This is a genomic window from Candidatus Pantoea deserta (genome assembly GCF_003813865.1).
Lineage (GTDB): Bacteria > Pseudomonadota > Gammaproteobacteria > Enterobacterales > Enterobacteriaceae > Pantoea > Pantoea deserta.
In genome coordinates this window covers 1-105662 of record NZ_RMVG01000018.1, presented here as the reverse complement: position 1 = coordinate 105662, position 105662 = coordinate 1, and the positions used below count along the sequence as shown (strand labels likewise).

At 58.0% G+C, this 105662-nt stretch carries 97 protein-coding genes, 4 tRNA genes, 1 rRNA gene, 1 other RNA gene and 1 pseudogene; 63 read left to right on the top strand and 41 right to left on the bottom strand.

Features of this window, described 5'->3' with window-relative positions; translation table 11 throughout:
• The first annotated feature begins 8 nt into the window (after positions 1-8).
• Both BBB56_RS19225 and rrf read left to right on the top strand, forming a co-directional pair.
• A tRNA-Thr gene (locus tag BBB56_RS19225) sits at positions 9-84 on the top strand.
• Positions 85-115: 31 nt separating this feature from the next.
• Positions 116-231 (top strand): 5S ribosomal RNA (rrf, locus tag BBB56_RS19220).
• A gap of 117 nt (positions 232-348) precedes the next feature.
• Here rrf and BBB56_RS19215 read toward each other — a convergent pair.
• The 15 genes from BBB56_RS19215 to msrP form a co-directional block, all read right to left on the bottom strand.
• Positions 349-1107: an amino acid ABC transporter ATP-binding protein gene (locus BBB56_RS19215; protein ID WP_123802535.1), complete on the bottom strand. Its 759-nt coding sequence runs from the start codon at positions 1105-1107 to the stop codon at positions 349-351.
• Between the two features lie 8 nt (positions 1108-1115).
• On the bottom strand, positions 1116-2216 hold the full coding sequence (locus BBB56_RS19210; protein ID WP_123802534.1) for an amino acid ABC transporter permease: 1101 nt from the start codon (positions 2214-2216) through the stop codon (positions 1116-1118).
• A gap of 15 nt (positions 2217-2231) precedes the next feature.
• Complete coding sequence (locus BBB56_RS19205; protein WP_123802533.1) at positions 2232-3410, bottom strand: amino acid ABC transporter permease; 1179 nt, start codon at positions 3408-3410, stop codon at positions 2232-2234.
• A gap of 66 nt (positions 3411-3476) precedes the next feature.
• Positions 3477-4502: an amino acid ABC transporter substrate-binding protein gene (locus BBB56_RS19200; RefSeq protein ID WP_123802532.1), complete on the bottom strand. Its 1026-nt coding sequence runs from the start codon at positions 4500-4502 to the stop codon at positions 3477-3479.
• Positions 4503-5046: 544 nt separating this feature from the next.
• Complete coding sequence (gene fis, locus BBB56_RS19195; protein WP_000462905.1) at positions 5047-5343, bottom strand: DNA-binding transcriptional regulator Fis; 297 nt, start codon at positions 5341-5343, stop codon at positions 5047-5049.
• A 24-nt stretch (positions 5344-5367) separates the two neighbouring features.
• A complete protein-coding gene (dusB, locus tag BBB56_RS19190; protein WP_123802531.1) occupies positions 5368-6333 on the bottom strand; it encodes a tRNA dihydrouridine synthase DusB in 966 nt (321 codons plus the stop codon).
• 309 nt (positions 6334-6642) lie between these two features.
• Positions 6643-7380 carry a carbonic anhydrase gene (locus BBB56_RS19185; RefSeq protein WP_123802530.1) on the bottom strand — a complete coding sequence of 246 codons (738 nt, stop codon included), beginning with the start codon at positions 7378-7380 and terminating at the stop codon, positions 6643-6645.
• Between the two features lie 166 nt (positions 7381-7546).
• Positions 7547-8428, bottom strand: coding sequence for a 50S ribosomal protein L11 methyltransferase (gene prmA / locus BBB56_RS19180; protein WP_123802529.1), 882 nt, complete (start codon positions 8426-8428; stop codon positions 7547-7549).
• Between the two features lie 11 nt (positions 8429-8439).
• Positions 8440-9876, bottom strand: a complete 1437-nt coding sequence (panF, locus tag BBB56_RS19175) for a sodium/pantothenate symporter (RefSeq protein ID WP_123802528.1) — start codon at positions 9874-9876, stop codon at positions 8440-8442.
• A complete protein-coding gene (locus BBB56_RS19170; protein ID WP_123802538.1) occupies positions 9866-10108 on the bottom strand; it encodes a YhdT family protein in 243 nt (80 codons plus the stop codon). Before BBB56_RS19170 ends, panF begins: the two co-directional genes overlap by 11 nt.
• 71 nt (positions 10109-10179) lie before the next feature.
• Positions 10180-11529: an acetyl-CoA carboxylase biotin carboxylase subunit gene (gene accC, locus BBB56_RS19165; RefSeq protein WP_123802527.1), complete on the bottom strand. Its 1350-nt coding sequence runs from the start codon at positions 11527-11529 to the stop codon at positions 10180-10182.
• A gap of 11 nt (positions 11530-11540) precedes the next feature.
• Positions 11541-12008 carry an acetyl-CoA carboxylase biotin carboxyl carrier protein gene (accB, locus tag BBB56_RS19160; protein ID WP_123802526.1) on the bottom strand — a complete coding sequence of 156 codons (468 nt, stop codon included), beginning with the start codon at positions 12006-12008 and terminating at the stop codon, positions 11541-11543.
• A 21-nt stretch (positions 12009-12029) separates the two neighbouring features.
• Entirely contained in the window at positions 12030-12482 is a 453-nt protein-coding gene (gene aroQ / locus BBB56_RS19155) for a type II 3-dehydroquinate dehydratase (protein WP_123802525.1), read from the bottom strand.
• Between the two features lie 222 nt (positions 12483-12704).
• On the bottom strand, positions 12705-13307 hold the full coding sequence (gene msrQ, locus BBB56_RS19150) for a protein-methionine-sulfoxide reductase heme-binding subunit MsrQ (RefSeq protein WP_123802524.1): 603 nt from the start codon (positions 13305-13307) through the stop codon (positions 12705-12707).
• Positions 13308-14312, bottom strand: a complete 1005-nt coding sequence (gene msrP, locus BBB56_RS19145; RefSeq protein ID WP_123802523.1) for a protein-methionine-sulfoxide reductase catalytic subunit MsrP — start codon at positions 14310-14312, stop codon at positions 13308-13310. It abuts the gene before it with no gap.
• 281 nt (positions 14313-14593) lie between these two features.
• Here msrP and csrD point away from each other — a divergent pair, with 281 nt between their 5' ends.
• The 8 genes from csrD to tldD all read left to right on the top strand — a co-directional run bounded on the left by csrD (position 14594) and on the right by tldD (position 27116).
• Positions 14594-16543 (top strand): RNase E specificity factor CsrD, encoded by a 1950-nt coding sequence (gene csrD, locus BBB56_RS19140; RefSeq protein ID WP_123802522.1) that lies wholly within the window; start codon positions 14594-14596, stop codon positions 16541-16543.
• Positions 16544-16852: 309 nt separating this feature from the next.
• On the top strand, positions 16853-17896 hold the full coding sequence (mreB, locus tag BBB56_RS19135; RefSeq protein WP_003855260.1) for a rod shape-determining protein MreB: 1044 nt from the start codon (positions 16853-16855) through the stop codon (positions 17894-17896).
• Positions 17897-18043: 147 nt separating this feature from the next.
• Positions 18044-19063, top strand: coding sequence for a rod shape-determining protein MreC (gene mreC / locus BBB56_RS19130; protein ID WP_123802521.1), 1020 nt, complete (start codon positions 18044-18046; stop codon positions 19061-19063).
• Entirely contained in the window at positions 19060-19548 is a 489-nt protein-coding gene (gene mreD, locus BBB56_RS19125; protein ID WP_123802520.1) for a rod shape-determining protein MreD, read from the top strand. Before mreC ends, mreD begins: the two co-directional genes overlap by 4 nt.
• 8 nt (positions 19549-19556) lie before the next feature.
• Positions 19557-20138: a Maf family protein gene (locus BBB56_RS19120; RefSeq protein WP_123802519.1), complete on the top strand. Its 582-nt coding sequence runs from the start codon at positions 19557-19559 to the stop codon at positions 20136-20138.
• Between the two features lies 1 nt (position 20139).
• Positions 20140-21609: a ribonuclease G gene (gene rng / locus BBB56_RS19115; protein WP_123802518.1), complete on the top strand. Its 1470-nt coding sequence runs from the start codon at positions 20140-20142 to the stop codon at positions 21607-21609.
• Positions 21610-21737: 128 nt separating this feature from the next.
• Positions 21738-25544 (top strand): AsmA2 domain-containing protein YhdP, encoded by a 3807-nt coding sequence (yhdP, locus tag BBB56_RS19110; RefSeq protein ID WP_123802517.1) that lies wholly within the window; start codon positions 21738-21740, stop codon positions 25542-25544.
• Between the two features lie 126 nt (positions 25545-25670).
• The gene (gene tldD, locus BBB56_RS19105; RefSeq protein ID WP_123802516.1) at positions 25671-27116 is read left to right on the top strand and encodes a metalloprotease TldD; all 1446 of its coding nucleotides are present in this window, start codon (positions 25671-25673) and stop codon (positions 27114-27116) included.
• Between the two features lie 31 nt (positions 27117-27147).
• Here tldD and aaeR read toward each other — a convergent pair whose 3' ends face one another.
• Positions 27148-28065 (bottom strand): HTH-type transcriptional activator AaeR, encoded by a 918-nt coding sequence (aaeR, locus tag BBB56_RS19100; protein WP_123802515.1) that lies wholly within the window; start codon positions 28063-28065, stop codon positions 27148-27150.
• A gap of 275 nt (positions 28066-28340) precedes the next feature.
• Between aaeR and aaeX the strand changes: the two genes are divergently transcribed.
• The 5 genes from aaeX to BBB56_RS19075 all read left to right on the top strand — a co-directional run bounded on the left by aaeX (position 28341) and on the right by BBB56_RS19075 (position 33340).
• A complete protein-coding gene (aaeX, locus tag BBB56_RS19095; protein ID WP_123802514.1) occupies positions 28341-28544 on the top strand; it encodes a p-hydroxybenzoic acid efflux pump operon protein AaeX in 204 nt (67 codons plus the stop codon).
• A gap of 7 nt (positions 28545-28551) precedes the next feature.
• The gene (aaeA, locus tag BBB56_RS19090; RefSeq protein WP_123802513.1) at positions 28552-29484 is read left to right on the top strand and encodes a p-hydroxybenzoic acid efflux pump subunit AaeA; all 933 of its coding nucleotides are present in this window, start codon (positions 28552-28554) and stop codon (positions 29482-29484) included.
• 11 nt (positions 29485-29495) lie between these two features.
• Complete coding sequence (gene aaeB, locus BBB56_RS19085) at positions 29496-31451, top strand: p-hydroxybenzoic acid efflux pump subunit AaeB (protein WP_123802512.1); 1956 nt, start codon at positions 29496-29498, stop codon at positions 31449-31451.
• A gap of 109 nt (positions 31452-31560) precedes the next feature.
• Positions 31561-33021 carry an NAD-dependent succinate-semialdehyde dehydrogenase gene (locus tag BBB56_RS19080; RefSeq protein ID WP_123802511.1) on the top strand — a complete coding sequence of 487 codons (1461 nt, stop codon included), beginning with the start codon at positions 31561-31563 and terminating at the stop codon, positions 33019-33021.
• A 49-nt stretch (positions 33022-33070) separates the two neighbouring features.
• Positions 33071-33340 carry a barstar family protein gene (locus BBB56_RS19075; protein ID WP_123802510.1) on the top strand — a complete coding sequence of 90 codons (270 nt, stop codon included), beginning with the start codon at positions 33071-33073 and terminating at the stop codon, positions 33338-33340.
• A gap of 59 nt (positions 33341-33399) precedes the next feature.
• Here BBB56_RS19075 and yhcN (BBB56_RS19070) read toward each other — a convergent pair whose 3' ends face one another.
• The 4 genes from yhcN (BBB56_RS19070) to argR form a co-directional block, all read right to left on the bottom strand.
• On the bottom strand, positions 33400-33663 hold the full coding sequence (gene yhcN, locus BBB56_RS19070) for a peroxide/acid stress response protein YhcN (protein WP_123802509.1): 264 nt from the start codon (positions 33661-33663) through the stop codon (positions 33400-33402).
• Positions 33664-33760: 97 nt separating this feature from the next.
• Entirely contained in the window at positions 33761-34027 is a 267-nt protein-coding gene (locus BBB56_RS19065) for a YdgH/BhsA/McbA-like domain containing protein (RefSeq protein WP_123802508.1), read from the bottom strand.
• 91 nt (positions 34028-34118) lie between these two features.
• A complete protein-coding gene (gene yhcN, locus BBB56_RS19060) occupies positions 34119-34382 on the bottom strand; it encodes a peroxide/acid stress response protein YhcN (protein WP_123802507.1) in 264 nt (87 codons plus the stop codon).
• A 462-nt stretch (positions 34383-34844) separates the two neighbouring features.
• Complete coding sequence (gene argR, locus BBB56_RS19055; RefSeq protein WP_123802506.1) at positions 34845-35315, bottom strand: transcriptional regulator ArgR; 471 nt, start codon at positions 35313-35315, stop codon at positions 34845-34847.
• 427 nt (positions 35316-35742) lie between these two features.
• Here argR and mdh point away from each other — a divergent pair, with 427 nt between their 5' ends.
• A complete protein-coding gene (gene mdh, locus BBB56_RS19050) occupies positions 35743-36681 on the top strand; it encodes a malate dehydrogenase (protein ID WP_123802505.1) in 939 nt (312 codons plus the stop codon).
• A gap of 117 nt (positions 36682-36798) precedes the next feature.
• Here the strand turns inward: mdh and mscM are convergent, their stop codons facing one another.
• From mscM to rsgA, 3 genes are all read right to left on the bottom strand, one after another.
• Positions 36799-40128, bottom strand: a complete 3330-nt coding sequence (gene mscM, locus BBB56_RS19045; RefSeq protein ID WP_123802504.1) for a miniconductance mechanosensitive channel MscM — start codon at positions 40126-40128, stop codon at positions 36799-36801.
• Between the two features lie 20 nt (positions 40129-40148).
• The gene (gene asd, locus BBB56_RS19040) at positions 40149-41045 is read right to left on the bottom strand and encodes an archaetidylserine decarboxylase (RefSeq protein ID WP_123802503.1); all 897 of its coding nucleotides are present in this window, start codon (positions 41043-41045) and stop codon (positions 40149-40151) included.
• Between the two features lie 136 nt (positions 41046-41181).
• On the bottom strand, positions 41182-42225 hold the full coding sequence (gene rsgA / locus BBB56_RS19035) for a small ribosomal subunit biogenesis GTPase RsgA (RefSeq protein WP_123802502.1): 1044 nt from the start codon (positions 42223-42225) through the stop codon (positions 41182-41184).
• A gap of 102 nt (positions 42226-42327) precedes the next feature.
• Here rsgA and orn point away from each other — a divergent pair, with 102 nt between their 5' ends.
• From orn to BBB56_RS19015, 4 genes are all read left to right on the top strand, one after another.
• Positions 42328-42876 carry an oligoribonuclease gene (gene orn / locus BBB56_RS19030; protein WP_123802501.1) on the top strand — a complete coding sequence of 183 codons (549 nt, stop codon included), beginning with the start codon at positions 42328-42330 and terminating at the stop codon, positions 42874-42876.
• A gap of 154 nt (positions 42877-43030) precedes the next feature.
• A tRNA-Gly gene (locus BBB56_RS19025) sits at positions 43031-43106 on the top strand.
• 26 nt (positions 43107-43132) lie between these two features.
• Positions 43133-43208: transfer RNA gene (locus tag BBB56_RS19020), tRNA-Gly, on the top strand.
• A 27-nt stretch (positions 43209-43235) separates the two neighbouring features.
• Positions 43236-43311: transfer RNA gene (locus BBB56_RS19015), tRNA-Gly, on the top strand.
• Between the two features lie 348 nt (positions 43312-43659).
• On the opposite strand, the gene queG is transcribed toward BBB56_RS19015, so the two are convergent.
• Positions 43660-44799 carry a tRNA epoxyqueuosine(34) reductase QueG gene (gene queG / locus BBB56_RS19010; RefSeq protein WP_123802500.1) on the bottom strand — a complete coding sequence of 380 codons (1140 nt, stop codon included), beginning with the start codon at positions 44797-44799 and terminating at the stop codon, positions 43660-43662.
• Between queG and nnr the strand changes: the two genes are divergently transcribed.
• The 15 genes from nnr to BBB56_RS18935 all read left to right on the top strand — a co-directional run bounded on the left by nnr (position 44798) and on the right by BBB56_RS18935 (position 63035).
• Complete coding sequence (gene nnr, locus BBB56_RS19005) at positions 44798-46312, top strand: bifunctional ADP-dependent NAD(P)H-hydrate dehydratase/NAD(P)H-hydrate epimerase (protein WP_123802499.1); 1515 nt, start codon at positions 44798-44800, stop codon at positions 46310-46312. The genes queG and nnr overlap by 2 nt on opposite strands.
• A gap of 6 nt (positions 46313-46318) precedes the next feature.
• Positions 46319-46783: a tRNA (adenosine(37)-N6)-threonylcarbamoyltransferase complex ATPase subunit type 1 TsaE gene (gene tsaE / locus BBB56_RS19000; protein WP_123802498.1), complete on the top strand. Its 465-nt coding sequence runs from the start codon at positions 46319-46321 to the stop codon at positions 46781-46783.
• On the top strand, positions 46780-48423 hold the full coding sequence (gene amiB, locus BBB56_RS18995) for an N-acetylmuramoyl-L-alanine amidase AmiB (RefSeq protein WP_123802497.1): 1644 nt from the start codon (positions 46780-46782) through the stop codon (positions 48421-48423). The genes tsaE and amiB overlap by 4 nt, the downstream gene beginning before the upstream one ends.
• Before the next feature lie 48 nt (positions 48424-48471).
• Positions 48472-50340 (top strand): DNA mismatch repair endonuclease MutL, encoded by a 1869-nt coding sequence (gene mutL / locus BBB56_RS18990; protein ID WP_123802496.1) that lies wholly within the window; start codon positions 48472-48474, stop codon positions 50338-50340.
• A complete protein-coding gene (gene miaA / locus BBB56_RS18985; RefSeq protein WP_123802495.1) occupies positions 50333-51283 on the top strand; it encodes a tRNA (adenosine(37)-N6)-dimethylallyltransferase MiaA in 951 nt (316 codons plus the stop codon). Before mutL ends, miaA begins: the two co-directional genes overlap by 8 nt.
• 102 nt (positions 51284-51385) lie before the next feature.
• Positions 51386-51697 (top strand): RNA chaperone Hfq, encoded by a 312-nt coding sequence (hfq, locus tag BBB56_RS18980; RefSeq protein ID WP_081140747.1) that lies wholly within the window; start codon positions 51386-51388, stop codon positions 51695-51697.
• A gap of 81 nt (positions 51698-51778) precedes the next feature.
• The gene (gene hflX, locus BBB56_RS18975; RefSeq protein ID WP_123802494.1) at positions 51779-53059 is read left to right on the top strand and encodes a ribosome rescue GTPase HflX; all 1281 of its coding nucleotides are present in this window, start codon (positions 51779-51781) and stop codon (positions 53057-53059) included.
• A 407-nt stretch (positions 53060-53466) separates the two neighbouring features.
• The gene (hflK, locus tag BBB56_RS18970; RefSeq protein ID WP_123802493.1) at positions 53467-54702 is read left to right on the top strand and encodes an FtsH protease activity modulator HflK; all 1236 of its coding nucleotides are present in this window, start codon (positions 53467-53469) and stop codon (positions 54700-54702) included.
• Between the two features lie 3 nt (positions 54703-54705).
• The gene (hflC, locus tag BBB56_RS18965; RefSeq protein ID WP_123802492.1) at positions 54706-55710 is read left to right on the top strand and encodes a protease modulator HflC; all 1005 of its coding nucleotides are present in this window, start codon (positions 54706-54708) and stop codon (positions 55708-55710) included.
• Between the two features lie 55 nt (positions 55711-55765).
• Positions 55766-55966 carry a DUF2065 domain-containing protein gene (locus BBB56_RS18960; protein WP_123802491.1) on the top strand — a complete coding sequence of 67 codons (201 nt, stop codon included), beginning with the start codon at positions 55766-55768 and terminating at the stop codon, positions 55964-55966.
• A 144-nt stretch (positions 55967-56110) separates the two neighbouring features.
• Positions 56111-57409: an adenylosuccinate synthase gene (locus tag BBB56_RS18955; RefSeq protein WP_123802537.1), complete on the top strand. Its 1299-nt coding sequence runs from the start codon at positions 56111-56113 to the stop codon at positions 57407-57409.
• A 204-nt stretch (positions 57410-57613) separates the two neighbouring features.
• Positions 57614-58057 (top strand): nitric oxide-sensing transcriptional repressor NsrR, encoded by a 444-nt coding sequence (gene nsrR, locus BBB56_RS18950; protein WP_123802490.1) that lies wholly within the window; start codon positions 57614-57616, stop codon positions 58055-58057.
• Between the two features lie 16 nt (positions 58058-58073).
• Positions 58074-60512 (top strand): ribonuclease R, encoded by a 2439-nt coding sequence (gene rnr / locus BBB56_RS18945; protein ID WP_123802489.1) that lies wholly within the window; start codon positions 58074-58076, stop codon positions 60510-60512.
• A gap of 73 nt (positions 60513-60585) precedes the next feature.
• Complete coding sequence (gene rlmB / locus BBB56_RS18940; protein ID WP_033754857.1) at positions 60586-61320, top strand: 23S rRNA (guanosine(2251)-2'-O)-methyltransferase RlmB; 735 nt, start codon at positions 60586-60588, stop codon at positions 61318-61320.
• An 86-nt stretch (positions 61321-61406) separates the two neighbouring features.
• Complete coding sequence (locus BBB56_RS18935; RefSeq protein WP_123802488.1) at positions 61407-63035, top strand: isovaleryl-CoA dehydrogenase; 1629 nt, start codon at positions 61407-61409, stop codon at positions 63033-63035.
• Here the strand turns inward: BBB56_RS18935 and bsmA are convergent.
• Positions 63009-63335 (bottom strand): biofilm peroxide resistance protein BsmA, encoded by a 327-nt coding sequence (gene bsmA, locus BBB56_RS18930; RefSeq protein ID WP_123802487.1) that lies wholly within the window; start codon positions 63333-63335, stop codon positions 63009-63011. The two genes, BBB56_RS18935 and bsmA, sit on opposite strands and share 27 nt — an antisense overlap.
• Before the next feature lie 56 nt (positions 63336-63391).
• Positions 63392-65322 (bottom strand): annotated as a pseudogene (locus BBB56_RS18925) (methyl-accepting chemotaxis protein).
• 157 nt (positions 65323-65479) lie between these two features.
• On the opposite strand from BBB56_RS18925, the gene yjfP reads away from it, so the two are divergent.
• Complete coding sequence (yjfP, locus tag BBB56_RS18920; RefSeq protein WP_123802486.1) at positions 65480-66229, top strand: esterase; 750 nt, start codon at positions 65480-65482, stop codon at positions 66227-66229.
• Positions 66230-66283: 54 nt separating this feature from the next.
• On the opposite strand, the gene BBB56_RS18915 is transcribed toward yjfP, so the two are convergent.
• Positions 66284-66484 carry a hypothetical protein gene (locus BBB56_RS18915; RefSeq protein ID WP_123802485.1) on the bottom strand — a complete coding sequence of 67 codons (201 nt, stop codon included), beginning with the start codon at positions 66482-66484 and terminating at the stop codon, positions 66284-66286.
• Between the two features lie 372 nt (positions 66485-66856).
• On the opposite strand from BBB56_RS18915, the gene rpsF reads away from it, so the two are divergent.
• Genes rpsF through rplI form a run of 4 tightly spaced genes read left to right on the top strand, consistent with a single transcriptional unit; the run spans position 66857 to position 68297 of the window.
• Positions 66857-67252: a 30S ribosomal protein S6 gene (gene rpsF / locus BBB56_RS18910; protein ID WP_120455011.1), complete on the top strand. Its 396-nt coding sequence runs from the start codon at positions 66857-66859 to the stop codon at positions 67250-67252.
• 6 nt (positions 67253-67258) lie between these two features.
• Positions 67259-67576: a primosomal replication protein N gene (priB, locus tag BBB56_RS18905; protein ID WP_123802484.1), complete on the top strand. Its 318-nt coding sequence runs from the start codon at positions 67259-67261 to the stop codon at positions 67574-67576.
• A 4-nt stretch (positions 67577-67580) separates the two neighbouring features.
• Positions 67581-67808, top strand: a complete 228-nt coding sequence (rpsR, locus tag BBB56_RS18900; protein ID WP_000135199.1) for a 30S ribosomal protein S18 — start codon at positions 67581-67583, stop codon at positions 67806-67808.
• Positions 67809-67847: 39 nt separating this feature from the next.
• Positions 67848-68297, top strand: coding sequence for a 50S ribosomal protein L9 (gene rplI, locus BBB56_RS18895; protein ID WP_123802483.1), 450 nt, complete (start codon positions 67848-67850; stop codon positions 68295-68297).
• A 70-nt stretch (positions 68298-68367) separates the two neighbouring features.
• Here the strand turns inward: rplI and BBB56_RS18890 are convergent, their stop codons facing one another.
• Complete coding sequence (locus BBB56_RS18890) at positions 68368-69042, bottom strand: OapA family protein (RefSeq protein WP_158673948.1); 675 nt, start codon at positions 69040-69042, stop codon at positions 68368-68370.
• Positions 69043-69260: 218 nt separating this feature from the next.
• Here BBB56_RS18890 and bamJ point away from each other — a divergent pair, with 218 nt between their 5' ends.
• On the top strand, positions 69261-69881 hold the full coding sequence (gene bamJ / locus BBB56_RS18885) for a BamJ family beta-barrel-assembly machinery protein (RefSeq protein WP_123802481.1): 621 nt from the start codon (positions 69261-69263) through the stop codon (positions 69879-69881).
• Positions 69882-69938: 57 nt separating this feature from the next.
• Here bamJ and BBB56_RS18880 read toward each other — a convergent pair whose 3' ends face one another.
• Positions 69939-71879: a bifunctional 2',3'-cyclic-nucleotide 2'-phosphodiesterase/3'-nucleotidase gene (locus BBB56_RS18880; protein ID WP_123802480.1), complete on the bottom strand. Its 1941-nt coding sequence runs from the start codon at positions 71877-71879 to the stop codon at positions 69939-69941.
• Positions 71880-72150: 271 nt separating this feature from the next.
• Between BBB56_RS18880 and cysQ the strand changes: the two genes are divergently transcribed.
• Positions 72151-72897, top strand: coding sequence for a 3'(2'),5'-bisphosphate nucleotidase CysQ (cysQ, locus tag BBB56_RS18875; protein ID WP_123802479.1), 747 nt, complete (start codon positions 72151-72153; stop codon positions 72895-72897).
• A gap of 33 nt (positions 72898-72930) precedes the next feature.
• On the opposite strand, the gene BBB56_RS18870 is transcribed toward cysQ, so the two are convergent.
• Entirely contained in the window at positions 72931-73485 is a 555-nt protein-coding gene (locus tag BBB56_RS18870; protein WP_123802478.1) for a YtfJ family protein, read from the bottom strand.
• 313 nt (positions 73486-73798) lie between these two features.
• Here BBB56_RS18870 and BBB56_RS18865 point away from each other — a divergent pair, with 313 nt between their 5' ends.
• The gene (locus BBB56_RS18865; RefSeq protein ID WP_123802477.1) at positions 73799-74005 is read left to right on the top strand and encodes a DUF1107 domain-containing protein; all 207 of its coding nucleotides are present in this window, start codon (positions 73799-73801) and stop codon (positions 74003-74005) included.
• Between the two features lie 32 nt (positions 74006-74037).
• Here the strand turns inward: BBB56_RS18865 and paeA are convergent, their stop codons facing one another.
• Positions 74038-75366: a polyamine export protein PaeA gene (paeA, locus tag BBB56_RS18860; RefSeq protein WP_123802476.1), complete on the bottom strand. Its 1329-nt coding sequence runs from the start codon at positions 75364-75366 to the stop codon at positions 74038-74040.
• Between the two features lie 463 nt (positions 75367-75829).
• Between paeA and tamA the strand changes: the two genes are divergently transcribed.
• From tamA to BBB56_RS18845, 3 genes are read left to right on the top strand one after another with little or no spacing between them, the layout of a single operon-like run.
• Positions 75830-77545: an autotransporter assembly complex protein TamA gene (gene tamA, locus BBB56_RS18855; RefSeq protein WP_199756267.1), complete on the top strand. Its 1716-nt coding sequence runs from the start codon at positions 75830-75832 to the stop codon at positions 77543-77545.
• Entirely contained in the window at positions 77542-81312 is a 3771-nt protein-coding gene (tamB, locus tag BBB56_RS18850) for an autotransporter assembly complex protein TamB (RefSeq protein WP_123802474.1), read from the top strand. The genes tamA and tamB overlap by 4 nt, the downstream gene beginning before the upstream one ends.
• Positions 81313-81314: 2 nt before the next feature.
• A complete protein-coding gene (locus BBB56_RS18845) occupies positions 81315-81671 on the top strand; it encodes a gamma-glutamylcyclotransferase family protein (RefSeq protein WP_123802473.1) in 357 nt (118 codons plus the stop codon).
• A 48-nt stretch (positions 81672-81719) separates the two neighbouring features.
• Here BBB56_RS18845 and ppa read toward each other — a convergent pair whose 3' ends face one another.
• The 3 genes from ppa to BBB56_RS18830 form a co-directional block, all read right to left on the bottom strand.
• Positions 81720-82250 (bottom strand): inorganic diphosphatase, encoded by a 531-nt coding sequence (gene ppa / locus BBB56_RS18840; protein WP_123802472.1) that lies wholly within the window; start codon positions 82248-82250, stop codon positions 81720-81722.
• 99 nt (positions 82251-82349) lie between these two features.
• Positions 82350-82799: a DUF441 domain-containing protein gene (locus tag BBB56_RS18835; protein ID WP_123802471.1), complete on the bottom strand. Its 450-nt coding sequence runs from the start codon at positions 82797-82799 to the stop codon at positions 82350-82352.
• A 60-nt stretch (positions 82800-82859) separates the two neighbouring features.
• On the bottom strand, positions 82860-83273 hold the full coding sequence (locus BBB56_RS18830) for a lysozyme inhibitor LprI family protein (protein WP_123802470.1): 414 nt from the start codon (positions 83271-83273) through the stop codon (positions 82860-82862).
• 156 nt (positions 83274-83429) lie between these two features.
• Between BBB56_RS18830 and BBB56_RS18825 the strand changes: the two genes are divergently transcribed.
• Positions 83430-84989, top strand: a complete 1560-nt coding sequence (locus tag BBB56_RS18825) for a methyl-accepting chemotaxis protein (protein ID WP_123802469.1) — start codon at positions 83430-83432, stop codon at positions 84987-84989.
• 37 nt (positions 84990-85026) lie between these two features.
• Here the strand turns inward: BBB56_RS18825 and fbp are convergent, their stop codons facing one another.
• The gene (gene fbp, locus BBB56_RS18820; RefSeq protein WP_123802468.1) at positions 85027-86031 is read right to left on the bottom strand and encodes a class 1 fructose-bisphosphatase; all 1005 of its coding nucleotides are present in this window, start codon (positions 86029-86031) and stop codon (positions 85027-85029) included.
• Positions 86032-86199: 168 nt separating this feature from the next.
• Between fbp and mpl the strand changes: the two genes are divergently transcribed.
• A complete protein-coding gene (mpl, locus tag BBB56_RS18815; RefSeq protein ID WP_123802467.1) occupies positions 86200-87552 on the top strand; it encodes a UDP-N-acetylmuramate:L-alanyl-gamma-D-glutamyl-meso-diaminopimelate ligase in 1353 nt (450 codons plus the stop codon).
• Positions 87553-87918: 366 nt separating this feature from the next.
• A complete protein-coding gene (locus tag BBB56_RS18810; RefSeq protein ID WP_123802466.1) occupies positions 87919-88659 on the top strand; it encodes an oligogalacturonate-specific porin KdgM family protein in 741 nt (246 codons plus the stop codon).
• Between the two features lie 39 nt (positions 88660-88698).
• On the opposite strand, the gene yjgA is transcribed toward BBB56_RS18810, so the two are convergent.
• Positions 88699-89241, bottom strand: coding sequence for a ribosome biogenesis factor YjgA (yjgA, locus tag BBB56_RS18805; protein ID WP_123802465.1), 543 nt, complete (start codon positions 89239-89241; stop codon positions 88699-88701).
• Positions 89242-89359: 118 nt separating this feature from the next.
• On the opposite strand from yjgA, the gene pmbA reads away from it, so the two are divergent.
• The 11 genes from pmbA to BBB56_RS18750 all read left to right on the top strand — a co-directional run bounded on the left by pmbA (position 89360) and on the right by BBB56_RS18750 (position 98972).
• Positions 89360-90700 carry a metalloprotease PmbA gene (pmbA, locus tag BBB56_RS18800; protein ID WP_123802464.1) on the top strand — a complete coding sequence of 447 codons (1341 nt, stop codon included), beginning with the start codon at positions 89360-89362 and terminating at the stop codon, positions 90698-90700.
• Between the two features lie 69 nt (positions 90701-90769).
• A complete protein-coding gene (cybC, locus tag BBB56_RS18795) occupies positions 90770-91156 on the top strand; it encodes a cytochrome b562 (RefSeq protein WP_123802463.1) in 387 nt (128 codons plus the stop codon).
• Positions 91157-91449: 293 nt separating this feature from the next.
• Positions 91450-91782 (top strand): glycine dehydrogenase, encoded by a 333-nt coding sequence (locus BBB56_RS18790; RefSeq protein WP_233593067.1) that lies wholly within the window; start codon positions 91450-91452, stop codon positions 91780-91782.
• A 21-nt stretch (positions 91783-91803) separates the two neighbouring features.
• Complete coding sequence (locus tag BBB56_RS18785) at positions 91804-92160, top strand: SFCGS family glycine-rich protein (protein WP_081140782.1); 357 nt, start codon at positions 91804-91806, stop codon at positions 92158-92160.
• A 2-nt stretch (positions 92161-92162) separates the two neighbouring features.
• A complete protein-coding gene (locus tag BBB56_RS18780; RefSeq protein WP_123802462.1) occupies positions 92163-92462 on the top strand; it encodes a DUF4312 family protein in 300 nt (99 codons plus the stop codon).
• A 28-nt stretch (positions 92463-92490) separates the two neighbouring features.
• Complete coding sequence (locus tag BBB56_RS18775; RefSeq protein WP_123802461.1) at positions 92491-93267, top strand: DUF4311 domain-containing protein; 777 nt, start codon at positions 92491-92493, stop codon at positions 93265-93267.
• A gap of 10 nt (positions 93268-93277) precedes the next feature.
• On the top strand, positions 93278-93919 hold the full coding sequence (locus BBB56_RS18770; RefSeq protein ID WP_123802460.1) for a DUF4310 family protein: 642 nt from the start codon (positions 93278-93280) through the stop codon (positions 93917-93919).
• Between the two features lie 45 nt (positions 93920-93964).
• A complete protein-coding gene (locus BBB56_RS18765) occupies positions 93965-95098 on the top strand; it encodes an amidohydrolase/deacetylase family metallohydrolase (protein WP_123802459.1) in 1134 nt (377 codons plus the stop codon).
• A complete protein-coding gene (locus BBB56_RS18760; protein WP_123802458.1) occupies positions 95082-96203 on the top strand; it encodes a DgaE family pyridoxal phosphate-dependent ammonia lyase in 1122 nt (373 codons plus the stop codon). The genes BBB56_RS18765 and BBB56_RS18760 overlap by 17 nt, the downstream gene beginning before the upstream one ends.
• Positions 96200-96940 (top strand): 2-dehydro-3-deoxy-phosphogluconate aldolase, encoded by a 741-nt coding sequence (dagF, locus tag BBB56_RS18755; RefSeq protein ID WP_123802457.1) that lies wholly within the window; start codon positions 96200-96202, stop codon positions 96938-96940. The genes BBB56_RS18760 and dagF overlap by 4 nt, the downstream gene beginning before the upstream one ends.
• A 121-nt stretch (positions 96941-97061) precedes the next feature.
• Positions 97062-98972, top strand: coding sequence for a BglG family transcription antiterminator (locus tag BBB56_RS18750; protein WP_123802456.1), 1911 nt, complete (start codon positions 97062-97064; stop codon positions 98970-98972).
• 45 nt (positions 98973-99017) lie between these two features.
• Here the strand turns inward: BBB56_RS18750 and BBB56_RS18745 are convergent, their stop codons facing one another.
• Positions 99018-99917 (bottom strand): LysR family transcriptional regulator, encoded by a 900-nt coding sequence (locus tag BBB56_RS18745; protein ID WP_123802455.1) that lies wholly within the window; start codon positions 99915-99917, stop codon positions 99018-99020.
• A gap of 130 nt (positions 99918-100047) precedes the next feature.
• Between BBB56_RS18745 and BBB56_RS18740 the strand changes: the two genes are divergently transcribed.
• The gene (locus tag BBB56_RS18740) at positions 100048-100752 is read left to right on the top strand and encodes a pirin family protein (protein ID WP_123802454.1); all 705 of its coding nucleotides are present in this window, start codon (positions 100048-100050) and stop codon (positions 100750-100752) included.
• Between the two features lie 38 nt (positions 100753-100790).
• On the opposite strand, the gene dolP is transcribed toward BBB56_RS18740, so the two are convergent.
• Genes dolP through BBB56_RS18720 form a run of 4 tightly spaced genes read right to left on the bottom strand, consistent with a single transcriptional unit; the run spans position 100791 to position 104348 of the window.
• On the bottom strand, positions 100791-101363 hold the full coding sequence (dolP, locus tag BBB56_RS18735) for a division/outer membrane stress-associated lipid-binding lipoprotein (protein WP_123802453.1): 573 nt from the start codon (positions 101361-101363) through the stop codon (positions 100791-100793).
• A 14-nt stretch (positions 101364-101377) separates the two neighbouring features.
• On the bottom strand, positions 101378-101965 hold the full coding sequence (gene diaA, locus BBB56_RS18730) for a DnaA initiator-associating protein DiaA (protein WP_123802452.1): 588 nt from the start codon (positions 101963-101965) through the stop codon (positions 101378-101380).
• A gap of 14 nt (positions 101966-101979) precedes the next feature.
• Positions 101980-102375 carry a YraN family protein gene (locus BBB56_RS18725; protein WP_123802451.1) on the bottom strand — a complete coding sequence of 132 codons (396 nt, stop codon included), beginning with the start codon at positions 102373-102375 and terminating at the stop codon, positions 101980-101982.
• On the bottom strand, positions 102333-104348 hold the full coding sequence (locus tag BBB56_RS18720) for a penicillin-binding protein activator (RefSeq protein WP_123802450.1): 2016 nt from the start codon (positions 104346-104348) through the stop codon (positions 102333-102335). The genes BBB56_RS18725 and BBB56_RS18720 overlap by 43 nt, the downstream gene beginning before the upstream one ends.
• A gap of 62 nt (positions 104349-104410) precedes the next feature.
• Here BBB56_RS18720 and rsmI point away from each other — a divergent pair, with 62 nt between their 5' ends.
• Positions 104411-105274, top strand: coding sequence for a 16S rRNA (cytidine(1402)-2'-O)-methyltransferase (gene rsmI / locus BBB56_RS18715; protein ID WP_123802449.1), 864 nt, complete (start codon positions 104411-104413; stop codon positions 105272-105274).
• 33 nt (positions 105275-105307) lie between these two features.
• An RNA gene (gene rnpB, locus BBB56_RS18710) (RNase P RNA component class A) lies at positions 105308-105662 on the top strand; the annotation flags it as partial.

Genomic DNA, 105662 nt, shown 5'->3' with positions numbered 1-105662 from the left:
TATAGTGTGCTGATATGGCTCAGTTGGTAGAGCGCACCCTTGGTAAGGGTGAGGTCCCCAGTTCGACTCTGGGTATCAGCACCAGTTACGTAAGAGTTCGGCGAAAAAGAATTTGCCTGGCGGCTTTAGCGCGGCGGTCCCACCTGACCCCATGCCGAACTCAGAAGTGAAACGCCGTAGCGCCGATGGTAGTGTGGGGTCTCCCCATGCGAGAGTAGGGAACTGCCAGGCATCAAACAAGAAGAAGCCCTTTGCATATGCAAAGGGCTTTTTTCTTTTCTGCGATGCCAAATCTCTGCGCATAAAAAACCCCGGAACCTGTCCGGGGTGGTAATCAGCGCATCAGCATTAATGAATAACCTGCGAAAGAAAGGCGCGCGTACGCTCAGACGTCGGATTCGAGAAAAAGGTCTGCGGCGGCGCCATCTCTACGATTTCGCCGCGATCCATAAAGATCACCCGGTCCGCGACGGTCCGCGCAAAGCCCATCTCGTGGGTTACGCACAGCATCGTCATGCCATCCTCTGCCAGCCCAATCATGGTATCCAGCACCTCTTTAACCATTTCCGGATCCAGCGCAGAGGTTGGCTCATCAAACAGCATGATTTTGGGTTTCATACACAGCGAGCGTGCAATGGCCACGCGCTGTTGCTGCCCGCCAGAAAGCTGGCCGGGAAACTTATGCGCATGTTCCGCAATGCGCACGCGCTCCAGATAGTGCATCGCCAGCTCTTCCGCTTCCTTCTTCGATGACTTGCGAACCCAGATGGGGGCAAGCGTACAGTTTTGCAAAACTGTCAGATGAGGAAAAAGGTTAAAGTGCTGAAACACCATCCCGACCTCAGTACGTACGCGCTCAATATTACGCACATCGTCGTTAAGATGGATGCCGTCGACCACGATACGCCCTTGCTGATGTTCTTCCAGATGATTGATACAGCGAATCGTCGTGGATTTACCGGAGCCGGAAGGCCCGCAAAGCACGATGCGTTCGCGCGGTTTGACCTGTAGGTTGATGTTCTTCAACACGTGGAACTGGCCGTACCATTTATTCACGTTTTCGAGCGAAATCATTAAATCTGAATCCTGATGCAAATGTTGTGTCATGGAAAACCTCAGTGCGACTTACGCCCGGTGTGAAAGCGCTTTTCCAGATGCTGGCTGTAGCGCGACATGCTAAAACAGAAAATCCAGTAGACCAGCGCGGCAAAAACGTAGCCTTCCGTCGACATCCCCAGCCATGCGGGATCGACCGTTGCCTGCTGCACGCTGCTGAAAAGGTCGAAAAGACCGATGATGATTACCAGGCTGGTATCTTTGAACAGCGCAATAATAGTGTTCACCAGACCGGGGATCGTCAGCTTCAGCGCCTGCGGCAAAATGACCAGCAGCTGGGTTTTCCAGTAGCCGAGCGCCAGCGACTCTGCGGCCTCATACTGACCTTTCGGCAACGCCTGCAACCCGCCGCGAACCACCTCGGCCACATAGGCGGATTGAAACAGGATTACCCCGACCAGGGCGCGCACCAGCTTATCGATAGTGGTGCCTTCCGACATAAACAGCGGCAGCATAACTGACGACATAAACAGCACGGTAATCAGCGGCACGCCGCGCCAGAACTCGATAAAGATAATCGACAGCGTACGCACCACGGGCATACGCGAACGTCGTCCCAGCGCCAGCAAGATGCCCAGCGGCAACGCGCCGGCGATGCCGACAGCGGCGATGATCAGGGTTAATGTTAGTCCTCCCCATTGACGCGTCTCGACGCGCTCCAGGCCAAAAAGGCCGCCATACATCAGCAGCCAGACGGTCAGGGGATAGATAACGGCCCAGCAGGCGATGTAGCGGCCACGATGCGGCACTGACTTAATAAACATCGGAATAAGAGAGAGCACGCCCAGTACCAGCGCCAGATTAATACGCCAGCGCAGTTCATGCGGGTAAAGCCCATACATAAACTGACCGAAACGCGCGTGAATAAATACCCAGCATGCGCCCTCCTTAGTGCAGTCCGCGCGCGTCTCGCCGATCCAGTTCGCCTGAAATATCAGCCATTCCAGAGCGGGCGGGATTACCTCCCACATCATCCAGAGGCAGAACAGCGTCAGCAGCGTATTAAACCAGCTGGAGAAGAGATTCTTACGCGCCCAGACCCAGGCGCGGCTCAGCGGCGTGGTGGCGACTGGCGGGGTTTCATGTGTAGTCACAGACATCGTCATCCCGTCCTCTTAGCGCTCAACCAGCGCGATTTTGCGGTTATAGATATTCATCAACAGAGAAATCACCAGGCTAATCACCAGATAAACCCCCATGGTGATGGCGATGGTTTCAATCGCCTGCCCGGTCTGGTTCAGTACCGTACCGGCAAACAGCGACACCATATCGGGATAGCCGATGGCGGCGGCCAGCGAGGAGTTTTTCACGATGTTGAGATACTGACTGGTCAGCGGCGGAATAATGACGCGCATCGCCTGCGGGATAATGACCTGGCGCAGCGTGACCGGATTAGGCAATCCAAGCGAGCGTGCGGCTTCATGCTGACCGTGGGGCACCGACTGAATACCGGCGCGGATCACCTCAGCGATAAACGAAGAGGTATACACCGAAAGCGCGACGGTAAGCGCGGCCAGTTCCGGGATCATGACGAACCCGCCACGGAAATTAAAGCCGCGCAGCGTCGGCACCTCCCAGTGCGTTGCCGCGCCAAAGCCCAGATGAGCCAGAACGGGAAACAGTATCAGCATCGCCAGAGCGGCCGGCCAAGTGCGACGTAGCTGCCCGGTTTTAAGCTGGTGCTTACGGTTAAAGCGGAACAGGGCATAGCTGCCCGCGACGGCCAGCGCGAGCGCAATAATGAATGGCCAGGTACCGGGGGCGTGCTGCGGCCAGGGCACATACAGGCCACGGTTGCTGACAAAGGCGACATCGAATGCGCTTAACGCCTGACGCGGTCCAGGCAGATTGCGCAACACGGCGAAATACCAGAAAAAGATCTGCAACAGCGGCGGAATATTGCGGAAAGTTTCTATATAAAAAGTTGAGAGCTTACGCAGCAGCCAGTTATCCGACAGCCGCGCGAGGCCGACAAAAAAGCCCAGCAGCGAAGCGAAAACGATACAGAGCGCAGAGACCAGCAGGGTATTCGTCAGGCCCACCATAAATACGCGGGCATAGGTGTCGCCTTCGGTATAGTCGATAAGATGCTGAACGATACCGAAACCGGCGCTGCGCTCAAGAAAGCCGAATCCAGAAGTAATGCCACGACTGGCAAGATTGATTACCGTGTTGTGGATCAGATAACCCACCACGATAAACACCGCGACGATGGCGATAATCTGGTAAAGCCAGGCGCGAACCCTGGGATTACCGAAGGACATATCCCTTTTCACGGTTGGGCGTTGCGACATGTTGAACCTCAGAGATAAAACGCGGGCAAGACGCCGCGGAGCGCGGCGTCCCGTTAACAGCGGTGATTAGCGGACCGGCGGAGCATACTGAATGCCGCCCTGGTTCCAGAGCGCGTTCTGACCGCGAGCGATTTTCAGCGCGCTGTCTTTACCCACGTTGCGGTCGAACACTTCCTGATAGTTGCCCACCTGTTTGATGATGTTATACGCCCACTTGTTATCGAGCTTCAGGTCCTTACCAAAGTCGCCTTCTGCACCTAACAGGTGCGCCATATCCGGCGTGGTAGGCTTGGCCGTCATCTGATCGACATTCTTCGAGTTAATGCCCATCTCTTCCGCATTCAGCATCGCATAGAGCGACCATTTAACGATGGTGAACCAGTCATCGTCGCCGCGACGCACCACCGGACCCAGCGGCTCTTTGGAGATGACTTCCGGCAGCACGATAAATTCATCTGGCTTGCCAAGTTTAATGCGCAGCGCATAGAGCTGTGACTGATCGGAGGCCAGGGTATCGCAGCGTCCGCTGTCGAGCGCTTTCGCCGACTCATCAGAGCGGTCGAAAGTTACCGGGGTGTACTGCATTTTGTTCGCTTTGAAAAAGTCCGCCACGTTCAGTTCGGTGTCGGTGCCCGCCTGAATACAGACGGTTGCGCCGTCCAGCTCTTTGGCGCTTTTCAGGCCCGCTTTCTGATGGGTCAAAAAGCCAATGCCGTCATAGTAGTTCACGCCAGCGAACAGGAAGCCCATGCCGCCATCGCGCGAAGAGGTCCAGGTGGTGTTGCGTGACAGAATATCCACTTCCCCGGATTGCAGCGCGGTGAAACGCTCTTTCGCCGTCAGGGGCGTGTATTTCACTTTGCTGGCGTCGCCGAACACGGCGGTCGCGGCGGCACGGCAGACATCCACATCAATACCCGAAAACTTGCCGCTGGCGTCGGCATAAGAGAAGCCTGGTAACCCATCGCTGATACCGCACTGCACAAAACCCTTCTTCTTAATGGCATCCAGCGTCGTGCCGGCGTGCGCCTGCTGAGCCACCGCAAACAGCGAAGCAGCGGCGACCAGGGTAGAAAGCATCATCTTTTTCATAAAGCATCCTGTGTGGCGTAGTTATTTTGTTATGTTTGATGCGCACCGTGCCGTGCGCTATTTCTGTCTGTGGCGGTCAGCCACGCATAGCACTGCAAAGCCGGTGCCAGGTTTGCGTAAGCATGGGTGGACTGGGATGATCTCTTAATAATCGGAAGTTTTAGAAAAGCAGAGCTAATATCGCGCACCAAAAGGAAGCAAAGCGAGTCGCCTCGATCACAATTAGTGCAAATAGTTTCACTATATGGAAGCAATGTGAGCCAAAGCTCAGAGAGAGATGTATGCAGCGGGAGAGTTGCCTGATTTACCGCTCAGGATCACTGAGAGCGCGGCGGAACGGGCATGGCGGGTCAGGCGTGGATAATCAGACAGGCTCTGTCAGGAGTAAAGTAATTAACAACGGCGGTCATTTTCACTGGCGCGACTGCAACTCAGGTGACCATTTTCAGGCGAATTGTTTCACCGGCTGGTACGCGCCGTTAAAAACGACACAAATAAAAACGCCAGCACTCAGGCTGGCGTCATTTACGTCATCAACAAAAAATCAGTTCATGCCGTATTTTTTCAGTTTCTTACGCAGAGTACCACGGTTGATACCCATCATCAGCGCAGCACGGGTCTGGTTGCCACGGGTATACTGCATCACCATGTCCAACAGTGGCTGCTCGACTTCAGCCAGTACCAGCTCATACAGGTCATTCACATCCTGACCGTTCAGTTGAGCAAAATAGTTCTTCAGTGCCTGTTTAACCGAATCACGCAGAGGCTTTTGCGTCACCTGATCCTGTGAGTTAACGGTAGAAACGGTCAGTACGTCAGAATTTACGCGTTGTTCGAACATAGTTCTTTCAGCTCTTTATTTCGTTTACGCAAGATTTTCGAAGTATGCCTCCAACGCCTCCAGCTGTTCGCTGGCATCCTCTATGGCGTTGAATGTGCGCCGAAACTGGTCATTAGGGGCATGTTCCTGCAAATACCAGGAGACGTGCTTACGCGCTATACGGTATCCCTTGCCTGGACCATAAAAGTCGTGCAGCTCACGTATATGCGCAACGAGCATACGCTTCACCTCTGCCAGCGGCAGCGGAGCAAGCAGCTCCCCAGTGTCCAGATAATGCTGGATTTCCCGGAAGATCCACGGTCTTCCCTGAGCCGCGCGGCCTATCATCAGGGCATCAGCCCCCGTATAGTCAAGCACGGCTCTGGCTTTATGCGGGTCAGTTATGTCGCCATTCGCGATAACGGGAATGGTGACACTCTGCTTAACTGTCCGAATGCTGTCGTATTCAGCTTCCCCGTTGAACAGGCAGGCACGAGTGCGTCCATGTATCGTCAGGGCCTGAATGCCACAGCCTTCAGCCAATTGGGCAATCTCTACACAGTTACGGTTTTCTGGATCCCAGCCGGTACGAATCTTCAGCGTAACAGGCACATCCACTGCATTAACCACGGCGGTGAGGATCGACTTCACCAGCTCTGGATGTTGCAGCAGCGCCGAACCCGCCATCTTACGATTCACTTTTTTCGCCGGGCAGCCCATATTGATGTCGATGATTTGCGCGCCAGACGCCACATTAATCCGTGCGGCGGCGGCCATATCATCGGGATCGCAACCGGCAATCTGCACGGCGCGAACGCCCGGCTCATCACTGTGCACCATACGCAAACGGGATTTGTCACTGGCCCAGACTTCCGGGTTAGATGACAGCATCTCGGAGACCGCCATACCGGCCCCGTTTTCATAACACAAAGTGCGAAATGGCTTATCGGTGATGCCGGCCATCGGTGCAGCAATGAGTCGATTACGAAGCTGGTGGTGTCCAATGCGCATGAAGAAGAAGTGACCGTAACTGTTCGCAAGGCGGCGTATATTACGCATTTTTTATCGAAGATGAAAGGCCAAACTTTGAACAATCCACCCACATAATCAGGATAAAGCGGGCAAAGTGGCGGTCTCTTTATTAAAAGCATTTATAATTCAGCAGCTTAAAAAGATATGCTGAAATTGTGAACAAAAATTTTTCTCAAAACATGCCGCAAGTCACAATATAAAAAGCGCCACATCCAGAGATTAGCCAAAGATATGGCGGCGATACGGTGATTTATTGCTCAACCTGATTACGTCCAGGCAGTAATGATCTTACTCGACAATCATCCTGCCGTTTAGCGGCTGTAGAGGACGATTATTGCTGGACTTCAAGGCTTTCTGAAACTGCGCCAGCTGCGACTGTGACAGCTGAACCGGCTGCTTCATCACCAGCCAGCGGAGACCTTCCGTACAAGGCGGCGTGGTCAGGGATCCGCTGAAGCGATAATAGTGAAAATCCGCCGGGAACAGCGCACGAAAATCCATGGTTTTGTTCAACGTGACGCTCTGGTTTTCCTGCTGAGGAAGGGCGGTCAGAATGGCATTTAACGCCGGATTTTCCGCGCCCGGTTCAAACATCACGGCCACCACCGCCAGGTCGCCCTTGTCGCTCTGATGGACGAAGTGGGCTTCCAGAGGATAGGACTTGCCCGCTATCTGGTTTTCGCTGGGCGTATGAAAGTGATACTGCATCAGATGGAAGTCTTCGCCGTCCAGCCTGAAATCATCCTCGTCGTCTACATTGACCTGAATGGTGTGGCCGTTGTTAACCAGCGTCTTTGCGGCAGTATGAAATTCAAGATTCAGCGGCGGCAGATGACCATCAATGGTATGGCGAATGTCTACTGGCGACTGAAATTTACCGGTATGGCAGGTATGAAAATCAGTCGACAGTTCGCCCCAGTGTTCCGGACCAGCTTTACCTTCATAGGTCCAGTGAGCGGAGGGCGTGGCTGCGTGCGCGAAGGCGTTAGCAGCAAATAACAGGCTAATCACTAAAGCTATTTTCATTGTCTGTCCCGAAAAATATTATAAAAAGTTAAAGGGGTCAGATAATAAATGGTCTTAACAGCGTGGAATTTTGCGGCAGGACAAATCAGAGGTAAAAGGAGAGGGTACAGGCATTAAAAGTCAAAGCAGCAGGCCAGCGCTGGCTGGCCTGCGCAGGTCAGACAGATTAGCGGCGCACGCCGGTAATCCGGCACCACTCCTCTTTTTCCGCAACGGGATCGAGCGCGAAGCTGCCGGCATAGGCTTCGCAAACGCCTTCGGCCTGGCTGGCCAGTACGCCAGATAATCCCAGATGGCCGCCCGCTTTCGGCAGAACGCTAATCAACGGCGCCAGCTCGCGCAGCGGACCGGCGAGGATATTGGCGACCACGACGTCAGCCTGAAGATTTTCCGGCTGCTGATGCGGCAGATAGAGCGACAGGCGATCGGCAACGCCGTTGCGCTCCGCGTTGTCCCGGCTGGCCTGAATCGCCTGCGGATCGATATCGATGCCGATCGCCTGCGCCGCGCCGAGCTTCAGCGCGGCGATCGCCAGAATGCCGGATCCACAGCCGAAATCGATCACCGTCTTGCCCGCAAGATCCAGCCCATCCAGCCAGGTCAGACAGAGCGAGGTTGTCGGATGCGTGCCGGTGCCGAACGCCAGACCGGGATCCAGCATCACGTTGACGGCGTCGGGATCCGGCACGTCGCGCCAGCTTGGGCAGATCCACAGCCGCTGGCCGAAGCGCATCGGGTGGAAGTTGTCCATCCACTCGCGCTCCCAGTCTTTATCTTCGATCTGTTCGATCTTGTGGCGAAAACCGGCGCCCAGCAGCGGGTGCTGGCTCAGTTCCGCCACCACATCCTCCATCTCGGTTTCCGCGTCAAACAGGCCGATAACATCGGTATCGCCCCACAGGCGCGTTTCGCCCGGCAGCGGCTCATAAACCGGATTATCGTGCGTATCCTGAAACGTCACCGAGACCGCGCCGACATCCATCAGCGCATCGCTGAGGGTTTCGGCATGCTCGCCGGTGCTGTTAATTTTGATTTGAATCCATGGCATAGCGTTTCTCTTTATTCCTGCGCCGCATCCGGCGCGCGGCCAAACAGATTACCGACCAGAAAAGCCAGAAGGCTTAAGGTCAATGAGGGAACGATAGGGTGGAAGCCACCCCATTCAATATTCAGGCTGGCAAGCAGCGTGTAACTTCCGGCTCCCGCCAGCATACCGCTGATCGCGCCAGCGGCGTTGGCGCGCGACCAGTAGAGTCCCAGCACCAGCGGCCAGAGAAAAACGGCTTCCAGGCCGCCGAACGCCAGCAGGTTAAGCCAGATAATCATATCGGGCGGATTCCAGGCCGCCAGCAGCAGCAGCAGCCCCAGCACAAAGGTAATGGTGCCGGAGAGCATACGCAGACGCGCTTCGTTTTCGCTCTGCTGCGGCGCGATACGCAGATAGAGATCTTTGATCAGCGTAGCGGAGGATTGCAGCAGCTGCGCGTTAATGGTGGACATGATCGCCGCCATTGGCGCGGCGAGAAAGACGCCCGCGGCCATCGGCGGCAGCACGGTGATCATCAGCGTCGGGATCACCCGATCGGGGATGGTCAGATCCGGCAGGATCGCACGGCCCAGCGCGCCGGCCAGATGCATACCGAGCATCAGCACCACTACCACGATGGTGCCGAGAATAATCCCGCGGTGCATCGCCTTACTGTCTTTATAAGAGATGCAGCGCACGGCGGTATGCGGCAGGCCAATGACGCCGAAACAGACCAGCACCGCGAACGAGCTGAGAAAGGTCGGATTGATGACATTGCCCACGCCTTCCGGCGACACCAGCTGCGGATCAATAGTACGCAGTCTGGCGACCGCGGTACTCAGTCCGCCTGCATGGTGGATCACGGCAAACAGCAGCAAAAAGGTGCCGATCAGCATCACCAGGCCCTGCATGGCATCGTTGAGCACGCTGGCGCGAAAGCCGCCAAAAGCGGTGTAGAGCGCGATAGTGCCGCCAAAAATCAGCAGCCCGGTATCGTAGGGAATACCGGCGGCGGTTTCCAGCAGGCGCGCGCCGCCGATAAACTGCACCGTCATGGCGCCGATAAAGGCTACCAGCAGGCTAATGCTCGCCAGCCAGATAAGCAGCGTGCTGCGATAGCGCGCATAGAGCATGTCATTCAGCGTCACCGCGTTATAGCGGCGCGCCAGTATGGCGAACTTCTTTCCCAGCACGCCGAGCGACAGCCAGACCGCCGGCACCTGAATCATCGCCAGCAGCACCCAGCCGAGACCGTACTTATAGGCTGCGCCTGGACCGCCGATAAACGAGCTGGCGCTGATATAGGTGGTGGTGATGGTCATCGCCAGCACAAAGCCGCCCATAGAGCGGCTGCCAAGAAAGTATTCGCTGAGAAAGTTACCCTGACGCTGCTTGCGCATCGCGAACACGGACAGCCCGGCGATCAGCACCAGATAAGCCAGCAGCGGCAGAATGATTTCAGTTTCCATCGTGATCCTCCAGCGGCATCTCGCGGAACACCAGCCGCACCATCAACCAGCACAGGACGATAAACAGCAGCGGGGCGAAAATGCAGGAGAGTTCAAACCAGCGCGGCAGGCCGGTCACGCCGGTTTCATTACCGCCCAGCCAGGCAGAGCCTCCCCAGACGGCCAGGTACGCCAGCGTGAGCCAGAGCGCCCAGCGCGCCTCTTTATTTGCTTGCAGAAAACGCCAGTCCATCATGCAACCTCTACGGCGACAAAAATGAAAAAGGCCGGTATGACCGGCCTTACTCTTATTCAGCGCTGTGCTTACTTATCGTACAGGCCGAGTTTTTTCTCCAGATAGTGGATGTTGGTGCCACCCTGCTGGAAGTATTCGTCGGACATGATCTTCATCTGAAGCTCAATATTGGTCTTGATGCCGTCGATGATCAGTTCCGCCAGCGCGTTCTTCATGCGCGCAATCGCCACGTCGCGGGTTTCGCCGTAGCAGATCAGCTTGCCGATCATGGAATCGTAATACGGCGGCACGCTGTAGCCGGCGTAAATGTGCGATTCCCAGCGCACGCCAAAGCCGCCCGGCGCGTGGAAGCGGGTGATCTTGCCCGGACTCGGCAGGAAGGTGTTCGGGTCTTCGGCGTTGATACGGCACTCGACCGCATGGCCGCGGATCACCACGTCGTCCTGTTTGATAGAGAGCGGCTGACCGGCAGCGATGCGCAGCTGCTCTTTGATCAGATCCACGCCGGTGATCATCTCGGTGACCGGATGCTCAACCTGAATACGGGTGTTCATCTCGATAAAGTAGAACTCGCCGTTTTCATACAGGAACTCGAAGGTGCCTGCGCCGCGGTAACCGATTTCGATACAGGCGTTAGAGCAGCGCTCGCCGATGTAGCGGCGCAGTTCCGGGGTGATGCCCGGCGCCGGCGCTTCCTCGACCACTTTCTGGTGGCGGCGCTGCATAGAGCAGTCGCGCTCGGCCAGATAGATGGCGTTGCCCTGGCCGTCGGCCAGCACCTGAATCTCGATATGACGCGGGTTTTCGAGGTACTTCTCCATATAAACCATGTCGTTGTTGAAAGCCGCTTTGGCCTCCGCCTTCGTCATGTTAATGGACTGCTCAAGCTCTTTATCGCTGCGCACCACGCGCATGCCGCGACCGCCGCCGCCGCCGGACGCCTTGATGATGACCGGATAGCCGATGCGCTTAGCGATGGCCCGGTTTTTCTCCATGTCGTCGCCCAGCGAGCCGTCAGAGCCTGGCACGGTGGGCACGCCCGCTTTCTTCATCGCGGTGATGGCGGAAACCTTGTCGCCCATCAGGCGAATGGTGTCGGCTTTCGGGCCGATAAAGATAAAGCCGGACCGCTCAACCTGCTCGGCAAAGTCGGCGTTCTCAGAGAGGAAGCCGTAGCCGGGGTGAATGGCGACCGCGCCGGTGATCTCCGCAGCGGAGATCAGCGCCGGAATGTTCAGGTAGCTTTTAACGGACTGGGCCGGTCCGATGCAGACGGTTTCGTCCGCCAGCAGCACGTGTTTCAGATCGCGGTCAGCGGTGGAGTGCACCGCCACGGTCTTGATGCCCAGCTCTTTACAGGCGCGGAGAATGCGCAGCGCGATCTCTCCGCGGTTGGCAATGACAATTTTATCCAGCATGGTTCGCCTCGTTATTCGATGACGACCAGCGGCTCGTCAAATTCAACCGGCTGGCCGCTTTCGACCAGAATGGCTTTCACGACGCCAGACTTATCGGCTTCGATCTGGTTCATCATCTTCATCGCTTCAACGATGCAGAGGGTGTCGCCGGCGTTAACTTTCTGACCGATTTCAACAAAGGCTTTCGCATCCGGGCTTGGGGTGCGGTAGAAGGTGCCGACCATCGGCGAACGCACGATATGGCCGCTGATTTCAGCAGGCTTAGCCGCTTCCAGAACGGGCGCGGCGGCAGGCGCGACGGCAGCGGCCAGCGCGGGCTGCGGAGCCGGAGCGGCGAAAGCCTGCTGCATAACCGGATAACCGACATTGGCAGGTGCACGGCTGATACGAACGGACTCTTCGCCCTCGGAGATTTCCAGCTCAGCGATGCCGGATTCTTCAACCAGTTCGATCAGTTTTTTAATTTTACGAATATCCATGAGTGTGGTTCCGTACTCTGTTTAATTGGAATGAGACAGGCGTTTTACTGCCGTTTGTAAAGCCCATGAGTAGCCGTCGGCGCCTAAACCGCAAATTACGCCGGCGGATACGTCAGAAAGATAGGAGTGATGGCGGAAAGGTTCGCGGGCATGCACATTGGAGAGGTGCACCTCAATAAAGGGAATGCTTACCGCCAAAAGGGCATCGCGCAATGCTACGCTGGTGTGCGTAAACGCAGCGGGATTGATAATGATATAATCCACATTGCCTCTGGCCTCATGAATGCGATCGATGAGCTGAAATTCCGCATTAGACTGCAAATGACTCAGTTTCACATCCAGCCTGTTCGCCTGGTCGGTCAGATCGCTGACGATTTGTTGCAGCGTGGTGTGACCGTATTTCTCCGGCTCGCGGGTTCCCAGCAAATTCAGGTTGGGACCGTTTAAAAGCAGAATGTGAAATTTATGCGCCATCGTGCTGCCATCTCCCGCAATCATTGAGGCATCGCGTAAAATACCTTGCTATCTTCCGTTTGTCACCCGCAGCGCGCCAAAAGGCGACACTGCGCGCAACAAAGCCGGGCATTATATCCGTTTCGGGACAATTCGCAGCAAAATACTGGTCTTATCTGCGAAGTTGATCGGGCGTGCCCCGAAGGCCACACCTTTTATCAGAAATGATGCCAGGAAGACAACTTAGCGTGATAACGCGCTGCGGAACTTTTTGTAACGTAACGCTAACAACACCAGCGCGGCCAGGGCGTAAAGGACCGGCTGCGGCGAGAGAACTTTTACCGACCACAGATAGTGAATGGGAGCCAGGATCGCCGCCAGATAGATAAAGTTATGCAGGGTTTGCCAGCGCCGCCCCAGCTTGCGCTGAGCGCGTTGAAAAGAGGTCGCGGTCAGCGCCAGCAGAATCAGCCAGGTCACAATGCCCAGCGTCAGGTAGGGACGCGAAACCAGCTCGCTGCCCAGCAGACGCAGGTTGCCAACGCCCAGCTCCAGCAGGTAGTAACTCAGCAGGTGCAGACAGGCCCAGACAAAGGTCCAGACGCCAAGCAGGCGGCGGGTGCGGATCAGCAGCGGCTGTCTGGCATAGCGCGTCAGCGGCGACACCAGCAGCGTCGCCAGCAGCAGCTTCAGCGCCATCCTGCCGGTAAAGTGCTGAATATCTTTCGCCGGATCGGCGCTCAGCCAGCCCTGATTTGCCGCCATAAAAAGATAAACCAGCGGTAAAAAGGCGGCGAGATGCAGCACGACTTTTAATCCGACGATCTGCTTAAGCGTCAGTCTCACTTAGTAATTCTCCCGTAAATCCAGCCCGCGATAGAGCGACGCCACCTCATCGGCATAGCCATTGAACAGCAGCGTAGGCTGACGCTTCACGCTGAGCGTGCCGCCTGGGCCGATAAAGCGTTCGGTCGCCTGCGACCAGCGCGGATGATCGACATGCGGATTAACATTGGCGTAGAAACCATATTCGTTTGCCGCGATCTGATTCCAGGTCGTCGGTGGCTGATCGCGCGTCAGGGTGATTTTGACGATCGATTTAATTCCCTTAAATCCATATTTCCACGGCACGGTCAGGCGAATCGGCGCGCCGTTTTGCGGCGGCAGCGCTTTGCCATAGACGCCCGTCGAGAGCAGCGTCAGGGGATGCATCGCCTCGTCCAGCCGCAGACCTTCCACATAGGGATAGTCCAGACCACCGCCAATAAAGCGATCTTTCTGGCCAGGCATCTGGTCTGGGGCGTAGAGCGTCTGGAACGCGACAAAGCGCGCGTTGCTGGTCGGCTCGGCCAGTTTAAGCAGCTTATTCAGCTCGAAGCCGACCCAGGGCACCACCATCGACCAGGCCTCGACGCAGCGCATACGGTAGATACGCTGTTCCATCGCGAACTTTTTAAAAATATCGTCCATATTCAGGGTAAGCGGCTTCGCCACTTCACCGTCAATGGTCAGCTGCCAGGGATCGGTTTTCAGCGTGCCGGCGTTGGCGGCCGGATCGGCTTTATCCAGGCCAAATTCGTAGAAATTATTGTAGCCCGACACCTTATCCTCTGGCGTCAGCGTCAGGTTTGCCTGATATTTCTCCGGCTTACTAAAGTCCAGCGCGCGGCCAGCGGGCGCGGCAGGGCGGTCGTTGCCCTTAAACCAGCTCAGCACGTCGGCCTGCGCCGCGCCAGGCAGGCCCAGCGCCGCCGCGCCCAGACCGAGCGTTTTCAACACCTGCCGACGCTGCATATTAAAGATGCTTTCCGGCGTCACGTCGGCTTCAGTCAGATATTTTGTGGGTTTCATCGCTTACCTCCCGGCTCGAACAGGTATCCCAGCATGATGACTATTGCCGATCGCCGCCACTTTCGCTGCCAAAATATGAAATTTCCTGGCATGGTCCGCTGATGAGAATGCGCTGAAAAATGCCTGATGGTCATAACGCGGCATCTGGTACGCATATACTTGCTCATCTCGTGCAGCAGCGCTGCTGCAAGACGAAATTTATGCTATTTTGCTCGCGCTTGCGTCAGGCAGGGCACAGGGCGGGTATAAATGGGTCATCACCGCAGCGAACAGGCACAGGGATGCGATTAACCACGAAACTTTCTGCGTTTATTACATTTTTAAGCTTGCTGGCGATGCTGTTGATGCTGGTAGGCTGCGCTTTTAGCGTTTACTGGCTGACGCACCAGCGCGTTGAGGGACGAGTGCACACGCTGGCGACCGAGGTTGATCAGGCTCTGCTCACGCAGACGCCTGACGAGATGCGGAAATGGATGAAGCATACCATGACCGTGATTAACGCTGAGCGCGTCGAGCTGCGGAGCGCTGACCACTCCTTCTTCAGGCTCAGCCGGCATGAAAACCCCATGCTGGAGGATGAGACCAACCGCTTTATTCAGTATGACGTGCCGCTGATGCACCAGCCGGGCGTGGTTTTGCGCATCGTCGTGCTCGATCCCGCCAGAACCTGGTTCCAGTCTTTTACCGGCGTCTATACGCTGCTTGCGCTGTTGCTGGTAGTCGTGGTGATGAGCCTGCTGCTGTTTATGATGCACTGCTGGCTTAGCCGCCAGTGGCGCGGCATGGAGCGGCTGGAAAAGCGCGCCGAGGCCATCCTGTCCGGCGAACGTACGCTGCTGCCCAGGGGCAGCGCTGACGAGTGGCCGCCGCGCGCCAGTTGCGCTATCGACGTGTTGCTGAACGATTTGCAGGAGGCTGGCGAACAGCGCTTGCGCATCGACACCCTTATCCGCGCCTTCGCCGCGCAGGACAGCCGCACCGGCCTTAATAACCGACTCTTCTTCGATAACCAGCTGGCGACGCTGCTGGAGGATCAGGAGGATGTCGGCACGCACGGCGTGGTGATGATGGTACGTCTGCCCGACCTCGATACGCTCAATGAAACCCTGGGGCCAGCGCTGGTGGACGAGTATCTCTACGATCTGGTCAATATGCTCTCTACTTTTGTGCTGCGCTATCCCGGCGCGCTGCTGGCGCGCTATTTTCGCAGCGATTTTGCGGTCCTGCTGCCGCATCGCAGCCTGAAAGAGGCCAACAGCATTGCCGATCAGCTGATCAACGCGGTGGATTCGCTGCCGCCTATGCACATGGTGAATCGCGACGATCTGATCCACATCGGCATCAGCGCATGGCACAGCGGCCAGACCGTGCCGCAGGTAATGGACAACGTCGAGATGGCGACGCGACGGGCGACGCTGCTGGGGGGCAATAACTGGTCCAACGGCGAGGGAAATCCGCTCGACGCCGGCCGCGGCAGCGTGCGCTGGCGAACGCTGCTGGAAAACACCCTGAGCCGTGGCGGCCCGCGTCTGTATCAGAAACCCGCCGTGTTGCTGGATGGCAAAGTGCATCATCGCGAACTGTTGATGCGGATTTTCGACGGCGATAAAGAGCTGCTGGCCGCAGAATTTATGCCGCTGGTGCTTCAGTTCGGCATGGCGGACAGTTGGGATCGGCAGCTGGTGGCCCGCATTGCCGCCCTGTCCGAAGTCTGGCCGGATGAGACCCTGGCGCTCCCTATCAGCATCGACTCGCTTCTCCAGCGCTCTTTTGTCAACTGGCTGCAAAACATACTGTTGCAGTGCACCAAAGCGCAAAGAAAGCGATTTTTATTTGAACTTGCTGAGGCAGATGTCTGTCAACACATCAATCGACTGGCGCCGGTGTTCCGTGCGCTGCAAGCCTTTGGCTGTCGCATTGCCGTTAATCAGGCTGGCTTAACCGTGGTGAGTAGCGCCTATATCCGGCAATTTCCCATTGATTTAATCAAGCTGGATCCCGGTCTGGTACGCAATATCGACCGACGCACGGAAAACCAGCTGTTTGTGCAAAGTCTGCTGGAAGTATGCAAATCGGCCCAGACGCAGGTTTTTGCCACGGCGGTGCGAACGCATGCGGAATGGCAGACGCTTATTGGATTAGGCGTATCCGGCGGACAGGGCGATCTTTTCGCTCCTTCGCAGCCTGTAAACAGTAATGTGAAAAAATATTCACAACGCTATCATATTTAACCAGTTAAGGGATTGTCTGGACGTTGTGGATTTTTTAGTCGGGCGACGTAACAATATCGCCAGTGCGGCCCGGCGGAAATGTTAGATTTTATGTCGAACAACAACGAAAACAGCTGTTCGTGTCGCAGGTAAAATGGGGTAATTCCGCCGTTTTACACCGGTCAGTTCTCGTTGACAATCGCACAAAGCTAAATTGGTCTATTTTTTCACCGAAGCAGAACGTTTTTGCGCCTTGTGGCGGCTTCGCGTGGTTGGTAAAGTAAGCGGATTTTATTTTCCGCCCCCAGCTTGCAGGATTATCCTTTAGATATGTTTAAAAAATTTCGTGGCATGTTTTCCAATGACTTGTCCATTGACCTGGGTACCGCGAATACCCTGATTTATGTAAAAGGACAAGGCATCGTGCTGAACGAGCCTTCCGTGGTAGCTATCCGTCAGGACCGCGCCGGTTCCCCAAAGAGCGTAGCGGCCGTTGGCCATGATGCAAAGCAGATGCTCGGCCGTACGCCAGGTAATATCGCTGCGATTCGCCCGATGAAAGACGGTGTGATTGCGGACTTTTTCGTGACCGAAAAGATGCTACAGCACTTTATTAAGCAGGTGCACAGCAACAGCTTCATGCGTCCAAGCCCGCGCGTGCTGGTGTGCGTGCCGGTTGGCGCGACTCAGGTGGAACGCCGCGCGATTCGCGAATCTGCGCAGGGCGCAGGCGCGCGCGAAGTCTTTCTGATCGAAGAGCCAATGGCGGCCGCCATCGGCGCTGGTCTGCCAGTGTCGGAAGCGACCGGCTCCATGGTTGTCGATATCGGCGGCGGCACCACAGAAGTGGCGGTGATCTCGCTAAATGGCGTGGTCTATTCCTCTTCAGTGCGCATCGGCGGCGACCGCTTCGATGAAGCGATTATCAATTACGTGCGTCGTAACTACGGCTCGCTGATCGGTGAAGCCACCGCAGAGCGTATCAAACATGAAATCGGTTCCGCCTACCCTGGCGATGAAGTCCGCGAAATCGAAGTACGCGGTCGTAACCTGGCGGAAGGCGTACCGCGCGGGTTCACGCTGAACTCGAATGAAATTCTTGAAGCGCTTCAGGAGCCGCTGACCGGCATCGTGAGCGCGGTAATGGTCGCGCTGGAGCAGTGCCCGCCGGAACTGGCCTCGGACATCTCTGAACGCGGCATGGTACTTACCGGCGGCGGCGCGCTGCTGCGCAACCTGGATCGTCTGCTGATGGAAGAGACCGGCATTCCGGTCGTGGTGGCGGAAGATCCCCTGACCTGCGTGGCGCGCGGTGGCGGTAAAGCGCTGGAAATGATCGACATGCATGGCGGCGATTTGTTCAGCGAAGAATAATCGCCTCAATCGGCTGGAACCTGAGTCGAAATACGCAGGGAGTTGCGTGGAAGCTGACGCACTGCGCGTTGGCGCCAGACGTCCAGCCCGGGGAAATGCGGCGGTGGTCGCATTTCCTTACCTGTTGTCGAGGAACACGCAGAATATATGAAGCCGATTTTTAGCAGGGGACCTTCCCTGCAGTTGCGCCTGTTTTTGGCGGTGATCGTTGCCATTGCGATAATCGTCGCCGATAGCCGCCTGGGTTCGTTTACCCAGATCCGCAACTATCTGGACACATCGGTCAGTCCGTTTTATTTCCTGGCCAACGGCCCGCGACAGATTCTTGATGGTATTTCCGGTTCGCTGGCGTCACGTCAGCAGCTTGAGCTGGAAAATAAAGCCCTGCGCCGCGAGCTTTTCCTGAAAAACAGTAACCTGCTAATGCTGGGGCAGTACAAGCAGGAAAACGCACGCCTGCGTGAACTGCTCGGCTCGCCGCTGCGTCAGGATGAACACAAGATGGTGACGCAGGTTATCTCAACCGGCACCGACCCCTACACCGATCAAGTGGTCATCGATAAAGGCAGCGTCAATGGCGTCTATGAAGGCCAGCCGGTCATCAGCGACAAAGGCGTCGTCGGCCAGGTTATCGCCGTCGGTCAGGTGACCAGCCGCGTGCTGCTGATTTGCGACGCGTCGCATGCGCTGCCGATTCAGGTGCTGCGCAACGATATTCGCGTCATTGCGGCGGGCAACGGCTGTACTGAAGATTTGCAGCTGGAGCATCTGCCAGGCAATACCGACATTCGCGTCGGCGATATGCTGGTGACCTCCGGTCTGGGCGGACGCTTCCCGGAAGGCTATCCGGTTGCCGTCGTCTCCTCCGTGAAGGTGGATACGCAGCGTGCCTATACCGTGATTCAGGCGCGTCCAACGGCCGGTCTGCAACGCCTGCGCTATCTGCTGCTGCTGTGGGGAGCGGATAAAAACGGCGATATGCCGATGGCGCCAGACGAGGTACATCGGGTCGCTAATGAGCGTCTGATGCAGATGATGCCGCAGGTGCTGCCGCCAGCCGGCGAGATGGGACCGCCAGCGCCGTCCGCGCAAATGGGTCCTCCTGCGCCGTCCAGCGTAAACGGCGCGCAAAGCGCGCCGACAAACGCGCGCGGAGGCCAGCCTTGAGTCGATATCGCAGCCAGGGTCGTTGGGTTATCTGGCTGTCCTTTCTTGTCGCCCTTGTATTGCAGATCATGCCGTGGCCGGAACAGTTCTATATGTTCCGGCCTTCATGGATCCTGCTTATCCTGATTTACTGGGTGCTGGCGCTGCCGCATCGCGTTAATGTCGGCACCGGCTTTGTGCTGGGCGGGATCATGGATCTCATTGCGGGATCGACCCTGGGCGTACGCGCGCTGGCGCTCAGCATCATCGCCTATCTGGTCGCCTTTAAATTCCAGCTCTTTCGCAATCTGGCGTTGTGGCAGCAGGCATTAATGGTTATGGTGCTGTCGCTGGCGATGGATGTCATTGTGTTCTGGGCAGAATTTTTAGTGATCAACGTCTCATTCCGGCCTGAAATTTTCTGGAGTAGCGTTATCGACGGTATTCTCTGGCCCTGGCTATTCTTATTGATGAGAAAGATCCGCCGTCAGTTTGCCGTTCAGTAAGGAATATTATGCTATCCCTCTACCTGGCTTCCGGCTCACCGCGTCGACGTGAGCTGCTGACGCAGCTTGGCCTGCGTTTTGAGCGCCTGCATACCGATGTTGAAGAAGTTCGCCGCCCTGATGAAGCGGCGGAATATTACGTGCGTCGCCTCGCGAACGAGAAAGCGCAAGCGGGCGTCGCCGTCGCGGAACGCGATTTGCCGGTGCTGGGCGCCGATACCATTGTGGTGCTGAACGGCGACGTGCTGGAAAAGCCGCGCGACGCCGCCCATGCCGCTGAGATGCTGAGCCGTCTCTCCGGACAGACGCATCAGGTGATGACCGCCGTTGCGCTTGCCGATCGCCGGCACAGGCTCGATTGTTTAGTGATTACCGATGTGACGTTTCGCCTGTTAAGCGCGTCCGACATCGCGGATTATATTGCTACCGGCGAACCCATGGATAAAGCCGGGGCATATGGAATTCAGGGCACAGGTGGAAACTTTGTCCGCAAAATTAATGGAAGCTATCACGCGGTTGTCGGATTGCCGTTGGTTGAGACAGGGGAGTTATTCAGCCATTTTCAGTCACTGCGTGCCGTAAGGGGATAACATGACGGCTGAACTGTTGGTCAACGTCACGCCTTCCGAGACGCGCGTTGCCTATATCGACGGCGGCATATTGCAGGAAATTCATATCGAGCGCGAGGCGCGGCGCGGTATCGTCGGCAATATTTATAAAGGTCGCGTCAGTCGCGTGCTGCCAGGGATGCAGGCCGCGTTTGTCGACATTGGACTGGAAAAGGCCGCGTTTTTGCACGCCTCCGACATTATGCCGCACACGGAGTGCGTCGCAGGCGACGAAAAGAAAAACTTTATCGTGCGCGACATCGCCGAGCTGGTGCGGCAGGGTCAGGATCTGATGGTGCAGGTGGTAAAAGATCCGCTCGGCACCAAAGGGGCGCGCCTGACCACGGATATTACGCTGCCGTCGCGCTATCTGGTATTTATGCCGGGCGCGTCTCACGTCGGCGTCTCTCAGCGTATTGAAAGCGAGCGCGAGCGCGAACGCCTGAAGGCGGTGGTGGCGGACTACTGCGACGATCTCGGCGGCTTTATTATCCGCACCGCCGCGGAAGGCATCGGAGAAGAGGAGCTGGCGCAGGACGCCGCCTTTCTGAAACGACTCTGGACCAAAGTCACCGAACGTAAAAAACGCAATCAGACGCGCTGCCTGCTGTACGGCGAGCTGGCGCTGGCGCAGCGTATCCTGCGCGATTTCGCCGGCGCGGCGCTGGATCGGATTCGCGTCGATTCACGGCTCACCTGCGAGCTGCTGGTGGAGTTCACGCGCGAATACATTCCGGAAATGGCCGACAAGCTGGAACTCTACTCCGGTAAGCAGCCCATTTTCGATCTCTTCGATGTGGAGAATGAGATTCAGCGCTCGCTGGATCGAAAGGTGGAACTCAAGTCAGGCGGCTATCTGATCATCGATCAGACCGAGGCGATGACCACCATCGACATCAATACCGGCGCTTTTGTGGGTCACCGCAACCTGGATGAAACCATCTTCAATACCAATGTTGAGGCGACCCAGGCGATCGCGCGTCAGCTGCGGCTGCGTAATCTCGGCGGCATTATTATCATCGACTTTATCGATATGAGTAATGACGACCACCGGCGTCGCGTGCTGCACTCGCTGGAGTCGGCGCTAAGCAAAGATCGGGTCAAGACCGGTATCAACGGCTTTTCGGCGCTGGGGCTGGTGGAGATGACCCGTAAGCGCACGCGTGAAAGCATCGAACATGTTCTGTGTGAAGACTGTCCGGTCTGTAAAGGCCGCGGCACGCTGAAAACGGTGGAAACGGTGTGCTACGAAATCATGCGGGAAATCGTGCGCGTCCATCACGCCTATGACGCCGACCGTTTTCTGGTGTATGTCTCTCCGGCCGTGGGCGAAGCGCTGAAAAGCGATGAGTCGCATGCGCTGGCAGAGGTGGAGATTTTTGTTGGCAAACAGGTGAAAGTCCATGTCGAACCGCTCTATACGCAGGAGCAGTTCGACGTTGTCATGATGTAATCTCCGTCCGGCGGGGTAAAAAAGCGGCCTTGTTTAGGTTAACATGCGCATTCATACCGATAATTGTCTGACGACGGTTAAGTATGAGAGATAACCATCCGTCAAATGCGGAAGACAAGGAGAGGTGTGTGAGGCAGCTGCCGAGGATTTTGTTACTGCTGGTTGCGACCGTGATTGTGATTGTGGCGCTGCTGGTCAGCGGGCTGCGTCTGGTCATGCCGCACCTCGACAGCTATCGTAGCCAGCTTCTGACGGCGGTTTCGCGCGCCAGCGGCGTCGGCGTTAGCGCCAGCGAGCTGCGCGGCCGCTGGGAAAACTTCGGCCCCACGCTGGAAATCCGCGACCTGGGCGTGGATATGCAAAAAAACGGCAAGCTCGACATCTCGCGCGTCACGCTGGCGCTGGATGTCTGGCAGTCGCTGCTGCACTGGCGCTGGCAGTTTCGCGATCTCACCTTCTGGCAGCTGCGCCTCGACAGTAATCGCCCGCTTTTCTCCAGCGATGAAGAGAAAAACAGCTTCAAGCCCGGCCGCATCAACGAACTCTTTCTGCGTCAGTTTGACCACTTCGATCTGCGCGACAGCTCCATCTTCTTTCGCACGCCTTCCGGCCAGCGCGCTGAACTGGCGATCCCGAAACTCACCTGGCTGAACGAAAGCAATCGCCATCGTGCGGAAGGGGAAGTGAGTCTTTCCAGCTTTACGGGGCAGCACGGCGTAGTGCAGGTGCGACTCGATCTTAACGACAGCGAAGGGCTGCTTAATGATGGACGTATCTGGATGCAGGCGGACGACGTAGACGTGCGGCCGTGGCTGGGACGCTGGATGCGTGACAACACCCGCCTCGACAGCGCGCGCTTCAGCCTGGCCGCCTGGATCAATCTGCGCGACGGCGAACTCTACGCAGGCGATCTGCTGCTGCGCCAGGGGGGCGCGAACTGGCAGGGCGAAGACGGGCAACATCATTTGCAGGTAGACGGCCTGACCGCGCATCTGTCGCGCTTTCAAAACGGCTGGATGGTTAACGTGCCGCAGACGCGTCTGACCACCGACGGCGAAGCCTGGCCAGCGGGCCACTTCGCGCTGCTGTGGCGTCCGCAGGATAAACAGCTGCTCGGTCCTGAGCACCAGGGCGAGGTGCGGGTCAGGGCGACGCAGCTGGTGTTAAAGCATATCGCGCCGCTGGTGCCGCTGTTTGCGCCGCTGTCGCCGTCGCTGTTTGAAAACTGGCGCGCGCTGCAACCGCAGGGCACAGTAGAGGGGCTGGCGCTGGATATTCCCCTTCAGCAGCCGGACCAGACGCGTATTCAGGTAAAATGGCATGATTTTCGCTGGCAGCCGTGGCAGCTGCTGCCGGGCGTCAGCAACCTCGACGGCGAGGTGCGCGGCAGCCTCGCCAACGGCCAGATCAGCGTTGAGATGGGGCGCACCGACGTGCCTTACAGCGCGATGTTTAACGCGCCGCTGGAAATTCACCAGCTGCGCGGTTCGCTGAGCTGGCTGCGCGATCGGCAGGGTCTGACGCTGGACGGGCGCGATCTTGACGTGCAGGCGCGTTCGCTCTGGGCGCACGGCGATTTCCGCTATCAGCAGAATGTCGGCAGCGAGCCGCGTCTCGATATTCTTGCCGGTATCCGCGTCACCAATGCAGGCGACGCCTGGCGCTACTTCCCGCAGCCGCTGATGGGCAAGGCGCTGACCCACTATCTGAGCGGGGCGATCAAAGGCGGCCAGGTCGATAACGCGACGCTGCTGTTTGCGGGTAATCCCAAACTCTTCCCGTTCCGTCACAACGATGGCATGTTCCAGGTCTGGGTGCCCCTGCGTCAGGCGGCCTATGCGTTCCAGCCCAACTGGCCTGACGTCAATCCGGTAGACATCGATCTCAACTTTATCAATGACGGGCTGTGGATGACGTCATCGCACTTCAGGCTGGGCGACGTTGACGTCAGTAATTTCAGCGGAGCCATCCCGGACTATCTCAAAGAGAAGCTGTTGATTGATGGCGACATCAGCGGCAACGGCGATCAGATTGCACGCTATTTTCAGGACACCCCGCTGAAAACGTCTCTGGGAGCGGCGCTGGAGCAGCTGGAGATTAAGGGGCGGACCCAGGGGCATCTGAAGCTGGATATTCCGCTCGACGGCAGGCAGGTGCTCGCCAGCGGCAACGTCGATCTCAATAATAATGCGCTCCACATCAGGCCGCTCGACACCACACTGACCAACCTGACCGGGCGCTTCCGCTTCAGCAATGGCAATCTGGACAGCGACAGGCTGCGGGCCACCTGGTTCGGCCAGCCGGTTAACGTCAGCTTTACCACCAAAGAGAACCCGCAGGACTTTGGCGTTAACGTCAAACTCGACGGCGACTGGCAACCGGCGAAGCTGACGAAAATACCTGCCCAGATCGCCAGCCAGACTGGCGGCCATCTGCCGTGGCAGGGCGACGTCAGCATCACGCTGCCGCATCAGGGCGGGGCGCGTTACGAGGTGGAGCTAAAAGGGGATGCGAAAGAAGTAAGCAGTCGCTTACCTGCGCCGCTGGATAAGGCAAGCGGCACCGCGATGCCTGTCACCGTTAGCGCCAGCGGTGATTTAAAGCAGTTTGAGCTGAGCGGAAGCGTAGCGACCCATCATCGTTTCAATAGCCGCTGGATACTTGAGCCGCAGCTGCGCATTGAACGCGGCATCTGGCTTAACGACGCCCACAGCAAGCCGGCCCTGCCTGACAGCGAAGGCATGGTTCTCAAGCTGCCTGCGCTGGACGGCGAGGCCTGGGCTGGACTCATGATGGCGGGCGGCGCGTCAGGCGCGCGTAACGCCGGCGAAATGGGTGGCGTGCGCTTACCAGGCAATTTCACGCTGCGCAGTCCGGCGGTTACGCTGGCAGGTCAGCAGTGGCACGACGTTGACGCTACGCTCAGCCAGGGCAAGGACGGCGGCGGCAGCGTCAGCATTAAGGGACGCGAAATCCGCGGCGCGCTGGAGATGGCGCAAAACGCGGCATGGCGGGTGGCGCTCGACTACCTCTACTACAATCCTGAATGGCAGGGCGGCGGCAGCCAGCAGCAGCAAAAAGCGAGCCAAATCGATTTTAGCCGCTGGCCTGCGCTCCAGCTGAGCTGCGCCGAATGCTGGCTGCGTGGACAGAAGTTCGGCCGCATGCAGGCGGAGGTGACGCCGAAAGGTGATACGTTAGCGCTTACTAACGGTCTGGTGGATACCGGCAGCTCGCGACTTAACGTTTCAGGCGAATGGGTCAATCGCCCTGACGCGCCGCGCACATCGCTGAAAGGCACGCTAAGCGGCAGCAACATTAACAATGCGACCAACTGGTTTGGCGTTAACACCCCGCTGCGCGATGCGTCATTCAAGGTCGATTACGATCTACACTGGCGTTCAGCGCCGTGGCAGCCGTCGGAAGAGACCCTGAGCGGCACGCTAAAAACCCACTTTGGCAAAGGGCAGATCGCCGATGTGAATACCGGCACGGCAGGACAACTGCTGCGTCTGATGAGCTTTGATGCGCTGCTGCGCAAGCTGCGCTTTGATTTCAGCGACACCTTCAATGATGAGGGCTTCTATTTTGACTCTATCAACGGCACCGCATGGATTGAAAACGGCGTAATGCGCACCGATAACCTGCTGGTGGATGGGCTGGAAGCGGACATCGCTATGCAAGGCAAGGTGGATTTAGTCCGGCGTACTATCGACATGGAAGCGGTCGTCGCGCCGGAAATCTCGGCGTCGGTGGGCGTGGCGACAGCCTTCGTCATCAACCCGGTCGTCGGCGCGGCGGTGTTTGCCGCGAGCAAAGTGCTGGCGCCGCTGTGGAATAAAATCTCCCTGTTGCGCTACCACATCAACGGCCCGCTGGATAAGCCGCAAATCAACGAAGTGCTGCGCAAACCGCGCGAAGAAGAGAAGAAGTGAATTTGACGCCGTCGGGGAATTGCCGCAGGCTAGTAAAATCTGACTTTGTCCACCCAGGGCCAACCGGCGCTGGCGCAGAATGCGTGTGACATTCTCATTATCCGAGCATAAAACGAGCGAGATACGATGACTCTGAACCTGGTAAGTGAGCAGTTGCTAACTGCTAACAATATTAATCAGCAGGACCTGTTTTCCCTGTTAGGGCAGCTTTCAGAACGTCGTCTGGATTATGCCGATCTCTATTTTCAATCCAGCTTCCATGAATCCTGGGTGCTGGAAGACAAAATTATTAAAGATGGCTCCTGGCATATCGACCAGGGCGTAGGCGTGCGCGCGGTCAGCGGCGAAAAAACCGGGTTTGCCTATGCCGACCAGATTACGCTGAACGCGCTGCGTCAGTCTGCGGAAGCAGCACGCAGCATCGTGCGCGAACAGGGCGACGGCAAAGCGCACACGCTCTCCAGCGTAATGCATCGCGCGCTTTATCAGCCGATTAACCCGCTCGACAGCCTGACGCGTGAAGATAAAATTGCGCTGTTGCAGCGCGTGGACAAGGTGGCGCGCGCCGCTGACGCGCGCGTTCAGGAAGTGAACGCCAGCCTGACCGGCGTCTACGAGCAGGTACTGGTGGCCGCTACCGACGGTACGCTGGCAGCAGACGTGCGTCCGCTGGTGCGTCTCTCCGTCAGCGTGCTGGTTGAGGATCAGGGCAAGCGCGAACGCGGTTCCAGCGGCGGCGGCGCGCGTGTCGGCTACGAATTTTTCCTCGCCGACGAAAACGGCGATGTGCGCGCCGACGCCTGGGCGAAAGAGGCGGTGCGCATGGCGCTGGTTAATCTCTCCGCCGTGGCCGCGCCTGCGGGCACCTTGCCGGTGGTGCTGGGCGCAGGCTGGCCGGGCGTGCTGCTGCACGAAGCGGTCGGCCATGGACTCGAAGGCGACTTTAACCGTCGTGAAACCTCCGTATTCAGCGGCAAAATGGGTCAGCTGGTGGCGTCCGAGTTGTGTACCGTGGTGGATGACGGCACCATCGAGGGTCTGCGCGGTTCGCTGGCGGTGGACGATGAAGGCGTGCCGGGCCAGTACAACGTGCTGATCGAAAACGGCGTGCTGAAAGGCTATATGCAGGACAAGCTGAATGCGCGTCTGATGGGCGTCGCGCCGACCGGCAACGGTCGCCGCGAGTCCTATGCGCATCTGCCGATGCCGCGCATGACCAACACCTATATGCTGGCGGGCAAATCCACGCCGCAGGAGATTATCAGCAGCGTCGAGTACGGTCTCTACGCGCCGAACTTCGGCGGCGGTCAGGTTGACATTACCTCCGGCAAATTTGTCTTCTCTACCTCAGAAGCCTATCTGATTGAGAAGGGCAAAGTTACCCGGCCGGTGAAAGGCGCCACGCTTATCGGCTCCGGCATTGAGGCGATGCAGCAAATCTCAATGGTCGGCAACGATCTGGCGCTGGATAAAGGCGTGGGCGTCTGCGGCAAAGAGGGCCAGAGCGTGCCGGTCGGCGTCGGCCAGCCAACGCTGAAGCTGGATAAACTGACCGTCGGCGGCACCGCCTGATACCGATGACGGCCTGCCTTCGGGCGGGCCGTCAGCTTGCGCGGTGCTGTTGATACTGCTCTGCCACCTGCTGAAAATACTCGGTCAGATAGTCGATGCAAACCTGCACCTTTAGCGGCAGCTTATCTTTTTCGGTATAGAGCGCGTAAACCGGACGCGGATCGGACTGATACTGCGGAAAAAGAATATCGATCTCGCCTGCGTTAATTTCCTCAATCACCCACATCATCGGCACATAGGCGATGCCGTTTCCGGCTTTCAGCCAGCGAATCAGCGTCAGCGAGTCGTTGGTGACAAAACGCCCCTGCGGCGACAGCCGCGTCACCAGCCCCTCAGGCGCAATCAGCTCAAAGTTGTTATCAGGCCGCACGCTGTATTCCAGCCAGGCGAAGTTATCGACGTCTGCCGGTTTCTCCGGCGCGCCATGCTGTTGCAGATAGCTTTTCGCTGCGCACACCACCATAGGCATCGCGCCAAGACGGCGCGAAAAAAGGCTGGAGTCCTTTAGCGCGCCGACGCGGATCACCAGATCCAGACCATCAGCAATTAAGTCCGGCGCCGGGATGCCCGCCACCAGATTGACGCTAAGGCCCGGATATTCGCGCAGCATGTTGGTGGTCATCTCCGCCAGCACGTTCTGCGCCATCGTGGATGAGCTACCGATGCGCAGCGTGCCAATCGGGGTATTATTAAAGGCATAGAGCTGCTCATGCACCTGAGACGCTTCCGCCAGCATGCGGCGACAGCCCTGATAATAGATTTTACCGGCCTCGGTCAGGCCGATGCTGCGCGTGCTGCGATTAAGCAGCTTTACCTGAAGCTCATCTTCCAGTCTGGCTACAATCTGGCTGATAGACGAGACGCTAAGGTGAAGCTGGCGTGCCGCGGCGGTAAAAGAGCCTAATTCAACCACTTTGGCGAAAATGGACATGCCTTTCAGTCGTTCCATTGTTTACTCTGGCTAAAAAGTGATTTAGGTCACATTCTGTAGAAAACGTATAGTCAGGCGCGTTACTATATGCGCGCCGGGGTATTTCCCGATGATTCTCTTTTGCCCGGGACAGGTTAAGCTAACCCCCGGCAAAACGCCTGTTACCGCCCGATGATACGCTATTATTTACTTTGCGGTGGTTCGGATGTTGCCATCCGCCGTCATCGATCCGTCACGGCTGGTGGTCAGACAGGCTCAGGATCACCCCGGCAAGGTCGAACTAAGGATCCCTGATGAGTGTGCTTCCGGTTTTTGTCGTATTTGGGCTTTCATTCCCGCCCATTTTCATTGAATTAATAGTCTCGCTGATGCTGTTCTGGTTAGTGAAACGCCTGCTGACGCCAAGCGGGATCTACGATCTTGTCTGGCATCCGGCCCTTTTTAACACGGCGCTTTACTGCTGTGTGTTTTACCTGGTATCCCGTCTTTTCATCTGAGGTTTAAGTGAAATCGCTAATAAGAAAAATCGCGCGCTACGCGATTACTATCCTGCTGGTCATCATCGCTGTGATTATCATCTTCCGCGCCTGGGTGTTCTACACCGAGTCGCCGTGGACGCGCGACGCTAAATTCGCCGCTGACGTGGTCGCTATCTCGCCGGATGTGACGGGGCTGATTACTGAGGTGCCCGTCCACGATAACCAGCTGGTAAAAAAAGGCGACACGCTGTTTGTCGTGGATCGTCCGCGTTACCAGAAAGCGCTGGAGCAGGCGCAGGCTGACGTTGAATACTATCAGGCGCTGGTCAGCGAAAAGCGCCGTGAAGCGGCGCGCCGCAATCAGCTCGGCACGACGGCGATGTCGCGCGAGGCCATTGAGCAGGCGAATAACGATCTGCAAACCAGCGAACATCAGCTGGCGAAATCGATCGCGACGCGCGATCTGGCGAAGATCGATCTGGATCGCACCGCCATCGTTGCGCCGTCTGATGGCTGGGTAACTAACCTTAACGTCTACCAGGGCGAGTTTATCACGCGCGGATCGGTCGCCGTCGCGCTGGTACAGCAGCGCTCTTTCTATGTGCTTGCCTACCTTGAAGAGACCAAACTGCACGGCGTACAGCCCGGCTATCGCGCGGAAGTCACCCCGCTCGGCAGCAATGTCGTGCTGCGCGGCACCGTCGATAGCGTCGCGGCTGGCGTCACCAACAGCAGTAGTTCGGTCGACAGCAAAGGCATGGCGACCGTGGACTCTAACCTGGAGTGGGTGCGTCTGGCGCAGCGCGTGCCGGTGCGTATTCGCCTCGATCAGCAGCCGGGCAACCGCTTCCCGGCGGGTACGACCGCCACCGTGGTGATTACCGGTCAGAGTGACCGCGCCGATACGCAGGTTTCCCCCGTAGCGCGTCTGTTTAACCGCCTGCGTGAGTTTGGTTAAGCGGGGCCGATATGATCGAGTTCCTGCGCTTTCCGATCAAGCTGACCTTCGCGCTGGTCGCAGCGCTGATGATTGGCTTTCACCTCAACCTTGAAACGCCCCGCTGGGCGGTGATGACCGCCGGCATCGTTGCCGGCGGCACCGCTTTCGTTGCGGGCGGCGATCCTTACTCCGGCGCACTGCGCTATCGCGGCGTTCTGCGTATTATCGGCACCTTTATCGGCTGTATCGCTGCGCTAACAATTATGATTGCCACGGTTCGCGCGCCGGTAGTGATGCTGCTGCTGTGCTGCGCCTGGGCGGGTATCTGCGTCTGGCTCTCCTCGCTGATCAAGGTTGAAAACTCCTACGCGCTGGGACTGGCTGGCTATACCGCGCTGATCATCGTGGTCACGGCCGACGCCAACAACGGTCTGACGCTGGTTCCGCAGTTTGCCGTGGAGCGCTGTAGCGAGATTGTATTAGGGATTCTCTGCGCCATTCTGGCCGATATGATCTTCTCGCCGCGCTCCATCAAAAAAGTCATTGATAGCGAAGTGGACAACCTGCTGGTGGCGCACTATCGGCTGTTGCAGCTGTGCGTGGCGCACGAGGATAAAGAGGAAGTGGATAAGGCGTGGAGCGCGCTGGTGCGCCGCACCACGGCGCTCGGCACCATGCGCGGCCAGCTAATGATGGAGTCGTCGCGCTGGCAGAACGCCAACCGCCGTCTGCAAATGCTTAATACGCTGTCGCTGACCATGATCACCCAGGCAGCGGAAACCTTTCTGATTCAAAACTCCCGTCCGGAATATATTCCGTCGCAGTATCGTCTGCTGATAGAGAAGAGTGTGGACAATGCTGCGGACGTACACCGCCGCATGAAGGTCATGCGGCGGGTTATTGGGGCGAGCAAAGAGGGCAAAGCGCCGGTTACGCTTGTCAGCTGGGTCGGCGCGGCCACCGAATATCTGCTGTTGCTGAAGGGCATCAAAAGCAACAGCCGCATTACCACGCTGGAAGAGAACATTCTTCAGCGCGAAGTGGTGATCCAGGCGCGCTCCGCCGAAACCCACCACGCGATGATCAACGGCATCCGGACCTTTGTCGCGACCGCGCTTGGCTCGCTGTTCTGGCTTTATACCGGCTGGACATCGGGCAGCGGCTGTATGGTGATGCTGGCGGTAATCACGGCGCTGGCGATGCGCGTGCCGAATCCGCTGATGATGGCGAAAGACTTTTTCTACGGCATGATATTCGCGGTGCCGCTTAGCTCGTTCTACTTTATGTACCTGCTGCCCAGCACTCAGCAGAGCGCGCTACTGCTCTGCATCGCCATCGGTCTGCTTGGCTTCTTTAGCGGTATCCTGATACAGCGTCGTCAGCTAGGCACGCTGGGCGCGTTAGCCGGTACGATCAACGTTCTGGTGCTGGATAACCCCATGACATTCCACTTCAACGTTTTTCTCGACAATGTGCTGGGGCAGATGATCGGCGCTTTTCTGGCGCTGATGGTCATTCTGTTGATTCGCGATAAGTCGAAAGCGCGCACCGGGCGCAAGTTGTTGAACCGCTTTATGTACGCCGCCGTCTCGGCGATGACCACCAATCAGGCGCGTCGGCGCGAAAACCATTTGCCGGCGCTCTACCAGCAGCTGTTTATGCTGCTGAACCTGTTTCCCGGCGACATCGATAAGTACCGCATCGCCCTGACGCTAATCATTGGCCATCAGCGGCTGCGCAATGCGGACGTGCCGGTCAACGCCGATCTCTCTGCTTTCCATCGCCAGCTGCGTTCCACGGCGGACCAGGTGATTTCGGCGCGCAGCGATGAGAAGCGACGTCACTATTTTGAAAAGCTGCTGGCGGAGTTCGAGGTTTATCAGCAGAAGCTGGTGCAGTACGACGCGCCGCTTAGCGTTACCGAGCCGGTAAAACGGCTGGCCGATATGCTCAGCAAATACCAGAACACCCTTATTCAGATCTAAAGCTGACCGCTGCCGTGCGCAGCGGTCTCCTCAATCCCGCCCCTCTCTGAGACGCCTGCTTTTGCCATCTATACTTTTCTGACAGGAAAAAACTGACAGGAGCGATCTTATGACTACCCCCCTACACAGCAGCGAACTGTTTCAGACCGGCTATCTGGTCGATGGCGAGTGGCGACGCGCCGCGACAACCTTTGACGTCGTCAATCCGGCAACCGGCGAGGTGCTGGCGAGCGTCGCGAAAGCCGGTAAAGCTGAAACCGAACAGGCGATTGCGGCGGCGGCGCGTGCGTTCCCCGGCTGGCGTGCACAGACTGCTAAAGCGCGATCTGAAATTCTTTATCGCTGGTATCAGCTGATGATCGACAACAAAGCCTGGCTGGCGCAGCTGATGACGGCCGAACAGGGTAAGCCGCTAAAAGAGGCAGAGGGCGAAGTGGAATACGCTGCGAGTTTTATTCAGTGGTTTGCTGAACAGGCGAAGCGCGCAAACGGCGAAATTATTCCACCCGCTAAACCAGGGTCGCGCATTCTGGCGACGCGTGAACCGATTGGCGTTGTCGCGGCCATTACCCCCTGGAATTTCCCCATGGCGATGCTGACGCGCAAGCTTGGTCCCGCGCTGGCGGCGGGCTGTACCGGCATTATTAAACCCGCCAATAATACGCCGCTGAGCGCGTTTGCGCTGCTGGCGCTGGCGAAAAAAGCGGGCGTGCCGGACGGGGTGCTTAATGCGGTGGCGGGTGATACCCACGCTATCAGCGACGCGATTATGGCGAGCAGCGTGGTGCGTAAAATCTCCTTTACCGGCTCGACTCAGGTGGGCAAAACGCTGGTGCGCAACGCCGCCGAGACCATGAAAAAAGTGTCGATGGAGCTGGGAGGCAATGCGCCCTATATCGTGTTTGAGGATGCGGACATCGACGCGGCGGTGAAAGGCGCGATTGCCAATAAATTCCGCAATGCCGGCCAGGTGTGCGTCAGCGTAAACCGTTTTTATATTCATGAGGACGTCTACGATCGTTTCGTCAATCAGTTGGCTGACGAGGTGAAAAAGCTCAAGGTAGGTAATGGCGTCGAGGAAGGCGTCGTCGTCGGGCCGCTGATCGAGGCTTCCGCCGTGGATAAAGTAGAAGAGCACGTGAAAGATGCCAGAGCCAAAGGCGGACGCATCGTTACCGGCGGCGAACGCCACGCGCTGGGCGGCAACTTCTGGCAGCCGACGGTCATCGCCGATGCGCACGAAGAGATGAAGCTGGCGCAGGAAGAGACATTTGGTCCGGTCGCGGCCTGTTTCCGCTTTAGCGATGAAGCCGAGGTGATCCGCCGCGCTAATGAGACTGAGTTTGGTCTGGCGGCCTATTTCTATACGCAGAATTTGCAGCGTGTCTTCCGCGTTTCGGCCGCGCTGGAAAGCGGCATGATCGGTATAAACGAGTGCGCGGTCTCTACCGAGCTGGCGCCTTTCGGCGGCGTAAAAGAGTCAGGTCTGGGCCGCGAAGGGTCGGTGCTGGGCCTGGAAGAGTATCTCGAAGTTAAAGCGCTGCATATTGGCGGCTTAAGCGAGAGTTAACGCGCGGGCGGCTTAAAGCCGTTCTCTGGGAAGGACAGGAGCCTTCACGATGAAAACTGAGCGTTTCGACTTCAATGAGATTGTTGACCAGTCCCATTTTTTCCGTCAGTTCAGTGAGCGCTTTGAGCTGGATACGCGGCAGATACAGGATCTGGATGCGTTATGGGACGTAATGACCGGCGACGCGCTGCCGATGCCGCTGGAAATCGAATTTATCAACCTGGGAAAAGGGCAGAGGCGGCGCTATGGGGCGCTGATCCTGCTGTTTGAAGAGGCGGAAGAGGAACGGGAGGGTCAGCTCCGCTTTACTGTCCGGTAACGCAATAAAAAAGGCCCCGACAGGCGGGGCCAAAGGGTTCGTCAGCAGTTGACGAGGAATTATTTATAAAGTTCAGCAGTGATGTGGTAGTTGTCGCCCGTGCGCGCTTCGATCACTTTATACGCGCTGGCACCTTGCTCATCAGCTTTCTGAGAAAGCTGCGCGCGGTAGTCCATCGGCGCGCCCGCTGTACCACTAATTGTCACTGTCCCCGCAGGCTGCATGTTCTGTGCCTGTTCTCCGGTAATCAGCTGCGCTGCCTGAGCGCCAAATGCCATTACAGAAAGCAGGCTAACGGTTGCGATGGTTGCTTTGATTTTCATTGTTCGTCTCCTTAGTACAATCAACAACCTGCGGTAAAGAGAAAGGGATGCCGGTCGTCGATTTCTCCAGGCGTCGCACAGACGCCCGGTCGGTTAATTATTTATACAGCTCAGCTGTAACGTGATATGAGTCGTCCAGGTGGTTCTCAATGATGCGATAGTGGCCTGCGCCCTGTGCATCGGCTTTCTGAGAAAGCGCCTGACGCATATTGGTCTGATCGCCGTCATGGCCGCTGATGCTGATGGTCTGATTCAACGGCTGCAAGGTTTCTGCCTGCTGGTCGGATACCAGACTGGCTGCGCTGGCGCCAAAGGACAAAATGGAAGCCAGACCTGCGATAGCAATAAGAGATTGAGTTTTCATTTCTACTCTCCTGAATTTATCGACCAGACAATCCGATGCGCAACGCGCGCTTCAAAGGGATCGCCTGAGCAATGTCTCTGGTTAAGCGACCTTATTTGTACAGCTCGGCAGTGGCATGGTAGTTGCCGTTGTTATACGCCTCGATAACACGATAGGCGCTGGCACCTTGCTGTTCTGCTTTGGCGTTCAGTTCTTCATTAATTTGCGCAGGGGAACCCGCCACGCCGCTGACGCTCACTGAGCCGATAGACTGCAGGTTTTGCGCCTGTTCAGCGTTAACGGATTCTGCTGCAAAAGCACCGAATGACAGGGCAGACAGAATGCTTAGCGTAGCGATGGTAGTTTTAACTTTCATGTTTATTTCCTCGTCGTCTGTTTTTCTCTTTTTGTTTGGTGTGATTTGCATCACGAAAAGAAGTATAGAACTAATAACGCATGAAATTAATACCTGCCTAATAATGATTTGTTGTTATTCTTTATCCTTATGGTTCATTTTTATGCTTTATCGTTATAAAAAACGCCTGGAAATTAGCCATATCAGGTTAAATTGACGTAAAAACAATCGGATAGAGCACTTTATCTTTTTGTGCGAAAGAAGGGGGTCAATCTGGCTGGTTATTGATTTAGATCTGGGTAATGCCGCCATGTGCGTAGTGTAAAGCAGCGTAAAATAGCGCAAAAGGTTAAGCAGGCCAAAAGGTATGACCAAAGCGCGCGCGTGGAGCAGCAGCAGCAGGAATAAGTCAGCGGGGCTGCCGTACGGAGAAAAAGAGAAGGGCGGAGGTGACCAGCAGGGGCTGCCGGTCACGGCTGTGCTTTACAGCTCCTGCTCAAACAGCCTGAGAATGGCGTCGTGAAGTTTCCTGACGGTAAAGGCGCGGGCCGGAGTAATAAAAATGGTATCGTCGCCGGCAATGGTGCCGAGAATCCCTTCCGCTTTGCCCAGCGAGTCAAGCAGGCGTGCAATGAGCTGCGCTGCGCCGGGGCTGGTATGAATCACCACCAGCGCGTCGTTATAATCGACATCCAGCACCAGGTTTTTCAGCGGGCTGGTGGTGGTAGGCACGCCAAGTTCCGCTGGCAGGCAGTAGACCATCTCCATTTTGGCGTTGCGCGTGCGTACCGCGCCAAATTTAGTCAGCATACGAGAAACCTTCGACTGGTTGATATTCTCGAAGCCTTCATCCTGTAACGCCTGAACAATCTCACCCTGAGAGCTGAATTTCTCTTGTTTTAATAAGGCTTTAAACGCTTTTATCAATTCGTCTTGTTTTGATGGGTTTCGCATAAGCTACCACTAAAGAAAAATAAATGCCGGACGCCTGCCGTCAGCAGATACATTATTATGCATATGAATGAATTTTTATGCAATTGGTCGATAAGGCAGGCGGGCGCCGCAGTGTGCGGGCGGCAATCATAGCAAAGTTTTTTGTACAGACCAAAAAAACGGCCTGATGGCGGCTAAGCGAAGGTTGCAGAATTGTTATACAATTGGGAAGTAATAACTGATAACCATCATGGCCGTGCTCTATCTGCTATCGGCATCGTTGTCGGTCATTCAGGCGCGTTGTGCTGACAAAGTCTTAACCCGGAAGATTAAGTGCTGCTGCACGCATAATGAACAGTGGATTTGTCATCGTCTGAGAAGTTGATTCAGGTCTGGACACAGATGGAAATTCGGCTCTACTCTGCCCCACCTTAATAAGGAGTACAGAATGAAAGTTGCCGTTCTTGGCGCTGCTGGCGGAATTGGTCAGGCGCTTGCCCTTCTGTTAAAAACTCAGCTTCCTGCGGGGTCTGAATTATCACTTTATGATATCGCGCCGGTAACGCCCGGCGTGGCGGTAGATCTGAGTCATATCCCGACCGCGGTAAAAATTCAGGGATTCAGCGGCGAAGATGCCACGCCTGCGCTACAGGGCGCAGACCTGATTTTGATTTCGGCAGGTGTGGCGCGTAAGCCTGGCATGGATCGCGCCGATCTGTTTAACGTTAACGCCGGCATCGTGCGTAACCTGATGGATCAGGTAGCGCAAACGGCGCCCAAAGCGCTGATCGGCATCATCACCAATCCGGTCAATACCACCGTGGCGATTGCCGCCGACGTTCTGAAAAAACATGGCGTCTATGACAAAGACCGTTTATTCGGCGTTACCACGCTGGATGTCATTCGCGCCAATACCTTTGTGGCGGAGCTAAAAGGCAAACAGCCGAATGAGATTGAGGTGCCGGTCATTGGCGGTCACTCCGGCGTAACTATTCTGCCTCTGCTGTCGCAGGTTAAGGGCGTCAGCTTTAGCGATGAAGAGATCGCCAGCCTGACGAAACGCATCCAGAATGCAGGGACCGAAGTGGTTGAAGCCAAAGCCGGCGGCGGTTCGGCGACGCTGTCAATGGGCCAGGCCGCCGCGCGATTTGGGCTATCGCTGGTTCGCGCCTTGCAGGGCGAAGCGAACGTGGTGGAGTGCGCCTATGTTGAAGGCGACGGCGAATACGCTCGCTTCTTCTCGCAGCCGCTGCTGCTGGGTAAGAACGGCATAGCGGAGCGCCGTTCGATCGGCACGCTCAGCGCCTCTGAGCAGCAGGCGCTGGAAGGGATGCTGGAGACGCTGAGAAAAGATATTGAGCAGGGCGAAAATTTTGTGAAGCAGTAGAGGACGCCTTCAGGCGAAAAAGCTGACTCTGCATGAGGCCCGCTTCGGCGGGCCTTGTTTTTGCCAGCGGCACCGGCTGTGCCGGTTTACAGGCCCGGACTGGCCGGGCCGGGTAATTTAAAGTCCGCCGGACTTAAAGGTACGCGCGGCGGGCGCGCCATTGCTGGCTGGCGTTTTCTTGCCCAGCGTCTCCATGCGAACCTGGAAGGGCGGGAAGGGCATCTCAATACCGTGTTCAGCAAAGCCTTTCAGAATCAGCTGATGCAGCTCATGGCGCAGCGGCATGCGATGGCCCATCTCTGCGGCATGAATACGCAGCTCAAACAGCTGAATGCCCTGCTGCAGGTCCACCAGGAAAACGTCCGGCGCAGGCACATCCAGCACATAGCTACAGCGTTCGCATGCCTGTCTGAGCAATGTCGTCACCTCTTCGCTGTTCACATGCGCAGGGGCCGGGATGGTCAACACGACGCGCGTTACCGAGTCAGAGAGCGACCAGTTAACGAACTGTTCGGTGATAAAGGCCTTATTCGGCACGATAATCTCTTTGCGGTCCCAGTCGATAATGGTGGTGGCTCGCGTATTGATGCGCGTGATACTGCCGGTAAGATCGCGGATGGTCACGGTGTCGCCGATACGGATCGGCTTTTCAAACAGGATGATCAGGCCGGAAATAAAGTTGGCGAAAATCTCCTGTAAGCCAAAACCCAGTCCCACACCCAGGGCGGCGACCAGCCATTGCAGCTTCGACCATTCGATGCCGATCATAGAGAAGCCGATCAGGCCGCCAATCAGCATCAGCACGTATTTCGTCAGGGTGGTAATGGCGTAACCGGTGCCGGGCGTCAGATTAAGGTGTTGCAGCAGCGCCAGCTCCAGCAGCGCAGGCATATTACGCACCAGCTGCGTCGTGATGATTAACACCAGAATGGCAATAAACACTGACCCCAGGGTAATCGGCTGAATGCTCTCTACCCCCTGCACCGTGGTGCTGACGTCCCACAGGCGGATATTCTCCATAAAGCCGAACGCGGAGTGGATTTCGGACCAGAGCACAATCACCGATACCAGCGCGATCAGCGTCAGAATAGAGCGCACCAGCCGCAGCGACTGGGCGCTGATGGCGTCGAGATCGATAATAGGTTCATCAACCTCCACTTCGCCATTCTGCGCCGCTGAGTCTTTCTCTTCTTCATGACGCGCGCGATTGGCCAGCATATCGGCGCGGCGCTGACGGGCGCGATCGAAGGCGATGCGGCGTCGCTGGATCAGCATCCAGCGGCGAATAATGTGATAAATCACCAGCAGCAGGAACCAGATGGCGACCGAGGTTTCCAGACGGGCCAGCAGCGCCTGCGCCGTCGCCAGATAGCCAATCATGGCGGCGAGGGCGGCCACCAGCGGAATGGCGATCATCAGGTTCCACAGCACCCGATTCACCAGATTGTCGCCGTTGCCTTCTTTATCCAGGTAGAGCGGAATACCCGCGCGTTTCAGGCTCACGGTAACGATAGAGAGCGCGCCGCAAATCAGAATAAAGCAGAGCCTGCCGAGCGTGGCTGAAAACTGCCTGTCGTCCATATTGGCAAAGGCAATCAGCAGCATAATCAGCGGCACAATCAGGCCGATGGTCAGCGAATAATAGCGGGTCGCGCGCGCCACGCGGGTCTGCGGCCAGCGGAAATGCACCACAAACAGGCCATTGGGACGGGCGAACGCGGCGCTGATCATAAAGGCCCACAGCAGCGGCAGCGTTGCGGTAATGCCATCGCCGAACGCCACCGCGATGGGATAGGGCCAGGCGTGCTGTAGACCATAGCCGAGCGCGGCCCACAGCACCGGCAGCGGCAGCGCGACCAGAATCGACCAGAAAACGGTGCGCACCGTCAGGCGGAAGCGATCCTGGGTAACTTTGCCGACTTTACTTGCCGAACGCGCCAGAAAATCATTGAAATGGCGACGCGTCCTGATGCTGAAGCCGACCAGCAACACCGCGCCAAGCAGCGGCAGCACGGTCTCGCGGCTGGTCACCATCATCGCCAGCGCTTTGCCCAACTGGCCCAGCGTATCCAGCGACAGCAGGCGCGACAGATCGCGAGCGACCTCCACCGGATAGTTGAGTCCAATGGGGCTAATATCCGCCGTCCAGAAAAGATAGCGGTGAGCCGCCTCTTTAACGTCAATCAGGGCATCCTGGAGCTGAGTATTGGCCACCTTGAGCTTGGTGATCTCCAGAATCAGCGTGTCGCAGCCGGAAATCAGCGAATTAAGCAGCTCGCGCTGAGTCTTTAGCTGCGCATCGAGAATCCGGCGCTGCTCGGCGGTAAAGGGCTGACCGTCGGCCTGATGCGCGTTGCGCAGCCCTTCCTGCTGTTGTAGCAAGTCTTCGTAGCGCAGGCGCTGCACGCGCAGCTGCGCCATTTCGTTATCAATCTGCTGCGACTTAGGCATTTCTGGCAGTCGCGCCACCTGCGCGCGCAGCGCTTCGCCCAGCACATTTGACGCGCCCAGCCACTGGGACTGCTCGCGCAGCGTGCTCAGCGCCTGACGGACCTGAATAATCTGATTGGTCGCCAGTCGCTGCTGCGAGGCGACCAGATCCATGCGCTGCGCCTGCTGGTTTAGCGCGCCGGAGAGGTCGCGGTTAACGCGAAACTGATCGCTGATGGCAGGCGGCAGATTGCCGCTGTTTTCCGCCAGCTGCTCCGTGCGCGCCAGCGCCAGCTCCGCCTCGCGCTGACGCTGCTCATTGAGCTGGTTGCGCAGCGACTGAAGATAGTTGTCCAGCTGCGCCGCTTTACGCTGGTGGAGGTCGGCGCGCATACGCGCCAGTTCCTGACGGTTATTGGCGGAGAGCTGCGCCAGCTCCAGCTCGTCGACGCGGGCTTTATTCAGCGCGTTCTCCGCCTGGCGCGCCCACAGCTGCGCCTGAGCCTGCGGCGACGTCATGCCGGCGCCGCTTTGCAGACTGCGATCGCTCTCAGTCATGGCGCGGCGCGCATCGGTTTGCTGCTGGGGAAGCTGCGACAGCGAATCGCTGATTTCGCGCGCGCGGTCCTGCTCCTGCTGCGCCTGGCGACCCTCTTCCAGCAGCTGACTGCTGACCTGCAAAATTTCCTGATCCAGCTGGGCGCTGCTCATCGAGGCGCGCACGCTTTTAGTGCTGTCGTCCAGGGCGGAGATTTGCTGGCGCAGCTCGCGCGCCAGCCGAGGAAAGTCGTCAATGACCTGTTGATATTGCTTTGCGCGGTCCAGCGAGGCATCGCGCTCGGCAAGATAATTGATGGCGGCTTCAAGTGACTGAACCTGATCCGCCTGGGCAGCAGAGCTTTTTGCTGCTTTTGCTTCGTCCAGCGCCTGTTTAAGTTGGCTGGCTTCCGGCACGGCGGCCGCCAGCGTGGCGGTGCTGAGACACAGGCTCAGCACCAGGATGAGAAACGATCGCACAGCAAAAATACTCTCAGCGGTTAGTCGGCAATCATGTCGACGGGGTCGGTCTGCGGCAGCGCCATTGCCAGCGGCTGGCCAAGGCGGGTTTTGCTTTCGGCTTCCAGACTCTCTGCCAGCTTCACGCGTCCCGGCGCGAACAGGTTAATCACGGTAGAGCCGAGCTTAAAGCGTCCCATCTCCTGACCTTTCAGCAGCACCACCGCGCCTTCGTCGTCGGCAGCCGGATAGTGCCAGCGTTTAATGACGCCTTCACGCGGCGGCGTGACGGTGCCAGCCCAGCTGGTTTCAATGCTGCCGACAATGGTGGCGCCCACCAGAATCTGCGCCATCGGGCCAAAATCGGTATCGAAATAGCAGATAACGCGCTCGTTGCGGGCAAACAGGTTAGGGATATTGCGTGCCGTCAGCGGATTAACGGAGTAGAGATCGCCCGGTACGTAGATCATCTCGCGCAGAATACCGTTGCACGGCATATGCACGCGGTGGTAATCGCGCGGCGCAAGGTAAGTCGTCACGAAATGACCGTCGCGGAACTGCGCCGCCATCTCTTCCTGACCGGCCAGCAGCGCATCCAGCGTATAGTAGTGACCCTTGGCCTGGAAAATCTGGTCGCCTTCGACAGGTCCAAGCTGACTAATGGCGCCATCGGCTGGCAGCACCAGCAGGTTCGCATCGGGATCGACAGGGCGCGCGTCATCTTTCAGCGGACGCACAAAGAAGTCATTGAAGGTGCGATAGCTGGCCGTATCAGGCTTGCGCGCTTCCGACATGTCCACCTTGTAGAACCAGACAAAAAGATCGATGACCAGTTTGGTCAACCACCCGCCCCGGCGGCTGGCGCCCCAACCTGCAAGTTCAGTTAACCATTTTTTCGGCAGTACATGATTCAGGCCGAGTTTTATACGATCAAACACCTTAGCCTCCTGGCTTAATTTCGCGTCAATCAAAAGGGGGCGAATCATATCAGCGCCCCGGTCAGATGGCGAATTTCCCCCATCTCCTTTTATGACAAAGGCGATACAGGGAGAATGCCGCGATAAGAATCGATCCTCACTCGCTGGAAGAGAAGTTTTTGCGCGTTTTCACCTGCGCCATGCTCTCCAGGATACGGTGATAATTGTCGAAGCGCGAAGCGTCGATCTGACCTGCTTCGACAGCGGCGCGAATCGCGCAGCCGGGATCGTTGCCGTGTTTGCAGTCGCGGAACTTGCAACTGCCAATAAATTCACGAAATTCGACAAATCCGCGCGTAATTTGTTCCGGCTCAAGATGCCATAAACCAAATTCGCGCACCCCTGGCGAATCGATTACATCACCGCCGTGAGGGAAGTGATACAGGCGCGACGCGGTCGTGGTGTGCTGGCCCAGACCCGACACATCCGAAACATCGTTGGTGAGAATGGCGGTTTCTGCCGCCGCGTCCAGGCCGAGCAGGGCATTCAGCAGGCTCGATTTACCTACGCCGGACTGACCAGCAAAGATGCTAATGCGATCGGTCAGCGCGGCTTCCAGCTCCGCCAGCCCCTGTTTCGCATGGCTCGACACCATCAGCACGCGATAGCCGATATGGCGGTAGATATCCATCTGCTGGTCGACAAAGGCGCGCGCCTCTTCATCCAGCAGATCGGTCTTGTTTAACACCAGCAGCGGCTCGATGCCAAGGGTTTCGCTCGCCACCAGATAGCGGTCGATAATATTCAACGACAGCTCTGGCAGGATCGCCGAGACGATAATGATTTGATCAATATTCGCGGCGATAGGCTTCAGCCCGTCGTAGTAGTCGGGACGCGTCAGCACGCTGCTGCGCTCATGGACCGCTTCGACGATGCCCTTACCGCCGCCAAGCGCCGGACGCCAGACCACGCGATCGCCGGTAACCAGCGAACGGATAGTGCGGCGAAGATTGCAGCGATGCACTTCGCCCGCGTGGTCTTCAACGTCTGCGTGCATGCCGAAGCGGCTGATCACCACGCCTTCCGCCGCTTCACCAAACAGGTTGTCGTCAGCTTCCGGCACTTCCCGCTGATTCAGACGACGCTGATGGTTGGCGCTGACGCGACGTTGTTGACCTTTCGACAGTTTATTTTTGCTCACGCATCCTCTCAGGCTTTTGCCAGACTTCGCCCGGCTGGGCAAAACGTCTATGATACACCTTATTCAGTCTTGATGACGACTACGGCTACGGCGGGAAACAGCATGGCAACAGGAAATGAAAATAATCTGATTTGGATCGATCTGGAAATGACCGGGCTGGACCCGGAGCGCGATCGTATTATTGAGATCGCCACGCTGGTGACCGACGCGAATCTCAACATTCTGGCGGAAGGGCCGGTGATGGCCGTCCATCAGTCTGATGCGCAGCTGGCGCTGATGGATGAGTGGAACGTTCGTACCCATACCGCAAGCGGGCTGGTCGAACGGGTGAAAGCCAGCGAGTTTGACGATCGCCGCGCTGAACTGGCGACAATCGATTTCCTCAAACAGTGGGTGCCGGCTAACAGCTCGCCCATTTGCGGCAACAGTATTGGTCAGGATCGCCGCTTTCTTTTCAAATATATGCCAGAGCTTGAAGCCTATTTTCACTATCGCTATCTGGACGTCAGCACCTTAAAGGAGCTGGCGCGTCGCTGGAAACCGGAGATTCTGCCAGGCTTTAAGAAAGCGGGCAGCCATCAGGCGCTGGATGATATTCGCGAATCCGTCGCCGAGCTGGCATACTATCGCGAGCACTTTTTACAGCTCTAGTGCGTTAAGGTGCGCAGGAAAACAGCAGGTTGCTGCTTTATTCGGCAAACGAAACGAAAGCGCAAAATTTTGCTTTCAGACGCTTGCAGCAGCAGTAATTTCTCGTATAATGCGCACCCCGTACCGGTGAAGAATTTATGAAGCGGTACAAGGCGCGGGAATAGCTCAGTTGGTAGAGCACGACCTTGCCAAGGTCGGGGTCGCGAGTTCGAGTCTCGTTTCCCGCTCCAAATTTGATTAGCAGTACCTTTCCTGTGCGGGAATAGCTCAGTTGGTAGAGCACGACCTTGCCAAGGTCGGGGTCGCGAGTTCGAGTCTCGTTTCCCGCTCCAAAATTTGTTTAGCAGTACCTTTCCTGTGCGGGAATAGCTCAGTTGGTAGAGCACGACCTTGCCAAGGTCGGGGTCGCGAGTTCGAGTCTCGTTTCCCGCTCCAGTTTTAAATCAATAAAATCATAAGATTACGTCGATAAGGCCATTGTGCGCTTTATGCCGCTGCGCTAATTGGGTTATCCACAGCGCGCAAACTCTGTTTCCCTCTGACTTACGGCATTCTGTAAAACGATTTTGAACAGAGTTATCCACAACTTTCCCTGCCGCCGCTGACGCTGTCCACATTCACATTCGTACACATTGAGCGTTTAATTCATTGAATTATTTCGTAATGAGCATATTTCATTTTATTAAACGGAGAGCAGTTACGCTCTGTGGCAGTTGAATGACAACGGCTTTTTATTTTTATGCACAGCCTGTGGAAAAGTTGCGGGCAAAGCAGATTGTTTAATCATGCATCACGCGGCAATCCTTTCTCGATAGCGCGCACCAGCCGCTTTTGCTGCGCGGGCTGCACATCGATCGCCAGCGCCTGTCGTTTTTCCTGCTGCTGACGCAGCGCCCACGTAATATGTTCATCCAGCAGCGGGTGTTCGCCCAGCCGCTGTTCCAGCGCCGCAGAAATATCGGCGCGCCAGGGGGCATTGCCCAGCGCTACGGCGATGTTGCGCAGCCAGCGCAGATGGCCGATACGGCGTATCGGCGAGCCTTCCGTCACGCGTAAAAAGGTTTTTTCGTCCCATTGAAACAGCGTGATGAGTTCCGGCGCATGCAGCGCGGCGCGCGGCGAAAAGTCAGGCTCATCGCTGAGTTGCCCATAGCGATTCCACGGACAGATCAGCTGGCAGTCGTCGCAGCCGTATATGCGGTTACCTATCAGTGGACGCAGCGCTTCTGGAATGGCGCCCTCAAGCTCAATAGTGAGATAGGAGATGCAGCGGCGCGCATCCACGACGTAAGGCTCGACGATAGCGTTGGTCGGACAGATTGTCATACAGGCGACGCAGCGCCCGCACTGTTCCTCCTGCGGCGCGTCAATCGGCAGCGGCACATCGATCAGCAGCTCGCCGAGGAAAAACCAGGAGCCTGCCTCACGATTAAGGATCAGCGAATGTTTCCCCGTCCAGCCTAGCCCCGCTTTGGCCGCCAGCGGGCGCTCCAGCAGCGGCGCAGAGTCGACGAAAGGACGAAAATTGAGTTCGCCGCAGGCTTCCTGAATTTTATCTCCAAGCTTTTTCAGGCGATTGCGCAATACTTTGTGGTAATCACGCCCCAGAGCGTAGCGGCTGACGTAGCCGAGTTGCGGATTTTTTAGCGTGCTGGCAAAGGCGGCCTTCGCCGGAAGGTAATTCATGCGGACGCTGATAACGCGCAGCGTGCCGGGCAGCAGTTCATGGGGACGCGCGCGCATCATGCCGTGACGCGCCATCCACTCCATTTCACCGTGATACTGCTTATCCAGCCACGCCTGTAAGCGCGGCTCTTCCGCGCTGAGGTCGGTGTCGGTAATGCCGACCTGTTGAAAGCCGAGATCTTTGCCCCACTGTTTAATCTGTTGAGCAAGCTGATGAAGATCGAGAGGGTATGACATGAGTGACCAGGAATCGAAAGCAAACAGCCGCAGTTTACCATATTCCGTCTGGCCTGCGCAGGCCCTGCGCCAGTTAGAAGGCGAGGGCGCCGATGTGCTGGGCGTAACGCTCTACGAACTGATGCAGCGCGCAGGACAGGCGGCATTTGAGCTGGCGCGCTCGCAGTGGCCGGAAGCGCGCAGCTGGCTGATTCTCTGTGGTCACGGCAATAACGGCGGCGACGGCTACGTTACGGCGCGGCTGGCGCAGGCGGCGGGCCTGACGGTGACGCTGCTGGCGTGTGAAGGCGAGAACCCCCTGCCTGAAGAGGCGCAGCGCGCGCGCGAAGCCTGGCTGGAAGCGGGCGGTGAAATTCATGCCGCCGACGCCGCCTGGCCGGAACAGGTCGATCTTATCGTTGATGCGCTGCTCGGCACCGGCATTAATCGCGCGCCCGCTGCAAACTATGCCGCGCTAATCAAGCAGGCGAACGCGCACGCCGCCCCGGTGCTGGCGCTGGATATGCCGTCAGGCCTGTCGGCGGCAACCGGTACCGCGCCGGGCGAGGTTATCAACGCCGAGCAGACGCTGAGCTTTATCGCGCTTAAACCCGGCCAGATTACCGGTAAAGCGCGCGATGTCATCGGCGAACTGCGCTACGCCGACCTGGGGTTAGCGTCGTTTCTTGCCGGCGAGAATGCGCCGATGGCGCGCTTTGACGCGACTTTTCTTTCGCACTGGCTGAAGCCGCGAAAACCCACCTCGCATAAGGGCAACCACGGACGTCTGCTGGTGGTCGGCGGCGATACCGGAACCGCAGGCGCTATTCGCATGACGGCAGAGGCGGCGCTGCGCAGCGGATCGGGACTGGTGCGCGTGCTGACGCATCGCGATAATATTGCGCCGGTGCTGACGGCGCGCCCTGAGATTATGGTGGATGAGCTGACCGACAGCAGCCTGCAAAGCGGGCTGGCGTGGGCGGACGTGATCGCCATTGGTCCGGGACTCGGTCAGCGCGAATGGGGCCAGAATGCGCTGAAAGCGGTTGCGGCCAGCGAAAAGCCGATGCTTTGGGACGCGGATGCGCTTAACCTGCTGGCAAATAATGCGCAGAAACGTCAGAATCGCATCATTACGCCGCACCCCGGCGAAGCGGCGCGACTGCTGGGCATCAAGACCGCCGAGGTCGAGAGCGATCGTCTGCAAGCCGCGCAGGCGCTGGCGAGCCGCTATGGCGGCGTGGTGGTGCTAAAGGGGGCCGGAACGATTATTGCCAGCGAGCAGGGCGAAATGGCCTTTGCCGACGTCGGCAATGCGGGTATGGCATCCGGCGGCATGGGTGATGTGTTAAGTGGTATTATTGCCTCGATGATGGGGCAGCAGCTGGCGCTATTCGACGCGGCCTGCGCAGGCTGCGTGGCGCACGGCGCAGCGGCAGACGCAGTGGCGGCGCAGCGCGGTACGCGCGGCATGTTGGCAACAGATTTATTCGAGCTGCTTTGGCAGTTTGTTAATCCAGAGATGACCCAATAATAAAGCATGAAGACCTGTGTTATTTCCTTGCCCGATGAGGCAGCAACTCTCGATCTGGGCGCTCAGCTGGCCCGCGCCTGTACTGGCGCGGCGGTGATCTATCTTTATGGCGATCTGGGCGCGGGTAAAACCACTTTCAGCCGTGGATTTCTTCAGGCGCTCGGCCATCAGGGCAACGTTAAAAGCCCCACCTATACGCTGGTCGAGCCTTATCAGCTCAATACGCGCGCCCTTTATCACTTCGATCTCTATCGCCTGGCCGATCCGGAAGAGCTGGAGTTTATGGGCATCCGCGATTACTTCACGGGCGATGCGATTTGCCTGGTTGAGTGGCCGCAGCAGGGTGAAGGCGTATTGCCGCCGCCGGACCTGGCGATTACGCTGAGCTATGTCGGCGCTGCGCGCGAGGCGCGCCTGGAGGCGCACTCTGCCCTGGGCGAAACCCTGACAGAGCAGGTGGCGCAGGGATGATCGCACGGATGAAAAGCGCGCTGCTGCTGGCGCTGTGTCTGGTTGCTGCCCCGTCGCTGGCGGCCAGCCTTTCCGACATCAAAGTAGAGAACGGCGACAGTCAGGCCACGGTCACGCTGAGCTTTGCCGGACAGCCGGTGTATGGCTATTTTCCGCTGCGCAATCCGGATCGCGTGGTGCTGGATATTCGCCAGAGCGGCGTGATTCAGGGATTGCCGCTCAACTTCAGCGGCGAGAATATCGTTAAGCGCATTCGAACCAGTACGCCAAAAGACAAAGAGAGCATTCGGCTGGTGTTTGAGCTGACGCAGCCGGGCAAAACGCGCGCGGTGACCCAGCGGAACGGCAGCAGCTATAACGTCGTGTTCACTATTCAGGGATCGCGTCGCGTGACGCAAGCCGCACCGACGATCTCAACCGCCGCCGCGACGCCCAGAACCTCCGCAGCCAACCCGTTCAACCCCAGCCAGACGACGTCGGTCAGCAATACCAATACCACCACGCGTCCGGGCAATGCGGTGCCCACCAGCAACGACACGGTGATTGTGGCGATTGACGCCGGCCACGGCGGTCAGGACCCCGGCGCGACGGGGCAGCGCGGCCTGCACGAGAAGAACGTGACCATTGCTATCGCGCGCAAACTCAAGGTGCTGCTGAATAACGATCCGATGTTTAAAGGCGTGCTCACCCGCGACGGCGACTACTTTATTTCGGTCATGGGCCGCTCTGAGGTGGCGCGTAAAGAGAATGCCAACCTGCTGGTGTCTATCCACGCCGACTCGGCGCCGAGCCACAGCGCCAGCGGCGCCTCGGTATGGGTACTGTCGAACCGTCGAGCCAACAGCGAAATGGCGAACTGGCTGGAGCAGCGCGAGAAGCAGTCTGAACTGCTGGGCGGAGCAGGGGATCTGCTGGCGAACAGCCAGGCCGATCCCTATCTGAGCCAGGCGGTGCTGGATCTGCAATTCGGTCATTCGCAGCGCGTCGGCTATGACGTGGCGATAAAGGTATTGCAGCAGCTGCGCGGCGTTTCGCCACTGCATAAGCGGTTGCCCGAACACGCCAGCCTCGGCGTGCTGCGCTCGCCGGACATCCCGTCGCTGCTTGTAGAGACCGGCTTTATCAGTAATACCTCGGAGGAGCGACTGCTCGGCAGTAGCGCATATCAGGATAAGATTGCCATGGCTATCTACAAAGGCCTGCGCAATTATTTCCTGGCGCACCCGCTACAGTCGCTCCCAAAGGAGGAAAATCGACCGCTCGGCTCATCGCCGACGGTGAGCGTCGCCAGTAATCCGGCAACCGGCACCACGCAGTACACGGGCGCCGTTCAGCGCCACACGGTGACGCGCGGTGAAACGCTCTCCGGCATCGCCGCGAAATATGGCGTCAGCATGGCGACGCTGCGCGAGATGAACAGGCTTAAGCGCGATGTGGTCTGGGTCGGGCAACGCCTGAAAGTGCCTGCCAGCAATACGGTTGCCGCGCGGAGTCCGACGCGTCATAAAGTGGTTCGCGGCGACTCGCTGACGGCGATCGCCGCCCATTACGGCGTCAGCCCGCAGGCGATTATGCAGGCCAATAACATGAAGTCCTCAAACGTCATGTTGGGGCAAACCCTGAAAATCCCCGCCTCCTGACGGTCAGCCCGGCCAGGTGCCGGGCCAGGCTCTATAAGGATAAACACCATGCCCATTCAAATTTTACCGCCGCAGCTGGCCAATCAGATTGCGGCGGGCGAAGTCGTCGAGCGTCCCGCATCGGTGGTAAAAGAGCTGGTGGAAAACAGCCTGGATGCGGGCGCGACGCGTATCGATATTGATATTGAAAAAGGCGGCGCGAAGCTGATCCGCATCCGTGATAACGGCTGCGGCATCAACAAAGAGGAGCTGGCCATGGCGCTGGCGCGTCACGCCACCAGCAAGATCGCGTCGCTCGACGATCTTGAATCCATTATGAGTCTGGGCTTTCGCGGCGAAGCGCTGGCCAGTATCAGCTCCGTGTCGCGCCTGACCTTAACGTCGCGCACCCAGGCGCAGAGCGAAGCCTGGCAGGCGTATGCCGAAGGCCGCGATATGGACGTCACGGTAAAGCCGGCCGCCCACCCGTGCGGCACGACGCTGGAAGTGCTCGACCTCTTCTATAACACCCCCGCGCGCCGCAAATTCATGCGCACCGAGAAGACCGAATTTGGCCATATTGACGAGGTGATCCGCCGTATCGCGCTGGCGCGTTTCGACGTGGCGATTTCCCTGAGCCACAACGGCAAGCTGATGCGGCAGTATCGCGCGGTAAATGATGAGGCACAGCGCGAACGGCGGCTGGGCGCTATCTGCGGCGCGACTTTTATGCAGCATGCGCTGCGTATTGACTGGCAGCATGACGATCTGCTGCTGCGCGGCTGGGTTGCCGATCCGGCCGGTTCACGCCAGCTGACCGATATTCAGTACTGCTACGTCAATGGCCGCATGATGCGTGACAAGCTGATCAACCACGCCATACGCCAGGCGTTTCAGACCCAGCTACAGGCCGATCAGCAACCGGCCTATGTGCTCTACCTTGAAATCGATCCGCATCAGGTGGACGTTAACGTTCATCCCGCTAAGCATGAGGTACGGTTTCATCAGTCGCGGCTGGTGCACGATTTTATTTTCCAGGGCGTGATGAGCGTGTTGCAGGAGAGCCGCGCGCCAGCGCTGCCCGATCTTCAGGCGGAAGAACCCGCGCCGCGCTGGCAGCCGGAAAACCGTCCGGCGGCAGGCGGCAACCACTTTTCCCAGCCTGCCGCACCGCGCCGCAGCGAAAATGGAAGCGGGGGCGGAAGCGGAAGCGCGCCGCCCGCCTGGCAAAACAAAGAGAACAGCTACAGCAAGCGTGAGGGCAAGGTTTATCAGCAGCTGCTGAACACGCCGGAGGCAGGGCAGACCGCGCCGTCCAGGCCGGTTGCCGCGCCCGTTATCGCGCCGCGCGCGCAGCCGGTAGAGACGCCATTAGCCTCCCACGCGCAAAGCTTTGGCCGCGTGCTGACGGTGGTGCAGGATCGCTACGCCCTGCTGGAGCAGCCGCAAAAATTGCTGCTGCTTTCGCTGCCGGTCGCGGCGCGCTGGGTGCGGCATGCCCAGCTACAGCCGGGCGAAACCGGGCTGAAACCGCAGCCGCTGCTGATTCCGGTGCGCATGAAGATTGCCCGAGCGGAGCGCCAGATTGCCGGACAAAAGCAGAGCCTGCTAAACGAAATGGGCATCGATCTGCAACCCGAAGGCGATCACGTCACGCTGCGCGCGGTGCCTTTACCCTTGCGCACGCAAAATTTACAAATCTTGATTCCAGAGCTGTTAGGCTATCTCGCCCAGCAGCCAGAGAGCACCGCAGCCCAGCTGGCTCAGTGGCTGGCCAGACGTTGTGACACTGACGCGCCCCACTGGAACGCCACTCAGGCGATTGCGCTGCTGGCAGATCTTGAACGTCTCTGCCCGCAGCTTTTGAAGTCGCCGCCTTCGGGCCTGATTCAGACTATTGATATTGAGAGCGCGCTTGCCGCATTAAAGCATGAGTGAACAAAACCAGGCTGGCCGACCAAAGGCTATTTTTCTAATGGGTCCTACCGCCTCTGGCAAGACTGCGCTGGCAATCGCGTTACGCAAGCAGCTGCCGGTGGAACTTATCAGCGTCGACTCTGCCTTAATTTATCGCGGGATGGATATTGGCACCGCGAAGCCGTCAGCCGAGGAGCTAGCCCAGGCGCCTCATCGCCTGCTGGATATTCGCGATCCGTCAGAGTCCTACTCGGCGGCCGACTTTCGCCGCGATGCGCTGGCAGAGATGGACGAGATCGTGCGGAGCGGGCGTATTCCGCTGCTTGTCGGCGGAACCATGCTCTATTTCAAGGCATTACTGGAAGGCTTGTCGCCTCTGCCCGCAGCCGATCCAGAGGTGCGTCAGCGGATAGAGCAAATGGCGCGCGAAAAGGGATGGGATGCCCTGCACCGCCAGCTGTGCGACATCGATCCGGTTGCCGGGGGGCGTATTCATCCGAATGATCCTCAGAGACTTTCGCGAGCACTGGAAGTTTTTTTTATTTCGGGTAAAACTTTAACGGAACTGACAAAAACATCCGGCGAAGCGTTACCCTACGATGTGTATCAGTTCGCAATCGCCCCCGCGAACCGTGAATTGCTGCATCAGCGCATTGCATTACGTTTTGAACAGATGCTGGCGTCAGGATTTGAAGCAGAAGCTCGGGCTTTGTTTGCACGAGGTGATTTGCATACGGATATGCCTTCCATCCGCTGTGTCGGCTATCGTCAGATGTGGTCATATCTGGCGGGCGAAATCGATTACGACGAGATGGTTTATCGAGGAATTTGCGCAACCCGGCAGCTTGCTAAACGCCAGATAACCTGGTTACGCGGCTGGGAAAATGTTCGCTGGCTTGACAGCGACAACCCAGAATCCGCGCGTAATGAGGTGCTTCAGGTTGTTAGTGCGAAGCATGGGTGATTGTGTACAATTGGCTGGTTATCGTGCGCAAATTTTTACGCAGTTTTTTCAGGACTTCGGTTCTACAAGTAATAAACAACAAGCATATAAGGAAAAGATAGAATGGCTAAGGGGCAATCATTACAAGACCCGTTTTTGAACGCACTGCGTCGTGAACGTGTTCCGGTTTCGATTTATTTGGTCAATGGTATCAAGCTGCAGGGACAAATTGAGTCTTTCGATCAGTTCGTGATTTTGTTGAAGAACACGGTAAGCCAGATGGTTTATAAACACGCCATTTCTACCGTGGTCCCGTCGCGCCCGGTTTCACACCACAGCAACAATGCAGGTGGCGGCAGCAATAACTACCATCACGGCGGTAGCAACGCGTCAGCGCAATCGCAGCCACAACAAGACGGCGATAACGCGGAATAACGCGCTACCCGTACAAACCAGGGCAGGAGAATGCAGGCCATTTTCCGTCCTGGTCTTCTATTTTATAAGTGAGGTTAAAGCTTGTTTGACCGTTATGATGCCGGTGAGCAGGCCGTACTGGTACACATCTGGTTCTCCCAAGACAAAGAGATGGAAGATCTCCAGGAGTTTGAAACCCTGGTTTCATCTGCGGGCGTCGATGCGCTGCAAGTCATTACCGGCAGCCGTAAAGCGCCACATCCCAAATATTTTGTCGGTGAAGGAAAGGCAGCTGAAATTGCCGATGCGGTAAAATCGAGTGGAGCATCGGTCGTGTTATTCGATCATGCTTTAAGCCCTGCGCAGGAGCGCAATCTGGAGCGCCTGTGTGAGTGCCGGGTTATTGACCGTACCGGTCTGATCCTGGACATTTTTGCCCAACGCGCCCGTACGCACGAAGGTAAGCTACAGGTAGAGCTGGCGCAGCTACGCCATCTTGCCACGCGCCTTGTGCGCGGCTGGACGCACCTTGAACGCCAGAAAGGCGGTATCGGTCTGCGCGGCCCAGGGGAAACCCAGCTGGAGACGGACCGTCGTTTACTGCGTAACCGAATTAGTCAGATTCTTTCCCGGCTCGAACGCGTTGAAAAGCAGCGCGAGCAGGGACGTCAGGCGCGCGCCAAAGCGGATGTGCCTACTGTGTCGCTGGTCGGCTATACCAACGCCGGCAAATCCACCCTGTTTAACGCCGTGACTTCCGCCAACGTGTATGCTGCGGATCAGCTATTCGCTACCCTCGATCCCACGCTGCGTCGTCTCAACGTCGCCGACGTCGGCGAAGTGGTGCTGGCGGATACCGTTGGTTTTATTCGTCATCTACCACACGATCTGGTAGCGGCATTTAAAGCGACGCTTCAGGAAACGCGTCAGGCGGCGCTATTGCTGCACGTTATTGACGCGGCCGATGTGCGCGTGAATGAGAATATCGAGGCCGTTGACGCAGTGCTGGAAGAGATTGAGGCTGATGAGATCCCCACGCTGCTGGTCATGAATAAGATCGATATGCTGGACGGATTTGTTCCGCGCATCGATCGTAATGAAGAAGATATACCGGTTCGCGTCTGGCTCTCGGCGCAAAGCGGCGAAGGCATTCCGCTGTTATGGCAGGCTCTGTCAGAGCGGTTGTCAGGCGAGATCGCGCAGTTCGAGCTGCGTCTGCCGCCGGATGAAGGCCGACTGCGTAGCCGTTTCTATCAGCTACAGGCCATTGAAGACGAATGGAATGAAGATAACGGCGACGTTGGGCTGCGTGTGCGTCTGCCGATGGTTGACTGGCGACGCCTGTGCAAGCAGGAACCTTCGTTGATCAATTACATAGTTTGACAAGTTGCCCAAACGTCCTTACGCAATAGCGTGTATGGTGTAGCAGGCGGCTGCCGTTTTTCTGGGATGTTTTTTTTTCGCTATCTGCACAAGACAGGCGAAGGCAGCCACGCGGCTATGGCCCCAAACAGCAGGATTTACCCGAAGATTTCAGGCGGCAGTCAGGCGGTAACGGCGTAAAGTTTCAGCAGCTTACTCTGGTAAGCCGCTGGGCGAGCGCAACCAGCACGGCTACGGCCCCGAATAGCCGGATTTACCCAAGGATGTCAGGCGGCAGCAAGGCGGCGACAGCGTAAACGCTCAGGCCCCTCTCGTGGCGGGCGTCTGAGACGATGAGAGCCGTCCAGCGCAGCTATCGCCTGAAAGCCGAAGGGTAAACAGCGCACTAACAATAAATGGAGTAGAACATGGCGTGGAATCAGCCCGGTAATAACGGACAGGACCGCGACCCGTGGGGAAGCAGCAATAATCAAGGCGGCAACTCTGGGGGAAACAAAGGCGGTCGTGAACAGGGACCTCCGGATCTGGATGATATCTTCCGTAAGTTGAGCAAAAAGCTCGGCGGACTGGGCGGTGGCAAACAGGGTGACAACAGTCAGCGCAGCGGCGGCAGCGGTGGCAAACTGGTCGGCATCGTCGCCGTCGCGGCGGTGGTTATCTGGGCCGCCAGTGGGTTCTACACCATTAAAGAAGCGGAGCGCGGCGTTGTGACGCGCTTTGGCAAGTTCAGCCACCTGGTCGAACCGGGTCTGAACTGGAAGCCTACCTTTATCGATCAGGTACGCGCCGTTAACGTTGAAGCGGTGCGCGAACTCGCCGCATCGGGCGTGATGCTGACCTCTGATGAAAACGTAGTGCGCGTTGAAATGAACGTGCAGTATCGCGTGACGGATCCGGAGCGCTACCTGTTCGCCGTCACCAGCGCGGACGACAGTCTGCGTCAGGCGACCGACAGCGCGCTGCGCGGCGTTATTGGCCGCTCTACCATGGATCGTATCCTGACTGAGGGGCGTACCGTGGTGCGTAGCGATACGCAGCGCGAGATCGACGAAACCATTCGCCCTTACAACATGGGCATTACGCTTCTGGACGTCAACTTCCAGGCCGCGCGTCCGCCGGAAGAGGTTAAAGCCGCGTTTGACGACGCCATCGCCGCGCGTGAAAACCGTGAGCAGTATGTTCGCGAAGCCGAAGCCTACGCCAACGAAGTTCAGCCGCGCGCTAACGGTCAGGCGCAGCGTATTCTTGAAGAGGCGCGCGCTTATAAAGAGCGCACCGTACTGGAAGCGCAGGGTGAAGTGGCGCGTTTCGCCAAACTGCTGCCGGAATATAAAGCCGCGCCGGACATCACCAAAGAGCGTCTCTATATCGAAACCATGGAGCGCGTGCTGAGCCATACCCGCAAGGTGCTGGTCAACGACCGTGGCAACAACCTGATGGTCCTGCCGCTCGATCAGCTGATGCGCGGCGCGAGCAGCGCAGCGCAGGGCGGGCAGAAAGGCGCCAGCCTCTCTACGCTACCGGCTTCGCCCGGCAGCAGCGCCAGCCGCAGCGACACGTCAGCCTACAGTCCAGACAGCATCATGGATCAGCGTCGGGCCAATGCTCTGCGCAACGATACCCAGCGCGAAGGGAGAGAGTAATCGATGCGTAAGCCCATAATCGTAGTCATTATTGTTGTACTGGTGGCGCTCTACGCTTCACTGTTTGTCGTACAGGAAGGCGAGCGCGGTATTGTGCTGCGCTTTGGTAAAGTTCTGCGCGATGACGAGAACAAACCGCAGGTGTTTGCTCCCGGTCTGCATATGAAAGTGCCGTTTATCGAAACGGTGAAAACGCTGGATGCGCGTATTCAAACCATGGACAACCAGGCGGATCGCTTCGTCACCAAAGAGAAAAAAGATCTGATCGTCGATTCGTATATCAAATGGCGCATCAGCGATTTCAGCCGCTACTATCTGGCCACCGGCGGCGGGGATGTTTCTCAGGCGGAAGTGCTGCTGAAACGTAAGTTCAGCGACCGTCTGCGTTCGGAAATGGGTCGTCTGGACGTGAAGGACATCGTGACCGATTCTCGCGGGCGTCTGACCACCGACGTACGCGACGCGCTGAACACCGGCAGCGCCGGCAATGACGATGAAGTACAGACGCCTGCGGCGGATGATGCTATCGCCAGCGCGGCGGCGCGCGTTGAACGTGAAACCAACAGCAAAGAGCCGGCTATCAACCCGAACAGCATGGCGGCGCTGGGTATTCAGGTTGTCGACGTGCGTATCAAGCAGATCAACCTGCCAACCGAGGTGTCGGATGCGATCTACAACCGTATGCGCGCCGAGCGTGAAGCGGTAGCGCGTAGCCAGCGCTCTCAGGGTCAGGAAGAGGCGGAAAAACTGCGCGCTCAGGCGGACTATCAGGTCACCCGTACTCTGGCGGAAGCCCAGCGCACCGCGCTGATTACGCGCGGCGACGGCGATGCGGAGGCCGCGAAACTTTTCGCCGACGCCTTTAGTCAGGATCCGGATTTCTACGCCTTTATCCGCAGCCTGCGCGCCTATGAGAACAGCTTCGGCGATAACCAGGACGTTATGGTGCTCAGCCCGGACAGCGATTTCTTCCGATATATGAAAGCGCCCTCTAACGCGACGCGATAAGAACTGCTATAACCTACAGGCCGACAATCATGTCGGCTTTTTTTTGGGATAGTCAATGAACACAACCATATGGATGGCGCTGGCGCTGGTGTTAGTGCTGGAAGGCCTGGGGCCGATGTTTCTGCCGCGCATGTGGCGCCGCATGATTCTGGGCATGGCGCAGCTGCCGGATCGTCTGTTACATCGCTTTGGCGGCGGGTTAGTGGTGGCGGGCGTCGTCATCTATTGCATGCTTAGCGCGCACAGCGGCGGCTAAATTGTGCTTCTCGCTCCCGCTTTCCCCAGGATGTTGTAGTGAGCAAAAGTCAGGCAAAAAATGCGCGCAAACGTATGCTAAAAGTGCTGAAAGCCGCAAGATCAGATGGTAGAATCCATTTTTAAGCAATCGGTGATTTTGAAAATGGGTAAGAACGTCGTCGTACTGGGCACCCAATGGGGTGACGAAGGCAAAGGTAAAATTGTTGATCTCCTGACTGAACGCGCAAAATATGTTGTGCGCTATCAGGGCGGCCACAATGCAGGCCATACGCTTGTCATCAACGGTGAAAAAACCGTCCTCCATCTCATTCCCTCTGGCATTCTGCGTGATAACGTTACCAGTATTATTGGTAACGGCGTAGTGCTGTCGCCTGAAGCTCTGATGAAAGAGATGAAAGGTCTGGAAGAGCGTGGCGTACCGGTACGCGAACGTCTACTGATTTCAGAAGCTTGTCCGCTGATCCTGCAATACCACGTGGCAATGGACCTGGCGCGCGAAAAAGCGCGTGGCGCCAAAGCCATTGGCACCACCGGCCGCGGCATTGGCCCGGCTTATGAAGATAAAGTGGCGCGCCGTGGTCTGCGCGTTGGCGATCTCTTCAACAAAGAGACCTTTGCCGTTAAGCTGAAAGAGATTGTCGATTACTACAATTTCCAGCTCGTTAACTACTACAAAGAAGATGCGGTTGACTACGACAAGGTGCTGAACGACGTGCTGGCGATTGCCGACGTGTTGACCAGCATGGTCGTGGACGTTTCCGATCTGCTGGATACCGCGCAGAAACGCGGCGACCTGATCATGTTCGAAGGCGCGCAGGGCACGCTGCTGGACATCGATCACGGCACCTATCCCTATGTGACCTCGTCTAACACCACCGCCGGCGGCGTCGCCACCGGTTCAGGCATTGGTCCGCGCTGCGTCGATTACGTGCTGGGCATTGTAAAAGCCTACTCAACGCGTGTGGGCGCGGGTCCGTTCCCGACCGAGCTGTTTGACGACGTCGGCGAGTTCCTGTGTGCGAAAGGCAATGAGTTTGGCGCTACCACCGGTCGTCGCCGCCGTACCGGCTGGCTGGATGCGGTCGCCGTGCGTCGCGCAGTACAGATTAACTCGCTGTCTGGCTTCTGCATGACCAAGCTTGACGTGCTGGACGGCCTGAAAGAAGTGAAAATCTGCGTGGGCTATCGCCTGCCGGACGGTCGCGAAGTGACCACAACGCCGCTGGCGGCGGAAAACTGGGAAGGCATCGAGCCGATTTATGAAACGCTGCCGGGCTGGAGCGAAACCACCTTTGGCGTGAAGACGCTGGAAGGTCTGCCACAGGCTGCACGCGACTACATCAAGCGCGTGGAAGAGGTTACGGGCGTACCTGTCGATATTATCTCGACTGGTCCTGACCGTAGCGAAACCATGATTCTGCGCGATCCGTTCGACGCATAATCCTGCACAGGCCGGCGCTGTCCGGCCTCTTTTTCTGCTTTTTTCCCCCTTCGCGCACGCACATCACCGTTCGGCTGAAAAAAACACACTCTGGTTTCGGCACTGGTTTATCATCTACAGTAATCGCGAGCCGGTTGACGAATACCATCAACCCCAACGCAAACGACGTAAGCAAAACGCCACGAGTGATTTCCTGAGGTAATTGTGCAGCTGACAAGTTTTACTGATTATGGTCTGCGGGCTTTAATTTATATGGCCAGTTTGCCGGCAGGCAAAATGACCAACATCACTGAAGTCACCGCGACTTACGGCGTGTCGCGTAACCATATGGTAAAAATCATCAATCAACTCAGCCGTGCGGGATTTGTGGCGGCGACGCGCGGCAAAAACGGCGGCATCCGTCTTGGCATGGATCCGCGTAATATCGTCATCGGCGATGTGGTGCGCAAAATGGAGCCGCTACAGTTAGTGGACTGCGCGACCTGCGCCATTACGCCAGCCTGTCGCTTAAGAAAAGCGCTGAACGATGCGGTAGAGCTGTTCCTGCGCGAGCTGGACAGCTACACGCTGGCAGACTTAGTCGAGGGAAATGAACCCTTATACCAAATTTTATTGTCCGAACCGCCGGTGGCAATGAATATGAAATGACATCGGAGGAACCGCTATGTCAAAAGATCCTTTTCAGGAAAGAGAAGCTGAAAAATATGAAAACCCCATTCCAAGCCGGGAATTTATTCTGGCGCATCTGGAAAAGCGGGAAAAACCTGCCAGCCGCGACGAGCTGGCGCAGGAACTGAATTTAACGGACGAAGAGCATCTTGAAGCGCTGCGTCGCCGTCTGCGCGCCATGGAGCGCGATGGTCAGCTGGTGTTCACGCGCCGCCAGTGTTACGCGCTGCCGGAGCGTCTCGATCTGCTGCGCGGTAAGGTGATTGGCCACCGCGACGGCTATGGCTTTCTGCGCGTCGAAGGTCAGAAAGACGATCTCTATCTCTCCGCCGAGCAGATGAAAATGTGCATGCACGGCGACGTTATTCTGGCGCAGCCGCTAGGCGCCGACCGCAAAGGCCGTCGTGAAGCGCGCGTCGTGCGCGTGCTGGAGCCGCGCAACAATCAAATCGTGGGCCGTTACTTTACCGATGCGGGCGCGGGCTTTGTGGTGCCGGACGACAGCCGACTGAGCTTCGACATTCTGATTCCGCCGGAAGAGACCTTACAGGCGCGCATGGGGTCTGTGGTGGTGGTCGAGCTGGTACAGCGCCCGACGCGCCGCACCAAAGCCATCGGCAAAGTTTCAGAAATCCTCGGCGATAACATGGGCACCGGCCTGGCGGTCGATATGGCGCTGCGCACCCATGAAATCCCGCACAGCTGGCCGCCGGAAGTGGAAAAACAGGTCAGCAAGCTAAGCGAAGACGTACCGGAAGAGGCCAAAAAAGGGCGCGTCGATCTGCGTAAGCTGCCGCTGGTCACTATCGACGGCGAAGACGCGCGCGACTTCGACGATGCGGTCTACTGTGAGAAAAAGCGCGGCGGCGGCTGGCGTCTGTGGGTGGCTATTGCCGACGTAAGCTACTACGTGCGTCCCGGCACGCCGCTGGATGATGAAGCGTTGCAGCGCGGCACCTCGGTCTATTTCCCTTCGCAGGTGGTGCCGATGCTGCCGGAAGTGCTCTCTAATGGTCTCTGCTCGCTGAATCCGCAGGTCGATCGCCTCTGTATGGTGTGCGAAATGACCATCTCGGCCACGGGCAAGCTGACCGGCTACAAGCACTACGAAGCGGTGATGAATTCACACGCGCGTCTGACCTACACCAAAGTGTGGAACATCCTGCAAGGCAATCCAGAGCTGCGTGAACAGTACGCGCCGCTGCTGAAGCCGCTGGAAGAGCTGCACAGCATGTATAAAGTGCTGGAGCAGGCCCGCGAGGCGCGCGGCGGCATTTCGTTCGAGACCGAAGAAGCGAAGTTTATTTTCAACGCTGAACGTCGTATCGAACGCGTCGAGCGAACCGTGCGCAACGACGCGCACAAGCTGATCGAAGAGTGCATGATCCTCGCCAATATCGCCTCGGCGCGCTTTGTGGAGAAGCATCAGGAACCGGCGCTGTTCCGCGATCACGATCGTCCCAGCGACGACAGCATCACCAGCTTCCGCACCGTGCTTAACGAGCTGGGCCTGTCGCTGCCCGGCGGCACGAAGCCGGAGCCGATCGACTACGCCGAGCTGCTGACGCAGATCGCCGATCGTCCCGATGCCGAGATGCTGCAAACCATGCTGCTGCGCTCGATGAAGCAGGCGGTTTACGATCCGGAAAACCGCGGTCACTTCGGCCTGGCGCTACAGTCCTATGCGCACTTTACCTCGCCGATCCGCCGCTATCCCGATCTGTTGCTGCACCGCGCGATCAAATATCTGCTGGCGCAGGACAGCGGCGAAGTGAAGGGCAATACCACGCCGACCGGCGGCTACCACTACGATCTGCCGCAGATGTTGCAGCTGGGTCAGCACTGCTCGATGACCGAGCGCCGCGCGGATGAAGCCACGCGCGACGTCGCCGACTGGCTGAAGTGCGACTTTATGCAGGATCAGGTCGGCAATACCTTTAGCGGCGTCATCTCCAGCGTCACCGGTTTTGGTTTCTTTGTGCGCCTGAACGATCTGTTTATCGACGGACTGGTTCACGTCTCCACGCTGGACAACGACTACTACCGTTTCGATCCGGTCGGGCAGCGCCTGATTGGCGAATCGGGCGGACGCACCTATCGGCTGGGCGATGCGGTCGAAGTGCGCGTCGATGCGGTGCATCTGGACGAGCGTAAGATCGACTTCGCGCTGATCTCCAGCCAGCGTCAGGTGCGCGGCGAAGGTAAAACGGCGCGCGATAAAGCGAAACGCGAAGGTAAAGCGCCGCCGAAGCGTCGTCGTCAGATGGGTAAAAAAGGCAACTTCGAACCGAACGAGGCCTTCCGCGACGACAGGTCGAAACCCGCCAAAGCGAAGAAAGAGAAAAAAAGCAAAAACCCGTCGGAAAAAACCCGTAAAATCGCCGCCGCCACAAAGGCGAAACGCGCCGCGAAAAAGCAGGCTAATTCCGCCTGATGCATTAACGAACGCTTTCTGCCGCGCAGAAAGCGTTCGCTGAAGTCCATTCAATTCCTAACTGAGCAGATCGATGAGCGAAATTATTTTTGGTATCCATGCCGTGCAGGCGTTGCTGGAGCGCGATCCCCAGCGCTTTCAGGAAGTCTTTATCCTCAAAGGCCGCGACGATCGTCGCCTCCAGCCGCTGGTGGCGGCGCTGGAAGCTCAGGGCATCGTTATCCAGCTGGCGAACCGTCAGTGGCTCGACGGCCAGGTGGAAGGCGGCGTGCATCAGGGGATTGTGGCGCGCATCAGGCCGGGCCGTCAGTATCAGGAAGGCGACCTGCCGGATCTGCTGCAAAGCCTGGAGAAGCCGCTGCTGCTGGTGCTGGATGGCGTTACCGATCCGCATAACCTTGGCGCCTGCCTGCGCAGCGCCGACGCCGCAGGCGTACATGCGGTGATCGTGCCGAAAGACCGCTCTGCCTCGCTTAACGCTACGGCGAAAAAAGTCGCCAGCGGCGCGGCGGAGAACGTGCCGCTGATCCGCGTCACCAACCTGGCGCGCACGCTGCGTCTGTTGCAGGAGTACAACATCTGGGTGGTGGGAACCGCAGGCGAAGCCGACCATACGCTCTATCAGAGCAAAATGACCGGGCCGATGGCGCTGGTAATGGGCGCGGAAGGCGAAGGTATGCGCCGCCTGACGCGTGAGCACTGCGACGAGCTGATCAGTATTCCTATGGCGGGCAGCGTCTCTTCGCTCAACGTCTCCGTCGCCACTGGCGTCTGCCTGTTTGAAGCGGTGCGCCAGCGCGGCGCGTGATCGCCGCCGCAAAATGTTCTCCGTGCCAGGCATAACTGCGCGTCGCTCTCCCATACTTAGCGGGACACGCATCGCGAGGAGTGGTTATGACCTGGACAACCCACACCGTTTTTAATCAGCCGCAGCCCCTCAGCAACAGCAATCTCTTTCTTTCCGACACCCCACTGTGCGAAGCGCTGGCGCGCGAAGGCGCGGAGTGGGATCGCGAGTGGCTGGCGTCCGTCGGCGCGCAGCTCGGCGGCGCGGAGTCGCTGGAGCTGGGGCGACTGGCCAACGCCGCGCCGCCGGAGCTGCTGCGCTACGACGCGCGCGGAGTACGCATCGACGAGGTGCGTTTTCATCCCGCCTGGCACCTGCTGATGCAGGGCGTCTGCGCCAGCCGCCTGCATAACCTGAGCTGGCAGCCTGACGTGCGCGATCGCGCTGTGGTGGCGCGCGCCGCGCGCTTTATTCTTCATGCGCAGGTAGAGGCCGGAACGCTCTGTCCGGTCACCATGACGCACGCCGCGATCCCGCTGTTGCAGCGCTGGCTGCCCGACGACTTTAGCGGCTGGCGCGAGCCGCTGCTCAGCGATCGCTATGACACCCATGCGCTGCCGGGCGATCAAAAGCGCGGTTTGCTGATCGGCATGGGCATGACGGAAAAGCAGGGCGGCAGCGATGTCACCATTAACACCACGCGCGCCGAGCCGCTGGCGCAGCGCGCGCCTGGATCGATGTGGCGCATCACCGGCCATAAATGGTTCTTTTCCGTGCCGCAAAGCGATGCGCATCTGATCCTTGCGCAGACCGACAAAGGGCTGAGCTGCTTTTTCGTGCCGCGCCTGCTGCCTGACGGCACGCGTAACGCCATTCGCCTTGAGCGGCTCAAGGACAAGCTGGGCAACCGGTCCAACGCCAGCAGCGAAGCGGAGTTTCAGGACGCCACCGGCTGGCTGCTGGGAGAAGAGGGCGACGGGATACGGCTGATACTCAAAATGGGCGGCATGACCCGCTTCGACTGCGCGCTCGGCAGTCACGGTCAGATGCGCCGCGCTTTTTCTGTCGCGCTCTACCATGCGCATCAGCGCCAGGTGATGGGCAAAAACCTGCTGGATCAGCCGCTGATGCGTCAGGTGCTGGCGGCGCAGGCATTGCAGCTTGAGGGGCAAACGGCGCTGCTGATGCGGCTGGCGCGCGCCTGGTCACAGCCGGCGCAGCCGCAGGAGGCGATCTTTGCCCGGCTGTTTACCCCAGCGGCAAAATACGCCATCTGCAAGGCGGGGATGCCGTTTGTCGCCGAGGCAATGGAGGTGTTAGGCGGCATTGGCTACTGCGAAGAGAGCGAACTGCCGCGCCTCTATCGCGATATGCCGGTCAACAGCATCTGGGAAGGGTCGGGCAATGTGATGTGTCTCGACGTGCTGCGCGTGCTGAGCAAGCAGGCCGGCCTGGCGGAGATGCTGAATCAGGAGTTTGAGGCGGTAAAAGGAAGCAATCGCCTTTTTGATGCGGCCTGGCGGCAGCTAAAGCTGCGCCTGAACCGCGTGCAGGAGAGCCAGGCGCGGGACATCGCCCAGCGACTGTTTTTGCTGGCGACAGGCGCGCAGCTGCTGAAATATGCCGAGCCGCCGCTGGCGGATGCGTGGTGCCGACAGTGGCTCGACAGCCGCGGCGTCCGGCCGCTGGAAAAGCAAATCGCCGAGCGGTTACTGATGCGCGCCAGCGGCGGGTGAGGCGCCATACAGAATGGCCGTGGCGTACCAGTATCCCGGCGTGACCGTTTCGTCCAGCATAATCACCTGGTAATACACCGCGCCGCGCTGATTCGCCTCTGCCGCCAGCTCACGCTGCGCGTCATCCGGCGAACCTCGCACCTGCGTGCTGATGCTGCCGAGCCGCGGCAGACCCACGCTCTGGGCGCGATTAATCTCTTGCGCCTGGCTGGTGGGCGCAGGCGGCGGTTGCGGCGTGGTTTGTAACGCTGAGCAGCCGCTGAGCAGCAGCGCTGCCGTCAGCAAGTAAGCGTAACGCATAAGGTTTCCTCCAGAAGGACGGTGAAATAAGTGTATGCCACCGTCCCAAAAGAGCGTCAGGATTTGAGATGGAAGACGCTGACTAATTGCGTCAGATGATGGCCTTTGTGACTCAGGTTCTGTGCCGAGGCGTCCGCCTGCGCCATCAGCTCGCTGTTCTCATGGGTCGCCTGGCTGATCTGATTCATAGCCAGATTGACCTGCCCAATGCCTGCCGCCTGCTGCTGCGCCGCAACGTTAATCTCGCCCATCAGCGTCTGCACCTGCTCAATGTGCGACACGATACGGGTCATGGCATCGTGGGTCTGCTGCGACAGCTGATGGCCCTCTGAGACATTACGAATCGAGGTGGCGATCAGGCCATCGATCTCTTTCGCCGCCTGCGCGCTGCGCTGCGCCAGCGCGCGGACTTCCGCCGCGACCACTGCAAAACCACGTCCGTGCTCTCCGGCGCGCGCCGCCTCTACCGCCGCGTTAAGCGCCAGGATATTGGTCTGGAAAGCGATGGATTCGATAACGTGCGTGATGTCGGCAATGCTCTGCGAGGAGATCTGAATCGCCGACATGGTGCTGACTGAACGGCTCACCGTATCGTTGCCGTGGTTCACCAGACCGCTGGCTTCCGCCACCAGCGTCATGGCCTGACGCAGATTATCGGCCGTGTGCTCGACCGTCGCGCCAAACTGCTCCATGCTTGCGGAGGTCTCTTCACGCTGCTCGCCTGACGGCCAATCTGTTCGCTGATATTCAGACTGCTGGCGGCGATGGTGTCGGTGCCGTCGCTGATCTCCTGCGCGGCGACGCGCACCTGGCCGACAATCTTCTCCAGCCCGTCGCCGATGCCGTTAATCGCGTTAATCAGCTGGCCTACCTCGTCGTGACGCGCCGTGTCGAGATGCACGCGCAGGTTGCCTGCGGCGTACTGCTCGGCCAGATGGATCACCTGCTGCAACGGTCGGGTAATGGCGCGGCGGCTATAGAGCATAAAGCCCAGCGCAAAGAGCAGCACCAGCGCCAGCCCCGTGGCGATAAACAGGTTGCGGCTATGAGTAATGGGCGCGAGCAGACTGTCGCGGCTGACTTCACCCACCACAATCCAGTTCCAGCCGGGCAGCTGCTGCCACGCCAGCATCTTGCTCTCGCCGTCCAGTTCGGTTTCCTGAATGCCCTGCGGCTGGCTCAGCATCGCCTGCTGCACCTCTGACGCCCAGCCCGGCAGCTTGCCTTCATTCTGGCGATCGAACAGATACTGACCCTGGGTCGCGCCCGGCGCGCCGTTCAGCACAGAAAAATGTCCGCTGTCGCCCAGCTTGCGCGCCAGCACCTTGTCGCGCATTAGCGCGTACTGCTTGTCGATCTGTACCCCGACAAACAGGATGCCAATCACCGCACCGCTGCTGTCTTTGACCGGCTGATACTGCGTGATATAACGATGGCCGAACAGCGTCGCCAGACCGCGATAGATGTCGCCGCGGTTAACGCTTTTCCACGCCGCGCTGTTGCGGTCGAGGCGCGTGCCAATCGCGCGGCTGCCATCTTCTTTTTTCAGCGAGGTGGAGATACGGTAATAGTCATCGCCGTCGCGCACGAAAACAGTGGAAACGGCGGTAGTGCGCTGAAAAAAGTCACCCACGGCGACTTCATCAAGGTTCAGCGTTTTGAGTCCGGCGCGCAGCGTTGGCGTCGAGAACTCGCCGACCTGAATACGCGCGCTGTCGTCGCGGCTAAAGCGCTGCGGCAGAAAACTGATGAACAGCTGGGTGTAGTTGTTGACCTCTTCGGTCAGCGTGGCGTTAAACATGGCCGCCATTTCGCTGATGCCTTGCACCTGGTTGTGCATATCATCCGTCGCCAGGCTTTCCAGTTGACGGGCTGCATTGTGGCTTTGGGTCAGTGTCAGGACGAAAAGCAGCAGCGCGACGCTGAAAGACGTCAGTACAGACAGCTTAACGCCAAGGCTCATAGTGCTGAGAGAGAGACGCTTCATAAAATACCTTTGAATCGGGTTTACTGGAGATACGATTAACGGCATCGGCAGCAAAAGGTTTACTCCCAAAAATGGCAGGTAAATATGTGAACCCGCTCGCAGATTTACGCGGCGACACCGATACTGAGCAGTCTCGACTCACTGATGTGGAGCAGGCATGATTGAACTAAATACGGAAAAAGTGGCAGGCATTGAGGTGCTGCACGCGGCGCCTGCGGGGCAGCGCCACGCGCCTCTGCCGACGGTTGTGCTGTATCACGGCTTTACTTCATCGAAAGAGGTTTACGCTTATCTGGCCGTCGCGCTGGCGCAGGCGGGATTCCGGGCGGTGATGCCGGACGCCGATCTGCATGGCGCGCGCGATAACGGCGACAGCGCGCTGCGGCTTACTCGCTTCTGGCAAATACTCCAGCGCAATATCGACGAGCTGCCGTCGCTGGAGAAAGCGCTGCGCGCCGCCCGCCTGATTGACGGCGATCGCTTTGCGGTAGCCGGCGCGTCGCTGGGAGGCATGACCGCGCTGGGCGCGATGGCGCGCTATCCGCACCTCGCCTGCGCCGCCTGTCTGATGGGGTCAGGCTATTTTATGTCGCTCAGCGCCTCGCTGTTTCCGCCGCTGGCGGCGCGTTCGCCGGAGGAAAAGGCCCGCTTCAGCGAGCTGATGGCTCCGCTGGCGTCTTACGATCCCAGCGAAAAGCTGGCGCAGCTGGCGAACCGGCCGCTGCTGCTGTGGCATGGCGAAGCCGACGAGGTGGTGCCTTTCGCTGAATCGGCGCGGCTGGCGGCGGCGCTACAGGCCAGCGGACAGGCAGAGAAAATGAGGTTTTACGCAGAACCCGGCATTGGCCATAAAATCACGCCGTTCGCGCTGCGCGCGCTGGTGGACTTTTTTAAACAGCATCTGTAATCAGACGAGAGCGGACTGGCGGCGCGCCGTCAGCCCGTTGCCTTGATGAGAACATCACTGATTTGACCATCGCTCTGCCGTGCCGCCGGGGCTGACAGGCGTATTGTCCGGCGCATCCAGTCGATTGACATAGACATAGCCTGAAGCCGCTTTGCTGCTGTTACTTCTCATCTGCTGCGCACAGTCAGTCTGGCTGGCAAGGGCGGGTGAAGACAGGAAGAGACCCAGTAAAGTGGCGATGACGAACGTTTTCATGCCCGACTCCTCACTGATGGGAACACACTCTCTGACGCGCTGACACTATCTCGCGCGTCATGGTTAAGTTTAGTGCGCGCCGTCACCGATGCCAGACGGCAACGCTGAACGCCTTTATCAGAAAAATTGATGCCTCTCCGCGCAACTTATTGAATAGCAAGCCTTAGCACAAAAAGGCTGTTAAATTGCGCTTTAATCAAATGTGCGCTTGAGTTTAGCGCGCCACGTCAGTATGATTACGCGTCAATTTTTCAGCTGCATTCAGGGGCGCGTTACATTCAGCGAATGTTTCACGACCTATAACGTTCCTTGCTTCCGTGGGCCGCAGCTGACCCTGACAGGAGGCTGAATAATCCGTAAGGAGCAATTTCGATGCGTCATTACGAAATCGTATTTATGGTCCATCCTGACCAGAGCGAACAGGTTCCGGGCATGATCGAGCGTTACACCGGTGCTATCACTGGTGCAGAAGGCAAGATCCACCGTCTGGAAGACTGGGGCCGCCGTCAGCTGGCTTACCCGATCAACAAACTGCACAAAGCTCACTACGTTCTGCTGAACGTAGAAGCGCCGCAGGAAGTGATCGACGAGCTGGAAACGAACTTCCGCTTCAACGACGCCGTTATCCGCAGCATGGTTATGCGCGTTAAGCACGCGGTAACCGAAGCATCTCCGATGGTTAAAGCGAAAGACGAGCGTCGTGAGCGCCGCGAAGACTTCGCTAACGAAACCTCTGACGAGTCAGATGCTGGGGATTCTGAAGAGTAATCATTCATGACGGCCAATCGACTGCGCCTGTCTGGCACCGTGTGCAAGACGCCGGTTCGAAAAATCAGCCCGTCAGGAATACCTCACTGTCAGTTCGTGCTTGAGCACCGCTCAGTGCAGGAAGAAGCCGGTTTTCACCGGCAAGCCTGGTGCAGAATGCCTGTGATTATCAGCGGCACGCTTCATCAGGAGATTACTCAACATATAACGGTCGGCACGCCGCTTACCCTTGAAGGCTTCATTAGCTGCCATCAGGCGCGAAATGGACAGAGTAAAGTGGTGCTGCATGCCGAGCAGATTGAATTGATAGATTCTGGAGACTAGCCAAATGGCACGTTATTTCCGTCGTCGCAAGTTCTGCCGTTTCACCGCGGAAGGCGTTCAAGAGATCGATTATAAAGATATCGCAACGCTGAAAAACTACATCACTGAAAGCGGCAAGATCGTACCGAGCCGTATCACCGGTACTCGCGCAAAATACCAGCGTCAGCTGGCTCGTGCTATCAAGCGCGCGCGTTACCTGTCTCTGCTGCCGTACACTGATCGTCATCAGTAATCGGCAACTGTCCATTAACGACTTTAAGAGGATAAGGTAATGCAAGTTATTCTGCTTGATAAAGTAGCAAACCTGGGCAGCCTGGGTGATCAGGTCAACGTTAAAGCGGGCTACGCGCGCAACTTCCTGGTACCGCAGGGCAAAGCTGTTCCTGCTACCAAGAAAAACGTTGAATTTTTCGAAGCTCGTCGCGCTGAACTGGAAGCCAAACTGGCTGACGTTCTGGCTGCTGCCAACGCTCGCGCTGAGAAAATCAATGCACTGGGTTCAGTGACCATCGCCTCTAAATCAGGCGACGAAGGTAAACTGTTCGGTTCTATCGGTACTCGCGACATCGCTGACGCAGTAACTGCGGCTGGCGTTGACGTGGCTAAGAGCGAAGTTCGCCTGCCGAACGGCGTTCTGCGCACCACCGGTGAGCACGAAGTTGACTTCCAGGTTCACAGCGAAGTTTTCGCTAAACTGGTTGTGAATGTAGTTGCTGAGTAATTTTACTCGGTAATGCGAAAAAGCCGGCCTTGTGCCGGCTTTTTTGTTTTCTGACGGGCGCGACGCCCGGCTACTGCGCGCGAATAAAGGTGCCGTCCGGCTGGCGGGTAAACAGCACCGGGCCGTTCGCGCCGTCTACGGTTAATCCTGTCACCACGCCTTGCGCGCTTTGACGAATCTTCACCTGCTGACCGCTCTGTAGCGCGCTGAGCGGCTGATCGCTGCCTTCTACGCGCGCCATGGCAAACACATCGCCCACCGGCAGATTATTATCGCGAAACAGCTGCGCCAGCGTCTGGCCCGATGCAATGGTATAGCTGCGCCATGCGCCCTGAGAGTCGGCTTTCGGCGGCTGGGCGTTTTGCTGCGACGCGTTCTGGTCGTAGATCTCCGCCTGCATCGGCACCTCTTTTTCGCCGCTCTGCGTCTGCGAACGCTCTACAGGGTATGGCGGCGTGTTGGTCGGCCATAAGAAGGCCAGCAGCATCACCAGCAGGGCGATAACAATGCCGCGCCGGTGCGCGGGCGGCAGCGGGTTCATCCAGCGAACATCGTCGGTAAGGTGCCAGACTTTGCTGAGCCAGCCGGGCAGGCGGGAAGGCGCATCTGAAGCCATTCGTGAATCCTCCTCAGCGCCAGCGGCGCGCGGCGGTTTAGCGGGCCGCCAGGCGAAGCGTTGGCGCAGTGTGCGCAATAAGGTTTGCGGTGCGCGCGTCCTGCGGCGTCGTGGGGCGATTTGACCCATGTATTTTCTCTTCTTTCAGTACCCTGGCAAAGGTTGCCCTTGTCCACGGTTATAGTATGGGCAATACAGGCACGACCTGCCTGCCAGCCTGTAGAAATATGACCTGCGTATTGTTTCTGTTTCATCAGGAAAAGTCATCTGCGCTGCGTGGGATTTTACGCCAGCGGCTCGCGCTGTTATGCTGCCGGTTCAAATTAGCGAAAGAGACAGGTATCAAGATGACGACCCCTTCATTCGACAGCGTCGAATCACAAGCAAGTTACGGAATCGGTTTACAGGTTGGCCAGCAGTTGCTGGAGTCCGGTCTGCAAGGACTTCAGCCAGAAGCGCTGCTCGCGGGCCTGCGCGACGCGCTGGAAGGGAACTCACCGGCCGTACCGGTTGACGTTGTGCATCGTGCGCTGCGTGAAGTTCATGAACGCGCCGAAGGCGTGCGTCGTGAGCGTGTAGAGGCGATGGCTGCCGAAGGCCAGCAGTTCCTTGCGGAAAATGCGCAGCGTGAAGGCGTCAGCAGCACCGAGTCCGGTCTGCAATTCAGTGTGATTAAACAGGGCGATGGCCCAATCCCGTCACGTCAGGATCGCGTGCGCGTGCACTATACCGGCAAGCTGATTGACGGCACGGTATTCGATAGCTCAGTCGCGCGTGGCGAACCGGCGGAATTTCCGGTGACCGGCGTGATCGCTGGCTGGATCGAAGCGCTGACCCTGATGCCGGTTGGCTCTAAGTGGGAGCTGACCATTCCGCACAATCTCGCCTACGGCGAGCGCGGCGCGGGCGCCTCGATTCCGCCGTTCAGCACCCTGATTTTTGAAGTGGAGCTGCTGGAAATTCTGTAATTTTCCACCGGTTGCTGAATAAGCCAGCCCTGATAAGGCTGGCTTTTTTTATGCCCCTTACTGTTGCAAATCGAGCTTCCACACGGCAAAGCCGATTTCATCGCTGCCCTGCGGCTGCATCGGATACTGCGCATGGCTGCGGATAAACCCGGTGGCTTTATCGCCTGGCGCGGTCTCGAAGCGAATATCGAGCGGCACGCTGCTGTTTATCGGCGCCAGTCGCCAGTTGTTGTCCGCCTGCGGCTGCACTTCGCCGTGCTTCTTCGTCTCCGCGCTGATATAGGCCGCGACGACCGCGCGATTCTCATCGGGCGCGGCAAAGGCAATATACTGCTCGCCGGTGCCGGCGAACTTGCCGCCCCAGGCGCGATAGTTATTGGTCGCCACGAGGAAGGTCGCCTGCGGATCGATCGGTTTGCCTTGCCACGTCAGGTTTTTGATGCGCGAGGCGCTGGCATTAATCAGCTGGCACTCGCTGTCATAGCGGGCGGGCTGGGTTACGTCGATTTGGTAGTTGACGCCGTCGATCACATCGAAGTTATAGGTGCGAAAATCCCAGTTGATCAGCGACTGCGCGCCGCTGCGCTGCGGATCGATCTGATTAAACTGTCCGGCGGAGCACTCCAGCCACTCTTTGACCTGCGCGCCGCTGACTTTCATCACCACCAGCGTATTGGGATAGAGGTAGAGATCGGCCGCGTTGCGGAACGTCAGCTCGCCTTTCTCCACTTCGGTGTAACTGGCGGGATCGTTTTTACGACCGCCCGCTTTAAAGGGGGCGGCGGCGGAGAGCACCGGCAACTGGCCCAGATCGGGATCGCCCTGAATAAAATGCTCAACATAGGCACGCTGCGCGTTATTGACGATCTGCACGGTGGGATCGTCCTGCACCAGCGAGAGATAGCTGTACATCACGTCTGCGGATTTGCCGATCGGCTTCGCCACAAACTCGCGCGTGGCGCGGTGATCGTCCGCCAGCACCTTCACCAGAGCCGGATCTTCCGCCGCCAGCGACTTTTTCTGCGCCGCATCGTAAATTGGACGCGCTTCCGCTTTGCGATCGCTGACCTGCCAGCGGCCATCCTGCTGGTTCAGCACCAGATCGACCACGCCGAGATGATCGCCCCACATGCCTGGCATCACCGCCGCAACGCCGTTCAGCGTGCCTTTTTCAATGTCTGCGCCTTTGATCGCGGCAAAGTCTTTGCCCGGAAATACCGCATGGGCGTGGCCAAAGAGAATCGCGTCAATACCTGCTACCTGGCTGAGGTAGTAAACCGAGTTCTCCGCCATTGCGTGATAAGGTTCGCTGCTGAGACCGGAGTGGGGGATGGCGACAATCAGATCGGCGCCCTGCGCACGCATCTGCGGCACGTAGCGACGCGCGGTTTCGGTAATGTCATCAACGCGGACTTTGCCCTGCAAATTCGCCTTGTCCCACACCGTAATCTGCGGCGGCACAAAGCCGATAAAACCGATCTTCAGCTTCTGAGGGTTGCCGTCGCGATCGATAACCTCGACAGACTGGATCAGGTAAGGTGTAAACATCGGCTTGCCGGTGTGAAGATCGATGATATTGGCGTTGATATAGGGAAAACGCGCCCCTGCCAGCGCCTTGCGCAGATAGGGCAGGCCATAGTTGAACTCGTGGTTGCCCAGATTGCCGACGCTGTAATCCAGCGTATTCAGCGCCTTGTAAACCGGATGAATCTCGCCCTGTTGCAGCCCTTTCGCCGCCATATAATCACCAAGCGGGCTGCCCTGAATAATATCGCCGTTGTCTACCAGAAGACTGTTTTTGACCTCCTGACGCGCGGCATGGATCAGGGACGCGGTGCGCACCAGTCCAAATTTTTCCGTTGGGGTATCTTTGTAGTAATCGAAATCCATCATATTGCTGTGGAGATCGCTGGTTTCCAACAGCCGTAAATCTACGGTGGCGGCGTGCAAGGCGGTTGAAAGACTTAATGCCAGAATAGTTATAGTGGACTTAAACATGCGTGCTCCTGCTGCAAAAAAGTAAGTCTCTCAAAATAATGTAAAAGAATGATGATGTGTCAGAGGATTACGTGATGTGTTTAACACTTTAGACGGCGAAGTGGCTGAAAACGCTGCGGCATAGCGGCAGGTCGCAATCTATGGTATTGATATTGTTAAAATATTGAGGCTTTACCGTTGCAGAGAGCGGGCGGCAGTGCAGTTACTGCTAAAATTTAACCGATGTGGCGCACAGCCAGGCTGTGCCGCCGCCATCGATAAGGAGGTAAAAATGTTAGAGCAAATTTGTCAGCTGGCGCGCGAAGCGGGTAATGCGATCATGCTGATTTATGATAAGGAAGCGCCGTTGGACGTCTCTCGTAAATCCGACGACTCCCCTGTCACCGCTGCGGACATCGCTGCGCACGATATTATCGTGCAGGGATTGAAGCAGCTGACGCCAGAGGTGCCGGTGTTGTCGGAAGAGGACCCGCCTTCCTGGAGCGAGCGCCAGCAGTGGCAGCGCTACTGGCTGGTTGATCCGCTCGACGGCACCAAAGAGTTTATTAAGCGCAACGGGGAATTTACCGTGAATATCGCGCTGATCGACCAGGGCAAACCCATCCTCGGCGTGGTCTATGCGCCTGCGCTCGGCGTGCTCTATTCGGCTGCCGAGGGCAAAGCCTGGAAAGAAGAGGGCGGCCATAAAACGCAGATCCGCGTGCAGGAGGCGCGCCCGCCGCTGGTGGTAATCAGCCGTTCGCACGCGGCGGCCGATGAAGAGTTAAAAGAGTATCTGAAACAGCTCGGCGAGCATCAGACCGTCGCGATCGGGTCATCTCTGAAATTCTGTCTGGTGGCGGAAGGTAAAGCCCAGCTCTATCCTCGCTTCGGACCGACCAATATCTGGGATACCGGCGCGGGACATGCGGTCGCCATTGCGGCTGGCGCGCATGTCCACGACTGGAAAGGGAAAACGCTGGATTATGCGCCGCGCGAATCTTTTCTTAACCCGGGATTCCGCGTGTCGCTGTTCTGATCGATGCGGGAGGCTACGGTCTCCCGTTTTCCTTTACTCTTTCAGTAAGCTTCGCACCAGCCCCGTCACCTGCATGACCTCCTCCTGCGTCAGCGCGCCATCTTTCACAAAGCGCACGCGTCCGTTTTTATCCAGCACCACGATAGCCGACCCGGCCCCGTCCAGCTGCCACGCGCGCTTCACATTGCCTTTGCTGTCGACGATAAACTGCGACCACGGATACTGCTTTTTATTGCTCTCAATACTGCTGCGCACAAACATGCCGGTGCCGGGAATAGCGTCGTCGGTATTAATAATGGTCGTGGTCTGATAACGATCGTGCGGAAACCGGGCGGCCTTGATCGCTTCAATCACGGCGGCATTTTTCTCTTTCGCCGAGGAGCGCCCGGCGATGTGCTGGATCACGCGCACTTTGCCCGCCAGCTGCGCGCTGTTCCACTGCGTATAGCTAAAGTCGTCCTGCTGATAGAGCAGTTCACCCCTGTCGTTTACGCCAACCGCAGGGACGCGCTCCGCTTGTTTCAGGTTGTGGGCGAAAACCGCGCCGGGCAGCAGCGCCAGCGCTAACAGGATACGAGCCAGCCGCATAGTGTCTCTCCAGGTGATCAGACCAGTTGGTCATTTTTCTGCAATAGTAAGCGGGGATGATGCGCCTGTCTTGTTAAGGTTTCAGGATTGCTAAGCATGCCACAATTTATTAACAAGTTTGGCTTTATACTGTGTTGGTAGTACGAGATAACAGACTATTCTGTAATGATGTGTCAATTCAGTAAAAAAGTTCAGTTTTCGGAACATTATCCCCGTTAAGTGTTCTATATTTTACCCACCTTTGCGCTTCATGGGCTCGTACCGAATTTGGCAACGGCGAAGCGTACTTATTGATATGAAGGAGTAAGGCAGTATGAAGATTTTTCAGCGTTATAATCCATTGCAAATAGCGAAATACGTAAAAACGCTGTTCAAAGGACGGATGTATATCAAGGACGTAGGCGCGTTTGAATTCGACAAAGGAAAAGTGTTGATCCCGCGCGTTAAGGACAAACAGCACCTGAGCGTGATGTCCGAAATTAATCGTCAGGTACTGCGCCTTCAGGCGGAGTTCAACTGATAAAAAGGGCGCCGTCGGCGCCCTCTGATTTTCTACTCTTCTGCTTCCGGCGTTTTCGCCACATTCAGCACCGGCGGGCGATCGTCGATTCGCGTCACCAGCAGCTGATCGATGCGATAGCTGTCAATATCCACCACCTCGAACTTATAGCCCGCGAACTTAACGAAATCGGTGCGTTTCGGGATTTTGCGCAGCATATACATCATAAAGCCGCCGATAGTTTCATAGTTGCCCGACTGCGGGAACTCGTCGATGTCCAGCACGCGCATCACGTCATCGATTGGCGTGCCGCCTTCCACCAGCCAGGAGTTCTCGTCGCGCGCCACAATCTGCTCTTCCAGCCCCTGGCCCACCAGGTCGCCCATCAGCGTCGTCATCACGTCGTTCAGGGTGATGATACCGACCACCAGCGCGTACTCATTCATGATCACCGCGAAATCTTCGCCTGCGGTTTTAAAGCTTTCCAGCGCCTCTGACAGCGTCAGCGTATCGGGCACGATCAGCGCCGAGCGGATCTGCACGCCGCTGTTCAGCGCCATGCTCTGATTGCCCAGCACGCGCAGCAGCAGTTCTTTCGAATCGACGTAGCCGACGATATGGTCGATGTCGCCGTCGCACACCAGAAACTTAGAGTGCGGATGCTCGGCGATTTTGCCTTTCAGCGTGGTTTCATCTTCACGCAGATCGAACCAGATGACGTTTTCGCGCGACGTCATTGAGGAGGGAACGGTGCGCGACTCCAGCTCAAACACGTTCTCAATCAGCTCATGCTCCTGCTTACGCAGCACGCCGGCCAGCGCGCCCGCTTCCACCACGGCGTAAATATCATCGGACGTGATGTCGTCTTTACGCACCATCGGCAGCTTAAACACGCGGAAGAACACGTTCGCCAGGCCGTTAAACAGCCACACCAGCGGGCTGAACACCAGCAGGCAAAAGCGCATCGGGTTAATGATGCGCAGCGCCACTACTTCCGGCGCAATCATGCCGACGCGCTTTGGCGTCAGGTCGGCGAACAGAATAAACAGGCTGGTGACGATAACAAAGGAGCAGATAAAGCTGAGCTGATCGGCGAGCGCAGGTTCCATAAAGCGGCTGAACAGGCTGCCGAAGGCAGGCGAAAAGGCCGCGTCGCCCACGATACCGCCAAGGATCGCCACGGCATTCAGGCCGATCTGCACCACGGTAAAGAAGGTGCCGGGGGTTTCCTGCATCTTCAGCACGCGCTGGGCGTTGATATTGCCTTCATCGGCGAGCAGTTTTAATTTGATCTTGCGGGCGGCCGCCAGCGAGATTTCTGAAAGGGAAAAAAAGGCGCTGATAATAATCAGCAGCAGGATGACAAGTAAGCTATCTAACATAGGTTTTCCAAAGGGTTATCCACTTGTCATTTTTGGCCTGGGCAGCGCGCGGCAAGAGCGTAACGCTTGTACTTACCTCTTCGTCTGGGCTATCCGTGCCAAAAATGTCTGCGCCTTATCGACACGGCGTCGGGGCAGAAATAGAGCAGGCTGTGCCTGCGCCGGTGATTATAGCAGCAGCGCCCCGAAGGCCGCCAGAGTCGCAGATAAGCTGTTTAGTCTCAGATTAGTCTGAGTGGCGCGCTCTGTTGATGCGCAGCGGTTGTATCGATCCGGCCATTTGCTGACAATGGGATGTTATTTGGCTTAAATGGCGATTTTTCGCAGCCGCAGGCTTCTTCCAGCGGCTATGCTGATGGCAGCGCCGCTGCGATATTTTATCCAGGGATTACGACTACGCCCCGCGGAATAGGGGTCGGCATGATTAACAGGAGTACGCGTGCCACGAATTTACGTCTGTTTTATGACCTGCCTGCTGGCCGCCGCGCCGGTTGCTGAGGCAGCGAAAGTGCGCCTTGAGGTGCAAGGCTTAACCGGGGATCTTAACAAAAACGTGCGTGCTCGCCTTTCGACCATCGGCGCTGACGAAGTGTCAAACGATGGCCGTTTCCGCGCGCGCGTTTCCGAGGCGATTGAGCAGGGGCTAAAAGCGCTCGGCTACTACGAACCCGACATCGATTTTGAATCCCGTCCTGCGCCGGCGCAGGGAGGACGGCCGGTACTGATCGCGCATGTTAAACCTGGCGAGCCGGTGAAAATCGCCGGAAGCACCATCGTGCTTGAGGGCGACGCGCTGCGCGATCCTGACTATCAGGCCTGGGTAGAACAGGGCACGCCGAAAAAAGGTCGCCAGCTCAATCACGGCGAATATGACAAATTTAAAAGCGGCTTCTCTAGCCTGGCGCTGCGTAACGGCTATTTCGACGGCGACTTTAAAAAAAGTCAGCTTGGCGTCTCAGTGGAGCGGCGCGAGGCGTTCTGGGACATCGATTACGACAGCGGTCAACGCTACCGCTTCGGCGACGTCAGCTTTACCGGCTCGCAAATCCGTGAAGAGTATCTGCAAAATCTGGTGCCTTTTCACCACGGCGACTACTACAGCTCGCGCGATCTGGCGGAGCTAAACCGGCGGCTTTCCGCGACCGGCTGGTTTAACTCAGTGGTGGTAGCGCCAGAATTTGCCCAGGGGCGCAAAACCAAAGTCCTGCCGCTGAACGCCGTGGTCACGCCGCGTACCGAAAACACCATTGAGACCGGCATAGGCTACTCCACCGACGTGGGACCGCGTTTAAAAAGCACCTGGAAAAAGCCCTGGGTCAATGACAGCGGCCACAGCCTGGCGGCCAGCGCCTATCTCTCCGCGCCGGAACAGCAGGTCGACCTGAGCTATAAGGTGCCGCTGCTGAAAAGCCCGCTGGAGCAGTATTACATCTTCTCCGGAGGACTAAAGCGCACCGATCTCAATGACACCAAAGCCGACACCACCACACTCGGCGTCTCGCGCTACTGGGAAAACAGCACCGGCTGGCAGAAGGCGGTGAATCTGAAATGGAGCCTCGATCACTTTACCCAGGGCAGCGTGACTAACACCACCATGCTGCTCTATCCCGGCGTCAGCCTCAACCGCACCCGCTCGCGCGGCGGCCTGATGCCGACCTGGGGAGATTCCCAGCGCTACTCCGTCGACGTCTCCGACACCACCTGGGGATCCGACGTCGACTTCCTGATTATGCAGGCGCAGAACGTCTGGATCCGCACGCTGGCGGACAAGCACCGCTTTGTGGTTCGCGGCAACCTCGGCTGGATTGAAACCAACGACTTCGAGAAGGTGCCGCCGGACCTGCGCTTCTTCGCAGGCGGCGATCGCAGTATTCGCGGCTACAAATACAAAGATATTTCACCGCGTGACGATGACGGCAAACTCACCGGCGCCTCGAAGCTCGCTACCGGCTCGCTGGAGTATCAGTACAACGTGACCGGTAAATGGTGGGGCGCGGCCTTTATTGATTCAGGTGAAGCGGTCAACGACATCAAGCAGAGTAATTTCAAAACCGGCGCGGGCGTTGGCGTGCGCTGGGCGTCGCCGGTCGGGCCGATCAAGCTTGATATTGCCCGACCCATTGGCGACAGCGAGGAGCATGGTTTGCAATTTTATATCGGACTGGGGCCTGAACTATGAAGCTGTGGAAAAAGGTCCTGATCGGCGTGCTGATTTTTCTGATGCTGCTGTTGGGCGGCGTGGCGTTTTTAATCGGCACGACGCCGGGGTTACATCTGGTACTGAACGGCGCGGCGCGCTGGGTGCCGGGCCTGTCGATCAAGCAGGTAGAGGGCGGCTGGCGTAATCTGACCATCAGCGGATTACGCTATGAGATGCCCGGCGTCAGCGTCGATGCCGGTACTTTTCATCTCGCCGTCGATCTTAACTGTCTGCTGCACTCGTCGGTGTGCGTCAACGACATCGCGCTGAAAGATGTCAGCGTGGTGGTCGACAGCAAAAAGATGACGCCAGCGCAGGAAGCGCCGCCGGAAGAGGAGGGCGGCAGCGGCGATCTCAGCACGCCTTATCCGATTACGCTGCGCCATCTTGGCCTGCATAATATCAACGTTAAAGTCGACGATACGGCGATTTCGCTGCTGGATTTCACCACCGGCCTGCAATGGCAGGATCGCGCGCTGACCCTCAACCCCACCCATATTCAGAGCCTGCTGGTGGCGCTGCCGAAAGCGGCAAAAGTTGCCAACGAAGAGGTGGTGCAGCCGAAGGTGCAACAGCCGCAGCCGGACGAGAAGCCGTTGGGCGAAACCCTGCAGGCGATGTTTGCCAAACCGCTGCTGCCGGAGCTGCCTGATTTTCGTCTGCCGCTGGATATTGACGTGCAGGAAATTCTCGGCGAGCAGCTGCGCATTACCGGCGATACCGACATTGCGGTGAACCGCCTGCTGCTGAAGGCGAAAACCGCAGACCGCCGTCTGCAACTGCACACGCTGGACGTCGACTCTAACCTTGGCCAGCTTAACGGCAGCGGCGAAGCGACGCTGGCGGACAACTGGCCGGTGAACTTCAGGCTCAACGGCACGGCGAATGTCGAGCCGCTGAAAGGTGAAAAGATCAAACTGGATCTGAACGGCGCGATGCGCGACGAGCTGAAGCTGGGGCTGAATCTTTCTGGTCCGGTGCGCGCGCAGCTCGATGCCGCTACGCAGCTGGCGGTGGCGGGACTGCCGCTGTCGCTGCGCCTGACCAGTCCGCAGCTGCGCTGGCCGCTGACCGGCGCGGCGCAGTACCAGGCCGATGATCTCGACTACCAGTTCAAAGGCAAAGCCACCGACTATGCGATGTCCATGCGCACGGCGGTGAAAGGCGAAAGCGTGCCGCCTGCGACTATCGCGCTGGACGGCAAAGGCAACGTCGAGCAGTTCAGCCTCGACAAGCTGCGCATCGGCGCGCTACAGGGCAACGTCGATCTCACGGCGCTGGTGGACTGGAGCAAGGCGATCAGCTGGCGCAGCGAGCTGACGCTCAGCGGCATTAACACGGCGCGCCAGTACCCGGACTGGCCGGCGAAGCTGGACGGCAAAATCGCCACGCGCGGCAGCCTTTACGGCGGCAGCTGGCAGGTAAGCGTGCCGCAGCTACAGCTGAAGGGCAACGTTAAACAGAACGCGGTAAGTGCCGAAGGCTCGCTGAAAGGCAACAGCTATAACCAGTGGGATATTCCAGGCGTAAAAATCGCCCTGGGCCGCAACAATCTGGATGTCAAAGGATCGCTGGGAGAGGCGCTCAACCTTGACGCCATTATTGACGCGCCCCATCTCGATAACGCTTTGCCAGGACTGGGCGGCGTCGCGAAAGGCACCATCAAGGCGCGCGGCACGCTTCAGGCGCCGCAGCTGCTGGCCGATCTCAACGCCACCGGGCTGCGCTGGCAGCAGTTGCAGATCCGCCGCGTGACGCTGGAGAGCGACGTGCGTTCCAGCGATCAGGTGGCCGGCAAGCTCCAGCTACGCGTCGAGCAGCTGAAGCAGGACGCCCTTAACATCAGCCTGCTGACGCTCAATGCCGACGGCAATGAAAAAGCGCATCAGCTCAAACTGAACGTGCAGGGCGAGCCGGTCTCCGGTCAGCTGGCGCTTAGCGGCAGCTTTGATCGTCAGCAGCAGCGCTGGCAAGGGACGCTAAACAATACGCGCTTCGATACGCCGGTAGGGGAATGGCGGCTGACGCGCGCCATGGCGATCGACTACCTCAATGCGAAGCAGACGGCGACCATCGGGCCGCACTGCTGGCAGAACCCCAACGCGCAGCTCTGCGTGCCTGAACCTGTCGAAGCCGGTCCGAGCGGCCATGCGCATATTCAGCTCAACCGCTTCGATCTGGCGATGATCAAGCCATTCCTGCCGGGTGAAACCCAGCTTGCGGGGGTATTTACCGGCGACGCGCGCGTGAACTGGACGGCGGACGGGGCGCTGCCGACCGGCTCCGTTTCGCTGAAAGGCAACGGCGTGAAGGTCAGACAGGATGTGCAGGGCAACACGCTGCCGATCGACTTCAACACGCTGAATCTTAATGCGGCGCTGCGTGACGGCCGCGCCGATCTCGACTGGCTGATCCGCATCGCCAACAACGGACAGCTCGACGGCAATGTCCAGGTCAGCGACCCGCAGAATCGCCGCACGCTGGGCGGCAACGTCAATATTCGCAATATCTCGCTGGCGATGCTGAATCCGGCGCTGATGCAGGGCGAGCAGATTAAGGGCAGCCTTAACAGCAATCTGCGTCTCGGCGGCAGCGTGAAGCAGCCGCAGATCTTCGGCCAGCTGGGGTTGCGGGATGTGGACGTCGACGGCAATTTTATGCCGGTCGATCTTACCGCCGCGAACCTGAATATGGTGTTCAACGGCATGAGTTCGACGCTTAACGGCCTGGTGCAGACCGCGCAGGGCAATATCAACCTCAACGGCAACGCGGACTGGAGCCAGCTCGACAACTGGCGCGCGCGCATCGCCGCGCAGGGCAGCCGCGTGCGCGTCACCGTGCCGCCGATGGTGCGCATGGACGTTTCGCCCGATCTGGTGTTCGAGGCCACGCCAGCCGCGTTTAGCCTGGATGGCAGCGTCGATATTCCCTGGGCGCGCATCACGGTGCAGGAAGTGCCGGAAAGCGCCACGGGCGTTTCGTCGGATGAAGTGCTGCTGGATAAGAACCTTCAGCCGATTCAGCCGAAAACCGCCGCTATCCCGATCAACAGCAATCTGGTGATCCACGTCGGTAACGACGTGCGTCTGTCGGCGTTTGGCCTGAAGGCGAAGCTCAACGGCGATCTGAAAGTGGTGCAAGACAGAACCGGACTGGGCCTGAACGGTCAGATCAATATTCCGTCTGGCCGCTTCCACGCCTACGGTCAGGATCTCATCGTCCGTAAAGGCGAACTGCAATTCGCCGGTCCGCCGGACCAGCCCTATATCAATCTGGAAGCGATTCGTAATCCGGAAGCCACCGAGGATGACGTGACCGCAGGCCTGCGCGTCACCGGCCTGGCCGATGAGCCGAAGGTCGAGGTCTTCTCCGATCCGGCGATGTCGCAGCAGGAGGCCCTTTCTTACCTGCTGCGCGGTCAGGGATTAGGCTCTGACGGCGACGGCAACGCATTAACCTCTGCGTTAATCGGACTGGGGGTTGCACAAAGTGGGCAGGTTGTGGGTAAAATCGGCGAGACGTTTGGCGTCAGCAATCTTGCCCTTGATACTACCGGGGTAGGCGACAGCCAGCAGGTGCAGGTCAGCGGTTATGTGCTGCCGGGTCTCCAGGTAAAATATGGCGTCGGTATTTTTGATTCACTGGCGACCCTGACCTTGCGTTATCGTCTGATGCCCAAACTCTATTTGGAAGCCGTATCCGGTGTGGATCAGGCTCTTGATTTGCTCTATCAGTTTGAGTTTTAGCAATGCGAATAATTGTCTACGGCAGTTTACGGCGCAAACAGGGAAACAGTCACTGGATGACGAATGCGCAATGGCTGGGGGATATGCAGATTGAGGGCTTTGAGCTCTACAGTCTCGGCCATTATCCGGGCGTGATCCCGGGCGAAGGAACCGTCTATTGTGAAGTTTACCGCATCGATGCCACAACGCTGGGCGAGCTGGATGCATTGCGTACCAAGGCTGGCGAATACAAACGCCAGCTGATGCAGACGCCTTATGGCAGCGCATGGCTCTATGTTTACCAGCGCCCGATAAAGGGGCGTCAGCGCATTATCAGCGGAGACTGGTTACAGCGCGACGATCCTTCGTCAGAGGCATAAACAAAAACACCGTCCAGAGGACGGTGTTTTTTTATCGGCGGCGGCAGATTACTTCTTCTGCGCGCGCTCGAAAGAGGAGACGATCTCAGCTTTAGCCGCTTCCGCGTTGTCCCAGCCGTCAACTTTTACCCATTTGCCTTTTTCCAGCGCTTTATACTGCTCGAAGAAGTGGGTGATCTGCGCACGCAGCAGCTCTGGCAGGTCGTTCACATCTTTGATGTGATCGTACTCTTTGGTCAGCTTGGTATGCGGAACGGCAACCAGTTTGGCATCTTCGCCTGATTCGTCGGTCATCTTCAGCACGCCAACCGGACGGCAGCGGATCACTGAGCCAGGTTGCAGCGGATACGGGGTCGGAACCAGCACGTCAACCGGGTCGCCATCCAGCGACAGCGTGTGGTTGATGTAGCCGTAGTTGCACGGATAGAACATCGCCGTAGACATGAAACGGTCCACGAACAGGGTGCCAGACTCTTTATCGACTTCGTATTTGATCGGATCGGCGTTGGCCGGGATCTCAATAACAACGTAGATATCTTCTGGCAGGTCTTTACCTGCGGGCACCTGGTTCAAACTCATCGGGCATTCCTTCAATAGTCATAGGTTGAGTGTCGGCTATTATAGCCAACTGACTCTGAAAGTATGCCCCAATTTTGACCTTTCAGAATGGTCCTCGCCCTACTTTGCGGTGACAAACAGCGAGACAATCCCCGCAGCAATCAGTGGTCCGACCGGTACGCCGCGAAAGAAGGCCACGCCTATCACCGTGCCGATCAATAAGCCGCCAATCACGGAGGGCTGCGCGCTCATAAAACTGACGCCGCGTCCCCCCAGCCAGGCGACAAAAATGCCCACCAGGATAGCCACAATCGACTGCCAGCTGGCGAAAGACTTCAGCAGGGACGAGGCGGGAAGCGATCCGCTGGCGAGCGGCGCCATTACCGCCACGGTAAGGATAATAATGCCGAGCTGAATGCCCTGCTTCTCTACATAGGGAAAGAACTGCGACAGCGGAGTCAGTTTGATCGCCAGCAGGATGAGAATAGAAATGGTCACCGCGCTGTTGTGAACGAAATAGCTAAGGACCGCGAGGCCGATAAGAATAAGGGTAGAGGCATACGCAGCCATAATATCTCCCTGAAGGCGAATGGATGCGCTGGACCGCGCCAGCGCGTAAGTCATTATTTATCAGCATTCCGTATCGCTGGCGCAACTACCTTTATTCATTGACTGCAACATCAGCGCCTGATTACGCATCAGACTGAGAGTCTGCGCCGCGAGGGAAACCTGCGCCAGCGAGCCTTGCGTATGGGCGAAATAAGCCGCTGCCGCCGCCTGCCAGCTGTCGCGCCAGATCAGCCACTGGCGCTGCGCGCTGCGGAGTTTCTTTTCAGGCTCGCCGCTTAGCCGCTTTATTAACTGGCTGTACTGCCTGTTCATCTCCCCGTCCCAGCCGCGGCTGGCGTCGCTATAGCACGCCACCATCGCTGCCGTGGTCGTCGCGTCATTGAGGCATTGCTCCAGCGTATGATCGATGGGGTTTTGCTGCGCCATTGCGCTGCCAGACAGGAGCAAACCCGCTGCGGCCATCCATGCTTTCATGTTCATCCTCCTGGTGAAATAAAAGTTAAGCGTGGGCGATAGTCAGGGAAATGACCATCAATAGCGATAAAGTTTCCCGCTGCAACTGCCGATAACTTGTACGTTTTAGGGCTGCTGGATTTTCTGCCTTTCTATAAGCAAACGGAAAACAACATCATGAAAAAGCTCTCACTACGCACAGGATTATTAGCACTACTCGCCTTTATGACGCTGCTGCTGCTGGCGGTCAGCGTGATGGGCATTGTCGCCATCAATAAAGGCAATCAGTCGCTGGATGTGATCAATCGCATTCAGGGCGTTGAACTCAACGCGCTTTATCAAAGCAATGGCGATCTGATGCGCGCCCGCGCAACGGCCGCGCTGGCGGTACGCAAAATCGAGATTGGTCTGCTGGAAGAAGGCGCGACGGCGACGAAACAGGCGCAGGCCGACGTCCAGGATTCGCAGCGGAATATGAAAGCCTTTATCGCCGCGGGCACCGTAACGGCGCGGGGCAAAAAGCTGGCGGACGACATTGTAACGACCTACAACGCCTATCAGGCGCAGGGCATCAAGCCGATCATGGATGCGCTGGAAAAACAGTACACCGATGAATACTACGCCGTGCTGGAGGGCAATCTGGCTACGCTGGCGCTGAACTACAGCAATGCGGTTGCGGCATTCGGCGCTTACGCGGATAGCGTGACCGATAAGCAGCTGGCGCAGGCGGCGCATAACGAAACGCTGATGAAGGCGCTGATCGGCGCGGCGGTGGCGCTGACGCTGCTGCTGTTTGTGCTCGCCTGGCAGCTCATGCGTCGTCTGCTGTTGCAGCCGCTGGATCGCGCTATCGGGCATCTGGAGCAGGTTGCCGCAGGCGATCTGTCGCACGCGCTGCCGCCTGCAGGCGACAACGAACTGGGCCGCCTGAATCGGGCGTTAGGCGAGATGCAGCAGGCGCTGCGCGCGCAGGTGAGCCAGGTGCGCGAAGCCAGCCTGCAAATTGACGTAGGCAGCCGCGAGCTGGCGGCGGGCAATGTGCACCTTTCCCAGCGCACCGAAGAGTCGGCGGCGTCGCTGGAGCAGACGGCCGCCAGTATGGAGCAGCTGACCGCCACGGTGCGCCTTAACGCCGCCAATGCGCAGCAGGCGAACAAGCTGGCCAGCAGCGTGTCCGATACCGCCGATCGCGGCGCGGAAGTGGTGTGCTACGTCATGGAGAAGATGCAGGAGATCACCGACAGCGCTAATCGCATCGGCGATATTCTCGGCGTCATTGACAGCATCGCGTTCCAGACCAACATCCTGGCGCTTAACGCCTCGGTGGAAGCGGCGCGTGCGGGCGAACAGGGGCGCGGGTTTGCCGTCGTGGCGAACGAGGTGCGCACCCTGGCGCAGCGCAGCGCCAACGCGGCGAAAGAGATCCGCGGGCTGATTGCCGAGTCGCAAACGCGGGTAAAAGAGGGCAGCGATATGGCTACCCGCGCGGGCGAAACCATGGACGAAATCTCCAGCGAGGTGATGCGCGTCACAGCGTTGATGAAGGAGATCTCTCTGGCCTCTGACGAGCAGAGCCGGGGCATTGAACAGGTGAATCAGGCGGTAACGCAGATGGATGAAGCGGCGCAGCAGAATGCGGCGCTGGTCGAACAGGCGACGGCGGCGACGCAGTCGCTGGAGGCGCAGTCGCAGCATCTGCAATCAACGGTGTCGCTGTTCCGGCTGGAAACAGCCTGAAAAAAAGGGCGCGATCGTCGCGCCCTTATTTTTTGCCTTACTGCGGAGCGTCCGGATATTCGCGCAGGAAGCGCTCCACATCTTCGACCATAGCATCGTTGCCGCAGAAGAACGGGCAGCGCTGATGCAGGGTTTCCGGCTGAATATCAAGAATGCGCTTCGCGCCGTCGCTGGCCTTGCCGCCCGCCTGCTCAGCAAGAAACGCCATCGGGTTGCACTCATACAGCAGACGCAGCTTGCCGTTCGGGTGGCTGGCGGTGCTGGGATAGAGATAGATGCCGCCCTTCAGCAGGTTACGGTGGAAGTCCGCCACCAGCGAGCCGATATAGCGCGAGGTGTAAGGACGGTGCGTGGCATGATCCTCTTCCTGACAGAACTTCAGGTACTTTTTCACCCCCTGCGGGAAGCGAATATAGTTACCTTCGTTAATGGAGTAGGTATAGCCCGTCGGCGGATAGGTCATGCGCTCGTGGCTCAGGCAGAAAACGCCGAGCGACGGATCGTAGGTAAAGGCGTGGACGCCGCAGCCGGTGGTATAGACCATCATGGTTGAAGAGCCATAGACGACATAGCCGGCCGCGACCTGCTTATGGCCGGGCTGCATAAAGTCGGCTTCGGTCACCGGCGTGCCTGGCGCGCTGACGCGATGATAGATAGAGAAGATGGTGCCGACAGAAACGTTGACGTCAATATTGGAGGAGCCGTCCAGCGGGTCCATCAATACCACATACTTGCCGTGTTCAACTCCTTCGAAGATGACAAACTCGTCTTCTTCTTCTGAAGCAATCCCTGCCACGATGCCACGCGCTTTCAGCGCCGCTTTCAGCTTTTCGTTCGCGAACAAATCCAGCTTCATCTGCTGTTCGCCCTGAACGTTTTCAACACCGCTGGCGCCGAGAATATCGACCAGACCCGCTTTGTTGATGTCGCGATGAATGATTTTGGCGCCCAGCTTAATAGCGGAAATCAGCGCGGTCAGTTCACCAGTAGCGTGAGGAAAGTCGTGCTGTTTCTCGACGATAAATTCGCCTAACGTTTTCATAACACATTCCCTGAATCTTCGATGGAGTGGCAGCCTGCCTGGCAAACCGCCAACGTTTGCGTACGCAGTTTAGCCGATTGAACTTCAAAAACCATAGTCCTAATCCGTTTCTTAAGTCTGCGAGCGGGGTTACACTGTGCGCCGAACTTTTGAGTAATGGATCATGTTATGCGCATTCATATCCTTGGGATTTGCGGCACGTTTATGGGCGGTCTGGCGATGCTGGCGCGTTCCCTTGGCCATCAGGTGACCGGGTCTGACGCCAACGTCTATCCGCCAATGAGCACGCTGCTTGAGCAGCAGGGCATCGAGCTGACCGAAGGTTACGACGCCTCGCAGCTCGATCCCGCGCCGGACCTCGTTATCATCGGCAATGCGATGACGCGCGGCAACCCCTGCGTGGAAGCGGTGCTGGAACGCAACATTCCCTATCTGTCCGGTCCGCAGTGGCTGCACGACTTTGTACTGCGCGATCGCTGGGTGATCGCGGTAGCGGGAACACATGGTAAAACAACCACTTCTGGTATGGTAGCCTGGATACTGGAGGCATGCGGACTGGAGCCGGGCTTTATCATTGGCGGCGTGCCGGGCAACTTCGACGTCTCGGCAAAATTAGGAAAAAGTCCATTCTTTGTCATTGAGGCGGATGAGTATGACTGCGCCTTTTTCGACAAGCGCTCCAAATTTGTGCACTACTCTCCCCGCACCCTGATCCTCAACAACCTTGAGTTTGATCATGCGGACATCTTCGACGATCTGCGCGCCATTCAGAAGCAGTTCCACCATCTGGTGCGCATCGTTCCCGGCCAGGGCAAGATTCTGCTGCCGGAGCACGATCACCACCTTAAGCAGGTGATGGCGATGGGCTGCTGGAGCGAGCAGGAGAGCGTCGGCGAAGGCGGTCACTGGCAGGCGAAAAAGCGGGTGCCGGACGCCTCGCACTGGGAAGTGCTGCTCGACGGCGTCGCTGTCGGCGAGGTGAACTGGTCGCTGGTCGGCGAACACAACATGCATAACGGCCTGATGGCTATCGCTGCGGCGCGTCACGTCGGCGTGAAGCCGGAAGATGCGGCGCAGGCGCTGAGCAGCTTTATCAACGCGCGCCGTCGTCTGGAGCTGCGCGGCGACGTCAACGGCATCAAGGTGTATGACGATTTCGCCCACCATCCGACGGCGATTCTCGCCACCTTATCCGCGCTGCGCAGTAAAGTCGGGGGCAGGGCGCGCATTCTGGCGGTGCTGGAGCCGCGTTCCAATACCATGAAGATGGGCGTCAGCAAAAACGATCTGGCTCCATCGCTGGCCCGTGCGGACGAGGTGTTCCTGTTCCAGCCGCATCATATTCCGTGGCAGGTTTCCGACGTCGCCGAAGCCTGTATGCAGCCAGCGCACTGGAGTGCCGACATCGATACGCTGGTGGAGATGGTGGCGAAAACCGCTCAGCCGGGCGATTCGATTCTGGTTATGAGCAACGGCGGATTCGGCGGCATTCACCAGAAGCTGCTGGATCGACTGGGTTAATTTCACAAGCGCCCCGACGGGCGCTTTTTTTATATCCTCACTTCGCGCTGTCGCGGTGATTAAAATACGCCCGCAATTCACCGCGTAATTTTGAAGCCGATCCCGCTACTCTTTTTATTATTGCCATCCTGATTCTCTTTCCGGCTAAAACAGAAAGGCTTATGTCGATATTTATGGCATGGTTTTCTTTGCCAGTCAGGAAATGACTCTCTTCCCGGTTAATTATTTAAGTAACAGGCGTTGATGAGGCGATTTTTTCTTATTCTGGTACGCATATTAAAAATTAGTTAATTATAAGGGCAATAGCTATTTTAAGGCTGCTTATTATATTTTATTGCGCTTATTATCAGGAATAAGGATGTTGTTATGGGAAAGCGTAAATTATTGCACGTATCTCTGGGCATGACGCTGTTAATGAGCGCGACGGCGGCGCTGGCGACGGCCACGGTCGACTACCGGCATGAGTATCGCCTGCGCGACCGCACGCACTACGATAAACTGGGGCTGAGCACCACTCTGCCCAATGATATGTTCCTTGGCGTGGAAACCAAATATAAAACCGGCGGCGCCGATCCCAAAGATAAATATTATAACGATACCGTGTTAAACGTTGTTGAGGTGACTTTCCTTAAATCATACTATTTTGGCAACTGGACCCTCTCGCCTTTTATCCAGCCGGAGTTTAACTCCGCGCGCACCGAATGGAAATTCGGCGTCGCGCCCTGGTATAAAATTAACGATAGCTGGTTTCTCGGCGGCCTGTATCGTCTTGAGCTGACCGATTATGCCCATGAGGATAAATGCGGCGCTCCCGGTATCGATTATTGCGACGCCGATCGGCACCGCACGGCAAACCGTTTTGATATTTACCTGCGCAATAAAGCAGACAGGCTGACAACGACCTATAAGCTGGTCTATAAGCACGCGGACGCAAAACTGTTTGCGAATAAGCATGACGATTATGAACAGGAGCTTCAGTTCGACTACGCGCTCGGCAACGATCGCGTCTGGGTTCCCTATCTGACCTTTGGCGACATCGGCCGCTCAGCCACCTCCAGCGAACGTCAGCTGCGCCTGCGCGCCGGTATTGTTTATATCTACCGTTAAGACAGCAGCAGGCGGGCAGGGATGCCCGCCTCAGTGGGCTTAGCTCTCCGCCAGCTCACGCAGATACTGAAAAATCTGACGCGAGGATTTCGGCGGTTTGTTGCCGACTTTCTCTTTCTGCGCGTTGCGGATCATGCTGCGCAGCTGCTGGCGATCGGCGTGCGGATAAAGCGTCAGCACCTCGTTCATCGCCTCGTCGCCCTGGTCAATCAGGCGATCGCGCAGCGCTTCCAGCTTGTGGAACAGCGCAACCTGCTGGTTATGGCGGTTTTTCAGCTTGTCCAGCGCCTGGCGAATCGGGTCGACGTCGCGCGCGCGCAGCATTTTGCCGATCAGCTGTAGCTGGCGGCGACGTCCCTCTTTCTTGATACGCTGCGCCAGTTCAATAGCGTCCAGCAAATCTTGATCAAGCGGGATCTTTTCCAGGGCGTTCTTGCCCAGATCGACCAGTTCGGCGCCCAGGCGTTTTAGCTCTTCAGCATCGCGTTTAATTTCGCTCTTACTGACCCAGATAATCTCTTCGTCTTCTTCTTCCTGATTATCCGGTACGTCGTCGAGCCACTCATCGGGCTGTTTGGTCATTTTCTGGGCTCCCCTAAAAAAAAGAGGCTAATCCTATCAGTTTATCGGGTGACTGCGAAATTGTTCTCTGACTCTGATAGACTCAAAACTTTCATACATAAGATTAGACGGCAGGCCGATGAACGTATCTACTCAGGTTGCAGAACAGCGAAAAGTGTTGGAACAGGCAGTGGCGCAGGCGCTGGAGCTGGCGAAGGCCAGCACCGACGGCGCGGAAGTGGCAGTGACCAAAACCACCGGAATCGGCGTCAGCACCCGTTACGGCGAAGTGGAGAACGTCGAGTTCAACAGCGACGGCGCGCTCGGCATCACCGTTTATCATCAGAACCGCAAGGGCAGCGCCTCCTCAACCGACCTCAGCCCGGAAGCGATCAAACGCACCGTGCAGGCGGCCATTGATATTGCGCGTTATACCTCAACGGATCCTTACGCTGGCCCGGCGGATGCCGATCTGCTGGCGTTCGACGCGCCGGATCTCGATCTCTATCATCCGTGGGAGATCGACGCCGATCGCGCTATCGAACTGGCCGCTCAGGCAGAGCAGGCGTCGCTGAAGGCTGATGCGCGCATCACCAATACCGAAGGCGGCAGCTTTAACAGTCATGTGGGCATTAAGGTATTTGGCAACAGCCACGGCATGATGCAGAGCTACTGCTCCAGCCGCCATTCGCTCTCCAGCTGCGTGATCGCCGAGCAGGACGGCAATATGGAGCGCGACTATGCCTATACCATTGGCCGCGCGTTCGAGGATCTGAAAAGCCCCGACTGGGTCGGCGAAGAGTGCGCGCGTCGCGTGCTGTCGCGCCTGGCGCCGCGCAAGCTGTCCACCATGAAAGCCCCGGTGATCTTCGCGCCGGAAGTGGCGACGGGTCTTTTCGGCCACCTGGTCGGCGCGATCAGCGGCAGCAGCGTCTACCGTAAATCGACTTTTCTGCTGGATGCGCTCGGCCAGCAGATTCTGCCGGAGTGGCTCACTATTCAGGAGCAGCCGCACCTGTTAAAAGGGCTGGCTTCCACGCCGTTCGACAGCGAAGGGGTTCGTACCCAGGCGCGCGACATTATTAAAGACGGCGTGCTGCAAACCTGGCTGATGACCAGCTATTCGGCGCGCAAGCTGGGCCTGAAGAGCACCGGTCATGCGGGCGGCATCCATAACTGGCGCATTAACGGACAGGGCGGCAGCTTCGACGACCTGCTGAAGCAGATGGGGCGCGGTCTGGTTGTCACCGAACTGATGGGCCAGGGCGTCAGCGCTATTACCGGCGACTATTCGCGCGGCGCGGCGGGTTACTGGGTTGAGAACGGCGAGATTCAATATCCTGTGAGCGAGATCACTATTGCAGGAAATCTCAAGGAGATGTGGCGTAATATCGTCACGGTGGGTAACGACATTGAAACCCGCAGCAACATACAATGTGGCTCGGTGCTGCTGCCGGAGATGAAAATCGCCGGACAATAATAACACTCGCTTCCTGAAAGCAGCCGCTCTGGCTGCTTTTTTTTTACCCACAATAAAAAGGACATACCAATGCGTAAGCATGTGATTGCACTGTTAGCTCTCTCCTTGTTGTCTGGAAGCGCCAGCCTTTATGCGGCGGATCTCGAAAATGATATGGATACGCTGAAAGACGGCCTGAACACCGTCATGAAAACCAACGACGCGCAGACGATGCAGCAGGCGCTGAGCAGCATGCGTCAGGCGGCGGAAGATGCGAAAAAATCCACGCCGGAGAAGCTGGAAGGCGAACCGGCAGACAGTCCTGAGATCAAAGACTTTCACGCGGGACTGGACTCGCTGATCGCGCAAATCGATGTGGTCAACGAACTGGCGAAATCCAACAATGTGGACGGCGCAAAAGCCGAAGCGAAAAAGCTGGCCGATATTCGCAACGCCAATCACAAAAAATTCCGCTAACCGCCTGCGCCGGTCCAGGCGACCGGCCTTTTTCCGTCATCATTTTTTCTTATCTGCCTGACATCACGTTTTTTCCTGTTCGTGCTTACACGCATATATCTCTGGTTTTACAAATATTTTTCCTCTAAGGCGTGCATAACGCGGCCTGTATCACACAATTTATGCATCCTGCGATCTGGCGCACATCCTGCCCTGCGATTTCCACTTTGATGCGGAAAAAGTGCGTCTGCACTTCCACCAGGGCATGCCGTAATTTATTCGCAACGCGAATTTTCGTGAACAGGAGTAACAAGGTGAGCAGTAACGGAGCTTCGATACAGCAGGCAACGCCGGAGGAGATTCAGTCTCTTGCCGACAGCGTCATGACGCAAATCACGGCGATCTATGCCCAGCAGAACATACATCCCAATGCGGTTCAGCAGCAGATGCTGGCTTCGCATGTTCGCGCCATGGCGCTGCGCTCGCTGACCGGCGAACCGCTGCCGGAGGTCGAGGCGGAGCTGTTTGAGGATATTTCCCCGGAAACCATGCAGCTGGCGCAGCAGGTGGTGGATTTGTTCGGCAATCTTCCGCGCGAAGAGGCCTGGCTTCTCTCTGTCCATATCGAAGTGGCACGGTCTAACTAATTGTTAAATGAGGAAATAATTATGGTAACCGTAGTGATTGGCGATCGTTTAGGTAAAGGACAAAAAGTTGCCGCAGGCATTGAAAAAGCTGGCGGACGGGCCGTTGTGGTGCCGGGCGTAGCGGCGGATATGAAGCTGGGCGACGTGATGAAGGCGGAAAATGCCGACTTCGGCATCTCCTTTTGCGGCAGCGGCGGGGCCGGAGCCATTACCGCGCAAAACAAGTATGGCTACAAGGCGCGCCACGGCATGCGCTCTATCGACGAAGGCGTCACCGCGATCAATGAAGGAGCCAACGTGCTCGGCTTCGGCTTTATGGACAAAGAAGAGTTAGGCGAGCGGCTGGTGCAGGCCTGGAACAAGAAGCACGGCAGCTAACCATGAAAGAACAATACGTTACTCAGGTGACGGTGCAGGGCAAAGGCGACAGCAAAGAGAAGGCCTTTGCCGATGCCCTGAGTCGCGTGCAGAACCAGGTGCTGCGCGCGACGCAAAAGATTCTGCTGCGCATTGAACCTCTGGATGTTCGGGTGCTGCGCGCGCAGGAGAGCGTCAGAACAGAGAAATTCCTCTTCTTTTTTCTGGCGCGTCAGCGACGGAACTACAGCGTAGAGCTGGAAATCTCCGTCAGCGTTACCGTGATCGATACCGGGCAGGTGACCTTCACGACGACGCCTTAAAAACAGACGACAACAAAGGTAAAAAAACATGTTTTTAATTATTTTGTTTAAGTCGTTGATCATTGGGGGGCTGGTTGGCGTAGGCGTGGGTGCCGGAGCGGCACGTATGTTTCACGCGCCGACCTCACAGGGCATGGGCGCATTTCGTACCCTCGGCGAGCTTAACTCGTGCGAGGGCGATCCCGCGTCGCACTTCTCCTTTGGTCTCGGCTTCTTCTTCAATGCCTGGGCATCTTCCGTTGCGGCAGGCTCTTTCACCCAGGACGTTGACCACCGCATCATTCCTAACTGGGGCGCGGCAGCGTTGATGGTGAAAAACCGCAACCTGGCTGAAACCCTGCACGATCCGAAAAAAATGGCTATCGCCTGCGGCATTATCGGCATGCTGGTGGTGGCCTTCCTCAACTCTACCGCCTCAGCGGTGCCGGCCGCGTTGCAGGTGACCGCGGTGAAAGTGCTGGTGCCAGCGGCAAACCTGCTGGTTAACACCGTGATGCCGGTAATCTTCTGGCTGGCCGCCATCGACGCCGGTAAAAAATCGGGCTTCTGGGCGACGATTTTTGGCGGCCTGGCGCAGCTGATTATGGGCAACGCCGTGCCGGGTCTGGTGCTGGGCATTCTGATTGGCAAAGGCGTAGAGGAGAGCGGCTGGAACAAGGTCACCAAAGTGATGATGGTGGCGATTGTGCTGCTGTTCGTGCTGAGCGGCTTCTTCCGCGGTTTCGATATGAAGCTGCTGCAATCCTTCCAGTTAGGCATTCCCGGCTGGCTCGACATGATCCACAACTCCCTGAGCGGCAAGTAAGGCTATCAACATGACTGAAAATAAAGGTTTCTGGTACGCCGACTGGTCTTTTCCGATCTTTGTCGGCCTGCTCTCGGCGGGCGTCTTCGCCGGTACGCATATGTACTACCTCTACGGCATCGGCGCGTTTAACGAGGTCGCCTTCGTCTCGATGCTGCGCTCCGGCATAGAAACCGGCGTCTACGGCGCCGTCGCCGCCTTTGGCGCAAGCTTTCTGTTTGCGCGCATTATCGAAGGTTCGCTGGTGGGGATCCTCGACATCGGCGGAGCGATTCAGACCGGCGTCGGCCTGGGCGTACCGGCGCTGCTACTGGGAGCGGGCATCGTTTTTCCAGTCGAGAACTTCGCCGCGTCGCTGGTTACGGGGCTGGTGATAGGGCTGGCGATCGGCTACGTCATTATCCTGGCGCGTAAGTTCACCATCAACCAGAGCGATTCCACCTACGGCGCGGACGTGATGATGGGGGCGGGTAACGCGTCTGGCCGTTTCCTGGGGCCGCTGATCATTCTCTCTGCGATGGCGGCTTCAATTCCTATCGGTCTTGGCTCGCTGTTCGGCGCGCTGCTGTTCTACCTGTGGAATAAGCCGATCACCGGCGGCGCGATCCTCGGCGCCATGATCCTCGGCGCGATCTTCCCGGTCGCGATCTAGTGCAGTCGGCGGCTCGCCATCGGGCCGCCGGGTTAAGGAGTTGCTATGTTCGACCTGATTCTTCGCCGCGCGCGGCTGACGGATGAGCGGCTAGCCGATATTGCCCTTCAGGACGGTAAAATCGCGGCCGTTGCCAGCAGCGTGCAGGGCGCAGCTAAAAGCGAACGCGATCTGGCGGGGCGCTACTACGTCAGCGCAGGCTGGATCGATTCTCATGTTCACTGCTATCCCAAATCGCCGATCTACCATGACGACGCGGACGCCATCGGCGTCGCGACCGGCGTCACGACGGTGGTTGATGCGGGCAGCACCGGCGCGGATCATATTGACGATTTTTATGCGCTGACCCGCGCCGCCAGCACCCAGGTCCACGCGCTGATTAATATCGCCCGCACCGGCATCGTCACGCAGAACGAGCTGGCGGATATGCGGCAGATCGACGGCGATGCGGTTCAGCAGGCGGTGAAACGTCTGCCCGATTTTATCGTCGGCCTGAAGGCGCGTATGAGCAGCAGCGTCGTGGGCGAGAACGGCATTCAGCCGCTGATCAAAGCCAAAGCGATCCAGAAGCAGGTCGGGGATCTGCCACTGATGGTGCACATCGGCAACAACCCGCCGGATCTGGCCGAGATCGCCGATCGTCTGACCGCAGGCGACATCATTACCCACTGCTATAACGGCAAGCCTAACCGCATACTCACGCCGCAGGGCGAACTCAAAGCCGCCGTGCAGAAGGCGATCGCCCGCGGCGTCAAAATAGATGTCGGCCACGGCAGCGCCAGCTTCAGCTTTGAGGTGGCGCGCGCCGCCATCGCACAGGGCATCCTGCCCGATACCATCAGCTCAGATATTTACTGCCGCAACCGACTTAATGGCCCGGTGCATAACCTGGCGCACGTCATGTCGAAGTTTTTCAGCGTCGGCATGACGCTGCCGCAGATTATCGACTGCGTCACCTGGAAGGCGGCCGACGGGCTACGCCTGGCGCGCAAAGGTCGTCTTGAGGTGGGTTTCGATGCCGATCTGACGGTGTTTAGCGTTACAGAAGAACCCCGCGCCTTCGTGGATTCCGAAGGGGAGCAGCTTACCGGGGAGAAACATATTACGCCGCTGGCCGCCGTGGTGGCGGGCGAGTGGTTCCTGACAGAAGAAGGGAAAGCCAATGTCTTCGATCTATGAAAAATATGGCCTGAAGCCGGTTATTAACGCGTCGGGGCGCATGACCATCCTCGGCGTCTCCACGCCGTCGGCGCAGGTGGTCGATACCGTGCAGACGGGTCTCAGCCACTATTTCGAAATGAAAGATCTGGTCAACAAAACCGGCGCCTATATCGCCCAACTGCTGAATGTGGAAAACGCGGTGGTGGTCTCCTGCGCCTCGGCGGGTATCGCGCAGTGCGTGGCCGCCGTCATTGTCAAAGAGAGCGACTGGCTGCTGGATAATCTGCATGCCGCCCCGCTGGAGGTGCCGCACGACATCGTGGTGCCGAAAGGCCATAACGTTAACTACGGCGCGCCGGTCGGCAGCATGGTGGCGCTGGGCGGCGGTCGGCTGGTGGAGGCGGGCTACAGCAACGAGTGCTCGCCTGAGCAGCTGGCTGCCGCCATCACCCCGCAGACCGCGGCGATTCTCTATGTGAAATCCCATCACTGCGTGCAGAAAAGTCATCTGAGCGTCGAGCAGGCGGCCGTGGTGGCGCGCAAGCACGGCGTGCCGCTAATCGTGGACGCCGCGGCGGAAGAGGATTTGCAGTGCTACTACCAGTATGGCGCCGATCTGGTGATCTACAGCGGCGCGAAAGCCATTGAAGGGCCGACCAGCGGGCTGGTGATCGGCAGACAGCAGTATGTCGAATGGGTCAAACGCCAGAGCAACGGCATTGGCCGCGCGATGAAGGTGGGTAAAGAGGGCATTCTCGGCCTGACGCAGGCGATTGAAGACTACCTGCGGCTGGAAAAAACCAGCGGCGCGCAGATGGTAGAGAAGATGACGCCTTTTATCGATAATCTTAACCAGCTAAGCGGCGTAACGGCGCGCGTGGTCTGGGACGCGGCGGGGCGCGACATCGCTCGCGCCGAGATCAAATTCGACGAGGCGGCCATCGGTCAGCGCACCAGCGACATCGTGCAGGCGCTGAAGAACGGGGAGACCGCCATCTATTTTCGCGGCTATAAAGCCAATGAAGGCATTATTGAGGCGGATGTCCGCAGCGTGAGCGCAGAGCAGCTGCACATCATTTTCACCTCAATCCAGGCGCTGCTGAACGGAGGAAAAAACGCATGACGCTAAGCCCTAATTTTTACAAGGATCGCCTGTGCCTCAACGTGCTGGCCGGATCGAAAGAGAACGCGCGCGCTGTCTGGGAGGCGGCGGAAGGGCATGTGCTGGTGGGCGTGCTGTCGAAAAACTACAGCAGCAACGAAGCGGCCATCGCCGATATGCGCGAATATGCCGCGCTGATTGACAACGCCCTCTCGGTGGGGCTAGGCGCGGGCGATCCTAATCAGTCCAGCATGGTGAGCGAGATCTCTGCGGTGCTACAGCCGCAGCACGTCAATCAGGTCTTTACCGGCGTCGGCGCCAGCCGCGCGCTGCTGGGGCAGTCGCAAACCGTGGTTAACGGTCTTGTTTCGCCAACGGGTACGCCCGGTATGGTAAAAATCTCTACCGGGCCGCTGAGCGCGCAGGGCGCCGACGCCGTGGTGCCCGTCGACAGCGCTATCGCGCTGCTGAAGGATATGGGCGGCAGTTCGGTGAAATACTTCCCGATGGGCGGACTGAAATCAGTGGAGGAGTACCGTGCGGTGGCGCAGGCGTGCGCGGCGCAGGACTTCTGGCTGGAGCCGACCGGCGGCATCGATCTCGATAACGTTGAGGCGATCCTGAGGATCGCGCTGGAGGCGGGCGTCAGCAAAATCATTCCGCACGTTTACAGTTCCATTATCGATCCCGTCAGCGGCGACACGCGGGTGGAAGACGTACGCCAGCTTCTGGCGATTTGTAAAAAGCTGCTGCCGTAGCCGCAGCCAGGCCGACGCGCCTTACAGGGCGTCGGCGCTTGCCTGGCCGCTACAAATCGAGGATCGCAGGTCAGGCGCTTCCGCTGAGTTAATATCATTGCTGTAACAGGTAGAGACCGCTTTGAGATTTCCTAATCAGCGCCTTGCGCAATTGTTCGATGCTCTGCAAAACGAAACGCTGCCCCAGGATGAACTGGCGCGGCGCTTCGCCGTTTCTACGCGCACCGTCCGTACTGACATTAACGCGCTTAACGCGCTGCTCGAAGAGTATGGCGCGCAGTTCATACTCAGCCGCGGAGCGGGTTATCAGCTGAAAATCCATGACGCGTTGCGCTTTCAGCGTCTGGAAAGGCAGAACCGTTCGCCGCTGCGCGTGCCGCGTACTTCTGCCGAACGCGTGCGCTATATGCTGACGCGTTTTCTCACTGCGGCCTGGTCGCTCAAGCTGGAGGATCTGGCAGAGGAGTGGTTCGTCAGCCGCGCCACGCTACAAAATGATATGACAGAGGTGCGTGAATGGCTGGCGCGCTATCACCTGAATATCGAGAGCAAGCCCCATCACGGCATGAAGCTGTTCGGCAGCGAAGTGGCGATCCGCACCTGTTTAACCGATTTGCTGTGGCAGATCGATCAGGAGCAGGCAGACAGCCCGCTGATTAGGGTGGAGGCGCTGCACAGCGGCATTCTGGAGACGTTGCGCCCGCTGATTCAACAGTGTCTGACGCGCCATAACATTCGCCTGAGCGATGAGGGCGAGCGCTATCTGCGCCTCTACTGCGCAGTGGCCGTGCGTCGCATCAGCGAGGGGTATCCGCTCAGCGATCCCGGCGCGGAAGAGGTCGGCCTTGACGTGCGCGAGGCCGCGCATCAGCTGAGCACGCTGCTGCGGCCGCTGGTAGGCAAACCGGTATCATCAGCGGAGGAGAGCTGGCTGCGGGTGAATATCGCTGCACGTCAGATTCAGGAGGTCGCGCCGAGCACTATCAACGCCGATGACGCCGACGCGCTGGTGGACTATCTGCTGAGCTATATCAATACGCACTACAACTACCATTTGCAGGGCGACGACCAGCTGCGCGCCGATCTGCTGACGCACATTAAAACCATGATTACTCGCGTGCGCTACCAGATCCATATTCCTAATCCGCTGCTGGAGAACATTAAACAGCACTATCCCATGGCCTATGACGTGACGCTGGCGGCCGTGTCGAGCTGGGGCAAATATACGCCCTATGTGATCAGCGAAAATGAAATCGGTTTTCTGGTGCTGCATATCGGCGTCGGGCTGGAGCGTCACTACAATGTGGGCTATCAGCGCCATCCGCAGGTGCTGCTGGTGTGCGACAGCGGTAACTCAACGCTGCGAATGATTGAGGCGATGCTGCTGCGCAAGTATCCGCAGCTACAGGTCACGGCGCGTTTGTCGCAGCGGGAATATGAAGAGCGCACGCGCATCGACGAAGATTTCGTGATTTCTACCACCCGGCTCAGCGAGAAAGATAAACCGGTAGTGGTGATGTCGCCGTTTCCCACCACCTTTCAGCTTGAGCAGATCGGCAAGCTGGTGCTGGTGGATCGCACCCGTCCCTACATGCTGGAGAAATTTTTCGACGCGCAGCACTTTATGATTGTCGACCGGCCCATGACGCAGTCGCAGCTGTTTCGCCTGCTGTGCGATCGGTTAGAGGCGGAGGGCTATGTTGATGAGACCTTCTACCCGTCGGTCGAGGAGCGCGAAGCGATTGTCAGCACCATGCTGGGCGAGGGTATTGCTCTGCCGCACTCGCTCGGTCTGCTGGCGAAAAAAACCGTGGTCTATACCGTGCTGGCGCCGCACGGCATTGCCTGGGGCGAAGACACCGCCTCGGTGATTTTCCTGCTGGCGATTAGCAAAAGCGAATACGAAGAGGCAATGGCCATTTATGACCTGTTTGTGACCTTTCTGCGCGAACGGGCAGTGGCGCGACTGCGCGACAGCAAAGACTTCGCCGGATTCAAGGCGGTGGCGATTGAGTGTCTGGGAAGGTTGTGAAAGATGGCTCCAGCCCGGCGACAGGACTGGAGCAGACAAGAGCGTTTAGCTTTTTTTCGCCAGCAGGCGCGGGATCTCGCGCAGGCACCAGGCTTTGGCTTCGCCCATGCTGTCGCGGCGCCAGGCCATAATAATATCGACTTCGCGGGTGTATTCCGGGCTGACGACGCGCAGCCGGCCCTCTGCAATATCCTGTTCCACCAGCGAGTAGGGCATGGTGGCGACGCCGAGGCCCGCCAGCAGCGCGCGGCGCTTGTCATCCATACTGCTCACCGTCAGGCGCTGCTGTTTATCCAGCAGCTGCACCGTCAGCACCGGGCGTTCGCGCGCCGTGTCGGCCACCGCGATGCCGCGATACTTCACGCGCGTGACCTCCGACTGGGGTTCCGGCTCGTTGTGAATAGGATGGTCAGCGCTGGCGACATAGACGCTCATCATGGTGTAGAGCTTGCGCGTATTGATTTCGGTCGAGGCGCGGAAGTGCATATCCGGCGCGATGACAATATCTGCGCGCCCCTGCTCCAGCCGCTCCCACGCCCCCGCCAGCACTTCCGTCACCAGCGAAATCTGGGTGTTGGCTTTCTCCGCCAGCTTTTCCACCAGCGGAAACAGCGCCTCTGTGGGCACCAGCGCTTCGGTAACGATGGTGAGGTGCGTCTCCCAGCCGCGCGCCAGCGCTTCGGCGTCGGTGGTGAGCTTGTCCGCCGCCTCCAGCAGAACGCGCCCGCGCTCCAGCAGCATGCGCCCGACGTTGGTAAATTTGGTTCGGTGTCCAGAGCGGTCAAACAGCACCACGTCCAGCTCCTCTTCCAGCTTCTGCATGGTGTAGCTGAGCGCCGAAGGCACGCGCCCCAGCTCATCCGCCGCCGCCGCAAAACTGCCGCGGCGATCGATCGCATCCATCACGCGCAGCGCTTCAAGGGTTAAGGCACGCTCTTTAGCCATCCGAAGTCTCTTTCAGGAAATTTGAATATGCACGGCAGATTAACTGGCTAACAATACGGCGTCCAGCCTTTTACCATAATGGGTATTAAGTCTGCGGCCGCTCTCTGCCGCAGTGAGCTGGAGGATTATCATGATAACAACGCGCAGTGCGTCGGCGTGCGGCCAGGCGGATTTCGGCTGGTTGCAGGCGCGCTACAGTTTCTCTTTTGGTCACTACTTCGATCCCAAACTTATGGGCTACGCCTCGCTACGCGTGTTGAATCAGGAAGTGCTGGCGCCCGGCGCGGCCTTCCAGCCGCGCACCTATCCGCAGGTCGATGTACTGAATATTGTGTTGCAGGGCGAGGCGGAGTACCGCGACAGCGAAGGCAACCATATCGTTGCGCGCGAGGGCGAAGCGCTGCTGCTGGCTACGCAGCAGGGCGTCAGCTACAGCGAAATTAACCTGCGTAAGGATCAGCCCTTAACGCGGATGCAGATCTGGCTGGCTGCCTGTCCCGACCGCGAGAATCCGCTGATGCAGAAAATCGCGCTGCCGGAGCGCGAAAATATTCAGCTAATCGCCTCGCCAGATGGCGCGGGAAACAGTCTACAGCTGCGTCAGCAGGTGTGGATCCATCAGCTGCGGTTAGAGCCGGGCGAAGAGCAGACGCTGGCGCTGCGCGGTCCGCGCGCCTACTTGCAGTCGATTCACGGCTCGCTGGAAGCGGCCACGCGCGGCGATCATCAGGAGAAGCTGGCCTGCGGCGACGGGGCGTTTTTACAGGAAGAGCAGCAGATCCGGCTAAGGGCGAAAACCGCAACGCGGGCGCTGGTGATTGATATACCGGTGTAAAAAAACGGGCGGCTCTCAGGCCGCCCGCTGATGCTGGCTTACTTCAGCATGGTAAAGGCGGTGGTTACGTGCTTCACGCCGCTAACCCGGCTGGCAATATCGGCCGCCGCTTTCGCTTCTTCCGCTGTCACCAGACCTAACAGAAATACCTCGCCGTTCTCCGTCGTTACCTTCACATTGGATGATTTCACCTGATCGCTGCCCAGCAGCTGCGAGCGAATCTTGGTGGTGATCCAGGTGTCCGACGAAGAGGTGCTCAGGCTGACTTTCTGGCCGATGCGAATTTCATTGTAAACCTCGGTGGCGCCGTCAACGCCCATCGCAATCTGTTTGGCGCGGCTGGCGATGTCCTGCGACGGCGCCTGGCCTGTCAGCAGCACTTTACCCTGATAGGCGGTGGCGATAATGCGCGCGTCGGTTTTGATCTGCTGGTCTTTTGCCAGCGCGTTGCTGACGCGTAGCTCCAGCGTGCCGTCGTCAACCTGGGTGCCCACGGTGCGCGGGTCCGTCGCGGTTTTGGTGGCGACGGCTGCGCCGCCCGCCACAACGGCGACACAGCCCTGCAACAGCATAGCGGTTAACAGGATAGCGACAGCGTTCAATGCTTTCATGTTTGCTCCTTCAGTCATTCCTGGTGGGGGAAAAGAGTGTTATCGATCAGGTCGCACAGACAGTTAAGCGTCAGCATATGCATTTCATGGATGCGGGCGCTACGGTGCGAAGGGATACGAATTTCCACGTCGTGCGGACCCAGCAGGCCCGCCAGCTCGCCGCCGTCGTAGCCGGTCAGCGCAACAATGGTCATATCGCGGGTTACGGCGGCTTCTACCGCTTTTACTATGTCTCGCGTGTTGCCGCGAGTGGAGATCGCCAGCAGGACATCGCCGGTCTGTCCCAGCGCGCGCACCTGCTTGGCGTAGACTTCATCGTGCTGACGATCGTTGCCGATTGCCGTCAACATCACGTTATCCGCGCTAAGCACCAGCGCAGGCAGGCTGGGACGCTCGGTCTCAAAGCGATTGATCATGCTGGCGGCGAAGTGCTGCGCGTTCGCGGCGGAGGCGCCGTTGCCGCAGCTCAGGATTTTGTTGCCGTTAAGCAGACACTGCACCAGCGTCATCGCGGCGCGGGAAATGGCATCCGGCAGCGCTTCTGCGGCTGCAATCTGGGTTTGAATACTTTCAGTAAAACACGCTTTAATTCTGTCCTGCACACGACCACCTGGTTCTAAACGTCTGCATTAAAGGCATTCGGCAGCCACTCCAGCGCCGTACCGGTAATGGCGATGATGTCGAAACGGCAATTCACCGTCTCGAAACTGCCGCCGCGCTGCGCCAGCCAGAGAGCGGCGGCATGCAGCAGCTTTTGCTGTTTGAGGCGGGTGATGCTGGCCAGCGCGCCGCCGAAACGCGCATCGCGTCGGTAACGCACCTCCACAAACACCCAGCATGCGCCGTCGCGCATAATAAGATCCAGTTCACCGCCGCGAAAACTCACGTTGCTGGCGACCCAGCGTAGCCCGGCGCGCTCTAAATAGCGCCGGGCGCGCTGCTCCTGTTCGGCGCCGAGACGCCGAGGGGTCAGGAGGCGGGAACGATCTCGCCCTGACGATACTGACGCCATGACAACGTCCTGTTGATCACGCAGTCCTGATTCGCGCTCAGTCTGCCGGTGTTGCCGTCAAGGCTGAAGCCCGGCGTCTGACGCATCTGATTGAAGCTGTTGGCCAGCGTCCAGGCATCAATGCCCATCGCATAAAGGCGAACCAGCGAATAGTCGTTGTTAAACGACTGCGCCGCCTGCTGCATCAGCGCCGGATTGCGCCCAGAGAGCAGCGGAATATCGCTGAACTGCAACCCTTCCATCTCTAAGCGGAAATCCGGACCGGCGCCGGCCTGATAGCTGCGCGAGCTGGCGTAGAGCGAAGCCGCGCTGCGGCTGCCGGTGCGCATGGCGATCATCGGCTTAATCAGCTGCAACTCATCCTGCGTCGAGACGATATAGACCGAATCGACGCCGCCGCCGCTGCTCTCTGTCGCCGCTGGACTCTGCTGCTGCGGCGAGGGAATAGTCAGCCCGGCGATGGTGACGCCCTGAGGCTCGGCAGGCTGCGTATTCACCGGCGTGCCGCTCAGCGTAATGCCCGCGCCGCTGTTGATGCCTTGCTTCAGCTCGGCGGTCGAGCCAAAGCGCTGCTGCAACGGCGCCGTGCCGCCCAGTTTTTGCCACTCTTGCGCAAAGGCGTTAACGACGCGATCGCCAAAGCTGTTGCGCGGCACCAGCAGCAGCGGCTGGCGTTTGCCCTGGTCCCACATATGGTGCGCGGCATCACGCGCTTCGTCTTCAGGAGAAAGCGCAAAGTAGCAAATATTCGGATGGTTCTGGATCTGTTCCGGCTCATTGAGCGCCAGAACGTTGAGCGGCGTCTGACTATTCGCCACCTCTTCGACATTGTTTTTCAGCAGCGGGCCGACCACCAGCGTGGCGCCGTCCTGCTGTGCCTGCTGCATCAGCTGCTGCATCGACTGGCTGCTGGTGTCATACACCTTTACCTGCGCGCTGCTGGCGGGCGCGCTCGCCGCGGGCTGCGGCTGCGCCGCCGAAGGCTGCTGCGTCTCTGCTGGCGTGTTGGCGGCGGCGGCCGGGCTGACCACGGCATTGGCTTCGCCGGTCGAGGCGGGCTGAACGCTGTCTGAACTGGCGGGCTGGGCGGCAGGCTGCGGCGCGGCGTTGAGCGCGCCGTTTTTCGCATCGTTAAAGCCTTTTTCAATGGCCTTAGCGAAGACCTGCGCCTGGCCGTTTAGCGGCAGCAGCAGCGCGATAGTGCTGGTAGAGGCTTTGGTAAAGTTTTGCGCCTGGCTCAGCGGCGTCGGCAGCGTTTTGGCCGCCGGGTTTTGCGGATAGCGCGTCTGCCAGTCTTTCAGAGCGGACTTAAGCATTTCGCCGTCCTGCGCGTTGGCGCGCCAGACAGAGAGCAGATCCAGCCAGCCCTGAAGGGTATTTTCATCGGCGTTGATCACCAGGCTGGCGGCGTCCTGCGGTGACAGCTGCGTTAACGCCTGCCAGGTGGCGTCGATATTTTTCTGGTGTTCGGCGCCGCTCAGCAGCGGCTCCTGCGCGATAAAGGCGCGCAGCAGGGGCAGCGAGGTTTTGCCCTGCGCGGCGGCAATTTGCAGGCCGTAGTAGCGCGCCTGCTGCTCTTTGGACAGATCATCGACCTTCACCTGATTCAGCTGCTGCGTCGCGCCGGGGACGTTCTGCTGGCTGAACAGAAACTGCGCTTTAAGCAGCAGCAGCTCCTGCTGTTGCGTGTCGCTGAGTTGGCTCGGCAGCAGGTTGAGCTGCTGCCCAGCCTGCGGATACTTTCCTTCTTTCATCAGGGCACGGATGGCAAGTAATTGCCAGTCTGTCCTGCTATCATCGCTGCTTTGCTGCACTTGTTGCAGGTAGTAATCAGACCCACCGGTAATGGGTCCCTGAATATTTACGTTTGAGGTTTGCGGCCCCTGACCGCTACAGGCGGCTAAAATCAGCCCAGCAAGAAGGACAGGCACAAAGCGTCCTGCTTTATGACGAACGACTTTTGAAGGAAGCATACTGTATCCAGTGATGTTTTTTTCAAGATGCTCAATATTAAATCGGCAATTCGGATGAAACAATGAAACAACTCGATCGGGCAGAGATTTCTGCCAGCACGCTCTACATCGTTCCAACCCCGATTGGTAATTTGGGTGATATCACCCAGCGGGCGCTGACGGTGCTTTCGGGCGTCGATCTGGTCGCAGCGGAAGATACACGTCATACCGGACTGTTGCTACAACATTTCGCCATCACTGCGCGGCTCTTCGCACTTCACGACCACAATGAACAGCAGAAGGCCGAACTGCTGCTGGCGAAGTTGCAGGAAGGGCAGAGCATCGCGCTGGTTTCAGATGCCGGAACGCCGCTGATCAATGATCCGGGCTACCATCTGGTGCGCCGCTGTCGTGAAGCCGGCATTCGCGTCGTGCCGCTGCCAGGCCCGTGCGCTGCCGTTACAGCATTAAGCGCCGCCGGATTACCGTCCGATCGTTTCTGTTACGAAGGGTTTCTGCCGGCGAAAACCAAGGCGCGCTGCGATGCGCTGCGCGCGCTGGCCCAGGAGCCGCGCACCCTTATTTTTTATGAATCGACCCACCGTCTGCTCGACAGCCTGGCGGACATGGCGAGCGAGCTGGGAGGCGATCGCTATGTGGTGCTGGCGCGCGAGCTGAGCAAAACCTGGGAGTCTATTCAGGGGGCGCCGGTCAGCGAGCTGCTCGCCTGGATCAAAGAGGATGAGAACCGCCGCAAGGGCGAGATGGTTCTGATTGTCGAAGGTCATAAGGCAGATGAAGAGGCGCTGCCTGCCGAGGCGCTGCGCACGCTGGCGCTGCTGCAAAAAGAGCTGCCGTTAAAAAAGGCGGCGGCGCTGACGGCAGAAATTCACGGCGTGAAGAAAAATGCGCTCTATCGCTTTGCGCTCGATCAGCAAGAGGCGTGACAAATGGCGGCGAATGCCCTAATATCTCGCGCCGAAGCTGACCAGACAGTCGCCGCTTTGTCGTCGTCCCTCTTGTAGGGAGACGGGCAGAGGGGAGGAAAGTCCGGGCTCCATAGGGCAGGGTGCCAGGTAACGCCTGGGGGGCGCAAGCCTACGACCAGTGCAACAGAGAGCAAACCGCCGATGGCCCATTTATGGGATCAGGTAAGGGTGAAAGGGTGCGGTAAGAGCGCACCGCGCGTCTGGTAACAGTTCGCGGCACGGTAAACTCCACCCGGAGCAAGGCCAAATAGGGGTTCGCATGGTACGGCCCGTACTGAACCCGGGTAGGCTGCTTGAGCCAGTGAGCGATTGCTGGCCTAGATGAATGACTGTCCACGACAGAACC

Bases quoted from the DNA above. Each gene is read 5' to 3' on its own strand.
- orn (WP_123802501.1), top strand. From the start codon at position 42,328: ATGGCAACAGGAAATGAAAATAATCTGATTTGGATCGATCTGGAAATG.
- queG (WP_123802500.1), bottom strand. From the start codon at position 44,799: ATGTCATACCCTCTCGATCTTCATCAGCTTGCTCAACAGATTAAACAG.
- prmA (WP_123802529.1), bottom strand. From the start codon at position 8,428: ATGCCATGGATTCAAATCAAAATTAACAGCACCGGCGAGCATGCCGAA.
- BBB56_RS18915 (WP_123802485.1), bottom strand. From the start codon at position 66,484: ATGAAAACGTTCGTCATCGCCACTTTACTGGGTCTCTTCCTGTCTTCA.
- cysQ (WP_123802479.1), top strand. From the start codon at position 72,151: ATGTTAGAGCAAATTTGTCAGCTGGCGCGCGAAGCGGGTAATGCGATC.
- BBB56_RS18880 (WP_123802480.1), bottom strand. From the start codon at position 71,879: ATGTTTAAGTCCACTATAACTATTCTGGCATTAAGTCTTTCAACCGCC.
- amiB (WP_123802497.1), top strand. From the start codon at position 46,780: ATGATCGCACGGATGAAAAGCGCGCTGCTGCTGGCGCTGTGTCTGGTT.
- msrP (WP_123802523.1), bottom strand. From the start codon at position 14,312: ATGAAACCCACAAAATATCTGACTGAAGCCGACGTGACGCCGGAAAGC.
- BBB56_RS19080 (WP_123802511.1), top strand. From the start codon at position 31,561: ATGACTACCCCCCTACACAGCAGCGAACTGTTTCAGACCGGCTATCTG.
- bsmA (WP_123802487.1), bottom strand. From the start codon at position 63,335: ATGCGTTACGCTTACTTGCTGACGGCAGCGCTGCTGCTCAGCGGCTGC.
- accC (WP_123802527.1), bottom strand. From the start codon at position 11,529: ATGCTGGATAAAATTGTCATTGCCAACCGCGGAGAGATCGCGCTGCGC.
- BBB56_RS18770 (WP_123802460.1), top strand. From the start codon at position 93,278: ATGACTGAAAATAAAGGTTTCTGGTACGCCGACTGGTCTTTTCCGATC.
- mdh (WP_123802505.1), top strand. From the start codon at position 35,743: ATGAAAGTTGCCGTTCTTGGCGCTGCTGGCGGAATTGGTCAGGCGCTT.
- pmbA (WP_123802464.1), top strand. From the start codon at position 89,360: ATGAACGTATCTACTCAGGTTGCAGAACAGCGAAAAGTGTTGGAACAG.
- rng (WP_123802518.1), top strand. From the start codon at position 20,140: ATGACGGCTGAACTGTTGGTCAACGTCACGCCTTCCGAGACGCGCGTT.
- paeA (WP_123802476.1), bottom strand. From the start codon at position 75,366: ATGTTAGATAGCTTACTTGTCATCCTGCTGCTGATTATTATCAGCGCC.
- hflK (WP_123802493.1), top strand. From the start codon at position 53,467: ATGGCGTGGAATCAGCCCGGTAATAACGGACAGGACCGCGACCCGTGG.
- BBB56_RS18890 (WP_158673948.1), bottom strand. From the start codon at position 69,042: ATGGGTCAAATCGCCCCACGACGCCGCAGGACGCGCGCACCGCAAACC.
- panF (WP_123802528.1), bottom strand. From the start codon at position 9,876: ATGGAAACTGAAATCATTCTGCCGCTGCTGGCTTATCTGGTGCTGATC.
- BBB56_RS18935 (WP_123802488.1), top strand. From the start codon at position 61,407: ATGACCTGGACAACCCACACCGTTTTTAATCAGCCGCAGCCCCTCAGC.
- rnr (WP_123802489.1), top strand. From the start codon at position 58,074: ATGTCAAAAGATCCTTTTCAGGAAAGAGAAGCTGAAAAATATGAAAAC.
- tsaE (WP_123802498.1), top strand. From the start codon at position 46,319: ATGAAGACCTGTGTTATTTCCTTGCCCGATGAGGCAGCAACTCTCGAT.
- BBB56_RS19215 (WP_123802535.1), bottom strand. From the start codon at position 1,107: ATGACACAACATTTGCATCAGGATTCAGATTTAATGATTTCGCTCGAA.
- BBB56_RS18740 (WP_123802454.1), top strand. From the start codon at position 100,048: ATGATAACAACGCGCAGTGCGTCGGCGTGCGGCCAGGCGGATTTCGGC.
- BBB56_RS18725 (WP_123802451.1), bottom strand. From the start codon at position 102,375: ATGGCGTCAGTATCGTCAGGGCGAGATCGTTCCCGCCTCCTGACCCCT.
- rplI (WP_123802483.1), top strand. From the start codon at position 67,848: ATGCAAGTTATTCTGCTTGATAAAGTAGCAAACCTGGGCAGCCTGGGT.
- BBB56_RS18720 (WP_123802450.1), bottom strand. From the start codon at position 104,348: ATGCTTCCTTCAAAAGTCGTTCGTCATAAAGCAGGACGCTTTGTGCCT.
- BBB56_RS18825 (WP_123802469.1), top strand. From the start codon at position 83,430: ATGAAAAAGCTCTCACTACGCACAGGATTATTAGCACTACTCGCCTTT.
- yjgA (WP_123802465.1), bottom strand. From the start codon at position 89,241: ATGACCAAACAGCCCGATGAGTGGCTCGACGACGTACCGGATAATCAG.
- BBB56_RS18775 (WP_123802461.1), top strand. From the start codon at position 92,491: ATGTTTTTAATTATTTTGTTTAAGTCGTTGATCATTGGGGGGCTGGTT.
- priB (WP_123802484.1), top strand. From the start codon at position 67,259: ATGACGGCCAATCGACTGCGCCTGTCTGGCACCGTGTGCAAGACGCCG.
- ppa (WP_123802472.1), bottom strand. From the start codon at position 82,250: ATGAGTTTGAACCAGGTGCCCGCAGGTAAAGACCTGCCAGAAGATATC.
- accB (WP_123802526.1), bottom strand. From the start codon at position 12,008: ATGGATATTCGTAAAATTAAAAAACTGATCGAACTGGTTGAAGAATCC.
- rpsR (WP_000135199.1), top strand. From the start codon at position 67,581: ATGGCACGTTATTTCCGTCGTCGCAAGTTCTGCCGTTTCACCGCGGAA.
- nnr (WP_123802499.1), top strand. From the start codon at position 44,798: ATGAGTGACCAGGAATCGAAAGCAAACAGCCGCAGTTTACCATATTCC.
- aaeX (WP_123802514.1), top strand. From the start codon at position 28,341: ATGAGTGTGCTTCCGGTTTTTGTCGTATTTGGGCTTTCATTCCCGCCC.
- mutL (WP_123802496.1), top strand. From the start codon at position 48,472: ATGCCCATTCAAATTTTACCGCCGCAGCTGGCCAATCAGATTGCGGCG.
- BBB56_RS19210 (WP_123802534.1), bottom strand. From the start codon at position 2,216: ATGTCTGTGACTACACATGAAACCCCGCCAGTCGCCACCACGCCGCTG.
- dagF (WP_123802457.1), top strand. From the start codon at position 96,200: ATGACGCTAAGCCCTAATTTTTACAAGGATCGCCTGTGCCTCAACGTG.
- bamJ (WP_123802481.1), top strand. From the start codon at position 69,261: ATGACGACCCCTTCATTCGACAGCGTCGAATCACAAGCAAGTTACGGA.
- BBB56_RS18835 (WP_123802471.1), bottom strand. From the start codon at position 82,799: ATGGCTGCGTATGCCTCTACCCTTATTCTTATCGGCCTCGCGGTCCTT.
- yhcN (WP_123802509.1), bottom strand. From the start codon at position 33,663: ATGAAAATCAAAGCAACCATCGCAACCGTTAGCCTGCTTTCTGTAATG.
- argR (WP_123802506.1), bottom strand. From the start codon at position 35,315: ATGCGAAACCCATCAAAACAAGACGAATTGATAAAAGCGTTTAAAGCC.
- fis (WP_000462905.1), bottom strand. From the start codon at position 5,343: ATGTTCGAACAACGCGTAAATTCTGACGTACTGACCGTTTCTACCGTT.
- BBB56_RS19075 (WP_123802510.1), top strand. From the start codon at position 33,071: ATGAAAACTGAGCGTTTCGACTTCAATGAGATTGTTGACCAGTCCCAT.
- BBB56_RS18870 (WP_123802478.1), bottom strand. From the start codon at position 73,485: ATGCGGCTGGCTCGTATCCTGTTAGCGCTGGCGCTGCTGCCCGGCGCG.
- BBB56_RS18745 (WP_123802455.1), bottom strand. From the start codon at position 99,917: ATGGCTAAAGAGCGTGCCTTAACCCTTGAAGCGCTGCGCGTGATGGAT.
- BBB56_RS18785 (WP_081140782.1), top strand. From the start codon at position 91,804: ATGGTAACCGTAGTGATTGGCGATCGTTTAGGTAAAGGACAAAAAGTT.
- BBB56_RS18845 (WP_123802473.1), top strand. From the start codon at position 81,315: ATGCGAATAATTGTCTACGGCAGTTTACGGCGCAAACAGGGAAACAGT.
- csrD (WP_123802522.1), top strand. From the start codon at position 14,594: ATGCGATTAACCACGAAACTTTCTGCGTTTATTACATTTTTAAGCTTG.
- aaeB (WP_123802512.1), top strand. From the start codon at position 29,496: ATGATCGAGTTCCTGCGCTTTCCGATCAAGCTGACCTTCGCGCTGGTC.
- tamB (WP_123802474.1), top strand. From the start codon at position 77,542: ATGAAGCTGTGGAAAAAGGTCCTGATCGGCGTGCTGATTTTTCTGATG.
- mpl (WP_123802467.1), top strand. From the start codon at position 86,200: ATGCGCATTCATATCCTTGGGATTTGCGGCACGTTTATGGGCGGTCTG.
- BBB56_RS18760 (WP_123802458.1), top strand. From the start codon at position 95,082: ATGTCTTCGATCTATGAAAAATATGGCCTGAAGCCGGTTATTAACGCG.
- hflC (WP_123802492.1), top strand. From the start codon at position 54,706: ATGCGTAAGCCCATAATCGTAGTCATTATTGTTGTACTGGTGGCGCTC.
- BBB56_RS18960 (WP_123802491.1), top strand. From the start codon at position 55,766: ATGAACACAACCATATGGATGGCGCTGGCGCTGGTGTTAGTGCTGGAA.
- BBB56_RS19170 (WP_123802538.1), bottom strand. From the start codon at position 10,108: ATGGACTGGCGTTTTCTGCAAGCAAATAAAGAGGCGCGCTGGGCGCTC.
- BBB56_RS18765 (WP_123802459.1), top strand. From the start codon at position 93,965: ATGTTCGACCTGATTCTTCGCCGCGCGCGGCTGACGGATGAGCGGCTA.
- BBB56_RS19120 (WP_123802519.1), top strand. From the start codon at position 19,557: ATGCTATCCCTCTACCTGGCTTCCGGCTCACCGCGTCGACGTGAGCTG.
- rpsF (WP_120455011.1), top strand. From the start codon at position 66,857: ATGCGTCATTACGAAATCGTATTTATGGTCCATCCTGACCAGAGCGAA.
- aaeR (WP_123802515.1), bottom strand. From the start codon at position 28,065: ATGGAACGACTGAAAGGCATGTCCATTTTCGCCAAAGTGGTTGAATTA.
- aroQ (WP_123802525.1), bottom strand. From the start codon at position 12,482: ATGGCGCATAAATTTCACATTCTGCTTTTAAACGGTCCCAACCTGAAT.
- BBB56_RS18865 (WP_123802477.1), top strand. From the start codon at position 73,799: ATGAAGATTTTTCAGCGTTATAATCCATTGCAAATAGCGAAATACGTA.
- yhcN (WP_123802507.1), bottom strand. From the start codon at position 34,382: ATGAAAGTTAAAACTACCATCGCTACGCTAAGCATTCTGTCTGCCCTG.
- mreC (WP_123802521.1), top strand. From the start codon at position 18,044: ATGAAGCCGATTTTTAGCAGGGGACCTTCCCTGCAGTTGCGCCTGTTT.
- miaA (WP_123802495.1), top strand. From the start codon at position 50,333: ATGAGTGAACAAAACCAGGCTGGCCGACCAAAGGCTATTTTTCTAATG.
- BBB56_RS18955 (WP_123802537.1), top strand. From the start codon at position 56,111: ATGGGTAAGAACGTCGTCGTACTGGGCACCCAATGGGGTGACGAAGGC.
- hfq (WP_081140747.1), top strand. From the start codon at position 51,386: ATGGCTAAGGGGCAATCATTACAAGACCCGTTTTTGAACGCACTGCGT.
- BBB56_RS18810 (WP_123802466.1), top strand. From the start codon at position 87,919: ATGGGAAAGCGTAAATTATTGCACGTATCTCTGGGCATGACGCTGTTA.
- rsmI (WP_123802449.1), top strand. From the start codon at position 104,411: ATGAAACAACTCGATCGGGCAGAGATTTCTGCCAGCACGCTCTACATC.
- BBB56_RS19200 (WP_123802532.1), bottom strand. From the start codon at position 4,502: ATGAAAAAGATGATGCTTTCTACCCTGGTCGCCGCTGCTTCGCTGTTT.
- BBB56_RS19205 (WP_123802533.1), bottom strand. From the start codon at position 3,410: ATGTCGCAACGCCCAACCGTGAAAAGGGATATGTCCTTCGGTAATCCC.
- BBB56_RS18830 (WP_123802470.1), bottom strand. From the start codon at position 83,273: ATGAAAGCATGGATGGCCGCAGCGGGTTTGCTCCTGTCTGGCAGCGCA.
- BBB56_RS19185 (WP_123802530.1), bottom strand. From the start codon at position 7,380: ATGAAAATAGCTTTAGTGATTAGCCTGTTATTTGCTGCTAACGCCTTC.
- fbp (WP_123802468.1), bottom strand. From the start codon at position 86,031: ATGAAAACGTTAGGCGAATTTATCGTCGAGAAACAGCACGACTTTCCT.
- BBB56_RS19065 (WP_123802508.1), bottom strand. From the start codon at position 34,027: ATGAAAACTCAATCTCTTATTGCTATCGCAGGTCTGGCTTCCATTTTG.
- tldD (WP_123802516.1), top strand. From the start codon at position 25,671: ATGACTCTGAACCTGGTAAGTGAGCAGTTGCTAACTGCTAACAATATT.
- rlmB (WP_033754857.1), top strand. From the start codon at position 60,586: ATGAGCGAAATTATTTTTGGTATCCATGCCGTGCAGGCGTTGCTGGAG.
- mreB (WP_003855260.1), top strand. From the start codon at position 16,853: ATGTTTAAAAAATTTCGTGGCATGTTTTCCAATGACTTGTCCATTGAC.
- yjfP (WP_123802486.1), top strand. From the start codon at position 65,480: ATGATTGAACTAAATACGGAAAAAGTGGCAGGCATTGAGGTGCTGCAC.
- BBB56_RS18780 (WP_123802462.1), top strand. From the start codon at position 92,163: ATGAAAGAACAATACGTTACTCAGGTGACGGTGCAGGGCAAAGGCGAC.
- dusB (WP_123802531.1), bottom strand. From the start codon at position 6,333: ATGCGCATTGGACACCACCAGCTTCGTAATCGACTCATTGCTGCACCG.
- tamA (WP_199756267.1), top strand. From the start codon at position 75,830: ATGACCTGCCTGCTGGCCGCCGCGCCGGTTGCTGAGGCAGCGAAAGTG.
- dolP (WP_123802453.1), bottom strand. From the start codon at position 101,363: ATGAAAGCATTGAACGCTGTCGCTATCCTGTTAACCGCTATGCTGTTG.
- cybC (WP_123802463.1), top strand. From the start codon at position 90,770: ATGCGTAAGCATGTGATTGCACTGTTAGCTCTCTCCTTGTTGTCTGGA.